We start from the raw sequence: 107,183 nt of genomic DNA, 5'->3' as shown, positions 1-107,183 counted from the left end.
AGGATCGCATGGCCGCCGACGGCAACATCACCAAGGACCTGATCTACGACGCCGTGGCGCCGGACGACTTCGAGTCCATGCTGGACCTCGATCGCTACAACAACCGCTCGACCGCCTTCGACAAGATCATCTCGGCGACCCACGACCACTTCTGGGATCCGCTCGATCCCAAATACATCGACTTCTCCGCCCCCTGGGACATGGACAACGACGCCCTGATGCCGGAGGAGCTCAGCGCGGCCCTGCAGACCGACTATGTGAAGGCGAAGCTGAACACGCCGTCGCTGCGCGCCCAGTTCCTCAACAAGTCGCTGCTCTATTCCTTCTCCTCGATCCTGCATGGCGAGCAGGGCGCGCTGAACCTGTCGGCCAGCCTGTGCCACGTGCTGCTGGACCAGGGCGCGCAGGAATACGCCGCCAATCAGACCCGCGAGGAGGCTCGTCACGTCACGGCCTTCGCCAAGTACATCAAGGCCCGCTGGGGCCGGCCGGTGGCGTGCAGCAAGGTGCTGCAGGACCTGCTGGTCGACATCATCGGCAGCCCCGAGGTCTATAAGAAGATCATCGGCATGCAGATGCTGGTCGAGGGCCTAGCCATGGGCGCCTTCGCCACCTTCTACCAGAAGCTCAACGACCCCCTTGGCCGCCAGCTCATGCAGCTGGTGATGACCGACGAAGCCTTCCACCATAAGTTCGGGAAGATCTGGGCCGACCGGACCATTCCGAAGCTGAGCGAAGCCGAACACGTCATCGTCGAGGACTGGGCGGCCCATTGCTTCCAGGCGGTGCTGTTCAACCTGGTCTCGCCCTCGGAACAGGTCGCGCTCTATGAGGAGTTCGGCCTCGATCCCGCGCGCGTCCTGGAGGAGATCCAGCTGATCGCTACCGATGAGGCGCGCCGCCAGGACATGAAGGAAGCCAGCAACATCTTCCGCGTGCTCATCAAGACCCTGCTGAACGCCGGCATCATCACCGACCGCACGCGGGCCTTCTACGGCATGTATGTCGACATGGAGGAGCTGAAGGCGGAAGGCGGCAGGATGGTCGGCGACGATATCGCCGAGGAGGGGATCAAGTACCTCCAGAAGATCAACTTCAAGGACCGCATCGCCGCGAACGTCTCGATCGCCGCGGAATAGCCCTTTTTCGTTCGGATTGGGTTCATGCGCCCGCGGGCAAGGTCCGCGGGCGTTTACTTTTCCGCCTCTGAAGCGTTAGCCATACCGCCCATGCGTTTTCCGAACCTCTCTCTCGCGTTCGTCGCCGCCTGCTTCGCGTTCGCCGCGCTCTGCATCGCCGCGGTTCCCGTCCTGGCTGCGCCCCCGCAGCCGACGGAGCGCATCGAGCTGACCAAGATCACGGGGCGGTGGTACGAGGTCGCGCGCCTGCCCAACAAGATCCAGACGGGCTGCCAGGGCGGCACCTCGGACTGGGTGCGGAACGGCGAGGGGTTCTCCGTGCTCCAGGCCTGCCACAAGGGCTCGCTGGCCGCGCCGGCCACCGAGTGGAAAGCCAAGGCCAAGGTCATCGATCCCAGGACCAACGCCAAGCTGCAGATGACCTTCTTCGGCGGAATGGTGAAGCAGGAGTACTGGGTTCTGGAGCACCGTCCCGACCAGGGGTGGCTGATCCTCGGCACGCCGGGTGGCCGGGCGATGTGGCTGATGTCCCAACGTCCGACCCTGCCGACGGCGATCAGGGCCCAGGCCGTCGCGCGGGTGAAGCAGTTGGGCTACGACGTCGCGCGCCTGGAATTTCCGCAGCCAGCCAAGAACTGAGGGCCTTGCGCCCGGAACGAAGCCGGAACATAAATTCCGGCATGGGCGTCACCATCGTCACCGTCACCCGTCCTGAGATCACCGCCGCGGTCACCCGCGGCGCGGCGCGGCTGCTGGTCGACCTAGGCTATGCGCCGCTGAGCGAGGTGACCCTGCCCAACGGCCGCCGCGCCGACCTGATGGCCCTGTCGCCCAAGGGCCATATCGTCATCGTCGAGGTGAAGTCGGGGCTCGAGGACTATCGGGTGGATCGCAAGTGGCATGAGTACATGCCCTATTGCGACAGTTTCGCCTTCGCCGTGGCGCCCGAATTCCCCCGCGAGATCCTGCCGGAGGAGCCGGGCCTGATCGTTTGCGACGCCTTCGGAGGCGCGGTGCTGCGCGAGGCGCCCACCGCTCCCCTGGCCGGCGCCCGGCGCAAGGCGCTGACCATCGCCTTCGGCCGCCTCGCCGCCATGCGCGCCGCCGGCGTGGTCGTGACCCAGCTGGAGGGGTAGCGCCTCCTAGATGCTCCCCTCCTGGGGGAGCTGTCAGCGAAGCTGACTGAGGGGGACTTTGACTCTCGTTTTTGGGCCTCAACCCCCTCCGTCACGTCGCCGAAGAGGGCGACGCGCCACCTCCCCCAGAAGGGGAGGATCTAAGAGAGTTCCCTACCTCGGCGCGCGCTTGGCCAGGATCCGCTGCAGGGTGCGGCGGTGCATGTTCAGCCGCCGGGCGGTCTCCGAGACATTGTGCCCGCACAGCTCATAGACCCGCTGGATGTGCTCCCAGCGCACGCGGTCGGCGCTCATGGGATTTTCCGGCGGGGGCGGCGACTCGTCCTTGCGGGCCAGCAGGGCGCGGGCCACGTCGTCGGCGTCGGCCGGCTTGGAGAGATAGTCGATGGCCCCGGATTTCACCGCGGCCACCGCCGTGGCGATGTTGCCGTAGCCGGTCAGCATGATGACCTTGGCGTCGGCGCGGGCGTCGCGCACCGCCTCCACCACCTTCAGGCCGGTCCCGTCCTCCAGCCGCATGTCCAGCACGGCGTAGGCCGGCGGATGGGCCTTCACCGCGGCCAAGGCCTCGCTGACGCTGCCCACCAGCACGGGTTCGAACCCGCGCTGTTCAAGGGCGCGCCCCAGCCGCGTACGCAGCGGAGCGTCGTCGTCGAGGACCAGCAGGCTTCGATCCGGCAGTGCGGCGATGTCGGCGGAGAGATCGGTCATGCGCAACCTCCGATAGGGGCGTTGGCGTTCACGCCTCCTGCGGCATCATGTCGCTGCTTGGCGGCGATCCGCAAGGGCCTTCAGCCGTTTCCGCCCAGCGCCTCGATTCGCGCCCTCGGCCAACGGGCCGCGACCACGGCGCCGCGCGGGCGACCGTTCTGGAAAGTGACTACAGCGCCGGTTCGTTCCAACAAAGTCTTGGCGATGAAGAACCCCAGGCCCATCCCGATGTGGCCGGTGCGTCCCCCGGCCACCCCCGGACGGCTTGTGACATAAGGCTCGCCGAGCTTGGCCAGCACCTCGGGCGGGAAGCCCGGACCGTCGTCGCGCACCTCCATCCCCACGCTCTGGGCGTCGAAGCGGACGGTCACCAGGATCTCCGAGGCGGCGAAGTCGACGGCGTTCTCCACGAAGGAGGTCATGGCGTGCAGCACCTCGGGCATCCGCCAGATGTTGGGCGCCGCCACACCGGGGGCGCCGGAGACGATCGCCTCCACCCGTACGCCCCGGGCGTCGGCATGCGGTTCGATCACCTCGTTCAGCAGTTGCAACAGGCTCATCCGCTCGTGAACCTCGTCGGAGGCCGCGGCGGGGGCGTCGGTTAGCCGGCGCAGGATCTCGCGGCAGCGCTCCGACTGGGCGATCAGCAGTTCGGCGTCCTCCTTCACCTGGGCGGTCGGGGCCTCTCGCGCCAGCTCCTTGGCGACGATGGAGATGGTGGCCAGCGGCGTGCCCAACTCATGGGCCGCGGCGGCGGCGAGCGCCCCCAGGGCCGAGAGCCGCTGCTCGCGCGCCAGCACCGCCTGGGTGACGTCCAGAGCCAGCGCCATGCGCGAGGACTCCTCGACCGCCTGGCGGACGTTGCCGGCGATGACGATGACGCCCGCGACATTGGCCGCGGCCGCCCCGATCATGAAGCTGAGCGGCAGCTCGACCGCCGCGCCGGGGGGGCTGGGCAGGGGAAGGTGGATGAAGGCCAGCGCGATCGAGGCCGCGATGGCCTCGGCCCCCAACGCCGTCACCGCCCGTGGCGCCAGAGTGGCGGCCGCCAGGGTCACCGGGGCGATCAGCATCAGGATGAACGGGTTGGCCGTGCCGCCGGTGAGGAACAGCAGGATCGAGATCTGGGCCACGTCGAAGCTGAGCTGACCCACCGCCTCCCAGTCGCCGATCAGCCTCTGGCCCGGCGAGGCCACGCCGGTCAGAAGGTTCACCCACGCCGCGGCCCCGACCACGGCGAAGCAGAACGGGTAGGGGGCCTCGAAACCGAACCCCAGGCCCGCCACCGCCAGCAGCAGCAGTTCGCCGGCCACAATCATCCAGCGCAGGGTGACCAGGGTCCGCAGGCGAAGGCGCCCGCCGCGCGCGCCGCCAAGGCCCCAGTCGTCGCCGGCTTGCGCGGGCGCGGCGCTTTGCCTATCGAGGCCGGGCGACGGCTTCTGCGGCGACGTGTTCTTTGTGGACGCCATGGGCCGCGACCATCGCGCGTTGCGCCCCGCCTGACGAGCCCCAAAGGCCTCCATGCCCACGAAACCCCGACACCTGATCCTGCTCGCCGCCTGCCTCCTGGGCCTGGCCGTGCTGGCCGGTATCGCCTGGCGCACCGGCGCCTTCGACAATCCCGCCCCCGCCGCGGTCGGGAGACCCTTCCAGCTGGTGAACCAGGACGGCAAGCCGGTCGACGAAACCGTGTTGAACGGAAAGTGGACGGTGGTGTTCTTCGGCTTCACCTACTGCCCGGACGTCTGCCCCACGACGCTGCAGGCCGTGGAACGGGCCCAGGCCCTGCTGGGGCCGAAGGCCGAGCGGACCCAGGTGGTGTTCATTTCCGTCGACCCCGAGCGCGACACCCCTGCCCAGCTCAAGACCTATCTCGCCGGCGCCGCCTTTCCGAAGGGGACCATCGGACTGACCGGAACGCCGCAACAGGTGGCCGTGGCGGCGAAGGCCTACCACGCCTACTACCGGAAGAACGGCGAGGGGCCGGACTATCTGGTCGACCATTCGACCCCGGCCTATCTGATGGACCCCAAGGGCCGCTTCGACCGCATCCTGCCCTATGGGATCACGCCCGAGGAGATCGCCCGCCAGATCGGCCAGGCCATGGGCTAGGCGCCGCAGGTGCGAAATTTAGACTGGAGCGGCGAAGCGACGCAGCGGGAACCGGTTACCGCTGGACATCCTTAAGTATGGTCATGCTACGCTGCGACGCAGCACAAGGACGTCTTTTACGATGCTCTATACGCTCTACGAGGCAGGCTATTACGCCTCCACCCCGCTGCGGTTCGCCACCCGGGCCATGCGGGAGTTCTGGTCGTCGCCGCTGAATCCGGCCAAGGACAGCGATATCGGCCGACGGCTGTTCGCCAACGCCGACCTGTTCGCCAATCTGACCCGCCGCTACGGCAAGCCCGCCTGGAACATCGACCGCGTCGAGATCGACGGCCAGCCGGTGCGCGTGCGCCCGGCCGAGGTCTGGTCCAGCCCCTGGGTCAAGCTCATCCATTTCAGTCGCGACATGGCCGACATGCGCCGCGCCGGCCACCGCGAGCTGGAGCCCGCCGTGCTGATCGTGGCGCCGCTCTCGGGCCACTACGCCACCCTGCTGCGCGGCACCGTCGAGGCCTTCCTCCAGGACCACGAGGTGTTCGTCACCGACTGGTCCAACGCCCGCGACGTCCCGGTCCTCGACGGCCGCTTCGACTTCCATGACTACGTCGACCATATTCGCGAGATGCTGCGCCAGCTGGGCCCGCGTCCGCACGTGGTCGCCGTCTGCCAGCCGGGTCCCGCCGTCCTGGCCGCCGCGGCCCTGATGGCCGAGGACGGCGAGGAAAGCCGCCCCGGCACCATGACCATCATGGGTTCGCCCATCGATGCGCGCCTCTCGCCCACGGTCACCAACAAGCTGGCCGAGGAGAAGCCCTTCGCCTGGTTCAAGTCCAACATGATCGACACCGTCCCGGCGCCCTATGCGGGCATGGGGCGGCGGGTCTATCCGGGCTTCGTCCAGCTCTACAGCTTCATGTCGATGAACATCGAGAAGCACCAGGACGCCCACCTGCGCTACCTGCAGGACCTGATGGAGGGCGACGGCGACGGCGCCGAGAAGCACCTGGAGTTCTACGACGAATACCTCTCGGTGCTGGACCTGCCCGAGGAGTTCTATCTCCAGACCGTCGACTATGTGTTCCAGCAGCATCTGCTGCCGAAGGGCGAACTGAAGCATCGCGGCCGCGCCGTGCAGCCGGGCTCGATCAGCGACATCGGCCTGCTGACGGTCGAGGGCGAGAACGACGACATCTCCGGCATCGGCCAGACCCAGGCGGCGCACGCGCTCTGCACGGGCCTCTCGGACGACTTCAAGGAAGACTATGTGCAGCCGCATGTGGGCCACTACGGGGTGTTCAACGGCCGGCGCTTCCGCGAGGAGATCTATCCCCGGGTGCGTGCGTTCATTCGCCGCCAGGCGGCGGGCATCGAAAAGAAGCGCGACGCAGCCTAGATAGGTCGCATGAGCTTGTTCGGCCGTACCCTGGCCGACGGCGATCGGCTGGAGGTGGCCGGGGCCGTCGTGCGCCTGAAAGTCCATTCCCGCGCCCGCCGTGTCTCCCTGCGGCTGGACCGCACCAAGCGCGAGATCGTCGCCACCGCCCCCAGCGCCCGGCGCCTGCCCGAGGCCGCCGCCTTCGCCCGCGACCGCGCCGGCTGGATCGCCGAGCGCCTGGCCGAGTTGCCGCAGTCGCAGTCCATCGCGCCGGGCATGACCATCGACCTGTTCGGCCAGCCTTGCCGTCTGGAGGCCAGCGCCAAGCCGGCCCGCTTCCATCCCGCCACCGAGGACGAGCCAGCCCGGATCTCGGCGCGCGGCGAGGGGGCGACCTACGCCAACGCCGTGATCCGCATGATCAAGCGCGAGGCCCTGCGGGTGTTCACCGAGCGCACGGCCTTCCACTGCGCGCGGCTGGGGGCGAAGTTGCCCAGCGTGACCGTGATGGACGCCCGGGCCCGCTGGGGCTCCTGCCGTCCGGGCCTGCCGGGCAAGCCCGCGGCGATCCGCTATTCCTGGCGCCTGGCCCTGGCCGAGTTCGAGGTCGCCGACTATGTGGTCGCCCACGAATGCGCCCACCTGCTGGAACTGAACCACGGGCCGCGCTTCTGGGCCCATGTGAAGGCCCTGGTCGGCGACGAGCGCCCCCACCGCGCCTGGCTGCGGGCCGAAGGCGCCAGGCTGCACGCCTTCGGGCGATGATAAGAGCGCCTAGTTCCTCCCCTTCTGGGGGAGGGGGCTGAAGCCCACAAGCAAGAGTCAAAGTCCCCCTCAGTCAGCTTCGCTGACAGCTCCCCCAGAGGGGGAACAACTGGGAGCTGACCGGTCTAGTAAGGCGGCGCCTCTTCCCGCACGGGCGGCCGTTCGGCCGGCGGCGGATCGTTTCCGATCCCGATGGCGTCGCCGATGCCGTCGATGACGTCGCCGATCGGGTCGGCGCCCTCCGGCTCCGGGGTGGCGACGCCGCCGGGGATCTCCTGGGTCTTCAGCCGGGGCAGGGCCGCGGCCATGAAGTCCCGCCAGATGCCGGCCGGCGCATTGCCGCCGGTGACCCGTTTCATCGGCTTGTTGTCGTCCTTGCCGACCCAGACGGCGGTGACGAAGCCGCCCGTGTAGCCGACGAACCAGGCGTCGCGGTAGTCGCTGGTGGTGCCGGTCTTGCCGGCTAGGTCGTAGCCTGGAACATTCGCCCGCGTCCCGGTGCCCGAGACGATCACCTGGCGCATCATCTGGTTCATATACTGAAGGGCCGGCGAGCCGATCACCGCCTGGCGCTGGGCCTTCTCCACCGTGTGGTCGTAGAGCACCTTGCCCGAGGCCGTGCGGATGCGGGTGATGCCGTAACCCTTGGCCAGGAAGCCGCCATTGGCGAAGGGCGCGTAGGCCTGGGCCATCTCCATCGGGCTGACCTCGACGGCGCCGAGGGCCATGGAGGGGTCGAGCTGGATGTGGGAGGTGATCCCCAGCCGCCGAGCGGTGGCGGCGACGTTGCCGGTGCCGACCTCATTGGCCAGGCGCGCGGCCACGGTGTTGATCGATTGGGCCAGCGCGGTCTGCAGGGTCATCGGGCCGCGGAAGTCGCCGGTATAGTTGCGCGGCTCCCAATTGCCGATCTTCAGCGGCTCGTCGACCACCTGGACGTCCGGCGTGCGGCCGTTCTCCATGGCGGTGAGATAGACGAAGGGCTTGAAGGCCGAGCCGGCCTGGCGGCGCGCCATGGTCGCCCGGTCGAACTGGCTTTCCTCATAGGAGACGCCGCCCACATAGGCGCGGATGCGGCCCTCGCCGTCGATGGCCACAAGGGCCGCCTGCTGCACGCCCTGGCCCTTGGCCGCGGCCACGCCGCGGCGCACGGCCTGCTCGGCCGCGGTCTGGATGGGCAGGTCCAGCGTGGTCTCCACCACCAGGTCCTCGGTGGGCTCGCCCAGCAGGGAGCGAACCTGGTCGTCGACCCAGTCGGTGAAGTACTGCGCGCGTTGGCTGGCCAGGGTGGGATTGACCTTGACCGGGGTCTTGAAGGCCTCGTCGCGCTCGGCCGCGGTGATGGCCCCGGAGCGGACCATCTCGTTCAGCACCACATTGGCCCGCTGCTCGGCGCGCTTGGTGGCCGAGACTGGGCTGTAGCGCGAGGGACCCTTCATCAGCCCCGCCAGGAGAGCGCTTTCACCGAGGGTGAGCTGGCTGGCCGGCTTGCCGAAATAGCGCTGGCTGGCGGCCTCGATGCCGTAGGCGCCGGCGCCGAAATAGACCCGGTTCAGATAGAGGGAAAGGATCTCCTTCTTGCTGAACTTGGCCTCCAGCCACATGGCCAGGATCAGCTCCTGGGCCTTGCGGCGGTAGTTCTGGTTGGGCGTCAGGAACAGGTTGCGGGCCAGCTGCTGGGTGATGGTAGAGCCGCCGCGCAGGGGGCCGCCCTTGTGGGTGGTGTTGTAGATCTGCGAGCGCAGGATGCCCCAGGGGTTGAACCCGACATGCCAATAGAACCAGCGGTCCTCGATGGCCACGAAGGCCTTGGGCACGTGCGGCGGCAGCTTATCCAGGTCGACGGGCGGCGCGTACTGGCTGCCGCGCACGGCCACCACGGCGCCGGACTGGTCCAGATACGAGATCGAGGGCTGGCGCTCGACATCGTAGAGCTTGGAGGTGTCGGGCAGGTCGGTGGCGAAGACCGCGAAGAAGGCCACCACGAAGATCAGACCCCAGACGCCCAGCACCATGGTCCAGTAGAAAAAGGCCTGGAGAGGGGTTCGCGCTGGGGGTCGCTGCGGGGTTCGCGGGGCCGGCCGGCGAGAATCCGGTCCTGATCTGGCCATGTATCGTCCTAAGTCGCCGTGGATCGCCCCCGCTCCGAGGCGACAGATAACCTAGGCGCACCAAACGCGCGACAAGATTGACGAGAGATGAACGGGGACCGTGGGCGACCGCCCGCGCCGCGCCGATGCGCGGCCTCGCGGCGCGATCACGTCATATGGGAACCGGCCGAGCGGATTGCACCCCTACATTTTCGCATAGCTGACCGCAGAAATTATCTATTGCCCTCAATCTAAGCAGTGTTATCTTAGCGATGCTTAGTTCTTTTCGCGCCACCGGTGGGGATACCGGTTGCGGATCCCCGGATTGCGCCGAGCCAGGCCCGAGGCCTGCCTTTTCTCCCCGAAACGCTGGAGGGCTTTCCATGAAGCTCCGTACCCTTGCGGCCGCCTGCGCCGCCATTGTCTCCGTCTCGTTCGCCGGCGCCGCCCTGGCCGACGATCCGATCACCGCCAAGCTGCAAGCCCCGATCGCCGTCAAGACCAAGGTCATCGCCGGCGGCGCCGTCTTCCTCTGCGAAGGCGACACCTGCGTGGCCTCGGCTCCGTCCTCGCGCACCTACGCCACCTCGACCTGCAAGGACCTGGCGAAGGAACTGGGCGCGGTCGCCTCCTTCGGCGGCGCGCGCAAGCAACTGGACGAGACCAAGCTCGGCGCCTGCAACGTGGCGGCGCTGCCGGCCACCCAGGTCGCGAACCGCTAGTCACCGACTCCACGACCAGGTTCGCGCACCGATAAGCGCGCCTCCCAGCCGCTGTTTCCAGTCGAGCCTGTAACTTGGGCGCCGGGGTATGCCCCCCCCGGCGCCCTTTTTCTTTGAGTTTCGCGCGCGCCCGCGTAAGGGACCGCCTCCATGACCCCCGACACCACCCTCGAGCGCCTGCGCCGCCAGGCGCGCCTGCCCGACGCTCCGGCCGCCGTGGCCAGCCTGATCGAGCCCCTTCTGCTTGAGGCCGCCGGTCCCGGCGCCGAACCGGTCTCGCTGACCCTGGACTACGGCCCCTCTGCAGCGCCGGGCGCCGCGGTGGTGGTCGAGGCCGCCGTCGAGCGGGCCACCCGCACCCTCGTCTTCGCCTACGGGCGCCTGCTGACGCCCGAAGGCGCGGTCCTGGCGACCGCTTCGGCGGTATTCCGCAGATCCGGGGAGACTTCCAAGGCCGTATAATCCAAGGTGTCGCGGCCGGTTTGGTTGCGGCGCCGAAAATCGCGTGCTATCAGGCGCGCGGCTTCGGGCCAGGGGGCTCTACCAGTCCCGACGGCCAATGTGCTTTTCCAAGCGCTTTCAAGCCTTTAGGCCGCTGTGGGGTTCCCCCGCCGCGGCTTTCGACACGCATCGGGCGGACATAATAAGTGGCGGACGATTCCAAGGCTTCGAATGTGGGCGGCAGATATGCCCAAGCCCTGTTCGATCTCGCGAACGACGAAAAGAAACTGGCGGCCGTCGAGGCCGACCTGAAAGCGCTGAAAAAGATGCGCGCCGACAGCCGGGACTTCCATATCCTGCTGGCCTCTCCGGCGTTCGGCGCGGCGGACAAGGGCCGGGCCCTGGCCGCCATCGCCGACAAGGCGAAGCTCAATTCCACCACCAAGAAGTTCCTGGGCCTGCTGGCCGCCAACGGCCGCGCCTCGGTGCTGCCCGCGGTGATCGAGGCCTTCGAGGCCCTCGCCGCCAAGGCGCGCGGGGCGGTCTCGGCCCAGGTGACCTCCGCCATCCCGCTGACGCCCGCCCAGACCAAGGGCGTGGCCGCCGCCTTGCGCACCGCGCTCGGCAAGGATCCTGAAATCGAGACCCGCGTCGATCCGTCCATCCTGGGCGGCATCAAGGTGCGGGTCGGTTCCCGACTGTTCGACGCTTCGCTCCGTTCGAAGCTCGACTCCCTCAAGTTCGCCCTGAAGAGAGCGTAAGCCCATGGACATCCGCGCCGCCGAGATTTCGGCCATCCTCAAGTCGCAGATCGCCAATTTCGGCGAAGAAGCCGACGTTTCCGACGTCGGCCAGGTGCTGTCCGTCGGTGACGGCATCGCCCGCGTGTTCGGGCTCGACAACGTCCAGGCGGGCGAAATGGTCGAGTTCCCGAAGGCCGGCGTGAAGGGCATGGCCCTGAACCTGGAACGCGACAACGTCGGTATCGTGATCTTCGGCGACGACCGCGCCATCTCGGAAGGCGACGAAGTCCGCCGCCTGGGCGAGATCGTGGACGTGCCGGTCGGCAAGGGCCTGCTGGGCCGCGTCGTCAACCCGCTGGGCGAGCCGATCGACGGCAAGGGCCCGATCGTCGGGGCCGCCGAGCGCCGCCGCGTGGACGTCAAGGCTCCCGGCATCATCCCCCGCAAGTCGGTGCACGAGCCCGTGCAGACCGGCCTGAAGGCCATCGACAGCCTGATCCCCGTCGGCCGCGGCCAGCGCGAGCTGATCATCGGTGACCGCCAGACCGGCAAGACCGCCGTGGCGATCGACACCATCCTGAACCAGAAGTCGATCAACGCCGGCACGGATGAGAGCGCCAAGCTCTATTGCATCTATGTCGCCATCGGCCAGAAGCGCTCGACCGTCGCCCAGATCGTCAAGACGCTCGAGGAGCGTGGCGCGCTCGACTACACGATCATCGTCTCGGCCACCGCGTCCGAGCCGGCCCCGCTGCAGTTCCTGGCCCCCTTCGCCGGCTGCGCCATGGGCGAGTGGTTCCGCGACAACGGCATGCACGCCGTCATCATCTATGACGACCTTTCCAAGCAGGCCGTGGCCTATCGCCAGATGTCCCTGCTGCTGCGCCGCCCGCCGGGCCGCGAAGCCTATCCGGGCGACGTGTTCTACCTGCATAGCCGCCTGCTGGAGCGCGCGGCCAAGCTGAACGAGGACAACGGGTCCGGCTCGCTGACCGCCCTGCCGATCATCGAGACCCAGGCCAACGACGTGTCGGCCTATATCCCGACGAACGTGATCTCGATCACCGACGGCCAGATCTTCCTGGAAACCGACCTGTTCTTCCAGGGCATCCGCCCGGCCGTGAACGTCGGCATCAGCGTCAGCCGCGTGGGCTCCTCGGCCCAGATCAAGGCGATGAAGCAGGCCTCCGGCCCCATCAAGGGCGACCTGGCCCAGTATCGCGAACTGGCCGCCTTCGCCAAGTTCGGCTCCGACCTCGACGTCACCACCCAGCGCCAGCTGGCGCGGGGCGAGCGCCTCACCGAGCTCCTGAAGCAGCCCCAATACTCGCCGCTCGCGGTCGAGGAGCAGGTTGCGGTGATCTATGCCGGCACCCGCGGCTATCTCGACACCATCCCGACCAACCAGGTCGGCCGCTTTGAGGCCGAGCTGCTGAGCCGCCTGCACTCCAAGCACCAGGGCATCCTCGACGCCATCCGCACCTCCAAGGAGCTGAAGGCGGATACCGAGGCCCAGCTCAAGGAAGCTCTGGAAGCCTTCGTGAAGACCTTCGCCTAAGACGACGCTGGAGCATTAGGAGATGGCCAGCGTCAAAGAGATGCGCGATCGGATCAAGAGCGTGGATTCCACGCGAAAGATCACGAAGGCGCTGCAGATGGTCGCCGCGGCGAAGCTGCGTCGTTCGACCGAAGCCGCCCAGAACGCCCGGCCCTACGCCCAGCGCATGGCCGCGGTGATCGCCAACCTGGCGGCGGGCGTCTCCGGCGACGGCGCGCCCAAGCTGCTGGTCGGCACCGGCGCGGACCAGAAGCACCTGGTGGTGGTGGCGACCTCGGATCGCGGACTGGCGGGCGGCTTCAACACCGCCATCCTGCGCGCCGCGCGCGAACGCATCCGCACCCTGATCGGCGAAGGCAAGGATGTCCGCATCCTGACCGTCGGCAAGAAGGCCCGCGACCTGCTGCGCCGCCAGTACGGCGACCGCTCCGTGGGCGCCTTCGAGGCCGGCGTGCCGTCCCTGGCCGTCGCCCAGCCGGTGGCCGAGAAGATCACCGAGCTGTTCGAGGCCGGCGAGGTCGACGTGGTCACCCTGGTGTTCAGCCAGTTCAAGTCGGTGGTCACCCAGACCCCGACCGTGCGCCAGCTCATCCCGGCCCAGATCGGCGGCGACGCGCCCACGGTCGACCTCAAGGGCGCGGCCTACGAATACGAACCCGACGAAGGCGCGATCCTCGAGACCCTGCTGCCGCGCAACCTCACCGTCCAGGTGATGTCGGCCATGCTCGAGAATCAGGCCGGGTTCTACGCCGCCCAGATGGCGGCCATGGACAACGCCACCCGCAACGCCGGCGACATGATCGCCGCGCTCAACCTGCTCAAGAACCGTACTCGCCAGGCGCAGATCACCAAGGAGCTGATCGAGATCATCTCCGGCGCCGAAGCGCTCTAACCGAAAGAGTCCGACCATGGCTACGACCCCTAAGGCCCCCGCCAAGAAAGCCGCCGCCCCGAAGGCGGCCGCCGCTCCCAAGGCCGCCAAGGCTGCGGCTCCCAAGGCCCCGGCCGCCAAGAAGGCGCCCGCGCCGAAGCCGGCGGCCGTCGCCGGCGTCGCCACCGGCCGCATCTCGCAGATCATCGGCGCGGTCGTCGACGTCGAGTTCGAGGGTGCGCTGCCCGCGATCCTCAACGCGCTGGAAACCACCAACACCGACCAGCGGACGGGCGCGCCCTTCCGCCTGGTGCTGGAAGTCGCCCAGCACCTGGGCGAGAACACCGTCCGCGCCATCGCCATGGACACCACCGAGGGCCTGACCCGCGGCGCTCCGGTGACCGACACGGGCCGCGCCATCACCGTCCCGGTGGGTCCGGCCACGCTCGGCCGCATCATGAACGTCATCGGCGACCCGATCGACGAAGCCGGCCCGATCGACACCAAGTTCTATTCGCCGATCCACCGCGACGCCCCGTCCTTCGCCGAGCAGTCGACCTCGGCCGAAGTGCTGGTTACGGGCATCAAGGTCGTCGACCTGCTCTGCCCCTACACCAAGGGCGGCAAGATCGGCCTGTTCGGCGGCGCCGGCGTGGGCAAGACCGTGACCATGCAGGAGCTGATCAACAACATCGCCAAGGCCTACGGCGGCTATTCGGTGCTGGCCGGCGTCGGTGAGCGCACCCGCGAAGGCAACGACCTCTATCACGAGATGATCGAGTCCAACGTGAACCAGGCCGGCGGCGGCGGCGACAGCCGTTGCACCCTGGTCTACGGCCAGATGAACGAGCCCCCCGGCGCCCGCGCCCGCGTGGCCCTGACCGGTCTCGCCCAGGCCGAGTACTTCCGCGACGAAGAGGGCAAGGACGTGCTGCTCTTCATCGACAACATCTTCCGCTTCACCCAGGCTGGCTCCGAAGTGTCCGCCCTGCTGGGCCGCATCCCCTCGGCCGTGGGCTATCAGCCCACCCTGGCCACCGAGATGGGCAACCTGCAGGAGCGCATCACCTCGACCGCCAAGGGCTCGATCACCTCGGTCCAAGCCATCTACGTGCCCGCCGACGACCTGACCGACCCGGCGCCCGCCGCCTCCTTCGCCCACCTGGACGCCACCACCGTGCTCTCGCGCGACATCGCCGCCCAGGCCATCTTCCCGGCCGTGGACCCGCTGGACTCCACCAGCCGGATCATGGACCCGCTGGTGATCGGCGAGGAGCACTACCAGGTCGCCCGCCGCGTCCAGGAAACCCTCCAGGCCTACAAGTCCCTGAAGGACATCATCGCCATCCTGGGCATGGATGAGCTGTCGGAAGACGACAAGCTGACCGTGGCCCGCGCCCGGAAGATCTCCAAGTTCCTCAGCCAGCCGTTCCACGTGGCCGAGCAGTTCACCAACATGCCGGGCGTGTTCGTCAGCCTGGAAGACACCATCCGGTCCTTCAAGGCGGTGGTGGACGGTGAGTACGACCACCTGCCGGAAGCCGCCTTCTACAACGTCGGCACCATCGAAGACGCGGTGGCCAAGGCCGAGCGTCTGGCCGCGGAAGCCTAAGAAACATGGCCGAGAAGCTTCACTTCTCCCTGGTCTCGCCGGAGCGCGAACTGTTCTCCGGCGAGGTCGACCAGGTCGACGCGCAGGGGACCGAGGGCGGCTTCGGCGTCCTGGCCGGCCACGCTCCGTTCATGACGGCGCTCAAGGCGGGCCAGGTTGTGGTCCATAACGACGGCCAGTTGACGGTCTTCGAGGTCGAGGGCGGCTTCGCCGACGTCACTCCGGATGGGCTGACTATTCTCGCCGAGCACGCCGTCGCGGCGCGCAGCTGACACTCTAAGGCCTCGAACTCGCCGGAAAGCGCCACTAGAGCACTTGCGAGGGACGGCCGCATTGAGTGTGATGCAACATCAAGTCAGGGGAAACGCAGCCATGCGCACCGCCATCGTCAGTCTGATCGCTCTCGCCGGCGTCGCCACCAGCGCCACCGCCCAGACCCCGCCGCCCGCCGCCGAACCGGCGCCGGCGACGGCTCCGTCCGCGACGGATCCCACAGCTCCCCCGGCGACCACCGCGCCGCCTGCGGCCGATCCCATGGCTCCTCCGGCCGCCGCCACGCCTCCGGCCGCCGAGGCCCCGCCGGCCCCCGTTCCGGAGAAGGTCTACACCATCCCGACCACCGGTCCGGAAGGTCAGATCATCGACGTGTTGAACCGGGTCTGTAAGCCCCTGGTGAAGGGCGGCAACCTCGACCAGATCGTCACCGGCATCGGCGGCTATAAGAAGAACCGCCGCGAGCTGACCTGGACCACCACCCTGGTGGCCAAGCCCTACACCCTGACCATCTATCCGCAGGGCTCCAACAAGGACGTCTGCCGGATCGGCATCAACTACGAGATCGGCAAGGAAACGCCGATCATCGTGGGCCTGAACATCTTCTCGTTCCTGCACAAGCCGGAGCTGCTCCAGCAGCGCAACGACTATACGCCCAGCGCCGACTACAAGCGCGTCACCAACACCTGGGAATATCTGACCGACCACGAGTCGATCGGCCTGGTGTTCATGCAGCTGAAGAAGCCGGACGGCGCCTCGGTGAACAAAAACTCGGACCTGGGCGAAGTGCTCTATTCCGAGCGCAAGTTCTAGGACTGCTTGCCGCCCGGCGGGGCGCGACCTATGTCGGAAAGGCGCCGGGGACGACCCCGGCGCCTTTTGCATTTCCCCGGGGACGGCCCCATCGGCTAGGAGGCTTCAGCCCATGGCGTGGGTCGTTTTGTTCGTCGCCGGCCTTTGCGAGATCGGCTGGGCGGTCGGCCTGAAATACACCGACGGCTTCACCCGGCTCTGGCCGACCGTGGCCACCGTGACCAGCATGGTGGTCTCCATGGTCCTGCTGGGGCTGGCGGTGAAGTCCCTGCACCTGGGCACCGCCTACGCCGTCTGGACCGGCATCGGCGCGGTGGGCACGGTCATACTGGGGATCATCCTGTTCAAGGAGCCGGCTACCGTCGCGCGCCTGATGTGCGTGGGCCTGATCGTTTCCGGCATCGTGGGCCTGAAGATCCTGAGTCCCCCGGGCCACTGACCGGCGGTTGACGGACGGCGATCAACGTCGTTGGGTCCGGCTTCCCAACACGCACTGGTCGCCAAGCTGCGCGGTCACGGGACGGAGGTCTGGTACGTCCTGGCCAAGGGCGAGAGCCACGGCGTCTTCAAGAATCAGAACGCCGAGGCGGTTCGCGCGACCGAGATCGTGTTCCTGAATAGGGTGCTGGGTTCCAGCGCGACGGGAAAACCTACTTCGAGATTCGCCGATCGTAGGCCCGCCCTGGGTGGTTCAGGGACGTTGCATTCCGGCGCGCTTCACGCTCCTCTGGCGGCCGCGGAGCAGACCCGACGAACGAACGGACCATGGCCCGCAGGGGTTGGAAAGCGAATGACCGTTCGAACAGGCAGCTGCCTCTGTGGTGCGAGGGCCTATGAGATCGATGGCGATCTAGATGGCGTCTGGGTCTGCCACTGCTCGCTATGCCGCAAGGCTTCCGGTTCGAACGGAAACGCGATCCTGATTGTGCCGACGGATCGCTTTCGCTGGGTGAGGGGGGAGGATCACGGCGTCACCTTCGCCCTGCGCGAGACCTACTCCATCACCCGCTGCAAGACCTGCGGCACCCCGCTCCCGGCCGAAACGGACGCGCGGAATGTCTATGTCACGGCGGGGACGCTCGATACGCCGCTCGGCAAGGGCGTTCGCACGCACCTGTTCTGCGCTTCGAGGGCGGACTGGGATCGTGAAGAGCCCGACGCCCGCTTTTTCGATGAACGTTCGAGTTGATACGGACGGCGCAGGAGGGGAGGTTCTGAAGGTCCGCGTCGGGTCGAAAGCCGCCATGGACCTCCGACCTCAGGGCGTGGGCCTGATCATTCCGACTCTCAGATCGGTCGCGATATAGACACAGACGTCGTCCGCGAATAGCTGGCCCTTCGCGACGCCCAGGGCCAGCTGGCCGCGCCGGGCCTGCCGCACGCTCACCTCGTAGCGCACCAGCCTGGTCTCGGGCGTGACGTCGCCTCGAAACCTGACCTCGCCCACACCGAGGGCGCGGCCCTTGCCCGGGGACCCCGACCAGCCCAGCCAATAGCCCAGGACCTGCCACATGGCGTCCAGCCCAAGGCAGCCCGGCATGACCGGGTCGCCGGGAAAGTGACAATCGAAGAACCAAAGCTCCGGGGTGATATCCAGCTCGGCGACGACATGGCCCTTGCCGAACTCGCCGCCGTCCAGGCTCAGCGCCGTGATCCGGTCCATCATCAGCATTGGCGGAGCCGGCAGTTGCGCATTGCCAGGGCCGAAATATCCGCCCCGGCTGGACAGGATCAGATCGTCCTTGGTGTAGCTGGACTTCGGCTCATGAAACGCGTGCGGATCGGCCACGGTGTACGGTTCCTTCCTGAGTTGGCGGCGGGAGTCCCAGGCGACGGGTTCGTCCGCGCTTGCGCTCCCGACCTACGGCGCGCGCAGGCGCAACGCGCCGGCGACAAAGACCCAGATCTTGTCGGTAAGCTCGGCGCGGTCAGGCCGATGGCTGCTGGTCAGCGCGCCGATCAGCGCCTGGCGGATGCCGCCGATGAGCAGGGCGATCGTGAGGCGGGGATCGAGGTCGGCGGGAATGACGCCGTCACGTTGCCCCGCCCGCAAGTTATAGGCGCCTGCTGTCAGCTGGCGTTTGGTGAAGGCTTGTTCCACCTCGAGGACTTCGGCCGCACGGCTCAACGGGCCAACGACCAGCGGCGCGAACGGATGATCGTAGTGGAATGAGATATAGGCGGCGATCCGCTCTTTCTCACGGCCCGCCCAGTCCGACGAGATCAGCTTCGAGGGGCTGAACGCGGCCTCTTCCAGCCGGTTGTAGAACCCTTCGACCACGGCGGCGATCAGCCCCGCCTTTGATCCGAAGTGGTGGTAGGCCAGCCCGACCGAAACCTTGGCCCGCTTGGCGACCGCCTGCATCTCCAACAGCCCATGACTATGGATGAGCTCCTCCTGGGCGGCGCGGATCAATCGCTCCGGTGTGCCGATCCTCGTCGTGCTCATGGCCAATCTCGAAATTGAATTGAATTCAATTTAGCCGGATGAAGCTCGCCACCACAAGCGCTGAAAACGGCCGAGCTTCGGAATACGCCTAGTGGTTCAGGCCGCGTCCGCCGCCCCCGACGCTGGGAACACTGCTGGCGGACTAGGAATAGCTGGGCCTATCTAGATGCTCCCCCTCTGGGGGAGCTCCTGGCCGAATGGCCGGGTGAGGGGGACTTTGACTCTTGCTTGTGGCCTTCAACCCCCTCCGTCACGTCGCCGAAGAGGGCGACGCGCCACCTCCCCCAAATCGCGCTGCACGCTGGGGGAGGAACTGGGTGGTGCGCTCATGACGATCGGCCGAGAGCTGGCATGCCGGCCTTCAGCGACGAGCGGCGCGCCCTGTCGGAAGTCGCCGTTCCACGGTCTCGGTAACGGTCTGCTTCGTTGACCGGTCACCCGTCTCCTTGATCTCAAGGCTGGTCACCTTCGTTCGGCGCAGCACATTCCCTGCGGAATCGGTTTCGAACGTGACTGAGATCGTCCCGGAAACGGCCTCCTTCGCCCGCTCGCGCAGGGCGTCGTCGAGGGTCACTGCCTTTCGCATAATCTTCCCGACAGCAACGTCAGACTCGGCGCGCGCGCGACGTACGGCGTCGGGATCGACCTCCATCTCGACCGCGAAGGTCGCGACGTCTGGCCTACCCGTCTTCCTTGCCAAGGTCCCAGGGCGGCTCGCCTCAGCGACCTGATAAGAACCCCCTTCACGAAGGTCGGCGGGCCTTAGATCGAAGGCTTCGATCGTCTCGATGGCTGCCTGGGGATCGCAGTTGATGTGAAACGCGTTCCAAGTGAAGATCCAACTCCCACAGACGCTACGGGACCATCCGGCTTTCTTGAGCCACCCATCGATGCGCGCTTCCAGTTCAGGGCGATTGAGCAATTGCAGCGATCCCCGGTACGGCTTGAAGACGCGAGCGGGAAATTGCCAATTGCTACCTCTCTCGTCCGCAGTTGCGGTCGTCGGGAGGTCATATTCCAATTCCAGGCCATCGGCGCGCACGCCGATCACGCGTTCCAGGATTGTATCTTTGTCGTGTGAGCTTCCCGATGAACCGTCGCTGCTCTGCTGGGAAGACTTTTGGATCCGGGTGATTTCGTAGGTGTCGCCGACTTGAGGCGCGAGCTGCGATGGCCCGGCGCGAGCGTCGATAGCCGGCGCGAGCAACGCCACGACGGCGGCTACGATCCCAATAGATTTCATGCGCACAGACTGCATGTCCGCAGGTTCAATCGCAACGGCCGTCGCGGTTGAAAGCCGCGACAGGCTTCCCGCCGAGTAGCGGCCGTCGCGGGCGCCCTCACGCCGCGTCGCGCGCCGGGACCTCGTCCAGCCAGGCCAGGACCTCGTCGGCCACGCCGTCCCAGCCGGGCTCGCCCAGCAGCCAGTGGCTCATACCGGGCTTGAGGCGGAATTCCGCGCCGATCCGCTCGGCGGTCTGGCGCACGGTGCCGGGCGGGTGGACCACGTCGCGGTCGCCGCACAGCACCAGGGTCGGGGCCGGCAGCGGTCCCGCGCCCACCCCGGTGGTCATGAACGGGTCCAGCCACCAGTTGAGCGTCTCCCACAGCGCCCGGCCGCTCTCTGAGCGCAGGCGTTGGACCACGGCCTCGCGCTGCGCCTTCGGCATGCGGTTCAGGCTGTACTGGCGCATCAGCGAGCGGTCGGGGGCTATGGCCTGGGCCCAGAACGGGCCCAGCATGTGCAGACCAAAGGCGGTGACCGCCTCTTCGATGGATGAGCCGGCCACGCCCCAGGGGGCGGACGGCGCCAGCAAGGCCACGGCGGCGACCTCGGCGCGGCGGGCGGCGAGCTGGGCCACCAGCCCGCCCAGGGAATGGCCCACCAGGATCGGCGGCCGCGGCTGGGCGGCGCAGAGGGCGGCGATGTCGCGGGCGTAGTCGGTCATCGAGACCCCGACCACGGCGTCCGATCGCTCGCCCTCACCATGGCCGCGCAGGTCAGGGGTCAGGACCAGATGACCGGCGGCCTCGAACGGCTTGCGGAAGGCCTCGAAGGCCCAGCCGCCGCAGAAGGCGCCATGCACCATGATGACCGGCGGCAGGTCTTGCATGGGACGGCTCAGGCCGCGCGTCCCCGGAAGCGGCCGAAGTCGCGGAAGGCGGTCACCACCGCTTCGTAGTTGGCGCGCTTGAACGGCACGACCAGGCCAGGGGCCTCTTCCAGCTTGCCCCAGCGCCAGGCCTCGAACTCGGGATGGCCGCCGCCGGAAAGGTCGATCTCGCTCTCGTCGCCGTCGAAGCGCAGAGCGAACCAGACCTGACGCTGGCCCTTCCAGCCCTTGGCGACCTTGGAGCCCATGTGTTCCGGCGGGAAATCGTAGGCGAGCCAGCCCTCGGTGCGTCCGAGCAGGGTGGTCGAGATGACCCCGGTCTCCTCCGCCAGCTCGCGGAACGCGGCCTCGGCGAGGTTCTCGCCCTCGTCGACCCCGCCCTGCGGGAACTGCCAATTGTAAGGTTCAGGCGCCGCGTACCGACGACCCAGCCACACCCGGCCGTCGGGATGGAAGAGCACCACCCCCACGTTCGGGCGATAGAGGGACAGGTCGTGGTTCATCTCAGCTCATTTAGCGACGGCTGGTCAGGGCGGAAGCCGGGGCCAGCTGATATCCACGAGATTCTACCGATTCAGCCCAGGAAGCGACCTGCGACAGCGTCACAGGATAGGCGAAGCCGGATCCGAGGGCCTGGCCGTTCTGCAGGGCGAAGGCCTCGACCTGGAGGAGCTGCTGGTCGATGGCCTCGCCGGAGAGCTGTTCATCGATGATCCGCACCGCCGAGGCCCTGGGAATGCCGCCGCCGCGCCGGGCGGCCTGGCCGTCGTCGATGAAGGCCAGGCCCCGGCCGCGCAGGGCGCCGGTGAAGGCGTTCATGCCGCTGTCGGAGGCCAGGAACCGCGAGCCGAGATAGTTGGTCACCCCGAAATAGCCGGTGGCGCGCGACAGCACCCATTCCAGCTTCTTCACCGTCTCGGTTCCCTGGGCCGTGGCCATCAGGGTGTAGGGGCCCGGATCGTTGTCGGGATAGTCGACGGGCTCCATGGGGGCTTCCAGGAGCACCTCGTGGCCGGCGGCCCGGGCCAGGTCGATCCAGCCCTGCAGGCCCTCGGCATAGGGAACGAAGGACAGCGTGATCTCCGGCGGCAGGCCGTCGATCGCCTGGCGGGTGGCCTGGGCGTTGAGCCCCAACCCGCCGACCACCATGCCGACCTTGGGCCGGCCGTTGGGGACGAAGGGCCGCGCATAGGCTTCGGCCGGGGTCTTGCCGTTGGCGGCGATGATCGGCAGCAGGCCGCCGGGGCCCTGGATGTGGAAGCCGGCGAGGGGCGCCTGGACCAGGGGATCGGCGGCGTGGAAGGCGCGACCGCCGGCCATGGTGATGGTGGCCTGGCCGCCGAAGGCGCCGTCAGGACCGAGCGGGGTCTCCGACAGGCGGAAGATGTCCTCGATCACCACCGGCTCGCGCGGCGGGGCGGTGAGCGCCTCACGCCAGCCCGGAGGGGCCGCCATGCCCTGGACCTTGGCCAGGGACAGCCGCACGACCGGCGTGCTGGCCCTGGGATCGCCCAGCAGGCCGATGACCGTCAGCAGGGTGATGAGCAGCAGCCCGCCCGCCAGGCCGGCGGTCAGGTGCGGGTTGGCGAAGGCGCGCGCCAACAGGTCCGGCGGACGGAATCCGTCGTTCGGCGCGGCCATGGCGGGGATCAGGTTCTTTGTCGAAAACATGCGCGCGATCACGGAACGTTCCAGGTCCGCACCGTCCCACGCTTATGGTTAACAACGACTTATACAGTGAACGTCGGAAGGGCCTCCCCGCGCTGAAAGGCGGGGAGGATTCCGGGGATTATTTCTTGGTGGCCGGCGGTTCGACGTTCGGCGAGCGCGGGGCGACGACGGCGGCCATCTTCGGGGCCGGCTTCGGCAGCTTGGGCGTGGCCGCGACCGAGCCGTAGCGCAGCACATCCTTGGCCCGGGCGAGCTGGAAGTCGCCGGTCTTGGTGTCGAAATCGGTGGGCGGCGCCTCGGCGGGTTCATGCGCGCCGATGCGCTTCTTGCCCTCTTCGGCGTTCAGCGCGTTGCGGAACGAGGCCTCCGAGAACTGGAAGGCGCGGTTGGCGATGCGCTGCGCTTCGTCGCGGGTCTCGGCGACCTCTAGGTCCGGCTCGATGCCGGTCTTCTGGATCGAGCGTCCCGAGGGGGTGTAGTAGCGCGCCGTGGTCAGCTTGAGCGCCCCGTCGATGCCGCCGTGCAGCGGGATCACGGTCTGGACCGAGCCCTTGCCGAAGCTGGTCAGACCCACCAGTTCCGCGCGCTTGCGGTCCTGCAGGGCGCCGGCCACGATCTCGGCCGCCGAGGCGGAGCCGGAATTGATCAGCACCACCATGGGCAGGCCGCCGGCGGCGTCCCCGGTGCGGGCGTTGTAGCGTTCGATGTCGCGCGGATCGCGGCCGCGCTGGGAGACCACCTCGCCGCCGTCCAGGAACAGGTCGGAGATGCCGACCGCCTGGTCGAGCAGCCCACCCGGATTGTTGCGCAGGTCGAGGATCAGACCCTTCATCTTCGGGTTCTTGGCGCGCAGGTCGGCCAGCGCCGCCTCGGCCTCGTCGGTGGTCTTCTCGTTAAAGGCCGAGACGCGGAGATAGCCGTAATCGCCTTCCATCTTGGCGGTGGCGGACTTGGGCTTGATCACCTCGCGGACGATCTTGACGTCGAAGGGATCGGTCTTCTCGCGGGCGATGGTCAGGGTGACCAGCTCGCCCGGCTTGCCGCGCATCTGCTTGACGGCCTCGTTGACCGACAGGCCCAGCACGCTCTCGCCATTGACCGCGGTGATGAAGTCGCCGGCCTTGACGCCCGCCTTGAAGGCCGGGGTGTCGTCCATGGGCGAGATCACCTTGACCACGCCGTCCTCGCTGGTGACCTCGATGCCGAGACCGCCGTATTCGCCGCGCGTCTGGTCGCGCATGTCGTCGAAGCTGTCGGGATTGAGGTAGCCGGAATGCGGATCGAGCGAGGTCAGCATGCCGTCGATGGCCGCCTCGATCAGCTTCTGATCGTCGACCTCGGTCACGTACTGCCGCTCGACGATGTCGACCACGTCGCCGAACAACTGCAGCGTCTTGTAGGTCTGGGTCTTGGGCTGGGCGGAGGCGATCGCGGCCTGGCTGACATAGGCCATGGAGCCGGCGCCGAGCACGAAGGCCGAAGCCCCAATCAAAAGATACTTTCGCATATCAGGCCCTTAAGCCTCCCTTGCGGCGAAAAGGCGCCGCTGACGCATCAATTTCCCGGAACTTGTTTCGCTCCGGTTCTCAACCAACGCTCCGGATCGACGGGTGCTCCGCCTTCCCGGACCTCCAGATAGAGCTCAGATGGGGATTGTCTCCCATCCGGCATCCTTCCGACAGGCGCGCCCGCCGCGACCGATTGTCCGATACCGACGGTCGCCCGGTCGAGGCCTGCCAACACCAGATGGTATCCACCCGGCAATCTCAAGATCAATATGACCCCCCAACCCTTAACGGGGCCCACATATTGGACCAATCCGGCGCCTGGCGCCGTCACGCGGGCGCCTTTCGCCGAGGCGATGGTCAGTCCGCTGGCCCGCCCGCCGCCGGGCATGGCCTCCCCGAACCGGCGGGCCACGGCTCCGGGGGTGGGCATCACCAGCCCCTGGGGCGCAGACAGCGGGGCGTCCAGGGCCGGGCGCAGGGCGAGCGCGGCTCCGGGCGGAACGGTCTCGGCGCGCGCCTCGGCGGCGCGGCTGTCGGCGGTGAACAGGGCTTCGCTCGCCACCGCGGCCAGGCGGCGCTGGCGGGCGATCTGCACGGCCTCGGCGGAATAGGCCCGGGCGCGGCGATGCAGCTCGGGCGTGATCGCCTTGACCAGGATCGCGGCGCGCACCGCGTCCACGGCGTCGTCGGGGCTGACCAGGAGGGCCGGCGGCGGATCGCGGCGGAACTGGGCCAGCACGGTCAGCAGCCGGGCCAGGCGGTTGAGGTTGCGGCCTTGCTCGGCGGCCAGCACGGTCTCGCGGACGTTCAGCTTCTCCAGCCGCTCGCGGTCGTCGGCGGCCAGGGCCACGGCCGTGAACGCGAGCGTCGCCGTGAGCGCGAGGGCGGGGGCGAGGCGGCGGGTCGTCATGTCCCAAGGGATAGTCCGCGTCGCCATGTCGCTCAATCGGGCCCTCAATCGCGGTGGTAGGGGCCGCCGGCCAGGATGGTCACGGCGCGGTAGACCTGCTCAGTCAGCATGACCCGGGCCAGGGCGTGCGGCCAGGTCTGCGGCCCGAAGGCCAGCTTGCCGTGGGCCTGGGCCAGCAGGGCGGGATCCAGGCCGTCGGCGCCGCCGATCATCAGCACCAGCCGCCGCGTCCCATCGTCGCGCAGCCGCGCGACCAGGGACGCGAAGTCCCGCGAGGTCCTCTGCGTCCCGTGCTCGTCGCAGGCGATGACATGGGCGCCCTCCAGGTGCGGGCGCAGGACGTCGGCCTCGGGGCCCTTGCCGGGCTTTCGGGACTCGACCTCCACCACCTCGACAGGCCCCAACGCCAGGGCGCGGCCCGCGGCGGTGGCGCGGTCGACATAGAGCTTCACGAGATCGGCTTCCGGCGAGCGCGGCAGGCGTCCGACGGCGAGGATCGTGATCTTCACGTTCCGGTTCCTCCGACCCGGACAAGCGTCCGCGGCCAGCGAGACATCGTCCTCTCCACCCGTCTTCCGGGGGGAGAGGGTAGGGTGCGGGGGGCGTCCCCGCCGTACTGACTGGGCTGATGGGCTGCAGGGCGGCGCTGCGCGCCGCTTCCCCTCACCCTACCCTCTCCCCTTGAAAGGGGAGAGGACGCCAAGCGCCCCATACGCTCGCCGTGCGGGAATGAGAGGAAAATCAGTCAGCTCGAGGCGGTGCGGTGGGGAGCGTCGACCGACCAGATCTTCTCGATGTTATAGAACTGGCGGACCTCGGGACGGAACAGGTGGACGATCACGTCGCCCGTATCGATCAGCACCCAGTCGCAGTGGGGCATGCCCTCGACCCGGGCCTTGCCGTAGCCCTCTTCCTTGAGAGCCCGCAGCAGGTGGTCGGCCATGGCGCCGACATGACGGTGCGAACGGCCGGAGGCGACGACAAGGCCGTCGGCCACCGCGCTCTTACCCTTCAGATCGATGAAGACGACATCCTGGGCCTTGTCGTCGTCGAGACGCGCCAGGATCAGGTTTTCCAGGGCGGTGATCCGCGCCTGGGTGTCAATGGAAGCCTGGGAAACTACGGCTTCGTGCGCGCTAGGCGCAGGGTCAGGGCTCAGCGGGGTCGCTCCTTTTTAGCCTCGCTATGAAACCCTTCGTAGCACGAAAAGAGGGATCGGTCAGCCCGACCTCACGCACTCGTCACCCACCGCCCTGGCGCATCCGCTCGCGAAGCGCCGTGGAGGACTGGAAATTCAACGGTCCGGTGAGGAAAACCCAGCGCGGTGGCGTGACGTCAGGTAGCAGCTTGGCCTGCTGGGGCGCGAGGCGGGCATGGGCGAAACGCCTGGCGGCGGGCGAAAACCGGCTCTTCAGCGAGATCCAGGGCCGCGAGACCACCGCCACCGGGACCTCGGCCATGATCTGGGTCCAGCCCCGCCAGCGATGGAAGTCAGCCAGGCTGTCGGCGCCCATGATCCAGACGAAATGCACCCTGGGGAAACGGGCCCTGAGCGCTCGCAGGGTGTCGATGGTGTATTGCGAGCCTGTGCGGGTCTCGGCGTCGGAGACCACCATGGCCCGGCCCCGCGCTACGCCCCTGGCCCCGGCCATGCGGTCCTTGAGCGGCAGGGTCTCGGCCGAGGCTTTCAGCGGGTTCTGCGGCGAGACCAGCCAGATCACCCGGTCCAGGCCCAGCCGGCGGCGCGCGGTCTCCGCCACATGGGCGTGGCCCTGGTGGGCCGGATTGAACGAGCCGCCATAGAGGCCGACCCGCATGCCGGGCTCCAGGTGGAAGCCCAGCTTGAGCGCCGCCGGCCGCCCGGCCTGTGGCCGGCGCCTAGCGGGACCCGCGAACCACATCGGCGTTCCTGAGGTTCAAGACAGGATGGCGGTTCAAAGCGGCCTGGCCGTGTCGGGATTGCGGTCGAGGTCGGGGTCGGTCTGGCGCGCCCGGGCCCGGACGGTGAACACCCCGTCGCCGGAGAGCACCCCGCCGCGGGCGAACAGGCGGCCGTGCTCCCAGTTGGAGAGCCCGAGCTCGGGCCGATCCAGGGCGAACTGGCCGTCCACCCAGCGGGTGAAGCCGTCGCCGACGAAGGGCGCGTTGATCGCCGCGTAGAACCGCTCGTGGGCCTCGGCGTCCTGCGCGATCAGGCTGGCGGCGAACTGTGGGCTGTAGCGGTTGAAGAGGGCGACCGCCTCCTCGACGCTGTCGACGATCACCAGGGAGAGCTCGGGCGTCTCCTCCCACTCCCACTCGCGGCCCAGATCCTCGCGGGCCAGGATCTCGACCTGGTCTTCCTCGCGGGCCCCCTCGGCGCGGCCGACCACGAGGCGGGCCGCGCGCCAGGCCTCGGGGAGCAGGGCCTCGCCGCCCTCGACCACGTGCAGCTTCACGCCCCGGCGGCGCTCCCCGACGGCCTGCAGGGCCTCCAGGAACACGGGAACCAGGTCCGCGGCGCGTTCGCGGACGATGGCGCAGACATTGAGCGTGTTGCAGACCTTGCGGTCGAGCGAGTGGTAGACGGCACGCTTGAAGCGCTGCGCATCCGCACTCGGATCGGCGACGATCCAGGCGCCGCCCGTGCCGTGCAGGCTGACCGGTGTCCCGGCCTGGCGGGCGATGGCGCCCAGCTGGGCCACGGCGGGTCCGGAGCCGCGGGCCACGGCCAGCGCCAGGCGCGGATCGGAGAACATGGCCCAGCCGGCGGCGTGGGCGGGGCTGTCCACCAGGGCCGCGGCGCCGTCCGGCAGGCCGGCGGCCCTCAGGGCCGGTTCCAGGGCGTGCTCGACGATGGCCCGCGCCGTGCCCAACGCGTCCGAGCCGATGCGAAAGACCACGGTGTTGCCGGTTCGCAGCACGCCGGTGGCGTCGGCGAAGACATTGGGGCGGCCCTCGAAGATGAAGCCGACCACGCCCAGGGGCGCGGCTGTCTGCTCGACGCTCCAGCCCGCGTGCTCGACCCGTTCCAGCACCCGGCCACGGCTGGCCGGGGCGTCGCGCCAGACCTCGAGGCCGGCGATCATGTCGCGGCGCATGGCCTCGCTGACCGCCAGCCGGGTGGTGGAGCGGCCGCGCGCCTGGGCGCTCGCCACATCGGCGGCGTTGGCCTCGCCGATGGTGCGCCAGATCGCGTCGTCGGCGAGGTTCGCCGCGAAGGCCTGGAAGAAGTGGGTGATCGCCTGGTCGCTGGTCGCGCCCAGCGCCTGGAACGCGCCGTGCGCCCGGCCGACGGCGTCGGCGGCCAGGCTCTGGATCACGGCGGGGACATGCAGCAGGTCGCCGGTCTCCTGGACCACCACGAGCCGGTCGCCGGGCTGGAAGGCCTTGGCCAGGGGCTCGGAGACATAGGCGACGCGGTCGCCGCCGAAGGGGATGGCCTGGCCCGGGGCGAGCGTTTCCAACCGCCCGGTCCGGGGCGCCGCCGCTTCAGCCGTTGATCTCGCCGCCGCGTCGTCCATCACGCGCCCATATGCTCAAGTTGAGGTTTACTAGGCCCCTTTCGCGGGAGCCGCAAATCAGGCCGGCGTCCGCGTGGGCGTCAGGGCCAGGTCGTCGGCGTGGATCAGTGGGCCGGAGGTGAAGCCCAGTACGGCCTCGATAGCGTCCGACTTCAGGCCGCAGATCTTCTCGGCGTCGGCGGCGTCGTAGCGCGCCAGCCCCCGGCCAATCTCCAGGCCCGCCTCGTCCACCACCCGGACGGCGTCGCCCTTGCCGAACCGGCCTTCCACGGCGCGGACCCCGGCGGCCAGCAGGCTCTTGCCGGTGGAGAGCGCCCGGGCGGCCCCGGCGTCGACCACCACGGCCCCCGAGGGCGCCAGGGATCCGGCGATCCAGGCCTTGTAGGCCGCGGCCACCGAGACCGAAGGCTCGATGACCGTGGCCGTCTCGCCGTCCTCGATGGCGGCCAGGGGCGAGGGGCGGCGGCCCAGGGTGATGACCGTGGCGCAGCCCGCGCCCTGAGCGATGCGGGCGGCGGCGATCTTGGTGGCCATGCCGCCGGTGCCTACCCCGGCCCGCGCATTGGCGCCCCCGGCCATGGCCTCGATCTCCGCGGTCAGGTGGCTGACCCGGGGCAGGTGGCGAGCGTCGGGATCGTGGCGCGGGTCGGCGGTGTAGAGGCCGTCGATGTCGGACAGCAGCACCAGGACGTCGGCGCCGATCATCTGGGCCACGCGGGCGGCGAGGCGATCGTTGTCGCCGTAGCGGATCTCCTCGGTGACCACGGTGTCGTTCTCGTTGATCACCGGCACGCAGCCGAGCGCCAGCAGGGTCGAGAGGGTGGCGTGGGCGTTCAGCCAGCGGCGGCGCACCTCGGTGTCGTCGCGGGTCAGCAGCACCTGGGCGGCGGCCAGGCCATGGGGCTCCAGGGCCTCTTCCCAGGCCCGCATCAGGGCCGACTGGCCGGCGGCGGCGCAGGCCTGTTTCTCCGGGAGGGTGAGCGCCTTGCGCGAGATGGAGAGCCGGCGGCGGCCGAGCGCCACGGCGCCGGAGGAGACCACCAGCACCTGCTGGCCGCGTGCATTGAGGCGGGCGAGATCGGCGGCGAAGGCGGCGAGCCAGGCGCGGTCGGGACCGTCGGGGCCGGCCACCAGGGCCGAGCCGACTTTCACCACGATCCGCTTGGCCTGGGTGAGTCCGCTCATCTCAGGGAACCCAGCCGGTGTTGGCCTCGTCGGTGGGATCGGCCTGGGCCGCGGCGGATTTGCGTTCGCGGACCATGGCGTAGGCCTCGCGCAGCAGCTCGGTCACTCCTTTGCCGGAGACGCCGGAGACCAGGCGGACCTCGGCGCCGGAAGCTTCCGCCAGGGCCTCGCGCTGCATCTCCACCGTGCTCTCGTCCAGGGCGTCGATCTTGTTGAGCGCCAGGATCTCGACCTTGTCGCCCAGCTCGTCGGCATAGGCTTCCAGCTCGGTGCGCACGGTCCTCCAGGCCTCGACCACGTCGGTCTGGGTGGCGTCCACCAGATGGATCAGGGTGGCGGTGCGCTCCACATGGCCCAGGAAGCGGGTGCCCAGCCCCGCCCCGTCCGAGGCGCCCTCGATCAGGCCGGGGATGTCGGCGATGATGAAGCGCTCGTTGGTCGACAGGTCCACCACGCCCAGGTTGGGCGCGATGGTGGTGAAGGGGTAGTCGGCGATCTTCGGCTTGGCGGCGCTGGCCGCGGCCAGGAAGGTCGACTTGCCGGCGTTGGGCAGGCCCACCAGCCCCACGTCCGCGATCAGCTTCAGCCGTAGCCAGATCCAGCGCTCCTCGCCCTCCTGGCCGGGATTGGCGTGCTTGGGCGCCTGGTTGATCGGGCCTTTGAAGCGGTCGTTGCCCCAGCCGCCGTTGCCGCCCTTGAGCAGCAGCAGGCGCTGGCCGGGCTTGTCCATGTCGGCGACCAGGGTCTCCTTGTCGTCGGCCAGCACCTGGGTGCCGACCGGGACCTTCAGCACCACGTCGTCGCCGGCCGCCCCGTGGCGGTTGCGGCCCATGCCGTGGATGCCGGTGCCGGCGCGGAAGTGCTGGGCGTAGCGGAAGTCGATCAGGGTGTTGAGGCCGTCGACCGCCTCGATCCAGACGTCGCCGCCCCGGCCGCCGTCGCCGCCGTCCGGCCCGCCGTACTCGATATACTTCTCACGCCGGAACGACACAGCGCCGCCGCCGCCGTTTCCGGAGCGGATGTAGATCTTGCACTCGTCGAGAAACTTCATCGGGGCCTTTTGTAGCACAGAGCGGCGGAGGTCGAGGGCATTCCCCCGGACGTCATCTAGGAAGGTGTCGCGCCGGCCCGGTCACCTCCTCTCCACCCGTCTTCGGGGGGAGAGGGTAGGGTGAGTGGGGCTTCTCCGCCGCGCTGAGCGAGTTGAAGGACCGGAGAGCGCCGCTGCGCGCCGCATCCCCTCACCCTACCCTCTCCCCTTGGAAGGGGAGAGGAAGAGGCGCCGGCGCTCGCCCATCAGGCCAGCCAGACCATCATGCGGGCCGGAACCTCGGCGCCGCGCGCGGTGGAGGTCAGCAGCTTGACCTCGCCCGTATAGAGGAAGCCCAGCTTGCACAGGACCTGGCCGGAGGCCGGGTTGTCCGAGAAGTGGCCGGCCACGACATAGCGGCGGCCCCAGCTCCGGTTGGCCCAGACCAGGGCGCGTTCGGCGGCCTCGGTGGCGTAGCCCTTGCCCCAGTGGGGACGGCCCAGCCAGTAGCCGATCTCCGGACGGCCCTCGTCATTGTCGAAGAAGCCCATGACACCCACCAGGCCGTCGTCGGGATGTTCGATGGCGAAGGTGATCTCGTGCTCCGGGTCCTTGTAGTCCAGCCGTTCGAGGAAGGCTTCGGCGTCGGCCAGTCCATAGGGGTAGGGGACCCTGGAGGTCATCTTGGCCACGTCGAAGTCGTTGCAGTATTCGGCGATCCGCGGGGCGTCGGCCTTGCGGGGCCGGCGCAGCGCAAGCCGCTGCGTGCGGATGACCGGCTCGATCTCGATGGCGCACATGATCTACCTCCCGGTCCTCTGCTGGGACCCCGAAAAAACAACGAGGGGGAGTCCGGCGTTCCGGACTCCCCCTCGGAAGTTCTTTGCCCGGTTCGCCTTGCGACGAACCCGGTATGAGGCTCGTCTTATTTCGTCTCGGCCGGAACCACGTTCACGTAGGTGCGGTCGTTGCGCTTGGTGATGAACTTCACGGCGCCGGCGGCCATGGCGAACAGGGTGTGATCCTTGCCCATGCCGACATTGTCGCCGGCGAAGAACTTGGTGCCGCGCTGACGGATGATGATGTTGCCGCCGACGACGGACTCGCCACCGAACTTCTTCACGCCGAGACGACGGCCGGCCGAGTCGCGACCGTTGCGCGAGGAGCCGCCAGATTTCTTGTGAGCCATTGTGCTCTCCTAAACTTGGTGGACGCCGGGCCTATTCGGCGGCGTCGTCGGATTTCTTGGCGGCGGCCTTCTTCGGCGCAGCCTTGGGGGCGGCTTCGGCCTTGGGCTCCGCGGCCTTCTTGGGCGCGGCGGCCTTCTTGGCCGGGGCGTCCTCGGTCGCGGCGGCCTTCGGCGCGGCCTTGGCCTTGGCCGGAGCAGCGACCGGGGCGGCGACGCCTTCCAGGGTCGTGATCACGTGCTTCAGGTTGCGGGCGCGAGCATCCAGCATGGCCTTGGTGGTCAGGTCGACCGTGCCGTCCCACTTGTCGGTCTTGCCGGCGCCGGCGATCGAGGTGACGCGCAGGACCGACTCGTGTTGGCGGTGGCCCTTGGTGCGGCGGTAGCCTTGGCGGCGGATCTTCTTGAAGATCTTCACCTTCTCGCCCTTGCGGGTTTCGATCAGGGTGGCCGAGACGGTGGCGCCGTCGACGATCGGGGCCCCGAGGGTCACCGTCTCGCCGTCGCCCAGCATCAGCACGTCGCCGAAGGCCACATTGGCGCCCGGTTCACCGTCGAGCTTCTCGACAACCAGCAGATCGCCAGGTTGGACCCGGTACTGCTTTCCGCCGGTTTTGATCACCGCGTACATCGTTAGCGCCTTGGACTTTAGCAAAAGGAATTGCGCCCGCGAGAGGCCCCGCGGGCGAGAGGGCCGGACTTATACAGCGGGTCCCGTGCAAGTCAACGCGAGTCCCGCGTTTCGACGGTCACATGGCTCAATCCGGGCAGGCCGGCCAGGCGCGCCCGATAGGCGGATGCCGCCAGGGGGGGCTTGGCCTCGATCACCGCGATGGCGGCGTGGTGGCCGGGCCCCAGCCGCCATAGGTGCAGGTCCAGCAGCCGCTCGTCGCCCGTGACCAGCCGCGCGCGGATCTCGGCGGTGAGTTCGGGCGAGGGATTCATGTCCAGCAGCACCGCGCCGGCCCTGTGCAGCAGCCGCCAGGCGAAGTGGGCGACCAGGGCCGCCCCGGCCAGGCCCGCCAGGCTGTCGGCCCAGGCCCAGCCGAAGAACCGCCCCAGCGCCAGGCCGAATATGGCCAGCGCCGAGACCGCCGCGTCGGCGGCCAGGTGGAGGTGGGCGGCCGAGAGGTTCAGGTCGCCATCGCGGTCGTGGGCGTGGGTGTGGGCCGGCCGCAGCAGCCACATACAGATCAGGTTTATCACCAGGGCTCCGGCGGCGAGCGCCAGGGCGCCGTCATAGGCGACCGGCGCGGGCGCCAGCAGGCGCGCGATGCTCTCGAAGGCGATGAACAGGGCCGTGACCGCCAGGACCGAGGCGTTCGCGAAACCCGCCAGATAGCCGAGCTTGCCGGTCCCGAAGGAGAATCGCGGATCGTCGGCGAACCGCCGGGCCAGGCCATAGGCCCCGGCCGCCACCAGCAGGGCGGCCACATGGGCCGCCAGGTGCAGGCCGTTGGCCACCAGGGCCATGGAGTTGAACGCGATCCCACCGGCGATCTGTGCGACCAGGGTCAGGAGGCAGATGCCGGCCACGATCCAGGTGCGCCGCTCGTTGCGGGCATGATCCGCGCCCAGATAGACGCGGTCGGCGCGGAAGGCGTCGATCTGCGCTTGGGTCTCGGGCGTGGAGGCGGTCACGGCTGCAGTCTTCCCATATCTTCGATCTTCGGCTCTGGTGTTATATGATAACACTTTAGACCGCAAGCGCGGCGCCTGTTCCCTTGGGCCCTCGCAATGACTAGATGTCGGCCATGACCGACAAGACCCCCGTTACGGTGCTCACCGGCTATCTCGGCGCCGGCAAGACCACCCTGCTCAATCGCATCCTCACCGAGGACCACGGCAAGCGCTACGCCGTCATCGTCAACGAGTTCGGCGAGGTCGGCATCGACAACGACCTGATCGTCGGCGCCGACGAAGAGGTCTTCGAGATGAACAATGGCTGCGTCTGCTGCACGGTGCGCGGCGACCTGATCCGGGTTCTCTCCGGGCTGATGAAGCGCAAGGGCAAGTTCGACGCGATCATCGTCGAGACCACGGGCCTGGCCGATCCCGGCCCGGTGGCCCAGACCTTCTTCGTCGACGACGATGTGAAGGCCAAGACCCAGCTCGACAGCGTCACCACCGTGGTGGACGCCAAGCACCTGATGCTGCGCCTGGCCGACAGCCGCGAGGCGGTCGAGCAGATCGCCTTCGCCGACCAGATCGTGCTGAACAAGACCGACCTGGTCACCGAGGCCGAGCTGAAGAGCGTCGAGGCGGCGATCCGCCGGATCAACCCGCTCGCCCCGATCCATCGCGCCCAGCGCTCCAACGTGTCCCTGGACAAGATCCTCGGCCGCGGCGGCTTCGACCTGGCCCGCATCACCGAAGTGCAGCCGGAATTCCTGAACCCGCCCCACGGCGAGGCGGGCCACGTCCATGACGAGGATTGCGACCATGATCACGACCATCATCATCACGGCGATCATGACCACGGTCACCACGGCGATGATCATGAAGACCATGCGGCCGCGGCGGGCATCCGCGGCGTCTCGCTGACCCTGGACAAGCCGATCCACGGTCAGCGGGTCACCAGCTGGCTGAACCAGCTCCTGGCCGACCAGGGTCCCGATATCCTGCGGGCCAAGGGAATCCTGGACGTGGCCGGCGAGGACCGCCGGCTGGTGTTCCAGGCGGTGCACATGATTCTCGAGGGCGACTTCCAGGGCGACTGGAAGGCCGGCGACAAGCGCTACAGCCGCATGGTGTTCATCGGCCGCAACCTCGACGAGGCCAAGCTGCGCGCCGGCTTCGAGGCCTGCGCGGCCTAGGATCCACGAAAAAGCCCGCCCGGGTTTCCCTGGACGGGCCTGATCTCGTCGGTGGTCCGAAGGGCCTAGAGCTCTTCGTTGATCAGGGCCACCTGGAAGAAGCCGTTGCTCTGCAGGGTGTTCATCACCGCCATGAAGTCGCCGTAGCGCACGGTGCGGTCGGCGCGGATATAGACGCGCTCCGCGGTGGGCTCGGGCTTGGCGATGATCCGCGACAGATCGGCCGGCAGGGTGTCCAGGGTGGTGGGCACGTCGCCGATATAGAGGCCGGCCATCTGGATGTTGATCAAGGTCGGCTCGACGATCTTGGTGCCCGGCGGCGGCGGAATGGCCGGCGGCAGGTCAAGCTTGACGGAAACCGTGGCGGCCGGAATGGCCACCATGAAGATGATAAGGAGCACCAGCATCACGTCCACGAAGGGCGTGACGTTGATGTCGCTGTTCTGGCCGAGGTCGAACTTACCGCCGCCGCCCCCGCCGCCCAGCTTCGCACCCATATGAATTTCCTTCCCTAGGGCCCCTGGAACCGGGGCCGCCACGTGGTCGCGGAAACCCTTCGCCAAACAAAAGCCGATTGTAAAGAGCCAACAGCCCCGACTTGGTCGCCAAGTTCGCCCGTTGAATGTTTCGACGGCGGCGTGGCCTGGATTTCCGGCCCTCGCCAAGACCGGCGTTAGGCGGCTAAGAGGCGCCATGACTTTCGATTTCGACGCCTATGTCACCGCCGCCCTGTTCGGAAAGGCCGGCAAGGCCGCCTTCGCGCTTGGGGACGGCAGCATCCGATTCGAGACCGGCGAGCAGGTCGAGGCCCATGACGGGGCGATCCTGGCCGCCTGCCTGCACCCGTCCGGCGAGGGCGTGCTGAGCGGCGGCGACGATGGCCGGCTGGTCTGGACCCGCACGACCGGGTCCGAGGAAATCGCCAAGGTCCAGGGCCGCTGGATCGAGGCGGTGGCGGCCAGCGCCGAATCCAAGCTGATCGCCTTCGCGGCGGGCAAGGAACTGCACGTCCGCGACGCCGCCGACCCGGCCTTTTCCCGCGTCTTCGCCCACGAAAAGTCGGTGGCCGACGTGGCCTTCGATCCCAAGGGCCGGCGGATCGCCACCGCCACCTATAACGGCGCCTGGCTCTGGTACGGGCGCATCGCCGAGCAGAAGCCCTATGTGCTGAAGTGGGCCGGCAGCCATGTGGGCCTGGCCTGGAGCCCCGACGGCAAGTTCCTGATGTCGGCCATGCAGGAGAACCAGCTCCACGGCTGGCGGGTGGCCGACGAGAAGAATCTCAAGATGGGCGGATATCCGGGCAAGGTGAAGAGCCTCGCCTTCCTGGCCAAGGGCGCGCTGCTGGCGACCTCGGGGGCCCCTGGCGCGGTGATCTGGCCCTTCGCCGGGTCCACCGGGCCGATGGGCAAGCAGGCCGCCGAGATCGGCTTCGACGAGAGCGCCATGGTGGCTCGGGTCGCCGGGACCCCGAACGGCCAGTTGGTGGCCGCGGGCCTGGACGATGGGCGGGTCTGGTGGTGCGACCTGGCCGGCCAGAGGATCAATACGGTCAAGGCCGAGAAGGGCCCGCCGATCACCGCCCTCGCCGTCACCCCCGACGGGAAGCGCCTGGCCTGGGGCGACGAGGACGGCGGCGCCGGCGTGGCGGATATCGGCTAGTCGAAGCCGCGCAGTTCGGCCCAGGTCTCGAAGGGGTCGCGGGCCGAGCGCAGGGCGTTGATCGGGGCGCTCTCGTCGCGCCAGCCCAGCGCCATGCCGGAGAACACCATGTGGTCCTCGGGCAGGTTCAGCAGCCGCGCCAGGGTCTGGGGATAGCGCGCCCAGTATTCCTGCGGGCAGGTGTCCAGCCCCCGCTCGACCGCCAGCAGCATGACCGTCTGCATGTACATGCCCACGTCCGACCACTGGGGCGGGCCGAGCTTACGGTCCAGGCAGAAGAACAGCCCCACCGGCGCCCCGAACAGCTCGCCGTTCTTGGCCAGCTGGCGCAGCCGGGCTGGCTTGTCCTCGCGGGGAATGCCGAGGGTGGCGTAGAGGTCCTCGCCGTTCTGGAACCGCCGGGTGCGGAACGGGTCCCAGAGATTGGGCGGATAGACGTCGTATTCCGGGGTCTCGCCGAACGGATTGGCGGCCACCTCGCGCTTCAGTTCGGTCAGCGGCGCGCCGGCCAGGCCATAGACCCGCCAGGGCTGCAGGTTGCCGCCGGACGGCGCGCGGGCCGCGGCCTGCAGGATCTCGCGGACGGTCTCTTCCGGCGGGGTCTCGGACTTGAAGGCCCGGATGGAGACGCGCCGTTCGACGGCGTCGGAAACGTTCACGGTGGTGCGTCCTTCGGGTGGCTTGACCATGTCGGCGGCTCACAGCATCGCTAGCATCTCGCCGCCACGTAAGGGCAAGCAAGCTTGGCCAAACCATCAAAGGGATTCTTCGGCCGGCTGGCCCGGGGCGTCTTCGTCCTGGTGGTGGTGTTCGGCCTGATCGGCCCGATCCTGACCACGGCCATGTACCGGTTCGTGCCGCCGCCCGTCACCTGGCTGATGATCCAGCGGGTGTTCGAGGGCAAGGGCTTCGACCGGCGCTGGCGGTCCCTGGACCATATATCGCCCCGGCTGGTGCGCGCCGTGATCGCCGCCGAGGACGCCAAGTTCTGCGAGCACCACGGCTTCGACTTCAACGCCCTGGAAAAGGCCATGGCCAACAACGCCAAGGGCCGCAAGCTGCGCGGCGGCTCCACCATCAGCCAACAGACCGCCAAGAACGTCTATCTGTGGCCGGGCCGTTCCTATGTCCGCAAGGGGCTGGAGGCCTATTTCACGGTCCTGATCGAGACCATGTGGGGCAAGCGGCGGATCATGGAAGTCTATCTGAACTCCATCGAGTGGGGCCCTGGCGTCTACGGGGCCGAGGCCGCGGCGCGGAAGAACTTCGGGGTCGGCGCCGACAAGCTCACGGCCCCCCAGGCGGCGCGGCTGGCGGCCATCCTGCCCAGCCCGCTCAAGTGGCGCGCGGCCAAGCCGGGACCCTATGTCAAGCGCCGCTCGGGCCGGATCGGCAAGGCCGCGGGCACGGTCAACCGCGACGGCATGGCCGCCTGCGTCCTGGGCTGACGACCGCCTAGGTCCGCGGCCGCATCACCAGCCAGGGCGTCGGCTTCGAACGCCACTCCCAGACCGCCAGCAGCTGGTCGAGATGACCCAGGTTGGTCAGCCAGTCGGGCAGCGGCATGGCCTTGCCCTGCTGGTCGACGCGGACGATCTCGTGGCTGGCGGAAAACCGTTCGACCAGCCGCTGCAGGACGCCCGGCCGGGCGCCGCCATGGGTCTCGACGATCAGGTTCATCCCCTCGAGCGCAGGGCTGGCGGCGGGGTCCAGCAGGTCGTCCTCGGCCCCCTCCACGTCAACGAAGACCAGGACCTTGCGGCCGGCGAACGCCGCGAAGGTCTCCGGCGCGAAGGCCGCGGCGATCTCCACCCGATCGGCGACGCCGTTGTCGGCCGCGAGTTGGGCGCAGGCGACCCGGGCCTTCGGATCGATGTCGTAGGCATAGACCGTCGCGCCGGCCATTAGCCGCGCCAGGCCCACGGCGTAGTAGCCCTCGGCGCAGCCGATATCGATGACGCAGTCGAGGCCTTCGGTCGCGAAGGCGGCGATGTGAGGGTGCAGCTCGGACTCATAGGTGCCGAGCAGGCGCGGTGCGAGCGCGCCTTCGGTCGCCGCGCTCACATAGTTCATGCCGGCGAACGGGCCCTGGAACACGGCGCGTCCGTGCTTGGCCACATAGGTGTTGGCGATCACCTGCGAGCGCCACTTGGCCATGTAGCGCAGCACGTTCTCCAGCTCGCGCATGTTGGCGAGCGGGCGCGGATACAGCACGCGGCCTTTCAGCCAATCGGCCACGACGGTCTGCAAACTCATGGGCGCTCCGGGGGTGAGACCCGGCATGGCTGAGCGATCCCGTCGCTCAAGTCAACGGGCGCGCGCCCGGCTCAGGCGGCCCAGCGAGCGAGGTCCTGACGGCCCTGGGTGATGTCCAGGACGTCTTCCATCGAGAAGCCCGGATCGACCGAATGCAGGGCGTCGTAGACGGCGCGGGCGAAGGCGAAATCGGCCGGGGTCTTCACCCGCCAGTCCAGCTTCGAGAAGTCGCGGGGGGCCAGGCAATGGGCCTGGGGATAGCGGTCGGCGCGTTCGCGGATCTGGGCCAGGGGCGATCTCGTGGCAGCAACCTGCGGGTCGGTTTCGGCGGCGGCGCTGGCCAGGGCCTGGGCGGTCACCACCTCGACCTCCAGCCCCTTGGGGAAGGAACGCTCGACGCGATTGGAGGCGTAGGCGGCGCGGGTGGTCAGGGCCAGGCGCACTGTCTCGTCGATCACGGCGGGGTCAACGAAGGGCGAGTCGCCCTTGATCCGCACTACGTGGGTCACCGGGCCGGCGGCCTCCACGCAGCGCATGAAACGTTCGGAGAGATTCTCCGAGGCGCCGCGGAACACGGTCTGGCCGCGGGAGACCAGGAAACTCGCCAGGGGATCGTCGGAGGGCTCGGCGCTGGTGGCGACCACCAGCTTGGAGATGCAGCGGGCCAGGCGGATGCGCTCCACCTGCCGCCAGATCATCGGCTCGCCCCGCAGCGGCGCCATCGCCTTGCCTGGAAGGCGATGGGAGGTCATCCGGACCTGCAGGATGGCGAGGATCATGACATTCTTAGCCTCTAGGCGGCCGCCCAGGCGCGGGGGTCGAGCGCGACGGGATCGTCCAGCGCCATCTCGTCCCAATCCAGGTCGGGAGGCGGGCTGGAGGCCGCGGCGACGACGGCCGAGAGTTCCGCGGGCGATGAGACGCCGACCAGGACGGTGGCGGCCTCGGGCCTCGACAGGGCGAAGCCCAGCGCGGCCTGCAGGGGATCGGACTTGCCCTCGGCGATCAGGCGCCGGGCGCGGCTGATGCGGCTGGCGGCGGCCTTCAGATGGTTGGGCGCGCGGTCGGGCGGCAGGAAGAGCAGGCCGTTGAGGAAGATCGAGCGCAGGTGCACCTCGATCCCGTAGCCGGTGAGCGCCGCCAGGGTGCCGTCGATCAGCAGGCGCTGGTCGAGCAGGGAGGCCGGGGCCTGGACGATGTCGGGGCGGAACCGGCGGGCCACGCCCAGCGGGTCGTCGGAGGCGAAGACCGAAACGCCGATCTTCCGGGTCAGGCCCTGGTCCTTCAACGCCTTCAGGCGGTCCCACAGGGCCGCGCCGTGCGGGCCGAACAGCTCGGAGGCGGCGGGCACCAGAATGGCGTCGGCCTGCTCCACGCCCATGCGGCGCAGGGCGGCGCGCGCCTCCTGCTCGACGAAGTCGGGTCCGCGGTCGGCGCGAACTGTGGAGATGGAGACGCGGAACGGGTTGGGACGCGGCATGACCTCGCCGAGCGCGGTCTCGGCCATGGCCGAATGGCCGGCGACGTCGAACACGGCCAGCTGCGAACGCGCGGCGATGTCCAGGATGTCGCGGGCGTCGGCCTGCGGCGAGCGTCCACGGACGCCGACGGACTGGTCGAGGCCGAACTGGGCGGAGCCGAGGCCGAGCTTGGAAAGAGGTGAGGTCATGAAGCCGGTGTGCTGGATACGAACCCGAGGAGCCCCCATCTAGGTCGAAAGGCCTAAAGAACCCGTGTCTAGGACGTTTATGGGGGGTTAAGCTCAAGCCATGCGTGACTCCCTGCCCGAGTGGCCCCTATTCGGCCTGACCGACGATGTGCGGCCCGCCCTAGCCCAAGCCCGGCAACGGAAAATCCCCGTCGCCCTGGCCACCCTGGTCGCCGTCGAGGGCGGCGGGCCGCGTCCGGTCGGGACCCAGATGGCCTTCGCCGACGGGATCGTCGCCGGATATTTTTCCGGCGGATGCGTGGAAAGCGACGTCGCCGACCACGCCTTCGCCTGCCTGGAGGACGGCGAGCCGCGGCGGCTGATCTATGGCGAGGGCAGCCCCTGGCCGGACATCACACTGCTGTGCGGCGCGCGCATCGAGATCTTCGTGGAAAAGGTCGGGGCCGACGACCCGGCGCTCGCCGAACTTCTGGCCGCCATGGTGGAACGCCGCCCCACGACCTGGGTCAGCGACGGTCGCCGGCGGGTCTGCGCGCAGGACGCCCAGGCCTGGGAGGGGGCGGTGAGCCGCCGCCACGATCCGGTCCCGCGCCTGGTGGTGTTCGGCTCCGACCCCACGGCGCTCGCCATCGCCCAGCTGGGGGTGCTGAGCGGGTTGGAGACCACCTTCGTCCGCTCGAAGGGGCCCGAGGCGTCGCCGCCCATTCCCGGCCTCGGCTACCGCCGCGACGACCCGCAGGCGGCGCTGGACGGCATCGGGTGCGACGCCTGGACCTCGATCGCGGTGGCCACCCACAATATCGACACCGACCGCGAGGCCCTGGCCGCCGCCCTGCCCTCGGCCGCCGGCTATGTGGGCCTGCTGGGCGCGCGCAAGCGGCTGGCCGAACGCCTGGCGCCCCTGCGCGCCGCGGGCCTGCCGGAACAGGTGCTGAGCCGCGTCCATGCGCCCATTGGCCTCGACATCGGCGGCAAGGCCCCCTGGGAGGTGGCCGTCTCGGTGATCGGCGAGATCGTCAGCCTGCGCCATCCCCGCACGCCCGAGCCGGCGCACGAAGCGCCCGCCAAGCGTGACAGGGCGACAGTCTCCTAGGCGCGGGGTGCAAAGGGGCAGGGGATGACCATGGGTCGGACGTTCAGCTCACTCTTGGCCGCGCTCGCGATCATGGCGACCGCTCTTCCGGCTGCGGCGGCCGATGTCGTGGCCGATGCCCAGGCCTTCATGCGGGAGTACCAGAAGGTCATCCAGCGCGGCGACCGCCCGGGGCTCGCGGCGCTCTACGACCGTAGCGGCGCCTATTTCGTCGGCCATGGCCACAAGCGCTTCCTCACCTATCCGCAGATCGTCGAGCTCTATGCCGGGCCGCAATGGTCGCATCCGGCCGCTTTCGCGTGGAGCGACCTCTCCTACGAGCCTGCCGGCCCCGACGCCGTGGTGGTCGCGGGCCTGTTCATCTGGGTCAACTCTCCCGGCGATACGCCAGGGCCGGTTTCCTACACGGGTCTCCTCGTGCGCCGCGACGGCGTACTGCGGATACGGCTCGAGGATGAATCGGCCAGTCCGCAGAGGCCGCCCCCGCCTCCCGCGCCCACGCCGCCCAAGTCCTAGGCGCGACACCGACCGATTCTCGCGCCGGACGTGCTATCCTTGATGTTCGCCCTCCGCGGAACCTCCGCGCGGCGCGGCCCGAAAGGCCCCAGTTCCATGAAGACCTACGCCACCACGCCCCCGACGCCTGTCCGGCGCGACCTCATCGATTCGCGTTCGTCGGCCGGCTCCTCGGTCCCGCAATCGCGCAAGCCCCTGCTCAACGACCGCCGCAGCACGCGCTAGTCCTAGCGCTCCGGGTCAAGGCGCAGTGCGCCTTGACCTTGGTCAAGGATTCCCATGAGGCGAGGCGCCACAGTCGAAAGCGCCGCCGACCTCTTGCAAACTTATCATTGATAACTCACGATCGGGCGGACTCGAACTTCCGAGCGGCGCCTGCTCCTGGCTGGTCGCCGCCAACAAACAGGGCAGGAAGACACCATGAGCGCCAGCGCCACCCTCACCCGGCCGACGACCAAGGCCGTCGAGCATTTCGACGTCATCATCGTGGGAGCCGGGATATCCGGAGTCGGCGGCGCCTATCATCTCAGCAAGCAGCGTCCCAAGGACAGCTATGTGGTGCTGGAGGCCCAGGAGAACTTCGGCGGCACCTGGTTGACGCACAAGTATCCGGGCATCCGCTCCGACAGCGACCTCTACACCTTCGGCTACCGCTTCAAGCCCTGGACCGGGACCCCGATCGCCACGGCCGCCGAGATCCTCACCTACATGAACGAGGTGATCGAGGAGAACCACCTCGGCTCCCACATCCGCTACGGGCATAGGATCACCTCGGCCAGCTGGTCCAGCCGCGAGAACCTGTGGACCCTCGAGGCGGTGCGGTCCGACACCGGCGAGACCGTGCGGTTCACCACCGGCTTCCTGTGGATGTGCCAGGGCTACTATCGGCACGGCCAGGGCTACACCCCCGAATGGGAGGGCATGGCCGACTACAAGGGCACGATCGTCCATCCCCAGACCTGGCCCGAGGACCTCGACTACAAGGGCAAGAAGGTCGTCATCATCGGCTCGGGCGCGACCGCCGCCACCCTGGCCCCGGCCATCGCCGGCGACTGCGCGCACGTCACGGTCCTGCAGCGCTCGCCGACCTATTTCATCCCCGGCCGCAACGCCAACGAGCTGGCCGACACCCTGCGCCAGCTCGAGATCGACGAGACCTGGATCCACGAGATCGTCCGCCGCAAGATCCTGTTCGACCAGGACGCCTTCACCCGCCGCGCGCTGGAGGAGCCTGAGACGGTCAAGGCGGAACTGCTGGCCGGAGTGCGGGCCTTCCTGCCCGAGGACCAGGTGGTGAAGCACTTCACCCCCACCTATCGGCCCTGGCGCCAGCGCATCGCCTTCATCCCGGACGGCGACCTGTTCCAGGGCATCCAGGCCGGCAAGGCCTCGGTGGTCACCGACGAGATCGACCGCTTCACCGAGACGGGCATCCTGCTGAAGTCCGGGGAGACGCTGGAGGCCGATATCGTGGTCACCGCCACCGGCTTCGATCTCAACGTCCTGGGCGACATCGACTTCGCCATCGACGGCCAGCCGCTGGATTTTTCCAAGACCGTCACCTATCGCGGCATGATGTTCACCGGGGTGCCGAACCTGATCTGGGTGTTCGGCTATTTCCGCGCCAGCTGGACCCTGCGGGCCGATCTGATCGGCGACTTCGTGGCCCGGCTGCTGGGGCACATGGAAAAGAAGGGCGCCAAGAAGGTCATGGTGGCCCTGAGGCCGGAGGACCAGGACATGGCGCTGCAGCCCTGGATCGATCCGGAGAACTTCAATCCGGGCTATCTGATGCGCGGCATGCACCTGCTGCCCAAGAGCGGCGACAAGTCCGAATGGCGCCACACCCAGGACTATTGGGCGGAGAAGGACGAGATCCCGGCCATCGATCTCGACGATCCGGCCTTCGTCTACGAAGGCGCTCCGGCGCGGGCCAGCGGCAGCACCTCCACCACGTCGCCGGCCGACAGGGCCGCCGCCCCGGCCTGACGGGGCGTCCGCTGAGGCCGAATGCTCAACGCCCCTTGGCCGGGGCGGCGAGCTGGAAGGCCGGCGCGCGCATGTCGGCGATGCAGCTTGCATCGAGCGCCTTGAGGGCGCCGGTCTCGAAGAACTTCACCACCAGCGGATCGAAGCAGGTGTCGAGCCCCGACAGGCCGTCGACAACGTGACCGCCCTCGCGGATCGTCAGCTGGCGGGTGTTGGGGCGTGAACGCGCCAGCTTCGCGGCCCACTCCGGCGGCGTGACCGGGTCGAGGCGTCCCGAGATCAGCAGCACCGGCGCGCGGCTCGGGCCAAGGCTCTCCACGCGGACGCGGGCCGTCGGCCAGGCGCGGCAGGCCTCGCGCTGGCGGCGCAGGCGATAGTCGCCGAAGGCGGTCGCTCGCGCCTTCGCCGCTGCGGCCGCGTAGGGCATGAGCGCCAGGCTCTCGGCGCAGGTTATGGAGAGATAGAGACCCTCGGCGAACGCCGGCCCGCTCGCCGCGGCCGCGTTCTGGCGCAGCCATGAGACATCGCCTCCCGCCGCGCGGTGGATCAGCTCGGGCAGCTGGCGCGCCGAGCCCGGCGCGTACATCAGGGTGCGGATCTTCTCCATGAAGACCTCGGGCGTCGGGTCGCCGCCAGCCTGGGCGAGGCGGGCGCGGGCCCGTTCCAGGTCGCCGGGAATGTCCGGAAAGCTGGCGGCGCAGGCGGCGTCGGCGCGGCAATCGGCGATCAGCAGCTTCAATGCCTTGTCGGCCGCGGTCGCGTGATGGCGCGGCGGCATGGCCTGGGGCGGAGCCAGTCCGGTCAGCACCGCGGCGTGGACGCGGGTCGGCTCGCGGGCCATGTAGCGCAAGGCCAGGGTCGTTCCGTACGACAGGGCGTTGATGTCGATGGTCTCATGGCCCAGGGCGGCGCGGACCGCTTCTATGTCGCGCGCCGCGTCGTCGGTCGTATAGCGCGTGAGGTCGACGCGCGCCGACAGGACCTCGCGGCAGGCCTCGACCGCCTTGGGCGGATACATCGGCCGCAGGGCCGCCTCCGCCGCCTGGAGCGCCGGGCATTGCAGACCCCCCGACCCGCCCGTGCCTCGCTGGTCGAACAGGATCACGTCGCGACCTTCCCAATAGAGCGCGCCCTCGGTCAGGTAGAAACCGGCGTTCTTGGTCGACGGGAGGCCCGGCCCGCCCTCTAGGTCGAATAGGGCTGGGGCGCCGGGGCGCGGCTTGCGAGCCGGCAGGATCACCACCTTCAGCGCGACCCGTCCGGCGCCGGTGTCCCATCGTTCGGGAACCGCGACGGTCCCGCATCGCGCGACGCCGACCAGTTCAGGGGCGGTGCAGGCGGCCTCCTCGAAGCGCGGCGACGAAGACGCCGCGGCGGCCGCGGCCGGCGTTGTGATCAGGCCCGCGAGGCCGAGGATGACAAGGATTCCGTGCCCGCCCATGGCCCAGCCTGCGACCGGTCGGCGGCCTTGTCCAGTCAGCCCCGGGCGAGCGGCAGGATGTCGACCACGTCGCCGGCCGCCAGGGCCGGGGCGCCGGGCTGGCGGCGCAGCAAGGCGTCGGCGGCGGCGAAGACGCCAACGAGGGAGGAATCCTGATCGAGATAGGGGGTCGCCAGGATCGATCCCTCGCCGTGGTCGAGCTTGGCGCGCATCCAGTGCTCGCGCGGGCCGTTGGCGGCCAGCGGCCCGGTCAGGCGGGCGGTGGCCAGGACCGGCTCGGCCGTGGTTCCGCAATAGGCGGCGATCAGCGGCTTGAGGAAAAGCTCGGCGCAGACGAAGGCCGAGGCCGGATTGCCGGGCAGGCCCAGCAGGCGTCGGCCGTCGGCCAGCACCCCGAAGAAGGTGGGCTTGCCGGGACGGACCGCCACGCTCTCCACACGAAGCGACAGGCCGAGCGCCTGGGCCGCGGCGCGCACGAGGTCGTGGTCGCCCACCGAGGCGCCGCCGACCGTGACGATCAGGTCGGCGTCGGCGCCGCGCATAGCCTCGATCACCGCCTCGAGCTGGTCTCGGACGCCGGAGAGCCTGGTGGCCTGGCCGCCCCAGGCCTCGACCATGACCTTCAGCGCCGGGGAGCCGGAATCGTAGATCTGGAACGGGCCGGGCGCGGCCGGCGCCTCGACGATCTCCTCGCCGGTGGACAGGATGGCCACGCGCGGACGGCGATGGACGGTGACCTCGGCGCGACCGGCCGAGGCGGCCAGCGACAGCCGCCAGGGGTCGATGCGGGTTCCCCGTCGCAGCAGCACGTCGCCCGCGCGGAAGTCCTTGCCGGCGTCGCGGATATTGTCGCCGGTTTTGCAGGCGGGCACGGCGACCAGGTCGCCCTCGCGCGCGGCGTTCTCCTGGATCACCACGCTGTCGGCGCCAGAAGGCAGGGCCGCGCCGGTGAAGATCCGCACCGCCTCGCCCGGCTGGACCTGGCCCTCATAGCCGTGGCCGGCGGCGCTCTCGCCGACGATCTTCAGGCTGCCAGGCGCATCGGCGGCGCGCACGGCCCAGCCGTCCATGGCCGAGTTGGTGAAGGGCGGCTGGTCGCGGACGGCGGCGACGTCCTCAGCCAGCACCCGGCCCACGGCCTGGCCCAGCGGGATCGTCTCGGCGGGCAGGGCGACGGCCTCCGCCAGCATGGCGGCGCGGGCGGCCTCCACGCTCATCAACTTCATGGCCGGGTCCAGTCGCCGGACTTGCCGCCGGACTTCTTCATCAGCCGCACGGCCTCGATGGTCATGGCCTTATCGGCGGCCTTCAGCATGTCGTAGACGGTGAGGCAGGCCACGGAGACGGCGGTCAGGGCCTCCATTTCCACGCCTGTCTGGCCGGCGGTGCGCACGCGGGCGGTGACGGAAAGTCCCCCATCGCCCGGCTCGACCCGCACCTCGACCTTGGAGAGCGCCAGGGGATGGCAGAGCGGGATCAGGTCGGAGGTCTTTTTCGCCGCCATGATCCCGGCGATCTCGGCGGTGGCGCGAACGTCGCCCTTCTTGGCGTCGCCAGAGAGGGCGAGCGCCAGGGTCTCGGCGGACATGCGCACGAAGCCCTCGGCGACCGCCTCGCGGGCCGTGACGGCCTTTGCCGAGACGTCGACCATGTTGGCGCGGCCGGTCTCGTCGATGTGGGTGAGCTTGCTCACTGCTCAAGCAAGCGGGGCATGAGCTCGACCATGTTGCAGGGGCCGTGGCGGCTGTCGAGCTGGGCGGAGATCACCTTGTCCCAGCCGTCCTTCACCGCGCCGTTCGAACCTGGCAGGCAGAAGACGAACACCCCGCCGACCAGGCCCGCCGTGGCGCGGCTCTGCAGGGTCGAGAGCCCCACCGACTGGTAGGAGACCAGGTGGAAGATCACCGAGAAGCCGTCGAGCTTCTTGTCGAACAGCGGCTCGACGGCCTCGGGCGTGACGTCTCGGCCGGTGATGCCGGTGCCGCCGGTGGTGATGATGACCTCGATGGTTCCGGACGCCACCCAGGCTTTGATCTGTTCGCGAATCTGGGCGACGTCGTCCTTGACGATGCCTTTGGCGGCCAATTCGTGACCGGCGCCGGTGACGCGTTCGGCCAGGACGTGGCCGGAGGTGTCGCTCTCCTCGTCGCGGGTGTCGGAGATGGTCAGGACCGCGATCCGCACCGGCTTGATGGCCAGGTTCTCGTTGATGTGGCCGCCGGGGGCGAAGGCAGGGGCGTTCATGGTCATGTCTCCCAACGGGCGATGTCGGCGTGGTCCTGGGGTTTCGGCTCGATCCAGCGCGCGCCGGCCGGGCCGGTCTCCTTCTTCCAGAAGGGGGCGCGGCTCTTCAAGTAGTCCATGAGGAAATCGCAGGCCTCGAAGGCCGCGCGGCGATGGGTGGCGGCGGTGGCCACGAAGACGATCGATTCGCCGGGCGCGATCTTGCCGACCCGGTGGACGACGGCGAAGTCATCGAGGCTGAAGCGGTCGACCGCCTCCTGGGCGATGCGGTTGATCTCGCCCTCGGTGAAGCCGGGATAGGCTTCCAGTTCCAGGATGACGGCCGTCCCGAGCTCGGCGCGGGCCAGGCCCACGAAGCTGGCGACCGCCCCGGTCTCGGTCCGGTCCCGGCAGAAGTCCGAAAGCAGGACGCCGGGATCGAAGGCCTGGTCGGTGAGCCGGATCATCCGCCGCTCATGGGGGGCAGGAAGGCCACCTCCGAGCGGAGGGAGAGCGCCGCGTCGCCACGGACGATGGCCTGGTCCAGCGCGATCTGCACGCCGGGGGCGGCGAGCGCCTCACCCAGCCGGGCGTCCTCGGCGCTCAGCAGATCGCGCAGGGCGTGGACGCTGGGGCTCTCGACCTCCCGCGAGCGCCAGCCGGCGACGTCGCTCAGGCGGCCGAACAGCAGGACGCGCGCCATGGCTCTAGCCCCCGGTGGTCGACATGTGGCGGGCCACGGCCGGGGCCGAGGCGCGCGAGATCTGGAAGTCGTGGCCCTTGGGCTTGGCGTCCACCGCCAGGCGGACCGCGTCGATCAGGGCCTCGTCGTCGGCCCCAGCGCGGATCACCGCGCGCAGGTCGCTGGCGTCCTCGCGGCCCAGGCAGGTGTGCAAGGTGCCCGTGCAGGTCAGCCGCACGCGGTTGCAGGCCTCGCAGAAATTGTGGCTGAGCGGGGTGATGAGCCCCAGCCGTCCGCCGGTCTCGGCGATGCGGACATAGCGCGCCGGCCCGCCCGTCTGGTGGTCGATGTCGGTGAGCGTCCAGAAGCTCTCCAGGTCGCGGCGCACGTCCTTCAGCGACAGGAACTGGTCGGTGCGGTCAACCTCGATCTCGCCCAGCGGCATGGCCTCGATCAGGGTGGCGTCGCAGCCCCGGGCATGGGCCCAGGCGATCAGGTCGGGCAGTTCGGCGGCGTTGTCGTCCTTCAGCGCCACGGCGTTGATCTTGACCGCGATGCCTGCGGCCAGGGCCGCGTCGATCCCGGCGATCACCTTGGCGAGGTCGCCGCCGCGGGTCAGCTTGCGGAACAGGTCGGGCTTCAGCGTGTCCATCGACACATTGATCCGCCGCATCCCGAACCGGGCGAGGTCGCTGGCGAACTCGCTCAGCCGCGTGCCGTTGGTGGTCAGGGTCAGCTCGTCCAGCGCGCCGGATCGCAGATGGCGCGACAGACTCTCGACCAAGCCCATGAAACCCTTACGGACCAAGGGCTCGCCGCCGGTCAGACGCAGCTTGCGCACCCCTTGGCCGATAAAGGCCGAGGCGATGCGGTCCAGCTCTTCCAGGCTCAGCACCTCGGCCTTCGGCAGGAAGGTCATGTGTTCGGCCATGCAATAGACGCAGCGCAGGTCACAACGGTCGGTGACCGAGACCCGCAGATAGGTCACGGCGCGGCCGAAACCGTCGATCAGGACCGGGGTCGAGCGCGCGGGCTCTTGCGGCGAGGGGGCGTCATAGGGCGTCATGCTGGCCCTAACATAGAGGGGAAGACGGGACGGTGACAGGGGCGGGCGCATTCGAGGCGGTGGTTTTGGCCGCCGGAGCCGGCTCCCGGTTCGGCGGGCGCAAGCTGCTCGCTACCTATGCAGGCGGGGTCCTGCTGGACGCCGCCCTGGCCGCCGCCTTCGCCGCGCCGGTGAGCAAGGTGATCGTGGTGACCGGGGCCGACGGCGAGGCGGTGGCCGCCGCCGTCCGCGCCAGCCCGGCCGTCGATGGTCGGCTGACGCTCGTCCATGCGGCCGACCACGCCGAGGGCATGGGCGCCTCCCTGCGCCGGGCCGCGGCCGAACTCAGCCCCGGCTGCGCGGGGGTGTTCGTGTTCCTGGGCGACATGCCGCGGATTCCGCACGCCGTGTTCGCCCTCCTGATCGAGGCCGTGCGAGCCGGCGCGCCGGCCGCGGCCCCGGTCTTCCAGGGTCAGCGCGGCCACCCGGCCCTGCTCGGCGCGGCCTTGCTGCCGCAGCTCCTCACCCTGACCGGCGACGCCGGGGCGCGGGCGATCCTCAAGGCGCTCGGCGATCGGCTCATCCTCGTCGAGGCCCCCGACGACGGGGTGCTGTTCGACGTGGACGAGCGCGGCGACCTGCCGGCCTAGGCCTTCGCGACATCGAACAACCCGTCGAGTTGCGCGCGGAAGCCGCGGCTCAGGCGCAGCTCGGTCCCGTCGCGAAGGCGGACGACGCCGTCGCCGCCGCTCAGCCGCCGGACCCCGCGGACCCGGTCCAGGGCGACGATTGTCCGCCGATGGATGCGCGCGAAGCGTTGCGGGTCGAGCTGCGTCTCCAGCCGTCGTGAGGTTTCCCGGATCAGGTGAACCTCCTGGCCGCAGTGCAGGGCCAGATAGTTGCCCTGGCTCTCGATCCAGTCGACCTGGTCGAGCTCCACCACCTGCATGCGGCCGCGGGTCTTGACGGACACGCGGGACAGGTAGGGCAGGGCCGGCGTCTGAGCGGCGGGCGCCTGGGTCCGGCGGAAGAAATGCGCGGCGTGGGCGATTCCGTCCAGGCCGGCCAGGCAGAAGACGAGCAGCGGCCCGTTGAGTACGAGATGGTCGGCGACAGCCTCGGCGAGGGGCTGCCGCTCGCGCTCAAGAAGCCACTCGGCCGCGACGCATGACGCGACGATCAGGATCGCCGCCAGGCCGACCCACGCGGCGAGGTGCAGCCCAGCGCGGCGCCAGCGGCCGGTACCCTCGATGGGATGGCGCTGGGCCAGGGCGAGGATCGCCGGAGTCACGCTGGCGCCCAGCAGGCTCGCGGCCGTGATCCGCAACACCTCCTGGTCCCAGTCCAGGCCGCCGTGGGGCAGCGACCGCAGGATGTTGCCGGGTTCCAGGACCAGCAGGAAGGCGAGCCAGTAACCGAAGCCCGCGGCGAACTCGCGCGCCCAGCGCGGGGCCAAATCCCGACGGTCGGCGGGAGGAAGGGGGACTGCGTAGGACATGGCTCCAGATTGACGCGGCCCTTCGGCGGCGTCCATGCGCGTCGCGTCCCGGGCTGGTTTTGTGACGAGTCGTCCCGCGCGGGGGACGACTTGCCGTCCGCCCGCCTTCCCGCGAAGAGCCCGGCGGGAAAGACTGACGTCTCCGATCTTGCGAGGCGCGCGTGCGATGAAACTGACCTGGGCGGCCACGATCCTGGCGGCTGCGTTCCTGATCTGCCCGCCTGCGCTCGCCGGCCCGATCGCGAGGACGGATGCCGGGGTCGTCGAGGGCGTCCGTGACGGGCCGCTGGCGGTCTATCGCGGGATTCCCTTCGCCGCCCCGCCGGTGGGCGACCTGCGATGGCGCGAGCCGGCGGCGCCTGTCGCCTGGCAAGGCGTGCGCCCGGCGGCGGCCTTCGCCCCGGCCTGCATGCAGACCGGCGTCTCCATGCCCGGCGAGACCCCGCCGCAGGTCAGCGAGGACTGCCTCTATCTCAATATCTGGGCGCCGGCGTCGCGGGGCCGGACAGACCGGCCGGTGATGGTGTGGATCCATGGGGGCGGGCTGGCCAATGGATCGGCCGCCATGCCGCTCTATTGGGGCGACCGGCTGGCGCGCCAGGGCGTGGTCGTCGTCAGCATCGCCTACCGCCTGGGTCCGTTCGGCTTTCTGGCCCATCCCGAACTCACCGCCGAGTCGGCGCACGCCTCGTCCGGCAATTACGGCCTGTTGGACCAGATCGCGGCGCTTCAGTGGGTCAGGCGCAACGCCGCCGCCTTCGGCGGTGATCCCGGCCGGGTGACGATCTTCGGCCAGTCGGCCGGGGCGACCTCGATCAGCATGCTGATGGCCTCGCCGCGCGCCAAAGGCCTGTTCCATCGCGCCATCGGCCAGAGCGGCGGGCTTTTCGAGCCGATCCAGCTCGCGCCGGACTACCTGCTCGCCAGGGCCGAGCGACAGGGCGTCGCCTACGGCGCCGCGCTCGGCGCGCCATCGATCGCCGCGCTCCGAAGCCGTCCGGCCGCCGACCTCCTGAAGGCGCCGACCGGCTCGGTCTCGCACCCGGTGATCGAGCCTTACGTGCTGCCGCGCCCGCCCTTCGACGCCTTCGCCGCCGGCGCCGAGAACGACGTGCCGCTGCTGGTCGGATCGAACGCCGAGGAGGCTCGCAGCCTGACGGACCTTTCCGGCGTCCGGACGGCGAGCTTCGAGGCCGACCTGACGCGGCGATGGGGCGCCTTGCCGCCGGCCATCGTCGCCGCCTATCCGCATAGGACCGACGAGGAGGCGCGCCGGGCCCGGACCGATCTGGAGCGCGATCTTCGCTTCGGCTGGGACGCCTGGGCCTGGGCGCGGCTGGGCGCCCGCCGGCGACCGGTCTACGCCTATTATTTCACCCAGACCCCGCCGTTTCCGGCCGACTCCGCGCACGCCGGCTGGGGCGCGGGCCACTTCGCCGAGCTCTGGTACATGTTCGACCACCTGGGCCAGACGCCCTGGCCCTGGACCCCGGCCGACCGGCGGCTGGCGTGGGCCATGTCGCGCTACTGGGTCAACTTCGCGGCCACCGGAAACCCGAACGGGCCCGGCCTGCCGCCGTGGCCCGCCTTCGTCCCGGACGACGGATGCATGCTGCGGCTGGGGGATCCGATCGCCCCGGACGGCGTCGCCAACCTGCGGACGCTGCAGGTCTTCGACGCCGTCTACGGCCAGCTCCGCGGTTCGCCGCCTAGGCCTTTACGAACGGCTGGCTGCTCGTCGCCTGGCCGTTGAGGGCGAAGAGGGCGTTGGCCACCGCCGGGCCGATCACCGGGGTGCCGGGTTCGCCGACCCCGCTGGGGACCGCGCCGGACGGCACGATGTGGGTCTCGACGATCGGGGCCTCGGTGTTGCGCAGCACCCGGTAGGTGTCGAAGTTGGTCTGTTCGACCACCCCGTCCTTGACGGTCACATTGCCGTAGAGCGCCGCCGATAGGCCATAGCAGGTGCCGCCCTCGATCTGGGCGGCGATCTGGTCGGGTGCGATGGCGGTGCCGCAGTCGATGGCGGTGACCACGCGGCCCACTTTCGGGACCCCGTCCACGAGCTTGACCTCGGCCACCTGGGCGACCACCGATCCGAAGCTCTCGTGCACCGCCACGCCCCGGGTCCAGCCGGCCGGCGCCGGCGTGCCCCATCCCGCCTTCTCGGCGGCGAGGTTCAGCACCGCCAGGTGCCGCTTGGCGTCGGCCTTGGCGTAGAGGGCGCGGCGGTAGTCCACCGGGTCCTTGCCCGCTCGCTTGGCCAGCTGGTCGATGGTGTGCTCCATCACGAAGGCGGTGTGGGTCGCCCCCACCGAGCGCCACCACAGGACCGGCACGCCGATGTCCGGCTGGATGAGCTGGGCGTCGACCACGGGGGTGGCCTTCAGATAGGGCGAACCCAGGGCGCCTTCGATGGCGGTCTCGTCCAGTTTCGGTTCGCCGGTGGGCGAGCCCTTCATGATCGACTGGGTGACCACCCGATGGCGCCAGGTGGCGGGGTAGCCGTCCTTGTCCACCGTGACCTTCACCGTGTGGTGGACGATGGGCCGGAAATAGCCCGCCGCCATGTCGTCCTCGCGGGTCCAGACCAGCTTCACCGGCCGCATCTTGCCGACCTTCTTGGCGATGTGGACGCACTCGGCCACGTAGTCGGACTGGAAATTCGCTCGCCGGCCGAACGAGCCGCCGGCGAACAGGGTCTCGATCTCCACCGCGCCCGGCAGCATGCCGACGATCTTGGCGGTGTTGAGCTGGTCGACGGTGGGGATCTGCGAACCGAAGGTGAGCTTGGCCTTGCCGCCGCCCACCTGGGCCACGCAGTTCATCGGCTCCATGGTCGCGTGGGCCAGGTAGGGGAAGTCGAAGCTGGTCTCGAAGGCCGGGCCGGCGGCTGTGGCGATGTCGCCCTTCGACCCGAACGGCTTCCATTTCATCTTGTCGGTGGCCGGGGTCTTGCCCGAGGCCAGGTCCTTGTAGCTGGCGAGGATGGCGTCGGAGGAGCGCTTCTCGGCCTCGTCCTCGTTCCAGGTGACCTTGAGCGCGTCGCGGCCCTTGCGGGCGGCCCAGGTGTTCTGCGCCACCACGGCGACGCCGGTGGGGATCTCATAGACCTCGACGACGCCGGCGACCTTCTTGGCCTCGGCGGCGTCGAAGGACGCGACCTTGGCCCCGTAGCGCGGGGCGTGGGCGACCATGGCCACCAGCATGTCCGGCATCTGGACGTCCTGGGTGAACTTCGCCGTGCCGTCCGACTTGGCCTGGGCGTCCTTGCGGCGCACCCGGTCGGTGCCGATCAGGGTGAAGGTCTTGGGGTCCTTCAGGGTCGGGGCCTGGGGCGGGGTCACCTTGGCCGCGTCCGGCAGCAGTTCGGCGAAGGTGGCCGACTTGCCCGAAGCCGCGTGGCTGACCACGCTGTCCTTGACCACGATCTCGCCGGCCGGGACGTTCCATTTGTTGGCGGCGGCCTCGACGAACATGGCCTTGGCCGAGGCGCCGGCCTTGCGCAGCTGGTCCCAGGAATTGGCGATGGCCGACGATCCGCCGGTGCCCTGCACCCCCATGACGGTATTGGCGTAGACCTTGGCGATGGCCGGGGCGTGCTCGACCTTGACCTTGGTCCAGTCGGCCTCGAGCTCCTCGGCGACGATGGCGGCCAGGCCCGCATGGTTGCCCTGGCCGAATTCGATGTGCTTGCAGACCACGGTGACCGCGCCGTCCGCGCCGATCTTCACGAAGGGCCCGAAGGCGCCGAAGTCGGTCTTGGCGCCGATGGAGAGGATGTCGCCCATGGAGCAGCCGCCGACCAGCAGCGAGCCGCCGACCAGGGTCGCGCCGATGACAACGTCGCGGCGGGTGGCTTTCAGGGGGGATTTCACGTGTGCGTTCATGGCGTGGGTCCCGATCAGAGCTTGGCGGCCGGCGCGGCGACGACCGCGGCCGGAGCGGCCGGGGCCAGGCCCGCGGCGTCCTTGATGGCCGCGCGGATTCGCTGATAGGTCCCGCAGCGGCAGATGTTGCCGTCCATGGCGCCGTCGATGTCGGCGTCGGTGGGCTTGGGCGTGGAATTGAGCAGGGCCACGGCCGACATGATCTGGCCCGACTGGCAGTAGCCGCACTGCGGCACGTCATGCTTGACCCAGGCGGCCTGGACCGGATGGGCGCCGCCCAGGCTTTCGATGGTGGTGATCTTGACGCCGGCCAGGCCCTCGATGGGCATGGCGCAGGACCGGATCGGCTGGCCGTCGGCGAGCACCGTGCAGGCGCCGCACTGGGCGATCCCGCAGCCATACTTCGTGCCGGTCAGGCCCAGTTCATCGCGCAGCACCCACAACAGGGGTGTGTCCGCCGCAGCCTTCACGGCCAAGGGTTTGCCGTTCACGTCAAGCGTCATGGCCATGGAGAGCTCCTCCCGAATGTCGGATAACGATGCAATCTTAACAGTGTTTAGCTGGCGCGGTAAAGTGGGTCCAAGTGGCGGTTCGACCGCCGACGGGTTAGGTATCTGGGGACGTTCGCGGGAGATGCAAATGACTCGGTCTGCAAGGATGTTCGCCGGGGCCCTGGCGGCCCTGTTCGTCGCCGGCCCGGCCCTGGCCGCCGACGGCGCCAAGACTTTCCAGCTGCAGTGCAAGAGTTGCCACGGCGCCAAGTCCACGCTCATGGGCCCCAGTCTGGCGGGCGTGGCGGGCCGCAAGATCGCCAGCCTCTCCGACTTCAAATATTCGGCGGCCCTGACCGCCAAGGGCGGGACCTGGACCGACGCCGCCCTGGACGCCTACGTCGCCGCCCCGTCGAAGTTCGCCCCTGGAACCAGGATGATGGTCGGGGTGGCCAATCCCGCGGACCGCGCCGCCGTCGTGTCCTATCTGAAGACCCTCAAGTGAGGACGGCTCTCGCCTTGATCGGCATGCTGGCGTTGGGCGGCTGCGCCAGCGTCATGCCGGAGGACGCCACCGACGCGCCGATGACCTATGCCTGCGCGGACGGCAAGCGATTCACGGCGGCCTACGCCCTGAAGGGCGACGAGGTGCGGGTGATCGCCGGCGGGATGTCCTACAGCCTGCCCCACATGCGCTCGGGCTCGGGCGCGCGCTACGCCAGGGCGGGCGTCGAGCTCGCCACCAAGGGCGACGCGGCCCTGCTGGATGGCGCGGCCGGCGGCCCCTATCGCGACTGCCAGACCGGCTGAGCCCGGTGGACGTCTTCCCAGCCTTCATTCCCCTGCACGGCGCCAAGGTGGTGATCGCCGGCTCCGGCGAGGCCGCCGAGGCCAAGGCCCGGCTGTTCCAGGGCTCGCCGGCGACCGTGACGCGTGTCGAAGGTCCGGCCGCCTTCCTCGCTGGAACCTATGCGGGGGCGGTTCTGGCCTTCATCGCCACGGACGACGATCTCTTCGCCCAGGCCGCCGCCCGGGCGGCGCGCGCCGCCGGGGTGCTGGTCAATGTGGTCGACCGACCGGCGCTCTGCGACTTCACCACGCCCTCGGTGATCGACCGGGGCGAGGTGGTGGCCGCCATCGGCACCGGCGGCGCCTCGCCCATGCTGGCCACCATGCTGCGCAACGACATCGAGCAGCGGGTGCCGGAGGGCGCCGGCCGGGTGGCGGCCCTGTTCCGCAAGCTGCAGGACGAGGTGCGCCAGGCCCTGCCCGAGCTGCCCGCCCGCCGCGCCTTCCTGCGCGAGGCCCTGTCGGGGCCCGCCGCCCACGCCGCCCAGGCGGGCGACATGGAGGTCGCCGCGCAGCTGTTGCGCGAGGCCCTGGCCAAGGGGCCCTCGGCCCAGGGCAAGGTGCAGTTCGTGGTTGGGCGCGGCCCCGCCGACCTGCTGACCCTGCGCGCCAGCCGCGCGCTCGCCGCCGCCGATGTCCTCATCGCCGACGCCGAGGCCGACCCCGACATCCTGGTCTTGGCCCGCCGCGACGCCGAGCGCCTGGCGTCGGACGCCGTCAGCCCGGCCAGGCTCGCCGCCCTGGCCGGCTCCGGCCTGCGGGTGGTGCGGGTGATCTGCGGGGCTCCGTCGCCCGCCGACCTGCAGGCCCTGACCGCGGCGGGAACGGCCATCGAGGTCCTGTCGGCGGCGCCCGACCGGTGAGCGCCTTGACGCCGGAGGATTTCGCCGCCGTCGCCCTGTCGCTGAAGGTGGCGCTCGCCGCCACCCTGTTCGGCCTGCCCCTGGCCCTGGCCGCGGCCTTCGCCCAGGCCCGCGGGCGCTTCGGCCTCCGCGTCGCCCTGGACGCCGCCGTCACCCTGCCTCTGGTCCTGCCGCCGGTGGCGACCGGCTATGTGCTGCTGCTGCTGTTCGGCCGTCGTGGCGCGGTCGGGGCCCTGTTGGAGAAGGTCGGGATCGTCTTCGCCTTCGATTGGACCGGGGCGGCGCTCGCCGCCGGGATCATGGCCTTCCCGCTGATGGTGCGGCCCATGCGCCTGGCCATAGAGGCCATCGACCGCGAGGTCGACGAGGTGGCCCTGACCCTGGGGGCGGGCGCCTTCACCCGCTTCTTCCGGGTGACCCTGCCGCTGGCCGCCCCCGGCGTGGCGGCCGGCGCCATCCTCGGCTTCGCCAAGGCCCTGGGTGAGTTCGGCGCCACCATCACCTTCGTGGCCGCCATCCCGGGCGAGACCCTGACCCTGCCGTCGGCGATCTACGGGGCCACCCAGTCGCCGGGCGGAGAGGCCCGCGCCGCGGCCCTGTGCCTGGTCGCCGCCGCCATCGCCGTGGCCGCCGTCCTAGTCTCCGACGCCGTGGGCCGCTGGGCCGGCCGCACCTCGCGGGGCTCGAGCTAATATTATCCGGGTATTATTGACTCAGAATTTTATCCGGGTAAAACAACGGCTCACCTGGAGCCGGCCATGCCCATTCCCGAAGCCAAACGCCCCGCCGTCGACCGCGCCCTGAGCGCCGCCTTCGGGACGACCAGTCTGGACGCGGTCAAGCCGCTGGCCGGCGGCCTGTCCGGCGCGTCGATCTACAGGATCCGGGTCGGCGGGATCGCCTATCTGTTGCGGATCGAGGGCGCCCGCGACGCCTTCCGCGATCCTGGCCGCTGGTACGTCTGCATGGGCGTGGCGGCCGCCGCGTTCCTGGCGCCGCGCGTGCGCTACGCCGACGCCGCCGACGGTGTGACGATCATGGATTTCATCGAGGAGCGGTCCCTGGTCCTCGACTATCAGGGGACCCGCGCCGACCTGATCGTCGAGGCCGCCCAGACCATCCGCGCCCTGCACGAGACGCCCGCCTTCCCGCCGCTGGTCGACTACATGGACGGCATGGACGGGCTGATCGGGACGTTCCAAGCGAGCGGTCTGATCGCGCCGGCCGCCACCCGGGAGCTGTTCGACCGCTACGCCGTCCTGCGGGCCGGCTATCGGACCGCCGAGGGCGACCGGGTCTCCAGCCACAACGACCTGAATCCGCGCAACATCCTCTATGACGGCGCGCGACTGTGGCTGGTGGACTGGGAGTCGTCGTTCCTGGCCGACCGCTATGTGGACCTGGCGACCCTGGCCAATGTCTTCGCCCACACGCCGGAGGAGGAGGCGCTGCTGGCGCGGACCTATTTCGGCGAGCTGCCGGACGCCCAGCGTCAGGCGCGGCTCTATCTGATGCGCCAGATCAACCATGTCTTCTACGGGGTGATCATGCTGAACGGCGTCGCCGCCGAGCAGCCCGACCTGCGCGAGACCAGTCTCGAGGCGCCGGGTCTGGCCGAGGTCCACCAGGCGCTGGGGACCGGCGACTTCGTGCTGGAAACCTGGCGCGGCCGCCTCGCCTACGGCAAGGCGCGCCTGAACGCGGCCCTGGACGGCCTGCGCTCGGCGCGGTTCCCGGGGGCTCTGGAATTGGTGGCGGCCTGAACTCCAAGCTGTCATCCCGGTTTGCGCAGCAAGACCGGGACCCATACGCGCGGTGATGGCAGGACGTGGCGGGGCCGCGTCGCATCTTGGACGATCAGGTGTCTATGGGTCCCGGCTCTCCGCTTCGCTTCGGCCGGGATGACACGGGTGGGGTTGGCGGCCTAGTTGTCCAGCGAACGCCCCTTGGTCTCCGGGAGCAGGAAGAAGCAGGTCAGGACGGAGATCGCGGTGAAGGCGAACGGGTACCAGAGGCCCGAATAGATGTTCCCCGTCGCCGCCACGATGGCGAAGGCGGTGAACGGCACGAAGCCGCCGATCCAGCCGGTGCCGATATGATAGGGCAGCGACATGGCCGTGTAGCGGATCCGGGTCGGGAACAGCTCCACCAGGCAGGCGGCGATCGGGCCATAGAGGGCCGTGGCGGCGATGACGAAGACCAGCAGCACCCCGAAGGCGCCCCACAGGTTCATGCGCTCGGGATCGGCCTTGGGCGGGTAGCCGGCCTCGACCAGCGCCGCCTTGATCCGCGTCTCCACCGCCGCCTTGGCCGCCTTGCCGGCGTCGGCCGGGAGGCCCGCGGCCGAGGTGGACGGGACGCTGGCCTCGCCCATGCGCACGACGGCGGGCGCGCCGGCCGGGCCGGCTTCGGTCCGGTAGCTGACCCCCGCATTGGCCAGCGAGCTCTTGGCGATGTCGCAGGAGGAGACGAAGGCCGCCTTGCCGACCGGGTCGAACTGCAGCGAGCAGTCAGCCGGATCGGCGACCACCACCACCGGCGTGCGAACCTCGGCCTCCGCCAGGGCGGGGTTGAGCGTCTGGGACAGCAGGTGGAAGCCCGGGAAATAGGCCACGAGCATCAGGGTCATGCCGAACAGCATCACCGGCTTGCGCCCGAACCGGTCCGACATCCAGCCGAAGGCGACATAGCCGATGGCGCTGGCCGCTGTCGCCGACAGCATCAGCAGGTTGATGGTTTCAGGCGGGACCTTCAGGAACCGCTCCATGAAGGTCTGGGTGTAGAAGAAGGCGGTGTACCAGACCGCGCCCTGGGCCGACATGATGGCGATCAGGGCCAGCAGCACGATCTTCAGGTTGGGCCACTGTCCGAAGGCTTCGGCGAAGGGCGCCTTCGACGAGGTCCCCTCGGCCTTCATCTTGGTGAAGGCCGGGCTTTCGCTGAGCTTCAGGCGCATCCAGATCGAGATCGCCAGCAGGCCCGCCGAGAACAGGAAGGGCACGCGCCAGCCCCAGGCGTCGAAGGCGTCGGGGCCGAAGAACTTGCCCAGGATCAGGCGGGTCGCGAGGATCACCATCAGGGCGCCGAACAGGCCCAGGGCCGCCGAGGTCTGGACCCAACTCGTCGCCCGCCCGCGCCCGCCCGGGGGCGCGTGCTCGGCCACATAGATCGCCGCGCCGCCGTACTCGCCGCCCAGGGCGAAGCCCTGGACGATGCGCATGAGCACCAGCAGCGCCGGCGCCAGCAGCCCGACCTGGGCGTAGGTCGGCAAGAGGCCGATCGCGAAGGTCGCGCCGCCCATCAGGGCGACGGTGACGAGGAAGGCGCCCTTTCGTCCGGCCTTGTCGCCGATACGGCCGAAGACCAGAGCGCCCAGGGGGCGGAACAGGAAGCCCGCGCCGAACAGGGCCAGGGCGGCGATGTAGCCCGCCGCCTCGGGCAGGCCGGAGAAGAAGGTCTTGGAGATGACCTGGGTCAGGCTGCCGAAAACGAAGAAGTCGTACCACTCGAAGGCCGTCCCCGCCGACGAGGCGGCCACCACCGTCTTCAGCGATGCGGGCTTCTTCTCCGCCGTGTCCGTCGTCTCCGCGGCGATTTCCGCCATGCTTCTCTCCCCCGTCACAGGGCGAAACGTCTAACGCGGCGAGCGGGCGTGGGAAAGGCCTAGGCCGCCGCCTCGTCTGCGAGGTCGCCGCCGAGCCGCGATATCTCGGCCAGCAGGGCGGCGGGGGCGATGGGCTTGCCGACCACCCCGTCCATGCCGGCCTCCAGATAGGACTGGCGCTGGTGGGAGAGGACGTTGGCGGTGAGCGCCACGATCGGCGTCGCCGCTGTCAGGCCGCCCAGGGCGCGAATGCGGCGGCAGGCCTCCAGGCCGTCGATGCCGGGCATCTGGACGTCCATCAGGATCAGGTCGAACCCGCCGCGGGCGGCGGCCTCGACGCCCAGCAGGCCATCGGCGGCGGTCTCCACCACCGCGCCCATGTTCTCCAGCAGCTTGGTGACGATCATCCGGTTGGTGGGGTTGTCCTCCACCACCAGGACCTTCAGCCCCTCAAGATAGGGCTGATTGGTTTCGATGGCCGCGGCGACCGGATCGGCGGCCGGAGCGGCCACCTCCAGCCAGAAGATCGAGCCGACGCCCTCGGTCGAGGCGAAGCCCACCCCGCCGCCCAGCATCTCGGCCAGACGCTGGGTGATGGCCAGGCCCAGGCCCGAGCCGCCAAACTTGCGGGTGGTCGAGGCGTCGCCCTGGTCGAAGCGCTGGAAGATGCGCGGCTGCACGGCTTCGGGGATGCCGACCCCGGTGTCGGCCACCTCCAGGCGCAGCAGGGGTTCGACTGGGCCGGGCTTCAGCCAGGCGCGGATCGTGACCTGGCCCGTGAGGGTGAACTTCACCGCGTTGCCGATCAGGTTGAACAGCGCCTGGCGGACGCGCACCGGATCGGTCCGCACCCAGCCCAGGTCGGCGGGGATCTCGACGTTCAACCTCAGGCCCTTGGCCTCGGCTTGTGGCCGCAGCAGGCGCGCGACCCCCTCGATCAGGGCGCGCGGGTCGGTCGGTTCGCAGGCCAGCTCCAGCCGGCCGGCCTCGATCTTGGAGAAGTCGATCACGTCGTTGAGCAGCTCGGCCAGCATCTGGCCGCAGGACAGCGCCTCCTCCAGCATCTTGCGACCGTCTGGCGACAGGCCTTCGGATTTCAGCAGGTGCAACACGCCCATGACGCCGTTCATCGGCGTGCGGATCTCGTGGCTCATATTGGCCAGGAACGCGGCCTTGGCCTCGCCGGCGGCCTGGGCGGCGTACTGGGCGTCGACGAGGGCCAACTCCTGACGCTTGCGGGCGTCGAAGTCCTGGATCATGCCGACGCCCTTGAGCGGACGCCCTTTCCTGTCGTGGTTCAGGCGATGGAAGATCCGCGTCCAGCGCACGGCGCCTTCCCGGCCGATCACGCGGGCCTCGATGATGTTGCCGCCGACCTGGGGTTCCGCACGGATCTTCTGGAAGGACTGGCGCACGTGCTCCACGTCGTCCGGATGGAAGCGCGGGAATTTCAGTTGTTGGGCGGTTTCGTAGTCGCCGGGGTCGCCGCCGAGCAGTCGGCGATATTCGGGCGAGACCCAGACGGTCTTGTTGCGATGGTCGATCTCATAGACCCCGGCGTCGGCGGCCTCGAGCGCCAGCTTCAGCCGGTGCGCGTTTTCCTGGGCCTCGGTCCGCGCCTCGGCCAGGGCGGAGATGTCGTCCACGTAGCAGATGATCCCCTGCACCGCGTCCTTGGCGTCGCGCCATGGCCGGGCCTCCCAGCGCACCCAGTGACGGGTCCCCTGGCTGTCGGTGAACCGGTCCTCCTTGGCCCGGACCACCTCGCCGGCCAGGGCGCGGACCTGGGCGTCCAGCAGCCGCTTCGGTGCGGTGGGAAAGACATCCTTCAGGGTGCGGCCGATGTGGTCGCGCTGGTCCAGCTTGAAGGCCCGCCGCCAGGTGTTGGAGACGACCATGTAGCGGAGCTGCCGGTCGAACATCGCCACCGCGAAGGGGGCGTTCTCGATCAACTGGTGGATCTGCTGCTGGCCGCGCAGGGCCCCGTCGCGGGCCTTGGCCAGTTCGGTGATGTTCTGGGAGACGCCGACCAGGGCGAAGGCGCCGCCGGGCCGCGGCTCGGCATGGAAGGTGGCGCGCCAGGAGGTCCAGCGGCCGTTGCGGCCGCGCAGCCGGTGCTCGAAGGTCCGTCCCTGGCCCTTGACCGTACCGGCGATGAAGATCGCCTTGACCCGCTCGGCCTCGTCGGGATGCAGCAGGGCTTCGAACTGGCCGCTGTCGGTGATCTCCTCCGGCGCGTAGCCGGTGACCGAGAGGATGTCCTCGGACCAGGTGATCGTGTCGGTCTCCGGTTCGAAGACCCAACTCCCGATCCCGGCGGTGACCGACAGCAGGACCTGGGTGCGATGAGCCATGGCCAGTTCGTCGGCGCGTCGCCGCGCCTCGGTCACGTCCAGCGCCACGCCGATGACGCGACCGTCCGATCTCAGCTCCGCGCGGCCGTCGAACCAGCGGAATCCGCCGTCCCTGGTGTGCAGCCGCAACAGGCTCGCGCTGGTCCCACCCTCGGCCAGCCGCGCGAGAAGGGCGTCGAAGTCGTCAAGGTCGTCATGGTGGACGATGTCGCGGACGCCGCGCCCGCAGATCTCCGCCTGGGTCCAGCCGGTGGCGCGCTCGAAGGCCGGGTTGACCTGCTCGACCTCGCCTTCCTGGCCGACGACGAACATCACCTCGCGGCTGTTGTCGAACAGCCACTGAGCCATGTCGCCCGTGCTTGCCGCGCCGACCTGCTGCGGTCTGGGCATCGCCCCATTCCCCCGAATTCAGGGGGAGCCTAGACCGGCGGCGGTAAACGCAACGTTTGAGGCGTCGCCGGTGAACGCAGAAGTTGCGACTAGAACGCGTTCTCGCCGGTGATGGCGCGTCCGAGGATCAGGGCGTGGACGTCGTGGGCGCCTTCATAGGTGTTGACCGTCTCCAGGTTCGCGGCGTGCCGCATCACGTGGTAGTCGCCCGAAATCCCGTTGCCGCCATGGATGTCGCGGGCCTCGCGGGCGATGGCGAGCGCCTTGCCGCAGTTGTTGCGCTTCATCAGGCTGATGGCTTCCGGCACCCAGGCGCCCTGGTCGAGCAGCCGGCCCAGCGCCAGCGCGCCTTCGAAGCCGAGCGCGATCTCGGTCTGCATGTCGGCGAGCTTCTTCTGCACCAACTGGCGGGCGGCCAGCGGCTTGCCGAACACCTTGCGGGTCAGGGTGTAGTCGCGGCTGGCGTGCAGGCAGAACTCCGCCGCGCCCATGGCGCCCCAGGAGATGCCGTAGCGCGCCTTGTTGAGGCAGGAGAACGGCCCGCGCAGGCCGCTGACCCCCGGCATCATCATGTCCTCCGGCACGAAGACGTCGCTCAGCGAGATCTCCCCGGTGACCGAAGCGCGCAGGGAGAGCTTGTTGAGGATCTTCGGCGTCTCCAGGCCCTTGGAGCCGCGATCCACCAGGAAGCCGCGGATCACGCCGTCCAGCTTGGCCCACACCAGGCAGACATCGGCGATGGGGGCGTTGGTGATCCACATCTTGGAGCCCGAGAGCGAGTAGCCGCCCTCGACCTTCTTCGCCACCGTGCGCATGGAGGCGGGGTCCGAACCGCCGTCGGCCTCGGTCAGGCCGAAGCAGCCGACGATCTCGCCGCGCGCCATGCCCGGCAGGTACTTCATCTTCTGCTCTTCCGAACCGAAGGCGTAGATCGGGTACATGACCAGCGAGGACTGCACGCTCATGGCCGAGCGGTAGCCGCTGTCGACCGCCTCGATCTCGCGGGCGATCAGGCCGTAGGCCACGTGGCTGACCCCGGCGCCGCCGTATTTCTCCGGGAGGGTCGCGCCCAGGAAGCCCATGGCGCCCATCTCGGTCATGATCTCGCGGTCGAACCGCTCCTCGGCGTAGGCCGAGACCACCCGGGGCAGCAGCTTCTCGCGGGCATAGGACCGGGCCGCGTCCCAGACCATGCGCTCCTCCTCGGTGAGGCGCGCGGCGAGGTCCAGCGGGTCTTCCCAATCGAAGGTCTTCTGGGTGTCTGCGGCGTCCAGGGCCATGGCGCGTCTCCTTGAAGGAAGTTCGCGCGCCTTATGACGCCATTTTACGTGCCCGTGTAGACGCCTTTGCGCTTCTCGCGGAACGAGGCGAGCGACTCCTTGGCGTCGTTGGGGGCTCGGCGCGAGAAGCCGAGGCCCACGGACTCGTATTTCAGCGCCTCTTCCAGGCCCGCTCCATGGCTGTGCTGCAGCACTCGCTTGGAAGATCGGATGGCCAAGGGCGGCCACAGGGCCATCTGTTCGCCATAGGCCACGGCGGCCTCGACCAGGTCCCCCTCGACCAGCCGGTTGAGCAGGCCCAGCGACAGCGCCTCCTGGGCCTCGACCATGCGGCTGGTGAAGATCAGGTCGGCGGCGGCGGCGTAGCCGACGATACGCGGCAGGAACCAGGAGAGACCGGAGTCGGGCGAGAGGTTTCGCTCGGCGAAGGTGGTCTTGAACCGCGCCCCGGGTCCGCCGATGCGGACGTCGCAGGCCAGGGCGGCGCTCATGCCGGCCCCGGCGCAGACCCCGTTGATCGCCCCGATCAACGGCTTGTCGAAATCGTGGAACAGTCTCGCCCAGCGGCCCACCCAGCCCATCTCGTCCAGTCTGTCGTTCTGCGAGGTCCCAGCCGCCGGCAAGGGTCCGGTGAGGTCGGCGCCGGAGCAGAAGCCCCGCCCGGCCCCGGTCATGACCAGTACGCGCACCCGGTCGTCCTCGCGGGCTTCGGCGAAGGCGGCATGCACGTCTCGCCTCAACTCGGCGGAGATGGCGTTGAGCTTTTCGGGGCGGTTGAGGGTGAGCAGGCCGACCTGGCCGCGCGTCTCGTAGGTGATGGTCTCGTAGGCCATGGTGTCCCCCTATTTTTTCAAGTCTCGCCCAATGCCCGGGGGAAGCAAGTCGCGAAGACGCCCCGACGGCTGGACCGTCGGGGCGTCACGAGAGCCGATCCGCGGGGGAGGGGGATCGGGTCGGGGGATCAGAACTTGGCGGTCAGCGAGGCGCGCACCGTGCGCGGCGCGCCGGGCATGATGTTGTTGTTGCCGTGCGAGGTCGGATAGTAGGTTTCGTCCAGCAGGTTCTCGATATTGACCTGGACCTTCAGGTTATCGGTGACGTCGTAATAGGCTGCGGCGTCGACGCGGGTGAAGGCCGGCAGGGTTACCGCATTGTCGATGGCGGCGAACATCTTGTCCTGATGGATCAGGCCCAGCCCCAGGCTCCAGTCCGGCGTCACCTGGAACTTGTTCCACAGCGAAAAGGTGTGCTTAGGCGTCAGGGGAACGGTCTGGCCGGCGGCGGCCGCGGTGGTGGCGCTGGTGATCTCCGCGTCCTGCCAGGCGAATCCGCCGACCACCTCCCAGACCTGATTGAGCCGGCCGTTGACGCCGAGCTCGAAACCCTTGGTCCGCTGGCTGCCGGTCTGGACGGTGAGCGCGGGGTTGTTCGGGTCGCGCGCGGTGGTGTTGTCGCGATCAAGCTGATAGGCGGCCGCGGTCAGGATCAGGTCCGGGCGCAGCTCCCACTTCAGGCCCGCCTCGTAGTTCTCGAACTCCTCCGGCTCCAGAGTCTTGGAGGTCGCTGTCAGCGACGAGAACTGGTCGCCCGAGCTCGGCAGGAAGGACTTCGAATAGCTGGCATAGATCGAGACCGCCTCGATGGGCTTGTAGACCACACCCACCCGCGGCGAGATCAGGTCGTCGGTGCGGCTCAACCGATCGCCGTTGCGGCGGTTCTCGAATTCCAAGTCGAAGCTGTCATAGCGCAGGCCTGCGATGATCTGGAACTGCGGCGTGAGCTCGATCTGGTCCTGAACATAGACGGCGGCCACCTTGGCGGTGACGTGGTTGTCGGCGTCGGTGGCGCTCTGCCGGAACGCGAGATTGGGGTTGAAGATCGTCGGGTTGGCGAACGGAACCAGGATCGAGGTCGCCGTCCCATTGAAGTAGCCGGTGTTGCGGAAGTTGTCGGTCTCCTGGACGCCGAACTCGGCGCCGACCAGCACGGTGTGCTTGATCGACCCGGTCTCAGCCTTCCAGATCAGGTCGGTCTGGTTGAACAGGTTCTCCCGCTCGGTGGGGCTGTTGTAGGCGGTGATCGAGACCTGGGTCCCGGCGGCGTTCAGCGCGCCGGGCAGGACGTTCTGATAGAACTTGTCGTAGCTGGCGTAGGCCGTGTTGTTGCGCAGCGTCAGGCCTTCGCCGATCTCGTACTCGACCGTGGCGCTGAGCGCGTCGACCCGCGCCGTGGCGTAGCTGAGCGCCGGTGCGCCGAAGAAGGTCTCGATGGGCGCGCGGGACGGGCGGCCCTGGAAGGACGGGATGCCCCGGTCGACAACCCGGTCGTCCTCGAAATGCTCATAGGCCACGCGCAGCGAGAGCTGGTCGTTGGGGAGGTAGGTGAAGGTCGGCGCAATCCCCCAGCGCTCCAGCGAAACATGGTCGCGGAAGCTCTCTGAGTCTTCGTAGAGCAGGTTCAGCCGGCCGGCGAACTGGGCGCTCAGCGGCTGGTTCAGGTCGGCGGTGACGCGCTTGTGGTCGTGAGAGCCCACTTCCAGCCTCACCTCGCGCAGCGGGTCCCAGCCCGCCTGCTTGGTCACGCGATTGATGACGCCGCCGCCGCCGCCGCGGCCGAAGATCATGGCGTTGGGGCCCTTCAAGACCTCCACGCGCTGGGCGTTGTAGAGGTCGCGGTAGTACTGGACGTCGTCGCGCACCCCATCGACGAAGAAATCGGCGGTGCTGGAATTGCCGCGGATGGTCGGAGCGTCCCTGTGGCCTTCGCCCTGGCCCATGGTGACGCCGGGCACGTAGCGCACGACATCGGCCATACTCTGCATGGCCTGGTCTTCGATCAGCTCCTCGGTGATCACCGACACTGATTGCGGCACGTCGCGCAGCGGCGTGTCGGTCTTGGTGGCCGTGGAGGTCTGCTTGGCGTCGTAGGCGTCGTTGCGGCCGGTCACGGTGACGCCGGAAATCTCCACGGCGGCCATGGACATGACGGCTTCGTCGGTCTCGGCGCGGGCGACCCGGGGCGCGACGGCCAGGGCCGCGGCGCTCGCCATCAGGACGGCAACCAGCGTCCCCTGGACGCGCCCGTTCGTCTTGCCTCGGAACTCCACGACCAACCCCTCAAGCCAAATTGCGAATGAAACTGAGAGGCGGTCTTAGTTAGGCGCCGCGGTCTTGGCAATGAGAATTGATTGCAACTAGCTGGCGCCGAGGTCGCCGCGCGGCGAGCGCAACCAAGGCCGTTTTCGCTGGTTCCACATCCAGGCGCTGTTCGCCGGAGAAGGACCATGCCCGCCGCCAGCCCATCCGACATCGCGCGGCCGTTCCTGTGGCTCGCCGCCATCGGCTTCGCCGTGGGGTTCCTGGGCTATCTGCTGCTGGGCGGCGGCGCCCAGGCCCTGACCCGCGCACGGCCAGAAGCCACGCCTGCCGTCACCGAGCCCCTGTCGATGGCTCGGGACATCCCCCGCGAAGTCTAGCCGCCCTTGGCGACGAACCAGCCGTTGCGGAAGCCCTCGAGGGCCTTGCCGTAGTGAAAGGTCTCCCCCTCCGGCGTGGTCATGATCCCGCCCGCGGCCTCCAGCACCGCATGGCCGGCGGCCACGTCCCATTCCATGGTCGGCCCGTGGCGCGGATAGATGTCGGCCGCGCCCTCGGCGATCCGGCAGAACTTGATCGAGGAATCCATCGGTTCGCGCAGGTCGAAGCCGTACTGGCGGGCGAGCTTGGCGGCGGTCTCCTCACCCATGGTGTGGCTGACCAGGGCGACGGCCGCGCCCGTGGGCCAGGGCCGCACGCTCACCGGCTGGGCGGGGCCGCCGGCCTGGCGCTTCATGGCCTTGCCGGCCGCCGTGAACCAGGTCTCGTTGGTGGCTGGGGCGCAGACGGCGCCTGCCACCGGACGGCCATGCTCGATCAGGCCGATATTGACCGTGAAGTTGGGATCGCCGCGCACGAAGGCCTTGGTGCCGTCCACCGGATCGACCAGGAAGAACCGCGGCCCGATGGCGTCGGGGGTTCCGAACTCGCTGGCGTCCTCCTCGGAGATCACCGGCGTGTCGGGATAGAGCGCGGTCAGCCGCGCCACGATCAGGGCCTCGCCCTGGCGGTCGGCCTCGGTGACGGGGCTCTCGTCGGCCTTCGAGAAGACGGTCAGGCCCGATTTCCACAGCGGCAGGATGAGGGCGGCGGCCTCTTCGCAGATGTCGGCCAGGGCCGCGCCGAGATCGTTGCTCATCGGGCCTCGCGCGGATCGTCGCCGACGAAGACCAGGGTGATGACGGTCGAGTCGATCACCTGTTTGCCCATGTTCTCGAAATTCACTGTCACCTTGGCTCCCGCCACCGACTGCACCTGGCCCAGACCCCAGTCGTCAAGGGTCGGGTGCCTCACCAGCACGCCGGGCTCCAGGAAGGGATCGGGACCGCTCATGGCCGCGTTCTGTAGAGCGCCCGCCCGGTTTGCCAAAGGGCCAAATCAGACCAAGTTCGGGTTCTCATGATGGACGTCGACACCCCCGCCCCCGCCGAACCCAAGGCCCCGCCGAAAACAGCCGAGGTGGCCGCCTACCTCGCCGCGCGCATGTGTCACGACTTCATAAGTCCGGCCAGCGCCATCGTCTCGGGGCTCGACCTACTGGACGATCCCAGCGCCCAGGACATGAAGGAAGAGGCCATGGGCCTCATCCAGGGCTCGGCGCGCAAGCTGGCCGACCTGCTGTCCTTCAGCCGCGTAGCCTTCGGCGCCTCGGCCTCGGCCGAAACCTTCGACGCGCGCGAGTTGGCCAAGCTGGCGGGCGGGCTGTTCCATCACATGCGCGCCGAGCTGGACTGGCAGGTGGAGCCGCCGGCGGTGAACAAGCCCGCCGCCCGCACGCTCTTGAATCTGGCCCAGATGGCGGGCGCCGCCCTGCCCACCGGCGGCGTGGCCCGCGTCCGGGCGGTGGCGGAGGGCGGCGGCATGGCGATCGCGGTCGAGGCCACGGGTCCCAAGGCGCGGCTGCGCCCCGAGGTTCTGCGCGGCTTGCAGGGCGAGGGTCCGGGCGAAGGCCTGCACGGCCATTGGGTCCAGGCCTATTACGTCCACCTGTTCGTCGGCGACGCTGGCGGACGGATCTTCGCCGACGTGACTGAGGAGAAGGTCACGTTCGCGGCCACGATTCCGGGCTGACCTTGCGGCGCCCTGTCGTGGCGCCCAGCTAAGGCGCCGGCTCCACCGCAAGAAGGGCGTCTCATATGTTCGATCATCTCTCCGTCGGGGTCCGCGACCTCGCCGCCGCGCGCGCCTTCTACGACGCCTTCTTCGCCCCCCTGGGCTGCGCCAACGCCTGGGCCGCCGACAACGAGCTGGCCTACGGGCCGGGCGGCGCGACCCGCGACTTCTGGCTGTACCCCGTCGAAGGCGAACGCGTGGCCGGTCTCGGGACCCACATTGCCTTCACTGCCGAGACTCGCGCGGCCGTGGACGCCGCCTACGCCGCAGCCCTGGCCGCCGGGGCGACCATGGTCCGCGCCGCGGGCCTGCACCCTGACATCGCCCCGGACTATTACGGCTGCGTGCTGTTCGATCCCGACGGCAACAAGCTGGAGATCGTCGCCGGGACCATGCACTGAGGGGCCTAGTTCGGCGGGAAGGCCTGGCGCTGGCCGCCGGCCAGGTGGACCACGCCGCGGCGCATGACGAAGGTCGGGCGTTCGAGCTCGGTGACATCGGCGAGCGGGCTCTTGGCGACGGCGACCATATCGGCGTCCTTGCCGGGCTCGAGGGTTCCGAGCGTGGCCGAACGATCCAGCAGTTCCGCGGCGGTCACGGTGGCGGACTTGATCGTCTCGGCCGGGCTCATGCCGACGCTGACCATCAGGGCGAACTCCTTGCCGTTGTCGCCATGGGAGGAGACGCCGGTGTCGGTGCCGAAGGCGATCTTCACCCCTGAGGCGATGGCGCGGCGATGGTTGTCCATGGCGGCGCGACCGGCGATTTCGGCCTTTTCCAGGGTGGCCTTCGAGCGCGAGCCCGCCCGGGCCTGCGAAAGCGCGGCCTGGGGCGCCAGCATGGTCGGGACGAAATAGGCGCCGGTCTTCTTGAACAGCGCGTCGGTCTCCTTGGTCCCGAAGGTGCCGTGCTCGATGGAGTCCACCCCGGCGTTGAGCGCCGCGACGATGCCGTCCGTCCCGTGGGCGTGGGCGGCGACCTTGCGGCCGAACATGTGGGCGGTGTCGACGATGGCCTTCATCTCGTCGTCGAACATCTGACGGCCCAGGCCGCCGGCGATGTTGGAATTGACCCCGCCGGTGGCGGTGAACTTGATGACCTCCGCCCCCTGGCCGATCTGCGAGCGCACGGCGCGGCGACAGTCCTCGGGCCCGTTGCAGACATTCTCGGCTTTAGCGCGGGCGATCTCGGCCAGGTCGCGATTCAGGTTGTTGGAGCCGTCCGCGTGGCCCGCGGTGATGGCGATGGCGCGCCCGGCCGGCACGATGGTCGGCCCCGCCAGCAGGCCGGAATTGATCCCGTCGCGCAGGGCGGTGACGCTGCGGATGTCGGAGCCAAGGTCGCGGATGGTGGTGAAGCCGGCCTCCAGGGTGCGCCGGGCGTTGTCGATCCCGATCACCATATTGTCCTCGATGTCGCGGTTCGCGCCTTCGATCCGCGCGCGCAGCTTGTCGTCGTCGCTGAAGATATGGACGTGCATGTCGATCAGGCCCGGCAGGACGAACTGGTCCTTCAGGTCGATCAGGGCGGCTCCGGCCTCGGGGGCGACGAAGCCGTCGCTGACGGACTCCACCTTGCCGGCGCGGATCACCAGGGTGGACGGTCCCCGCGGCGCCTGGCCCGGCCGGTCCAGCAGGGCGCCGGCATGGATCACCGTGGCTTTGGACGGCAGGGCTTGAGCGGCCGCGCCGCTGGCCGCGGCCAGGCCAAGGACGATCGCCGAGATACCGGCCGATAGACGATGCATGAGAGCTCCCCCGAAACGCCGGCGCACTCTAGCCTGAGCCTCCCCGCCGTCCAGCCGCTCGAGTCGCCGCCATGTCCCAGCAGATCAGCCTCACCGCCCTGGTGGTCGCCGACTATGACGAGGCCATCGCCTTCTATGTGGAGAAGCTGGGTTTCGCGCTGACCTCCGACGTCCCCCAGGGCGACGGCAAGCGCTGGGTGGTGGTCACCCCGCCGGGCTCGGCCTGCGGCCTGTTGCTGGCCAGGGCGGTCACCGACGCCCAGGCCGCGCGGATCGGCGACCAGACCGGCGGCCGGGTCGGCCTGTTCCTCAGCACCGACGACTTCGCTCGCGACCACGCCGCGATGACCGCGGCCGGGGTGGTGTTCTTGGAAGCGCCACGCCGCGAACCCTACGCCACGGTCGCGGTCTTCCAGGATCTCTACGGCAACCGATGGGATTTACTGCAGCCGGCCTGAGCGCTTCTCGCTGGCTTCGGGCGCCGTTGCGATGTTTCATTCGCCGGCAGCATTCGGAGGTCACCATGGCCGGTCTCAAGATCCGCAAACTCGCCGGCGCGCTCGGCGCCGAGCTCTCCGGGGTCGACCTGTCGCAGGACCTGTCGGACGCCACGATCGCCGAGATCCGGCAGGCCTTCGTCACCCACCAGGTGATCTTCTTCCGCGACCAGGCGCTGACGCCGGAGCGGCAGCTGGCGTTCGGGCGACGGTTCGGGCCGCTGAACATCCACCCCTATGTGGCCGGGATGGCGGACCATCCGGAGGTGATGGAGATCGTCAAGGAGCCGGAGGACCGGGTCAATTTCGGCGGCGGCTGGCACTCCGACATGAGCTTCCTGGAGCATCCCTCCATCGGCTCGATCCTCTATGCGGTGGAGCTGCCGTCCTTCGGCGGCGACACTCTGTTCGCCAGCCAGGCGGCGGCCTATGACGCCCTGTCGCCGGGGCTGAAGAAGACCCTGGAGACCCTCAACGCCGTCCATTCCGCCGGCCGGGAATATTCGTCGCAAGGCCACTCGGCCCAGTCGCGCAAGACCATGAAGGTTGTCGAGGCCGAGGGCGCGGTGGGCGAGTTCGTCCATCCAGTGGTCAAGGTCCACCCCGAGACGGGCCGCAAGGCGCTCTACGTCAATCCGGCCTTCACCATGCGGATCGAGGGCTGGAGCCGCCGCGAGAGCAAGGCCCTGCTGGACTTCCTGTTCGAGCATTCCCGCTACGAGGCCTTCACCTGCCGGTTCGCCTGGGCGCCCGGATCGGTGGCCTTCTGGGACAACCGCTCGGTCTGGCATTTCGCCCTCAACGACTATCCCGGCGAGCGGCGCCATATGCGCCGGGTGACGGTCGACGACTGGCCTTCGGAGGCGGCCAAGATCTCAAGCGTCCAGGTCTCCGAACCCGCCGAGTAGGGCGGGTTCGGTTTCATTTTTCAATTTAAAAACAATGACTTTCATCAGGGAGAATTTCAAATGAGCGATGCCCGCATCAATCCGAACGGCAGCCTGAAGGGCAAGGTGGCCCTGGTCACCGGCGCCAGCCGCGGCATCGGCGAATCCATCGCCGCGCGCCTGGCCATGGAGGGCGCCAGCGTGGTGGTCTCGGCCCGCACCGCCTCGGACGGCGAGAGCCGCCTGCCCGGGACCCTGGCCGACACCGTGGACCGTATCAACAAGGCCGGCGGCAAGGCTGCTTTCGTCAAGGCCGACCTGGCCCAGGCGATCGAGCGCGAGCGATTGGTCGAGGAGGCCGAGGCGACCTTCGGGCCCATCGACATCCTGATCAACAACGCGGCCATCACCTATTTCATCCCGGTCGAGGAGTTCCCGGAGAAGCGCTTCAAGCTGATGATGGAGGTGCAGGTCTATGCCCCCTTCCACCTGGCCCAGCTGGTGCTGCCGGGCATGAAGGCCCGCAAGCAGGGCTGGATCGTCAACATCTCCTCGCCCGCCGGCATCCATCCAAAGCAGCCCTATCGCGGCGGCCGCGGCGGCACGGTCTATGGCATGTGCAAGGCGGCGTTGGAGCGCTTCACCACCGGTCTGGCCTCGGAGGTCTATGACGACGGGATCGCGGTGAATGTGGTCTCACCGGGCCTGGTCGACACCCCTGGCGTGGCTGTGCACGGTCTGATCAACGAGGCCACCAAGGATCGGGTGCAGCCGATCGAGTTCATCTCCGAGGCCGTCTACCGCCTGGCCTCGGGCGATCCCAAGACCATGACCGGCCGGGTCGAATACGCCGAGCCCTTCCTCAAGGAGTTGGGCGTCAAGCCGTCGGAACTCGTCTGACCCCGGTTTCCTGACAGCGCGGCGCGTGGAGGATCGCTAGGAAGGCGGACGCTTTCCCGGAGGTTCTCCATGCGCCACCTGCTGACCGCGGCCCTGTTCGCGCCGCTGCTGATCGCCGCCGCGCCCGCGCCCGACATGGACGTCAGGTCCGCCGCCACGGCTTTCGACCAGGCCCAACTCACCGGCGACAAGGCAGCGTTGGAACGGTTCTTGGCCCAGGACTTCGTTATCGTGCGGGGATCGGGCAAGCAGGCGGACCGCGACGACTTCATCGCCGGCTGGCTGACCCCCGGCATTAAATTCGAGCCGCTGACCATCCTCGACCCGGTCTTCGTGCCGCTGGGTTCGCAAGCCGCCATCGTCGGCGGCCGGGTCGAGCTGCACGGAACCGAGAACGGCAAGCCGTTCGTCGAGCGCTTCCACTATTCCGACGTCTTCGCCTGGCGCGACGGCCGCTGGCAGGTGGTCTTCGTCCAGGTGACCCCGACGCCCTAGCCCACCGGCGCGGGCCGGGCGCGCTGGTTGTAGAGCATCTTGCGGATGGCCGCCTGTTCCTCGGGGGTCAGGGTGGCCGGATCGACCGAGGGGCCGGCGGTGACCGCCATGCCGCGCTGGACGGCGGGGCGGGCGGCCATCTCGTCGAACCAGCGCTTGAAGTACTTGAACTCGCCCATGTCGATGCCCTGCTGCTCCCAGCCGGCGGTCCACGGATAGCTGATCATGTCGGCGATCGAGTATTCGTCGCCGGCGATATAGGGCCGGTCATAGAGGCGGTTGTTCAGCACCCCGTAGAGCCGGTGGGTCTCGTCGTTGAACCGGCGCTGGGCGTAGGACTGGTCGCCGGCGCTCTGCGGCACGCGGCTGAAATGGCCGCGCTCGCCGAATTTCGGGCCTTGGTTGGCCATCTGCCAGATCACCCACTGGGTGATCTCGTAGCGGCTGCGCAGATCACGCCCCAGGAAGCGGCCGGCCTTCTCGGCCAGGTACAGCATGATCGCCCCGGACTCGAAGATGGCGATCGGCGCCCCGCCGTCGGCGGGTGCGCGGTCGACGATGGCGGGCATGCGGTTGTTGGGGCTGATCTTCAGGAAATCGTCGGTGAACTGGTCGCCCTGGCCGATGCGGACGGGGACGATCTCGTAGGGAAGCGCCAGTTCCTCCAGCAGGATGGTGACCTTCTTGCCGTTGGGGGTCGGCCAGTAGTGGACGTCGATCATCGCGGACCTCTCGAGACTTTGGCGGGCAGGTTCGAGACCCTAGCGGCGGGACGTCGGGCTTCAAGGCGACAAAAACTGAAAGGTGGGCTCGGAAAGTCTTGGGCCGCGGGGATCGCGCACGCATCGCAGTGCGAAATAATCTCGCGGCCATACCCCTCCTTAACCACCGGCGGAGCACAAGAAACGCAGGGGAAGGAGCATCCCGTTGAAGACCTGCCTAGTCGTCGACGACAGCCGGGTGATCCGCAAGGTCGCCCGCCGCATCCTGGAGGACATCGGCTTCGAGATCGCCGAGGCCGCCGACGGGATGGAGGCGCTCGCCTGGTGCCGAGCGGCCATGCCCGACGCCGTCCTGTTGGACTGGAACATGCCGCAGATGACCGGCATCGATTTCCTGCGCCACCTGCGGCTCGAGCCGGGCGGCAAGGCCCCCGTCGTGGTGTTTTGCACGGTCGAGAACGACCTGGCCCGCATCCGTGAGGCGCTCGACTGCGGTGCGGACGAATACATCATGAAGCCCTTCGACGGCGACATCATCGCCGCCAAGTTCGCCGAGGTGGGGCTGGTATGAGGCCGGAAGACCGCGAGCTTGTGGCCCAGCTCTGCGCGGCGCGCGCCGGGCTTCGGGTCGACCCCGACAAGACCTACCTGATCGAGAGCCGTCTGGCGCCCGTGGCGCGCCGGGAGGGCTTCGGCTCGATCCCCGACCTGCTGACCGCCCTTCGGACCAAGCGCGAGGACCGGCTGGCCTGGGCCATCGTCGAGGCCATGACCCAGTCGGAAACCGCCTTCTTCCGCGACCGTGCGCCGTTTTCGCTGTTCCGCGAAGAGGTGCTGCCGACCCTCGCCCGCGTGCGCGACGGCGAGCCCATCCGCATCTGGTCGGCCGCTTGCGGCTCGGGCCAGGAAGTCTATTCCCTGGCCATGATCGTCGAGGACGAGCGCGCCGAGATGCCGGGGATCAAGGTCGAGCTGTTCGGCTCCGACCTCTGCGAACGCCAGCTCGAAAAGGCCCAGAGCGGCCTCTACACCCAGTTCGAGGTGCAGCGCGGCCTGCCGATCCGCCAGCTCGTGCGCCACTTCGAGAAGGTCGACGACATGTGGGCCCTCTCGCCGCGGGTGCGCCAGATGGTGCGCTGGCGGCGGATCAACCTGGTGGCCGACCTGTCGACAGCCGGCCGCTTCGACGTGATCTTCTGCCGCTATGTGCTGTGCGATCTGGTCGAGCCGATGAAGGCCCGCCTGCTGGAGAACCTGGCCCGCGCGCTGAGCCCCGAGGGCTTCCTGTTCCTGGGTGAGGGCGAGATCGCCACGGGCTTCGAAGACGCCTTCCAGCCGGTCGCGGGCCGGCCGGGCCTGTTCGCCCGCAACCCCGCCTTCCGCGTCGCGGCCTAGAGCCCACAGCTCCTAGTCTCCAACGAAAAAGGCCCCGCCGCAGCGGGGCCTTTCCGTAGATGCTTGAGTCAGGCTCTCGCCTAGCGCTTGGCGTCCTCGGCCGTATCGCTGACGGCTTCGCCGGCGGCCTTCACGTCCTGGCCGGCGCCGGACACGGTGTTGCAGGCGCTGAGGGTCAGGCTCGCGGCCATAACGGCCAGGATGGCGAACATACGCATTGGGTGTCTCCAGGAATGATTGGAAATCTCGCGCACACCTAACGGTTAAGCCGCGGCCTGGTTCCCGTTGGCGGGGGCCGGTTTCGGCTGTGCGTCGGCCGAGGGCGTCGGGAAGATCAGCCGCGCGGTGATCCCGCCCTTGTCGTTGCGCACCAGCTCGGAGCGGCCGCGAAGCTGGCGGCCGAAGGCGGTCATCAGCGTGCGGCCGACGCCGGAGGAGACCAGGGCGTCGTCGGGGGCCGCGCCGTCGTCGCAGATCTCCAGCTCGGCTTCCTCGCCATGGACGCGGAAATTGACGCTGAGCGTGCCGCCGCGGCCGGCGAAGGCGTGTTTCTGGGCGTTGGTGATGGCCTCGACGGCGAACAGGGCCAGCGGCGCCAGGCGGTCGGGATCGATCACCAGGGCGTCCACGTGGATCTCGGTCTGGACATGGGCGCCGCGGATGGCGTCGGCCGAGACCAGCTGGGCGGTCAGCTCCTCCAGGAAGGCGCGCAGATCCACGCGCTTCAGATCCGGGCCCTGGTAGAGGGCGCGGTAGATCAAGGCGAGCGCGGTGATCCGCTGGCGCGTGTCGGACATGGCCGCCCGTGCGGCCGGGTCGGCCAGGGCCCGCTGCTGCATGTTCAACAGGGACGAGATGACCTGCAGGTTGTTCTTCACCCGGTGGTGGATCTCGCGCATCAGCGCGTCCTTCTGGGCGAGGCTGTCGCGCAGGGAGGCGTCGCGGCCGACGATGGCGTCGGCCATGTCCTCCAGGGTCTCGGCCAGGTCGCGGATCTCCGGCGGCATCTGTTCGGCCTGGACCGGCCGCACGCTGAGCCGGCCCCGCGCGTAGAGGGCGGCGATCCTTTGCAGATAGGCGATCCAGCGGGTGACCACGCGCTCGGTCACCACCGAGACGGCCGTCAGGGCCAGGATGAATGTCAGGATCGGGAAGGCCACGCCGGTCAGCGGGTTCAAGGTCGCCCAGGAGAAGATCCCGCCCGAGCGCGCCGAGAGGATCACATAGAGCTCGTCGCCCACCAGCGGGGCGGCGGAAAACACTCGCCGCTCGCCGCGCAGATCCTTGGCGTACCAGACCAGGGAGCCTTTCTTCTGCGCCTCGGCGCGCCAATCGGTCGGGAGGTCCGGGAAGGCCTCCTTGTCGGTGGCGTTGATAAAGCGCCCGCCGCCGTCGGCCAGGGCCACCTCGGCCTGCTCGGGCAGGGAGCGGTCGGCGGTGCGCGGCGCCAGGCTCTCCAGCGAGATCACCGCCACGAAGGCGCCGTCGAACCCCACGCGGGCGTCCCTCGCCGGCACCGCCGCCAGCAGGGCCGGAACGCGGGCGTATTCGGCGCCGGGATCGCGGGTGATGACCAGGTTGTCGCCGGCCGCCGTTCGCTTGAACCATTCCCGTCCGGCGCGGCCCGGATCGGCGGGCACATCGCTGGCGGCGCAGGCCACCCGGCCGCGCCGATCGAAGCGGATCAGATTGAAATAGCCCGGTATCCGGCTCGTCACCAAGTTGAGGCGGGTGGCGCAGTTCAGGCCCACCGAGCCCGGCGCCAGGGTCTGGAGCAGGATGTCGGCGGCTTCCATCCGCGCGCGGGCCGTGGCGGCGCTGCGTTCGGCGGAGGCCGCCAGCTCCTCGCGAAGTTGATCGGCGTCATGACGGAAGGCGATCGCCGACTGGATCACGCCCAGGATGAGAACCGGCAACAGGGCCGCCGCCAACGCCGCCGTCAGCCGGACCCTGATCGTTGACAGCGAACCCCAGGGCGAATGCATCGTCCTCTTTCTAGCGAACGGTGCTGAGACGCTCCGCGTCCGCCAGGATGGATCGCATGGCGTCGCCGGCCGCCCCGCCGTCGCGCTCATAAGAGCCGTCGTCGAGGATAACGTGCAAGGCCTTACGTGCGCGGCTGACGCGGCTCTTCACCGTGCCCACGGCGCAGCCGCAGATCTCGGCGGCCTCCTCGTAGGCGAAGCCGCCGGCGCCGACCAGGATCAGGGCCTCGCGCTGTTCGGCGGGGAGCTGGGCCAGGCTGAGCCGCAGTTCGTCCAGGGCCACCGGGGCCTCGGGATCGTCCACGGCCACCAGGGTCCGTTCGGCGGCCTCCTGGTCGAGTTGGGTCTGACGCCACGAGCGGCGCTTCTCCGAATAGAACTGGTTGCGCAGGATCATGAAGGTCCAGGCCTTCATGTTGGTGCCCATCTGGAAGCTGGCGCGAGCGTCCCACGCCTTCATCATGGCGTCCTGCGCCAGGTCGTCGGCCCCAGCCGGCTCTCCCGCCAGGGTGCGCGCGAAGGCCCGCAGGTGGGGAATGAGCTGGACCAGTTCGCGCTTGAACGCCTCATCGTCCGCAGGCGTGCGGGGGGGACGGTCGGCCCTATCTTCCGCCATCAGCCTTTCTCCGCAGACGTCTTGTCAGCCCTGCGGAGAATCTCAAGGAACTCGTCGGGGACAGGTTCGCTGACCACTTCGTCGAACATTTGACGCAGGCGCACGCCGATCGCCTGCTGACGCAGGCGGGCTTCGTCCAGAGCGGCTGACGCCCTGCGTCGTTCCTCTGTGGGTCGCTGTTCTATCATGTCGTCGGCGCTCGGCTTTCGCGGAGCCCGCCCCCTCGATACCTCTTCGTCGCGGCTCAACGTCCCATTCCGATCCGGGTTCCATGCGTGCGCCTTAAGATGCAGAAAACCACGTTCCGAGGGAACCGGTTCCCAAAGGCCACGTTTAGGCGCCTATGATGGGTGTCGGGGCTACGGCCCCGTGCGCTCGCATGGATTTCCTACGGGAGGGGTATTGCCTTGAGTCTTCTTGCCCGACTGGCGCCGCATCTGCCCTACGTGCGCCGCTATGCGCGCGCGCTTACCGGTGATCAGACCACCGGCGATCACTACGTCCGCGTCGCGCTGGAAGCACTGGCCGCGGGCGAACGCGTCCTGGAGTCGAATCTGACCCCCCGCGTCGCGCTCTACCACGTCTTCCACGCCATCTGGCTGTCCACCGGCGCCCAGCTCGAGGCCCCGACCGACGCCGCGGAGGGAGCCGACGACGCAAGCCGCCGCCTGATGCGCATCGCGCCGCGTTCGCGCCAGGCCTTCCTGCTCACCGCCCTCGAGGGCTTCACCCCGTCGGAGGCCGCCCAAATCCTGGGCGCCGACTTCGCCGAGGTCGAGCGGCTGATCGGCGAAGCCCAGGCCGAGATCGACGCCGAGCTGGCCACCGAGGTGTTGATCATCGAGGACGAACCGGTCATCGCCGCCGACATCGAGGCCCTGGTCACCGAACTGGGCCATACGGTGGTCGACATCGCCGCCACCCGCACCGAGGCGGTGGACGCCATCAACCGCCGCACGCCGGGCCTGGTGCTCGCCGACATCCAGCTCGCCGACGGTTCGTCGGGCATCGATGCGGTGAAGGACATCCTGGCCCGTTTCGACGTCCCGGTGATCTTCATCACCGCCTTCCCCGAGCGGCTGCTGACCGGGGAGCGTCCTGAACCGACCTTCCTGATCACCAAGCCGTTCCAGCCCGAAACCGTGAAGGCCGCCATCGGCCAGGCCCTGTTCTTCCACCCGAGGAACACCCGCAAGGCGGCGTAGGAACGCGACGCGTCCGTCGGCGTTCACCTGATCTCGCCGCGCCCCGCCGGGCGCGGCGTTTTCATTTCGGGAGTTCGCCATGCTGGGCTGGTCGCTGGTCTTCGCCGTTCTCGCCATCGTGGCGGGTTTCCTCGGATTCGTGGGGCTGGCCGGGCTCGCCGCCACCATCGCCAAGGTCCTGTTCGTGGTCTTCCTGGTCCTGCTGATCGCCAGCTTCGTGCTGCGGGCCGTGCGCGGCCAGTCGGTGCTCTGAGGCCGTCCCGCACCCAAACGAAAACGGCCGCCCGAGGGCGGCCGTTTCCATGTCCGGAATGTGGCGGTCAGCGACCGGGCGTGGGGGTGGTCTGCAGGGCCGCCGGCGCGGGCTCTCCCATGTCGAAGGCCTTGGCGTCGGCCGGCTGGCGCGCGTTGTTGGGCGCGGTCGAGGCCAGATCGTCCGCCCGCCAGCTCCAGGCGCCGAACAGGGCGAGCGCCGCGAGCGCCGTGGAGACGACGAGCACCCAGAACATGTGGACGCCCAGCCGTCCCTGCCGGGCGCGCGTCGCGCCGAGGCCGGTGCGGGAGAATCGGGAAATGGTGGCCATGCAATGGTCTCCTGAATGGGTCGGAGGCGGGAACTAGGGCAGGTAGCTGAACGGGCCGGGCGGCACCGGCCGCGCGGCGTCGTCACGGACGGCCGACATCTGGCCGAGGACGCCGCCAGCCACGGCGATGCTCAGGACCGCCGCGATCGCCATCCACCGCCGCCGCGCCATGCGCTGCCGACGGGAAGGTGTGGAGAAGAGAACCAGTCCGCCGTGCGGCGCCTCGTATCCGCGCATCATATTCGTCGCGCCCCTGCTCACGGGCGAAACGCCCGCACTTTGCTAACGTGCGGGGCGGGCCCGGTGTTCCCGGCTTGGCCGTGGCGCGGCGGCCTGCGTCGCCGGGCGGGTTCGCTTTTTGGGACGGAAGGGCCCATCTTAGGGCCATGAGCAAGTTCAAATCCCTGATCGCGGCCCTCCTGTTGCTGTCGCTGCCCCTGGCCGCCCAGGCCCTGGCGCCGGGCGACGCCGCGGCGTTCGAGGGCAAGCCGGTGATCGGCCAGGGCGGCGTCGTCCTGGGCCATGTGGAGCGCGTGATCCTGGGCGCGGACGGAGCGCCGGCCCAGGTGCTGGTGCGGCCCAAGGGCCTCCGGGCCGGCGGCCCCCGCAGCCTGTCCGTCAAGGCCTTGAAGGTCGAGGGCGGAAGCCTGAGCGCGCCCCTCACCAAGGCCGAATTCGACGCCATGCCGGCCATCGAACCGGCGCGCGAATAGGCGCAAATAAACTCGCCTATGCCGGGAACATAACATTCGGGTGTGGGTTTATTCGATGCGGAGGCGGCGACGCCCCCCCCGACTTGAGGCCGGCGACCATGCCGGTCTGCCGTCTCCGCACCCCTTTTTCTCGATGATGCAGACTTCGAGGCGGACCCCAGGTCCGCCTTCTTCTTTCGCCCGCCAGGGACCTAGCGGGGGGTGCTGAGCTCCACCGTCACATCGGCTCGGCGGCGCAGGGGCTGCAGATCCCCGGATCGGGTGATGGCGCCGCTCTGGCCGGCGGCCGTCAGGTCGAACTCCGCCGCCGGAAGGCCTGTGGCCGCCAGGGCTTCGCTCACCGAGGCGGCGCGCTTCTTCGAGAGCTCGAGGTTCGCGGCCGGGGCGCCGGCCGCGTCGGCCAGGCCCAGGACCGTGACTCGGTCCACCTTGCAGGTCTTGGCCTGGGTCGAGGCCTGGGCCAGCACCGCGCGGCCTTCCGAGGTGAGCTGGGCGCTGTCCGGTTCGAAATAGACCTGGACGGTGACGTCCTCGCAGCGCGAGGGCGCGGTGACGATGCGGTCGCGTCCCGTGCGCATGGCGCAGCCGGAGGTTGCAAGTCCCGCAACCAGGGTGATCGTCAAGATCGCCTGAGCCTTCATCCTACGCCCCTGTTTGCGCTGTCACGTGGAAAGGGCGGCCAGCATAGCCGACCGCCCTTCCGATACCAGTTCTGGCGCCGCCGTCTCAGCGGGGGCTGCCGTTTTCCCAGTAATACCGGCCGGAGGCGGAGTCGTAATAGTAGTACCGCCCGGCCCGCTCGTCGTAATACTGGCGCTTGTTGGGTGAGTTGGCGCCGCAGCCGCCGTCTTCGCGGCAGCCCTTGATCGCGCCGGCCGTGCCGCCGATGGCCGCGCCGATGGCGGCGCCCGTGCCGGCGTCGCCGGAACCCACATTATTGCCGATCACGGCGCCGGCCAGGGCGCCCAGGGCCGCTCCGCCCGCCGCGTTGCGTTCGACATTGCCGGTGGTGGTGCAGGCCGCGGCCAGCAGGCCGGCGCCGGCGATGGCGATCAGCGGCTTGAAAGATCCGTGCTTCAGCATCTCTGGGCTCTCCTTAAGCTTATCCCTCGTGCCGCAACGCGTCGGCGGTCGCGAGGGTTCCGGGCGCCCCGCGCCGGAACCGGCCGCGGACGGCGCCGTTTCGGAAACGCCGCCGTCTGCGTCATAAGGGCGCCGGATCGAGTGGGGCTAAGGACGACACAGTGGCGGGCAAGCCGAAGATTTCCAGAGTCGAGGTGGTGGTGAACATCGCTTCCGGCGGTGTTGAGCCGGGCGCCCCCGACGAGATACAGGCCCTGCTGGCCGAATGGGGCGTAAGGGCCACGGTCTGCGCGCCGGCGACCGGTGAGCTGGGCCGCTGCCTGCGCGATGCGATCGACGCGGCCCCCGACGTCGTGCTGGTGCTGGCCGGCGACGGCACCGCCCGGGCGGCGGCGGAGCTCGCTGGTCCCGACGGTCCCCTGATCGCCCCGCTGCCGGGCGGGACCATGAACATGCTGCCCCACGCGGTCTATGGCGTCGTTCCCTGGCAGGAGGCTTTGAAGACCATTCTCGAGAACGGCCGCGAACAGGCCATCGGCGGCGGCGAGATCGACGGCCGCACCTTCCTGGTGGCGGCGATCCTGGGGTCGCCCGCCCTCTGGGCGCCCGCCCGAGAGGCGGTTCGTGACGGGCAGTTGAGGCTGGCCGTGGCCCGCGCCCAGCGCGCCTGGCGCCGCGCCTTTTCCGGCCGCCTGCGCTACGCCCTCGACGGTGGGCCGCGGGGCAAGGCCGAGGCGCTCACCTTCCTCTGCCCGATGGCGTCGAAGGCCATGTCCAACGATGAACAGGCCCTGGAGGTCGCGGCCATCAATCCCAAGGGGCTGGCGGAGGCCGCCCGCATGGGAATCAAGGCCATCGTCGACGACTGGCGCAACGATCCGGCGGTGGAGGTGCGGTCCTGCCATTCGGCCGGGGTCTGGGCGGCGGGCCGCATCCCCGCCGTGCTGGACGGCGAGCCCGTGCGCCTGAGCGCCACCACCCGGGTGACCTGGCGGCCGAAGGTGGCGCGAATCCTCGCCCCGCCAGCGGAGCATGGTGTTTGATCCGCCTGGCGCACCTGTCGGACATCCATTTCGGCGGCGAGAACGTCGCCGCGGTGACCGGCGCGGCCGAGGTCCTGCGCGGCGGCGGCTTCGACCTGACCATCATCTCCGGCGACCTGACCCAATTCGGCGAGATCGGCGAGTTCGAGGCCGCCGCGGCCTGGATCAAGACCCTGCCGGGCCCCGTCCTGGTGACGCCCGGCAATCACGACGCCCCCTATATCGCCTGGTTCGAGCGGTTCTTCTCGCCGTTTGGACGGTTCCAGCGGCTGATCGGCCAGGTCGAGGGCCAGACCCACGTGTCGCCCGGCCTGGCCGTGTTCGGTGTCAACACGGCCCGCGGCGTCCAGCCGCGCGCCAACTGGTCGAAGGGTCAGATCTCACGGCGCCAGACCGCGCGCGCGCGCGACTGGCTCTGCGCGGCGCCCGAAGGCCAGCTCAAGGTGCTGGTCTGCCATCACCCGCTGGCCGAGATGATCGGCGGCCCGATGACCGCCAGGGTCTGGGGGGGCGAGGCGGCGGCCAAGGCGTTTTCGGAATGCCGGGTCGACCTGGTGCTGTCGGGCCATATCCACGCGCCCTTCGCCTGGCCCTACCCGTTCGGCGACCGACGGACCTATGCGGCGGGGGCCGGGACCCTTTCACTGCGCGAACGCGGCGTGCCGGCCGGATTCAACATCGTCGAAGCCGACGAGCGTGAAATCCACGTCAGGGCCCAGGCCTGGAAGGGCTCTCATTACGAGACCTCGCGCACATGGTCGATGGACCGCAGGCAATAGAACGCCCGCCTTCCGAGGAAGGCGGGCGGCATTAGTTGTCGATTCCTGGAGCGGCTAAAGTGCGCCGCGCCCTCGCACCATGTGCATGACGAGGGAAACCACGAACAGCACCAGGAAGACGAAGAACAGAATTTTGGCGACACCGATCGCCGCGCCGGCGATAGAGGTGAAGCCTAGAAGACCGGCGATCAGAGCGACCACCAGGAAAGTCAAAGCCCAACCGAGCATAGTCGTTCCTCCGATTTAGCGTCCCAGATTCGAACGCCTTTCACCCGCTCCCGTTCCCGAAGACGTGGTGGGATGTGGATGACGCCAGATTTCGCCGTGTCCGCACGCCACCGCATACTGGTCGCCCGCGAAGGACCAATTGGGCAGGGCGTCGAACCAGGCCCCCAGGAAGGCCGCGCGGTCGTTCTTGTGGTCGAGATAGTAGGCGTGCTCCCACAGGTCGCAGACCAGGAGCGGGGTCAGGCCCTGGTGGGTGAGCAGGTTGTCGCCGTCATGGGTGTCGACCAGCTTGAGCGTCTCGCCCTCGGCCGCCAGCCAGACCCAGCCCGAGCCGAAATGGGCGGCGCCGAGTTCGACGAACTTCGCCCTGAATTCGCCCAGGCCGCCGAGGTCGCGGTCGATCGCCTGGGCGAGATCCCCGCCCGGCGTCTGGGCCTTGGGGGTCATGCAGGTCCACAAGAAGGTGTGGTTCCAGAGTTGGGCGGCGTTGTCGAAGAGCTTCTTCGCGTCCGCCTTGCCGGCCGCCGCGCGGATCACCTCCTCGAGACTGGCGGGCGTCTCGCCCTGCTTGGCCAGCAGCTCGTTGGTCGTGTCGACGTACTTCCGGTGATGCTTCTCGTGATGCAGGTGCATGGTCGCCCGGCCGATCACCGGCTCCAGGGCGGCGTGGTCGCAGGGCAGCGGCGGAAGCTCGAACATGGGATCATCCTGGGGAGGCGCGGTAAGCCCGCTGTCCCTGGAAACCCCCCTCCGGGCGATTGGTTCGCTATTTCTTGGAGGCGCGGCCGGCCATGACCGCCGAGACGACGGCGGCGGTGATCTTCGGGTTCTTCAAGGCGACGGCCGCGGCGGCGACCACCACGCCGGCGGCCACCCAAGGCTTGTCGCGGGCCAATTCGAAGATGCGCGAGGTCAGGTCTTTCTCTTGGCTGGCGACGTTCGGTTGTTTCGGCGGACTGGCGCGGATCAGCAGGATCGTGGCCAGGATGGCCATCAGCACCGTCGCCGCGCCGGCGACGATCACCGACGCCCAGGCGGGGCCTACCCAGGGCAGGGCCGCGGCGTGCAGGGCCATGGCCAGGGCGACAACGCAAACAACCGCCGCCGCGGCGAGGGCGGCGACGGCGATGGCGAAATAGACCGCTTTCTTCAGGATCAACGCTTGCGGCCGCTGGCCAGCAGCAGCCCGATCAGCAGTCCGGCGCCCAGGGCGGCGCCCGCGGCGATCAGGGGACGTTCCTTCACGCGCTCGACGACGTAGCGCTGGGCCTCGTCGATGTGCTGGCCGGCGTTGTCGGCATAGGTGCGGGACTGGGCGCGGACCTGTTCCAGCCCCTCGGTGACCACTCTCTCAAAGCGCTTGGCGGCGTCGTTGAAGCTGCGCTGGGCCTCGGCGGTCAGCTTGGCGGCGGACTCGGTGACCGCGTTGGTCGCGGCGCGCGCCTCGTCGGTGGCATGGTCGATGGCGTTCGTGCCCATGTGGGTGCTCTCCAAATGTTCAGCAGGCCTCAAGCAAGGGCGCCCGGGCGTTACAGCCCAAACGCCACACATATTAGGCGGTTCCGCCAGGCGGCGGAAGTCGGTTGACTGACGTTCCACCAAAAGCCTGGGTGCAACTCTCGGTTCCTGTCGCTTCGCGGCGAACCCGGCTTTAAGGTGCGGCTATGGCGAAGACCGCCTCCGAACCTAACCTCGACAGGGAACGCCTCGAGCTGGCGCTCCAATCGGCGCGCCTGGGCGAGTACGAGTGGGACATGATCCGCGACATCTTCCGCGTCAGCGCGCGGATGTCGGCGATCACCGGCCTGCCGCAAGGCGACCTGAACGCCGAGAAAGGCGAGGCGCTCTATCGCGGCCTCCACCCCGACGATCGCGACGCCACCCGCAAGACCATGGAAGCCTCCATGCGCGCCTCGGGGCGGTTCGAGACCGAATACCGGCGGATCCGCGAGGATGACGGCCGCACGGTCTGGATGCGGTCGTCCGGCCTGCTGGTGCGCGACGAGGACGGCCGCCCCATCCGGGTCTGCGGCGTCGTTCAGGACGTCAGCAACCTCCACCTGGAGGAGGACCGCCGCCGCACCCTGATGGCCGAGCTGGACCACCGGGTGAAGAACGTCCTGGCCACGGTCCAGGCCCTGGCCTTCCAGACCGCTAAGCGCACCACCTCGCTCGACAGTTTCCTGGCCACCTTCGCCGGGCGGCTGAAGGCGATGGGCTCGGCCAACGAATTGCTGACCGCCGCCCGCTGGCGCGGCGCTGCGATCGCCCACCTCGCCGCCGCGGAGCTAGGCGGCCTGGCGCCTGGCCAGACCCGGTGGGAGGGGCCCGAGCTGTTCCTCACGCCCCGCGCGGCCAACGCCCTGTCGCTGGCCCTGCACGAACTGGCCACCAATGCGGTGAAGTTCGGGGCGCTCTCCACGGAGTCCGGCCGCGTGGATCTGCGCTGGGCGCGGATCGCCGACGGCGGGTTCGAGCTGTTCTGGACCGAGAGCGGCGGGCCGCCCGTCAATCCGCCGACCCGCCAGGGCTTCGGCTCCACCCTGCTGGCCCAGGTGACCGGGCGCGAGCTGAACGGTGAGACCGAGGTCGAGTACCGCCGGGCCGGGGTGCGGGTGCGGTTGCGCGCCAGTCCCGCGGCGGTGGTCGCACGACCCGAGACCGTGCCCGAGGCGCCGGCGCGCCAGCCGATCGAAATGGTCTCGACGCCCACCGGCCCGACCGATCTCACCGGCTCGCGGGTGCTGATCGTCGAGGACGCCGTGCTGCTGGCCCTCGAGCTGGAGACCGGCCTGTCCGAGGCCGGCGCCGAGGTCATCGGCCCCGCCTACGAGCTTTCCGAGGCCATGGCCCTGCTGAACCAGCGGATCGACGCGGCCGTGCTCGACGCCAATCTCAACGGCCTGTCGGTGACCCCGGTGGCCGAGGCCCTGGCGGCGCGCGGCATTCCCTTCGTGTTCGCCACCGGCTACGGCGATTCCGGCGGCGCCCCCCTGGGTTTCGACGCCCCGATCATCCGCAAGCCCTATGACGTCACCCAGGTGGCGGCGGCGGTGGCGGCGGTCCTGCGCGCGGTCTAACCGCTCAGGAATTCGACCATGGCCGGGACCGCGGCGCGGTCCTGCAGCATGAACAGGTGCCCGCCTTCGAAGAAGCGCAGGGTCGCGCCCGGGATCCGGACGGCCATCTTCTCCTGGGTCTCCGGCAGGGCCACGCCGTCGTAGCGGCCGGCCGCGATCAGGGTCGGGGCCGCGATGTCCCCGAGCCGATCCCAGGTGTCGTGATCCTTCCGGGCTTCGAGCTGACGATGGGCGCCCTGCCTGCGGCCGGGCTCTTCGGCGAAGGGATCGGCCGATCCCAGGGCCACCAGTTGGGCGTAGGTCTCGGGATTGGCGGTCGCCCAGGCGGCGTCGCGGCGGGTGTCGGAGATCGGGATCAGGTGTTTGGCCCTGGCCTCGCCGGTCAGGTGTTCGATCTCATGGAACGGATAGGAAGCGCCGCCGGCTCCGCCGGGCGAGGTGCAGGCCAGGACCAGGCGATCGATCCGCGCCGGATGCCGCAGGGCCAGCTCCTGGGCCACCATGCCGCCGAACGAGACGCCCACCACATGGGCCTGGTCCCAGCCGAGATGGGCCATCAGCCCCGCGGCGTCGTCGGCATAGTCGGCCATGCTGTAGGGCCGGTCGGGCTTGCCGGACCGGCCAAGTCCCCTCTGGTCGTGGGAGACCAGATCGAACGCCCTGGCCAGCGGCCCGTCGAACTGGTTGGGCTTGTTGCGCAGGTCGCCGCCAGTGCCGGAGATGAACAGCAGGGGCGACCCCTCGCCGGCCCGTTCGAAATAGATATCAAGTCCGTTCACATGCACGGTCGGCATTCAGTCTTTTCCCTGAGCCACGGCGGCCATCAGGCGCACCAGGTGAGCGCGATCCTCCAGCGTCAGCCGCGCCAGCATGCTGCGGGAATTCTCCATCTGACCGGCCCGCAGGCGTTCGGTCAGGGCCTGGCCGTCGGGAGTCAGCTCCACCCGCATCACCCGCCGGTCGCTGGTGCGCCGCCGGCGCGCCACCAGGCCGCGCTTCTCCAGACGGTCCAGGGCCGAGGATACGGTGGAATCCGGCGCGTCCAAGGTCTGGGCCAGGCCTCGCACCGTCCAGTCGCCGGCCTCGGCCAGCATGTTGAGCAGGCCGACATCGTTGATGTGCAGGTCGGCATAGGCGCTGCCGGCCAGTAGGCCGGGCTCCAGCTTGAACTGCCGCATCAAGGCGCCGATGGCGGCCGTGAGGGCCCGGGCCTGGCTGTCGTCGACCGTGCGAGTCATCGAGCGGGAGCCTAACCGCCGCGAACGCGGCTGTCGCCTTGACAGGAATTCCGAAAGGCGGATATTCCGATCATCGGAATATATCTCTGGAGGATCGCGCCGTGAAGACCTCGAAGCTCGGTTCCGTGGGAGATGTCAGCCGCCTGACCCTGGGCGGAGGCGGCATCGGTCAGATCTGGGGCCCAACCGGCCGCGACGAGACCGTGGCCACCCTGCGGGCGGCGGTCGAGGCCGGGATCGACCTGATCGACACCGCGCCCACGTACTTCAACTGCGAGGCCGTCGTCGGCGAGACCTTCGAGGGCGCGCCGCCGGCCCATCTGAAATTCACGACCAAGTGCGTCCTAGGTTCGCCGCCGCCGGGCGAGGCCGCGGCGCGGCTGGAGGCCTCCCTGGACGCGACCCTGGCGGCCATGCGGCTGAAGCGGGTCGATGTCTTCTTCCTGCATTCCAGCATCGCGCCGGACGACTACGCCTATGCCCATGGAGACGCGCGCCGCGATGAGTTCTCCACCCGCTGGTCGATCTACGCGGACGAGGTGGTCCCGGCCTTCGAGCGGCTGGTCGCCCAGGGCCGGATCGGCGCCTGGGGGATCACGGGCATCGGCGTGCCGCGATCGATCCTGGCGGCCCTGGCGCGCGACCCCGCCCCGGCGGTCGTCCAGGTGATCACCAACCTGCTGGATTCGGCAGGCGGCATCCGCCGCTTCGCCGAGCCGGCCAATCCGCGCGCCATCCTGGCCGCCGCCCTGGCGCGCGGCGTCGGCGTGATGGGCATCCGCGCCGTCCAGGCTGGGGCGCTGACCCGGGCCTTCGACCGGCCCGTCTCGCCCAACCATCCCGACGCCAAGGACTTCGAGCGCGCCGCGCCCTACCGGGCGCTGTGCGCGGCCTGGGGCGAGGACCCGGCCATCATCGCCCACCGCTATGCGCTGGGCCTGCCGGGCGTCGACACCCTGGTCCTGGGGGTCAAGAACCGGGACGAATTGAACCAGGCCCTTGCGGCGGAGGCGGCCGGACCGCTCGACGCCGGCCAACTCGCCCAGATCGAACAGCTAGGATTGCGGACATGAAAAGCGTCGTCGTCACGGGCGTCTCCACCGGCATCGGCTGGGGGGTGACCAAGGTCCTGATCGCCCAGGGGTTTCGGGTGTTCGGCAGCGTGCGCAAGCAGGCCGACGCCGACCGCCTGCGCCAGGAGTTCGGCGAGCGCTATGTTCCGCTGATCTTCGACGTCACCGACGAGGCCGCGGTGCGGGCCGCGGCGGCCACGGTCGCCGAGGCGCTCGGCGGAGAGACCCTGGCCGGGGTGGTCAACAACGCCGGCATGGCGGTGGCTGGGCCCCTGATGAACCTCCCCATCGCCGAGTTCCGGCACCAGATCGAGGTCAACCTGACCGGGGTCGTCATCGTGACCCAGGCCTTCGGGCCGCTGCTTGCGCCCGGCGACGGCCGGACGGGCAAGCCGGGCCGGATCGTCAATATCAGCTCGGTGGGCGGGCGTAACGCGACGCCGTTCGTGGGGCCTTACAACGCCTCGAAGTTCGCCGTGGAGGGCTTGTCGCTGGCCCTGCGGCGGGAATTGCTACTGCTCGGAGTCGACGTCATCGTCATCGCGCCCGGCGCCGTGGCCACCCCGATCTGGGGCAAGGCCAAGGAGGAAGACATCCTCCCCTATCGCGACACGCCGTTCTATCCGGCCCTGCAGAAGGTCCACGCCTATATGAACGGTCTCGGCGCGACCGGCCTTCCGCCGGAGGTCATCGGCGAGGCCGTGGCCAAGGCGCTCACCCTGGCCAAGCCCAAGCCGCGCTACACCGTCACCCCCGATCCGTTCCGCAACTTTCTGGGCGAGGTCATGCCCACGCGGATGTTCGACAGGATGATCGGCGGCCGGCTGGGATTACTGCCGAAGGCGTGACGTAGGGTTCCGGTGGCCGACCTCCCCCCACACCTGCTCGTCATCCTCGACCGCGCGCAGCGCGTGTCGGGGATCCATACGCGCCGGACTCACAGATAAGGTCCGCTGACTCGGAGGTCATGGATGGCCGGGACTACGCCCGGCCATGACGATCATGGGGAGGAATCGTTCGGGCGGTCGTTACCCGTAGCGGAGCTTGGCCAGGGCGGCGGCCAGGTCCTTCAGCAGGTCGCCGGTCTTCAGTCCGGCCTTCCAGGTTTCGAAGGCCATGACGTTCTCGATGCGGGCGTCGACGAAGCTCATGGCCTCGTCCTTGCCGCCCGACAGCCGGATGGCGAGCGCCGAGGCCAGGATGCCGGCCAGGATCGCACGCTTGGAATAGTGGTTCTCGTCGGTGGCGGTGTCGCCGGCCCAGCGCCACAGCTTGTCGGCGCTATCCCACAGCAGCCGCGCGGCCAGCGGCAGGTGGAGCGGCAGGGCCAGATAGCCCGCCCAGCGGCGCACGGCCGCCTCGTCCTTCGCCGCGGCGTCCAGGCGCGCCTCGACGGCGGCGCGGATCCTGGCGCGGATCTTCAGGCCGGCGGGGTCGGGCAGGGCGGCCAGGGCCGCTGAATCATGCCGCCGCGCCAGCAGGGCGGCGAGGTCCGCCGGTCCATGCGGCAGCAGAAGTTCGGTCTCGGCCGCCGACAGCCCGCAGGCCTGGCCGGCCGCGCGCACCGTCGGCCAGGTGAAGCCCTGGGTGGTGACGCGCGTGAGCGCGGCGTCCAGCACCAGTTGCTCGGTGGTTTCGGCCCAGTCGTCTTGGTTCGCCATGGCCTCTTTTAACCGGCCTTTTTGCGCCTGTCCGCCGTGGACATCGGCTGATCGTTCTGCTATCTGCCCGCCCTCAACTCGAAGGCCGCAAGCCATCGAGTAAAAAAGCTTTTGTCCGTTCGCCGCCGCCTGACCCCAGGATTGGCCGAGCGGGAACGGGTAATAGGAGAGAGACCTCTGGTTCAGATTTTCGTTCGCGACAACAACGTCGATCAGGCCCTCAAGGCGCTGAAGAAGAAGATGCAGCGCGAGGGCTCGTTCCGCGAGATGAAGCGGCACGTGCATTATGAGAAGCCGAGCGAGAAGCGCGCCCGCCAGAAGGCCGAGGCCGTTCGCCGCGCCCGCAAGCTGGCTCGCAAGCGCGCCCAGCGCGAAGGCCTGATCGCCGCGCCGAAGAAGCCCGCGCGGTAGGACTTCCTTCAAAGCCAAGCTTTATAAGGCCGTGCGGGTTCCGTGCGGCCTTTTTGCTGCCCAGAGCGCTGCATTGGCGCGTATTGCGTTCACCGAACCGCGATGTTCGGTCGCGCGGCACGGGCCTTGCTGGAGTTTTGGGGTCCGCCCACCTATCTTGGGCAAGTGAGACACTTATCGAAGGCGCGACATGAATCTACGTAACCTCGCCATCTGGGGCGTCATCGTCGTCGTCCTGATCGGCCTGTACAGCATGATGACCGGCGGCAGCCAGGCGGCCGGCGCGGCGGGGCAGATCTCCTATTCCCAGCTGCTGTCCAAGGTGAATTCCGGCGAGGTGAAGGCGGCGACGTTCCGCGGGACCGCCGTCGAGATCAAGGACGGGGGCGGCAAGTCGTTCACGGCGCTCACCCCGACCAACCAGGACGAACTGGTCAAGCGCCTGGAATCCCAGGGCGCGGACATCAATGTGAAGTCCGCCGGCGGCGGCCTCATGGGCCTGCTGCTCAACAGCCTGCCGATCCTGCTGCTGATCGGGGTCTGGATCTTCTTCATGCGTCAGATGCAGGGCGGCGCCCGCGGCGCCATGGGCTTCGGCAAGTCCAAGGCCAAGATGATGACCGAGAACAAGAACCGCGTGACCTTCGACGACGTGGCCGGCGTCGACGAGGCCAAGGAAGAACTGACCGAGATCGTCGACTTCCTGAAGGATCCGCAGAAGTTCCAGCGCCTGGGCGGCAAGATTCCCAAGGGCGCCTTGATGGTCGGTCCCCCCGGCACCGGTAAGACCCTGCTGGGCCGCGCCGTCGCGGGCGAGGCCGGCGTGCCGTTCTTCTACATCTCGGGCTCCGACTTCGTGGAGATGTTCGTCGGCGTCGGCGCCAGCCGCGTGCGCGACATGTTCGAACAGGCCAAGAAGAACAGCCCTTGCATCATCTTCATCGACGAAATCGACGCCGTGGGCCGCCATCGTGGCGCGGGCCTGGGCGGCGGCAACGATGAGCGCGAGCAGACCCTCAACCAGCTACTGGTGGAGATGGACGGCTTCGACCCGTCGGAAGCCATCATCGTCATCGCCTCGACCAACCGTCCCGACGTGCTGGACCCGGCCCTGCTGCGTCCGGGCCGCTTCGACCGCCAGGTGGTGGTGTCGAACCCCGACATCGGCGGGCGCGAGCGCATCCTGCGCGTCCACATGAAGAACGTGCCCTTGGCCGCCGACGTGGAGGTGAAGACCATCGCCCGCGGCACCCCGGGCTTCTCCGGCGCCGACCTGGCCAACCTGGTCAATGAGGCGGCCCTGATGGCCGCGCGCAAGAATCGCCGCATGGTCACCCAGGCCGACTTCGAGGACGCCAAGGACCGGGTCATGATGGGCGCCGAGCGCAAGTCCATGGCCATGACCGACGAGGAAAAGCGCCTGACGGCCTATCACGAAGGCGGCCACGCCCTGCTGGCCCTCAACGTCCCGGCCACCGACCCGGTGCACAAGGCCACGATCATCCCGCGCGGTCGCGCCCTGGGCATGGTCATGCAGCTGCCCGAGCGGGACCAGCTCTCCATGTCCTATGAGCAGATGACCTCGCGCCTGACCATCCTGATGGGCGGCCGGATGGCCGAGGAGCTGATCTTCGGCAAGGACAAGATCACCTCCGGCGCCTCGTCCGACATCGACCAGGCCTCGCGCCTGGCCCGGGCCATGGTCACCAAGTGGGGCTTCTCCGACAAGCTGGGCGTGGTCTCCTACGGCGAGAACCAGGACGAGGTGTTCCTGGGCCACTCGGTGTCGCGCACCCAGAACGTCTCGGAAGAGACGGCCCGGCTGATCGATGAAGAGGTCAAGCGCCTGGTCCAGGGCGGCTTTGACGAGGCTCGCCGGATCCTGACGGAAAAGCTCGATGAGCTGCACACCCTGGCCAAGGCGCTGCTGGAATACGAGACCCTCAGCGGCGACGAGATCATCAATGTGCTGAAGGGCGTGGCCCCGAACCGGGAGGAGAGCGACCTGAAGCGTCCGTCCGGCCCCTCGGTCTCGGTGCCGATCTCGCCGCGTCCCGAGCCGGCCTGAGGCCTGAGGTTTCCACCATTCTCCACGCCCTCCCGATCCTGTATCGGGAGGGCGTTTTCATTTGAGGCGAGGACGCGATGGTGAGGGTCATGGGGGTGGTCAACCTCACCCCCGACAGCTTCTCCGACGGTGGCCGCTTCCTGGCGCCGGACGCGGCGCTCGCCCATGCCCGGGCCCTGGTCGCCGCGGGCGCCGACATCCTGGATCTTGGCGCGGAGTCCACCCGACCGGGCGCAACGCCAGTCTCCGCCGACGATGAAATCGCCCGGCTGGTCCCGCTTATCGAGGCGATCCGGGCAGAAAGCGCCGTCACCATCTCGGTCGACACCATGAAGTCGCAGGTGGCTCGGGCCGCCATGGGCGCCGGCGCCGACATCTGGAACGATGTCACCGCCCTGGGCTTCTCGGATGAGAGCCCCGCCACAGCCGCCGAGCTCGGCTGCGGCGTGGTGTTGATGCATATGCAGGGCGAGCCCCGCACCATGCAGGCCCATCCCAGCTACGACGACGTGGTCGCCGAGGTGGCCGCATTCCTGAATGTCCGGGCCGAGGTCGCCATGGCGGCCGGCGTGGCGCGCGACAAGATCTGGCTCGATCCCGGGATCGGCTTCGGCAAGCGCCTGGAGCACAACCTGGCCCTGCTGGCCCACATGGACCTCCTGGTCGCCCTGGGCTTCCCGGTGCTGCTGGGGGTGAGCCGCAAGCGCTTCATCGCCGCCCTAGATCCCGCCGCCGAGCCCGCGGAGGCGCGGGGACCGGGTTCGCTGGCCGCCGCCCTGGCGGGGGTCCAGGCCGGTGTCGCCGCCCTGCGCGTCCACGACGTGGCCGAGACGGTCCAGGCGCTGAAGGTCTGGGCGGCGATCAGCCGCGCCCGATAATCCTTCCGCTCCCCATTGGGCCAATGGTCGGAGGCGCCGCGATCAGATGCTCCCCTCCTGGGGGAGCTCCCGGCCGAATGGCCGGGTGAGGGGGACTAGAATGCGCTTTCACGGAGGCTCGACGGGTCTGGGCAGGAGTCAAAGTCCCCCTCAGGCCCTTCGGGCCAGCTCCCCCACAGGGGGAGCATCTTGTGGCCGCAAATCGGCGGGAGGCCCCGCGATCAGCCGCGCCCGATGAAGGGCATCTTGGTGGCCATCACGGTCATGAACTGAACATTGGCGTCCAGCGGCAGGCCGGCCATGAACACCACCGCGTCGGCCACGGCCTTGACGTCCATCAGCGGCTCGGGGGCGAAGGTCCCGTCGGCCTGGGGCACGCCCTTGGCCATGGCGCCGGTCATCTCGGTGGCGGCGTTGCCGATGTCGATCTGGCCGCAGGCGATGTCGTAGGCGCGTCCGTCCAGCGAGGTCGACCGCGTGAGCCCGGTGATCGCGTGCTTGGTCGCCGTATAGGCCACCGAATAGGGCCTCGGGACGTGGGCCGAGATCGAGCCGTTGTTGATGATCCGGCCGCCGCGCGGATCCTGGTCCTTCATGATCCGGAACGCGCCGCGGGTGCAAAGGAAGGCGCCGGTGAGGTTGACGTCGACCACCCGCTTCCAGGCCTCCAGGGAGAGATCCTCAAGCCGTCCGCCCGCCGAGGCGCCGGCGTTGTTGAACAACAGGTCCAGGCGCTTGTGGCCAACGCCGATCGCCGCGAACAGGTCGTGGACCTGACCCTCGTCCGCGACATCGGTCGGGACGACCAGAGCGCGATCGGGGGCGTGGGCCGCGGTCGCCAGCAACGGTTCGGCCCGGCGTCCGGCGAGCACCACCTTCCAGCCGGCGTCCAGCAGGCCCAGCGCCGCGGCGCGTCCGATGCCCGAGCCCGCGCCGGTGACGAGTGCGATCCTGTCTGTCATGCGGGCAGGTTAACAGGGCGGGCTGAGAGTGGAAGCCAGGCGGTCGTCGCGCGCGGTCATATGCTGACCCCCACGGCCGCCAGGCGGTCCTTGTAGAGCTGCAGGACCGCCTTCTCCTGCTCCATGCTCCAGACGAAGCGCACGCCGTCGATCGCGCCGGGGATCGCGTCCAGGAACACGTGCCAGCCGGCGATGCTCTCCACATACTTGGCCGGCAGCCCGCTCTGGGTGAACCGCAGCCGGCATCCGTCGCCGTCCGGCTCCAGCTCGTAGCGGATGATGGCGTCCGCATGGTCGGGATCGGGCCAGGTGTGGGCCAGCCGGCGCAGGGGCTCGTACTCGACGATCACGCCTTCCGTCGGGGTCTCCTCCGGCGAGAACCGCAGCCGGTAATGCCCGCCCAGCCGGGGGTCGATCTCGACGATGGCGAACCAATCGGCGATCCTTTCGGGCACGGTGATCGCCGCCCAGACCTTCTCGACCGGCTTGGCGATCCGTCGCTCGAACACGAGCTCAAAGGTGTCACCGGTGCGCGACACGGTCCCCAGACGATCTTCGTTCATTGGTCACGCTCCAGATGCGCCTCAAGGGCGTCGAGATGGTCGGCCCAGAAATGGCGGTAGGGTTTCAGCCAAACGTCGAGGTCGGCGAGCTTCCTCGCCTCCAGCCGGTAGATGCGTTGCTGGCCGTCGGCTCGCACACTGACCAGGCCTGCTTCGCGCAGGGCCTTCAGGTGCTTGGAAACCCCCGGCTGGCTGAGATCCATGGCCGCCACCAGCTCCCCCGCCGGACGCTCGCCGGCCCGCAGCAGGTCGAGCAGGCGACGGCGGTTGGGTTCGGCCAGGGCTTCGAACGGGCTCATGTCATGATATTCTATATGGGAAATATAACTGTCAACGCATATATATTCGAATGTGGATGAGGGCGCATATGCCGATGCAATTCGTCCCCGGCCACGCTAGGTCCAGGGCATGTCCGAGAACAAAGGTCGCGTGCTGATCATCGCGGGCTCCGACTCCGGGGGCGGGGCGGGGATCCAGGCCGACATCAAGACGGTCACGGCCCTGGGCGGCTATGCGGCCACCGCGATCACCGCCGTCACCGTGCAGAACACCCTGGGCGTCACCGGCGTCCACCCCATCCCGGCCGCGGTGGTCGAGGCCCAGGCGCGGGCGGTGCTGGACGATATAGGCGCCGACGCGATCAAGACCGGAATGTTGGGCGATGTCGCCATGGTCGAGACGGTGGCCCGTCTCCTCGACAGCGCGCGGAGCCTGCCGGCGGTGATCGACCCGGTGATGGTCGCCAAGGGCGGGGCGAACCTGCTGGCCGCCGAGGCGGTGGCCGCGGTCCGGACCCTTTTGATCCCCCGAGCCGCCCTGCTGACCCCCAATGCGCCGGAAGCCGAGGCGCTGAGCGGCCTGGCGGTCGCCACCACCGACGACCTGCGCCGGGCGGGCGAGGCTCTGCTGAGGCTGGGCGCCCGGGCGGTGCTGATGAAGGGCGGCCATGTGGACGGCGTCACCGTGGTCGACGTGCTGATGACCCCCGATGGCGAGACGACTTTCGAGGGCGAGCGCCTGCAAACCCGCCACACCCACGGCACCGGCTGCACGCTGGCCTCGGCCTGCGCTACGGGCCTGGCCCAGGGCATGAGCCTCACCGAGGCGGTGGCGCGCGCCTGGGCCTATGTGCACGAGGCCATGCGTCGCGCGCCGGGCTTCGGGGCGGGCCACGGACCTCTGGACCATGGCTGGCCGCTGCGGGAGAAACGATGAGCCAGGATCTGACCGAGCGGCTGGAGGCCATCCTGCGCGCCGCGCCGAGCCTGATGCAGGTGATGGAGACCGCCCGGGAGCTGGACCTGCCGGACTGGCTGTTGTTTTCCGGCGCCATCTACCAGAGGGCCCTCAACCACCTGACCGGCCGTGACTCCGACTACGGGATCAAGGACTACGACCTGGGCTATTTCGATCCAGATGTGAGCTACGAGGCTGAAGACGTGGTGATCAAGCGGGTGGCGCGAGCGTTTGAACCGCCGTTGCGTGAGATGGTCGAGGTGCGCAACCAGGCTCGTGTCCACCTGTGGTTCGAGGGCAAGTTCGGCGAGGCCTATGCGCCGCTCGGCTCCAGCACCGAGGCCCTGGGGCGGTTCACCAGCGCGACCTTCGCGGTGGGCGCTCGGCTGGAGCCGGACGGACGGATGACCATCGTCGCGCCCTTCGGCCTGGAGGACATCTTCGCCCTGCGCCTGCGGCCCAATCCGACCCGGAAGACCAATGGTTTCCTGCGCACCGCGCAGGCGGCCCAGGCGCGATGGCCGGAGCTGACGATCGAGGCCTAGCTCGAAGTGTCATCCCGGTTTGCGAAGCAAGACCGGGACCCATACGCGCCGACTTGGCGGAATGTGGCGAGGCGTAGCCATCTCTTGAGGGATAAGGTGTTCATGGGTCCCGGATAGCCGCTTCGCGACTTCCGGGATGACAGCTGGGGTTAGAGGTAGCCGCTCCCTCGGATCTCCATCCAGCTATCTGGGCGGGAGAGCGGGACGAAGCCGAACTGGGCGTAGAGCCCGTGGGCGTCGCGGGTGGCCAGGTGCAGGCGGCGAAAGCCCTGCATATCCGGATGGTCCTTCAGATAGGCCATCATGGCCTTGCCCAGGCTCGCGCCGCGATAGGCCTCGTCCACGAAGACGTCGCAGATCCAGCCGAAGGTCGCCCGGTCGGTGACCACCCGGGCCATGCCGGCCATGGCGCCGTCGGGGGCGTAGGCGCCGGCCACCAGGCTGTGGTCCAGGGCCTTGTCGAACAGGGCCCGCGGGATGCCGGGCGCCCAGTAGCTCTCGCCCGAAATCCAGCCGTGGGCGCGGTCGCGGTCGAAGCGCGCGGCCTCGTCGCTCACGACAAAGCCGTCGGCGATGCGGGTCTCATGCGGCATGGAGGTCCTCTAGGCGGTGAGAGCGACGGGCGCGGGCGCGTCGGTCAGGACTTGCTCGATCGCCGCGAACAGCTCCTTAGCCTCCACCGGCTTCATGACAAAGCCGCTCATGCCGGCCGCCTTGCAGGCCGCCATCTCCTTGGGCGCGACCGACGCCGTGAGCGCGATGACCGGCGTGGCCTGGTTGGGGCCCGGCTCCGCGCGCAGGCGGCGCACGGCCTCCATGCCGCCCATGCGGGGCATGTTGAGGTCCATCAACACCAGGTCGAAACGCTGGGCCGCCAGCCGTTCGAGGGCCTCGAGCCCGTCATGGGCCACGGAGAGCTCGTCGCAGGCGGCCTGCAGGATCAGGGTGAAGGCCCGGCGGTTGACCTCGTGATCGTCGACGATCAGCAGGCGCAGACTCTCGCGGTTCTGCGTCGGTTCGACCGCGGACGGCGGCGGCGTGGCCGGCAGGCTCACCGTAAGATGGAAGGCCGCGCCCTTGCCCGACGCGCTCTCCACCGCCAGGTCGCCGCCCATCAGGCGGGCCAGTTCGCGGCTGATATTGAGGCCGAGGCCGGTTCCGCCATGCGTGCGCGCGATGCTGTCGCTGGCCTGGCCGTAGGGGGTGAACAGGCGGCCGACCTGCTCGGCGTCCATGCCCGGGCCCGTGTCGATCACCGAGAGGGTCGCCTGGCCGTCGGGGCCGGTGGCGAATTTCAGGGTGACGGAACCCGCGTCGGTGAACTTCAGCGCGTTGGAGAACAGGTTGTTGAGCACCTGGCGCACGCGGGTCGGGTCGCCCTCGACCCAGGCCGGAACCTGCCGCGCGCCCTCGACGCGGAAGCGCAGACTTCGGCGGCGGGCCTCGGGCGCCCAGAAGCGGACGGTCTCCAGCATCAGGCGGCGCAGGTCGAAGGGCGTGACTTCCACCCCCATCTTGCCGGCCTCGATCTTGGAGAGGTCGAGCAGGTCGTCCAGCAGGGTCCGCATCATCCGTGCCGAGGAGCCGATCAGCTCCAGATTGGCGGCCCGGGCGCTGGCGGCGTCGGCCCGGCCCGCCTCGACGGCGCCGGCCAGGATGGCGCTGATGGGGGTGCGCAGTTCGTGGCTGACCATGGCGACGAAGGCGGACTTGGCGGCGTCGGCGGCCTCGGCCCGGCCGCGCGCCTCGCCCTCGGCGATCAGGGCGCGGGCGGCCGAACGCCAGATCATCGCCGTGCAGCCGACAATCAGGGCCGCGGAGATGGCGAGCGCCACGGCGTGGCGCCCCTCGGCTCCCACGGCGAGGGCCGCGAAGGGCATGACGGCCAGGTAGAAGGCGAAGGGCCAGGCGCTGGCCACGAAGGCCTGCCGTGATTTTTGGCTAGTCAGGGCCGTGTTGAGCAGGCCGCCGGACATCAGCACGGCGCCGCAGGCCAAGCCCCAGGCGCCGTCCATGACAGGCCCCATGGCGCCATAGGCTCCAAAGACGATGGCGTTGGTCGACAGCAGGGCCAGGCTCGCGAATGTCGAGAGGTCGCGGCGGCGGAGCAGCAGATGTTCGGTGAACTGCAGCCCCATATAGATGGCGAACCAACCGAACGCGAACGCCCAGCCGACCGTACTGCCGAAACCCGCCAGCATCGCCACGGCCACGCCGATGCGGAAGCGCGCCTGGGACCGCCTTGCGGCCAGGACCTCCATCAGGTCGGACGAGATGGGATCGGCGCTCATGCCTGGCTTTCGTCGGTCGAGTCAGGCCGTATAGCGCGTCACCTGCTAACCCTGCGTAAACCCGCGTTCTGCGAACAGATGCGAAAAGGGGACGGCTGCAAAGCCGTCCCCCTTCCGGTCTCCGTCACCAATAGGTGTCGGCTAGCGACGTTCGCCGTAGCCGTAGCCGTAGCGGTCGCCATCGCGCCGCTCCCAGCGGATCCGCGCCGCCAGGGTGTCGAAGCGGCGATCCAGGTCGGCCCGTTCCCAGGTCGACAGGCCGTTGACGCGATAGCGGGTCTCGAGCCGTGCGATGGCTTGGAACTCGCTGTGCAGGCGATAGGCCTCGCGGCGCGTGATCTTGCCGCTGCGCACCCCTTGGTCGATCCGTCGGTCGAGCTGGGCCTGGCGCTGGTCTATGCTCATCCAGCCGCCCTCGGGATTACGCCAGTCGTTCCAGCGGTCGCCGCGGTCGTTGCGCGCCTGGTCGTCGTTGCGGTCGTAGCGGATGCGGTCCGACAGGGCGTCGAAGCGTCGATCCAGGTCGGTGCGTTCCCACGCCGACAGGCCGTCGACACGATAGCGGGCCTCCAGGCGGGCGACGTCGTTGAACGCCCCGCGCAGTTCGACGGCCTCGCTGCGGGTCAGGTCGCCCGAGCGGACACCTGCGTCGATGCGGGCGTCGAGGGTGGCCTGGCGTTCGTTGATCGAGGTCCAGGCCTGAGCCGAGGCCGTGCCGGCCGACAGGACGAGGACCGAGGCGGCGGCGGCGAACAGGGTGAGGGTCTTCTTCATGGCGATCTCCTAGTGCGTCCCTCTGGCGTCGCCTCCGCCCGCATGGGGGTGGGAACGACCCAGAGGTGGATTGGTTCAGCTTCGGCCGCGGCGCTTAGCGACGTTCGCCGTAGCCGTAGCCGTAGCCATAATCGCGGCTCTCATGACGCAGGCGGCGTTCGACCGAGGCGTAGCGCTGCTCGATCGCGTGGCGTTCGGCGGCGGTGTAGCCGTCGCGGCGATAGCGGTAGGCCAGGTTCTCGACGGCGCCGACATAGCCCTTCAGACGGGCGGCCTCCTGGCGGCCGAGGTCACCACGTTGGAAGGCCCTCTCGATGCGCCATTTCAGGCGATCGGCACGGTCGCTGCGATCATGGTGATCCCTGCGGTCGTAGCGATCGCCACGATCGTATCGGTCGCCACCGTCGTAGCGGTCGCCACCGCCGTAGCTGCGCTCGTAGGTGCGATAGCCGTCATAGTTCTGGGCGGCGGCGGGGACGGCGGCGGCGGTCAAGGCGGCGGCGGCCGTCAGCGAGAGCAGGATCTTCTTCATTGGGTCCTCCTTGGACGTCGACGCCGCCGGGTGAGGCGACGTTGAGCCCTAGAAGACCCCATCGAAGGTGAAACGGACCTGAGGCGGTCGTTGTCTGAGGTTCAGCTAGGCGGCGGCGGTGGCCGAAGCCTGCGGCGCGCCCACGGTGGCCGCTTCGCTGAGCGCGCGGCTGATGGCGTCGTACAGCTTGGAGATCTCGATCGGCTTGGCCACATGGCCGTCCATGCCGGCGGCGAGATATTCCTCGACCTGGTGGGACAGCGCGTTGGCCGTCAGCGCCACGATGGGCGTGCGCGGGCGGCCGTGCTCGGCCTCGGCGGCGCGGATGGCGCGGGCCGAGTCGATGCCGTCCATCACCGGCATCTGGATATCCATCAGGATCAGGTCATAGGCGCCGTCGCGCCAGGCCTCGAAGGCCAGCTTGCCGTCGGCGACGATGTCGATCTCGATCCCGAGCGAGCCCATGACCGCGGCCAGCACCTGTTGGTTGGTCGGATTGTCTTCGGCGGCCAGCAGGCGCAGGGCGCCTTCGTCGGCGTCCTCGGCGGCGGCCTGGACCACGGCGGTCGATGGGGCCGCCATCTCGCCGCGCTCGAGCGGCAGCTCGACGGTGAAGACCGAACCCTGGCCTTCGCGGCTCTCCACCGAGATCACACCGCCCATCATCTGGGTGAGCTCGCGGCAGATGGCCAGGCCCAGGCCCGTGCCGCCGAACCGGCGGGTGGCCGAGTTGTCGGCCTGGGTAAATTTCTCGAACAGAGCCGCCTGCTTCTCGGCGGCGATGCCGACGCCGGTGTCGCGGACGGTCAGACGCAGGTCGCCGCTGTCGGGGGCGACGTCGAAGGTCGCGCTGACCTCGCCCTGTAGGGTGAACTTCACGGCGTTGGAGAGCAGGTTGCCCACCACCTGGCGAATGCGGTCGGAGTCGCCGCGCCAAGCGCCGCGGGCCTCCTCGGCGACCTCGACCTTGAACGACAGCCCCTTGCGCCCCGCGATCACGGCGAAGCTCTCGCGCGTGGGAGCGACCGCCGCCTCCAGGTCGAAGTCGTCGACCAGCAGGGTGAGTTTGCCAGCCTCGATCTTGGACAGGTCCAGCACGTCGTTCAGCACGGCCAGCAGCAGGCCGCCCGACTGGCGGATCACGTCCAGGCGCTCGCGCTGCACCTGGGTCAGGTCGCCCATGGACATGACCTCGGCCATGGCCAGGACGCCGTTCAGCGGCGTGCGGATCTCGTGGCTCATATTGGCCAGGAACTGGGATTTCAGCACATTGGCGGCGTTGGCGGCGTCGCGGGCCTCCACCAGCTCGCGCAGGGTGCGCTGCAGCGCTTGCTCACGCTCGTCGAGTTTCGCCAAAAGGTGGTTGAAACTGTCGGTTAGACTGCGGAACAGGGCGTCGTCCGCCGCAACTTCGACGGGCGCGAAGCTGCCGCTTCCGGCGACCTCGTGCATCGCTTCCGACAGTTTCTGGACCGGCGCGATCACGCGTGAGGCGAGTCCGCGCGCCAGGAACAGCGCCACGCCGACGCCGCCGAAGAACAGCGCGCCGGTCAGGGCGACGAATTGCGGGAGCAGGGCGGTAAGGCGCGGCGTCTCCGCCGTCATCACCAGTTCGCCGACCTGGGCGCCGCCGGCGCGGACCGGCGTGCGGAGAATTTCGGTCTCCAGGGCGTCGGTGCCGCCGGCGCGGGCATAGGCCGCCACCTTCCGCCCCTGGCCGTCGAGCAGCTGGGCGCCGATCACCCGATCGGCCTTGGCGAGGGCGGAGATGGAGGCCGTGGCGGCGGCCGTATCCCGTTCCAGGAGCGCCTGTCCGGCCGCGCTGGCGGTGATCTCGGACAAGGCCACATGGCTCTGATGGGTCTGCTCTCGGGCCACGGCCCACTGTTGCAGCATGAAGGTCAGGCAGGCGGCGACCAGCACCACCACTGTGGTGATCAGGGCCACGCCGGCCACGCGCGCATGGAAGGTCGCGTGGTGGGCCGTGCCGGTCTTGCGAGGCTGGTCGGTCATGGCGCTCGGCGTTCTATCAAGCGCTTTACCTAGTCGATTTCCCCTAACGGTTTGCTTCCACGGCCCCGCTCGGACCTCGCCTATGAGGCGAATCCGGCGGAATCTGTTGCCTTTCCGACACAGTCACAACCGGTGCGCGCAGTTGTCGCGGGCAATCATAGTTAACCGAACGTGAATCTATTAGACGGTCCTTAACCTCTGGTTTACCTTGGCTTCCGGTAAGTTAATTCCACTGAGGGGTTTCCCATGGAAAAGGCGTTTGTCGCACAACGTGTCGCGACCAAACTGTTCTCGACGGAAGCGGCGGTCGACCAGGCCATGGTTGAAGCCGCCGAGCTGATGGCGGACCTCCTGAAGGCCCGTCAGGACGTGAAGGTGTCGATGGTGTTCGCCGACGACGTGCAGGTGAAGCTGATGGCGGCCGTCAAGGCGCTCAGCGAAGCCCGCACCGCGATGGTGGGCGTGCACAACGAACTGGCCGAAGCCCAGCTTCGCCTGGGCGTGCGGACCAAGATGAACGGCTACGAAAAGCCGCCCATGGCCCTCCGCGTTCAAAAGACCCTCATGCGCGAAGTCGGCTAACCCCCGACTTGGTTGCAATAGTTTAACTGGTGTTGCGCCCCTAATCCCGGTTAGGGGCGCAATGCATGTCGGACGTAACCATCCATCTGCTCTTCTGGGCCCTCTTCCTGGTCCTGATGTTGAGCGCCTGCGGCTTCGCCCTCTGGAAGGGTGGCCCCGCCGAGCGCCTTGGCGCCATGCTGATCCTGGGCTTCGCGCTGCTCTGGGAATTGGGCCGCCTTCTGCCTTCGAGCTTCAGCACCTTCATGCCCATCGCCCAGTTGGTAGGCGATGGCCTGACCGCGGTCGGGCTGCTGGCCATCGCCGTGCGCTACGCCAGCCTCTGGCTGGGCGGGGCGCTGATGTTCCAGGCGGCCCAGTTCAGCCTGCACTCGTTTTACCTGGTGACCGGCCGCGACGTGGATGCGCTCCACCGCCTGATCAACAACGTCAATCTCTACGCCATCCTGATCTGTCTGACGGCTGGGGCGATCGTCTCGTGGCGCGCGCGGGTCAAGGACGCGTCGAAGGCGGCGGCGGCGTAAGTCCGCGCCGCTCCAGGGTGGCCAGCGCCACCCCGGCCAGGATCAAACCCAGGGCCACGAACGCCATCCAGCTCGGCCGCTCGCCCAGGAAGGTCATCCCGACCGCCGTCGCCCACAGCGGCGCCAGATAGATCGACAGCGACACGAACAGCGGCCCGCGCCGCTGGATCAGGAACACCCAGCCGATGGTGGCCAGGCCCGCGGGGAAGACCCCCTGGGCGACGACCGCGATCAGGGCGGGCAGCGGCGGCCAGGCGGGCAGGGGCGCCGTGAACACGGCCGCCGCCGTGGCGTAGGCCGCCCCCCAGAGGGACATCATCAGGGCGCCGGCCGTCGCAGCCACGGCGGGCGCGTGCTTGGTCACCACATTGGCCACCGCATAGAGCGCCGCGGCGCCCAGGGCGGCCATCATCGCCACGGCCTCCACGGTCAGCCCGCCCATCAGCTTGGGCGCCAGCAGCACCGCCAGGCCTACGAACCCGAGCCCGACCCCGGCGCTGCGCTGCAGGGTCAGCCGGTCGCCCGCCACGAAGACGTGCGCCAGGGCGGCGGTGAAGATCGGAGAGGCGCCGTTGCACATGGCGTTCACCGCCGAGGGCAGGCTCTGGGCCGCATAGGCGAACAAGACGAAGGGCGCGGCCATGCCGACCAGCCCGACCACCGCATAGAATCGCCATGCCGGATCGCGCGGCGGCGGCAACCTCTGGCGCTGGATGGCCAGGACGATCGCTAGGGTCGCCACTGCGATCCATAGCCGCAGGGCCGCGTTCCAGACCGGTGAAATGTACTCCACGGCGATCTTCAGGGCGGCGAAGGCCGAGCCCCAGGCGATGACGAGGAAAGCCATCACCAGCCAGTCGATCGGTTGCGGACGGCTCGTCATCCAGCCTTGAGATCATGGGTCGCCCCGCGCACCAAGCGGTCGCGTCATCAGTTCCGCTCACATCGGGTTTCGAAAACTTTCGCTTGATCCGGGGCGGAAACCAGGGTTTCTCCGCGGCGGGCCACGCCCCCCCAACGGGGCGCTGCTCATCTGTAAGGATGGGAGACATCGCTATGACGACCCTCGCCACGCCGGCAATGCGCCCGGCTCGCCCCGAGTTTTCATCCGGGCCCTGCGCCAAGCGCCCCGGCTGGAATCCCCAAAATCTCCAGAACGCCGTCCTCGGCCGATCGCATCGGTCGAAGCTGGGCAAGGCGCGCCTGCAAGAGGCGATCGACCGCACCCGCCAGGTGCTGGAGGTTCCGGAGGACTACCTGATCGGCATCGTGGCCGGTTCCGACACCGGCGCCGTCGAGATGGCGATGTGGTCGATGCTGGGCCCGAGACCCGTCCAGCTGCTGGCCTTCGAAAGCTTCGGCAAGGACTGGGTCACCGACGTGACCAAGCAGCTCAAGCTGCCCGCCGAAGTGCTGGATGCGCCCTATGGCGAGCTGCCGGACCTCTCCAAGGTCCGCAAGGACGCCGACCTGGTCTTCACCTGGAACGGCACGACTTCGGGGGTCCGGGTCCCCAACGCCGACTTCATCGCCGCCGATCGTGACGGCATCACCATCTGCGACGCCACCAGCGCCGCCTTCGCCCAGGACCTCGACTGGGCCAAGCTCGATGTGGTGACCTTCTCCTGGCAGAAGGCGCTGGGCGGGGAGGGCGCGCATGGCGTGCTGATCCTCTCGCCCCGCGCCGTCGAGCGCCTGGAGAGCCACACCCCGGCCTGGCCGATGCCGAAGCTCTTCCGGATGACCAAGGCCGGCAAACTGTCGCGCGACATCTTCGAGGGCGCCACGATCAACACGCCCTCCATGCTCTGCGTGGAAGACGCCATCGACGCGCTCAAGTGGGGCGCCTCCATCGGTGGACTGGCCGAGATGCAGCGCCGAGCCGACGCCAACCTGGCCGCCCTGGCCGAGTGGGTGGAGCGCACGGGCTGGGTGGAGTTCCTCGCCGCCGATCCCGCGACGCGGTCGAACACCTCGGTCTGCCTCAAGGTGGTCGACGCCCGCATCACCGCGCTCTCCGACGAGGCCCAGGCCGACTTCGCCAAGAAGCTGGCCTCCGCCCTTGAGAAGGAAGGCGCGGCCCTGGACATCGGCGGCTATCGCGACGCCCCGGCCGGTCTTCGGATCTGGTGCGGCGC

General features: G+C 69.1%; 123 protein-coding genes (1 of these 123 running past the window's edge). 55 read left to right on the top strand and 68 right to left on the bottom strand.

Features of this window, described 5'->3' with window-relative positions:
* Positions 1-8: 8 nt before the first annotated feature.
* From V6M51_RS07140 to mmcB, 3 genes are all read left to right on the top strand, one after another.
* Positions 9-1,139: a ferritin-like domain-containing protein gene (locus V6M51_RS07140; protein WP_332765873.1), complete on the top strand. Its 1,131-nt coding sequence runs from the start codon at positions 9-11 to the stop codon at positions 1,137-1,139.
* 90 nt (positions 1,140-1,229) lie between these two features.
* Positions 1,230-1,778, top strand: coding sequence for a lipocalin family protein (locus tag V6M51_RS07135; protein WP_332765871.1), 549 nt, complete (start codon positions 1,230-1,232; stop codon positions 1,776-1,778).
* 41 nt (positions 1,779-1,819) lie between these two features.
* Positions 1,820-2,275: a DNA repair putative endonuclease MmcB gene (gene mmcB, locus V6M51_RS07130; protein WP_332765869.1), complete on the top strand. Its 456-nt coding sequence runs from the start codon at positions 1,820-1,822 to the stop codon at positions 2,273-2,275.
* 153 nt (positions 2,276-2,428) lie between these two features.
* Here mmcB and V6M51_RS07125 read toward each other — a convergent pair whose 3' ends face one another.
* Both V6M51_RS07125 and V6M51_RS07120 read right to left on the bottom strand, forming a co-directional pair.
* Positions 2,429-2,986 (bottom strand): ActR/PrrA/RegA family redox response regulator transcription factor, encoded by a 558-nt coding sequence (locus V6M51_RS07125; RefSeq protein WP_305674052.1) that lies wholly within the window; start codon positions 2,984-2,986, stop codon positions 2,429-2,431.
* An 80-nt stretch (positions 2,987-3,066) separates the two neighbouring features.
* Positions 3,067-4,455 (bottom strand): ActS/PrrB/RegB family redox-sensitive histidine kinase, encoded by a 1,389-nt coding sequence (locus V6M51_RS07120; protein WP_332765866.1) that lies wholly within the window; start codon positions 4,453-4,455, stop codon positions 3,067-3,069.
* A gap of 52 nt (positions 4,456-4,507) precedes the next feature.
* Here V6M51_RS07120 and V6M51_RS07115 point away from each other — a divergent pair, with 52 nt between their 5' ends.
* From V6M51_RS07115 to V6M51_RS07105, 3 genes are all read left to right on the top strand, one after another.
* Positions 4,508-5,098: an SCO family protein gene (locus V6M51_RS07115; RefSeq protein ID WP_332765864.1), complete on the top strand. Its 591-nt coding sequence runs from the start codon at positions 4,508-4,510 to the stop codon at positions 5,096-5,098.
* Positions 5,099-5,219: 121 nt separating this feature from the next.
* Positions 5,220-6,491, top strand: coding sequence for a polyhydroxyalkanoate depolymerase (locus tag V6M51_RS07110; RefSeq protein ID WP_332765862.1), 1,272 nt, complete (start codon positions 5,220-5,222; stop codon positions 6,489-6,491).
* Positions 6,492-6,500: 9 nt separating this feature from the next.
* Positions 6,501-7,238, top strand: a complete 738-nt coding sequence (locus V6M51_RS07105; protein ID WP_332765860.1) for a M48 family metallopeptidase — start codon at positions 6,501-6,503, stop codon at positions 7,236-7,238.
* A gap of 125 nt (positions 7,239-7,363) precedes the next feature.
* Here V6M51_RS07105 and V6M51_RS07100 read toward each other — a convergent pair whose 3' ends face one another.
* The gene (locus V6M51_RS07100; RefSeq protein ID WP_332765858.1) at positions 7,364-9,349 is read right to left on the bottom strand and encodes a transglycosylase domain-containing protein; all 1,986 of its coding nucleotides are present in this window, start codon (positions 9,347-9,349) and stop codon (positions 7,364-7,366) included.
* Between the two features lie 362 nt (positions 9,350-9,711).
* Between V6M51_RS07100 and V6M51_RS07095 the strand changes: the two genes are divergently transcribed.
* From V6M51_RS07095 to V6M51_RS07050, 10 genes are all read left to right on the top strand, one after another.
* Entirely contained in the window at positions 9,712-10,050 is a 339-nt protein-coding gene (locus V6M51_RS07095) for a CC_3452 family protein (protein ID WP_332765857.1), read from the top strand.
* 150 nt (positions 10,051-10,200) lie between these two features.
* Positions 10,201-10,512, top strand: coding sequence for a hypothetical protein (locus V6M51_RS07090; protein ID WP_332765855.1), 312 nt, complete (start codon positions 10,201-10,203; stop codon positions 10,510-10,512).
* A gap of 185 nt (positions 10,513-10,697) precedes the next feature.
* Entirely contained in the window at positions 10,698-11,252 is a 555-nt protein-coding gene (locus V6M51_RS07085) for a F0F1 ATP synthase subunit delta (RefSeq protein WP_332765854.1), read from the top strand.
* A 4-nt stretch (positions 11,253-11,256) separates the two neighbouring features.
* The gene (gene atpA, locus V6M51_RS07080) at positions 11,257-12,792 is read left to right on the top strand and encodes a F0F1 ATP synthase subunit alpha (protein WP_332765852.1); all 1,536 of its coding nucleotides are present in this window, start codon (positions 11,257-11,259) and stop codon (positions 12,790-12,792) included.
* 22 nt (positions 12,793-12,814) lie between these two features.
* Positions 12,815-13,684 (top strand): F0F1 ATP synthase subunit gamma, encoded by an 870-nt coding sequence (locus V6M51_RS07075; protein WP_332765850.1) that lies wholly within the window; start codon positions 12,815-12,817, stop codon positions 13,682-13,684.
* A 16-nt stretch (positions 13,685-13,700) separates the two neighbouring features.
* Positions 13,701-15,275: a F0F1 ATP synthase subunit beta gene (gene atpD, locus V6M51_RS07070; protein WP_332765848.1), complete on the top strand. Its 1,575-nt coding sequence runs from the start codon at positions 13,701-13,703 to the stop codon at positions 15,273-15,275.
* 5 nt (positions 15,276-15,280) lie between these two features.
* Complete coding sequence (locus tag V6M51_RS07065) at positions 15,281-15,547, top strand: ATP synthase F1 subunit epsilon (RefSeq protein WP_332765846.1); 267 nt, start codon at positions 15,281-15,283, stop codon at positions 15,545-15,547.
* Positions 15,548-15,647: 100 nt separating this feature from the next.
* Entirely contained in the window at positions 15,648-16,361 is a 714-nt protein-coding gene (locus tag V6M51_RS07060) for a hypothetical protein (protein WP_332765844.1), read from the top strand.
* Between the two features lie 112 nt (positions 16,362-16,473).
* Positions 16,474-16,800, top strand: a complete 327-nt coding sequence (gene sugE / locus V6M51_RS07055; protein ID WP_332765842.1) for a quaternary ammonium compound efflux SMR transporter SugE — start codon at positions 16,474-16,476, stop codon at positions 16,798-16,800.
* A gap of 351 nt (positions 16,801-17,151) precedes the next feature.
* On the top strand, positions 17,152-17,550 hold the full coding sequence (locus V6M51_RS07050; protein WP_332765839.1) for a GFA family protein: 399 nt from the start codon (positions 17,152-17,154) through the stop codon (positions 17,548-17,550).
* A 69-nt stretch (positions 17,551-17,619) separates the two neighbouring features.
* Here V6M51_RS07050 and fabA read toward each other — a convergent pair whose 3' ends face one another.
* From fabA to dmeF, 18 genes are all read right to left on the bottom strand, one after another.
* Positions 17,620-18,150 (bottom strand): bifunctional 3-hydroxydecanoyl-ACP dehydratase/trans-2-decenoyl-ACP isomerase, encoded by a 531-nt coding sequence (fabA, locus tag V6M51_RS07045; RefSeq protein ID WP_332765837.1) that lies wholly within the window; start codon positions 18,148-18,150, stop codon positions 17,620-17,622.
* A 72-nt stretch (positions 18,151-18,222) separates the two neighbouring features.
* On the bottom strand, positions 18,223-18,777 hold the full coding sequence (locus V6M51_RS07040; RefSeq protein WP_332765835.1) for a TetR/AcrR family transcriptional regulator: 555 nt from the start codon (positions 18,775-18,777) through the stop codon (positions 18,223-18,225).
* A gap of 394 nt (positions 18,778-19,171) precedes the next feature.
* Positions 19,172-20,068 (bottom strand): hypothetical protein, encoded by an 897-nt coding sequence (locus tag V6M51_RS07035; RefSeq protein ID WP_332765833.1) that lies wholly within the window; start codon positions 20,066-20,068, stop codon positions 19,172-19,174.
* An 82-nt stretch (positions 20,069-20,150) separates the two neighbouring features.
* Positions 20,151-20,924 (bottom strand): alpha/beta fold hydrolase, encoded by a 774-nt coding sequence (locus V6M51_RS07030; RefSeq protein WP_332765831.1) that lies wholly within the window; start codon positions 20,922-20,924, stop codon positions 20,151-20,153.
* A gap of 8 nt (positions 20,925-20,932) precedes the next feature.
* Positions 20,933-21,427, bottom strand: a complete 495-nt coding sequence (locus V6M51_RS07025) for an RNA pyrophosphohydrolase (protein ID WP_332765829.1) — start codon at positions 21,425-21,427, stop codon at positions 20,933-20,935.
* A 10-nt stretch (positions 21,428-21,437) separates the two neighbouring features.
* On the bottom strand, positions 21,438-22,595 hold the full coding sequence (locus V6M51_RS07020) for a divergent polysaccharide deacetylase family protein (protein ID WP_332765827.1): 1,158 nt from the start codon (positions 22,593-22,595) through the stop codon (positions 21,438-21,440).
* A 118-nt stretch (positions 22,596-22,713) separates the two neighbouring features.
* On the bottom strand, positions 22,714-24,102 hold the full coding sequence (locus V6M51_RS07015) for a S41 family peptidase (RefSeq protein ID WP_332765825.1): 1,389 nt from the start codon (positions 24,100-24,102) through the stop codon (positions 22,714-22,716).
* A gap of 47 nt (positions 24,103-24,149) precedes the next feature.
* Complete coding sequence (locus V6M51_RS07010; RefSeq protein WP_332765823.1) at positions 24,150-25,013, bottom strand: murein hydrolase activator EnvC family protein; 864 nt, start codon at positions 25,011-25,013, stop codon at positions 24,150-24,152.
* Positions 25,014-25,057: 44 nt separating this feature from the next.
* A complete protein-coding gene (rlmH, locus tag V6M51_RS07005) occupies positions 25,058-25,522 on the bottom strand; it encodes a 23S rRNA (pseudouridine(1915)-N(3))-methyltransferase RlmH (protein ID WP_332765821.1) in 465 nt (154 codons plus the stop codon).
* Positions 25,523-25,758: 236 nt separating this feature from the next.
* Positions 25,759-26,172, bottom strand: a complete 414-nt coding sequence (gene rsfS, locus V6M51_RS07000; protein WP_442957842.1) for a ribosome silencing factor — start codon at positions 26,170-26,172, stop codon at positions 25,759-25,761.
* Between the two features lie 82 nt (positions 26,173-26,254).
* Positions 26,255-26,914 carry a nicotinate-nucleotide adenylyltransferase gene (locus V6M51_RS06995; protein ID WP_332765819.1) on the bottom strand — a complete coding sequence of 220 codons (660 nt, stop codon included), beginning with the start codon at positions 26,912-26,914 and terminating at the stop codon, positions 26,255-26,257.
* 33 nt (positions 26,915-26,947) lie between these two features.
* Entirely contained in the window at positions 26,948-28,459 is a 1,512-nt protein-coding gene (locus V6M51_RS06990; protein WP_332765817.1) for an aldehyde dehydrogenase family protein, read from the bottom strand.
* A gap of 114 nt (positions 28,460-28,573) precedes the next feature.
* On the bottom strand, positions 28,574-29,701 hold the full coding sequence (proB, locus tag V6M51_RS06985; protein WP_332765815.1) for a glutamate 5-kinase: 1,128 nt from the start codon (positions 29,699-29,701) through the stop codon (positions 28,574-28,576).
* A 1-nt stretch (position 29,702) separates the two neighbouring features.
* Complete coding sequence (obgE, locus tag V6M51_RS06980) at positions 29,703-30,752, bottom strand: GTPase ObgE (RefSeq protein WP_332765814.1); 1,050 nt, start codon at positions 30,750-30,752, stop codon at positions 29,703-29,705.
* A gap of 245 nt (positions 30,753-30,997) precedes the next feature.
* Positions 30,998-31,531: a GNAT family N-acetyltransferase gene (locus tag V6M51_RS06975; RefSeq protein WP_332765812.1), complete on the bottom strand. Its 534-nt coding sequence runs from the start codon at positions 31,529-31,531 to the stop codon at positions 30,998-31,000.
* Positions 31,532-31,656: 125 nt separating this feature from the next.
* Positions 31,657-31,920 (bottom strand): 50S ribosomal protein L27, encoded by a 264-nt coding sequence (rpmA, locus tag V6M51_RS06970; RefSeq protein WP_305674035.1) that lies wholly within the window; start codon positions 31,918-31,920, stop codon positions 31,657-31,659.
* Positions 31,921-31,951: 31 nt separating this feature from the next.
* A complete protein-coding gene (gene rplU, locus V6M51_RS06965; protein WP_332765808.1) occupies positions 31,952-32,548 on the bottom strand; it encodes a 50S ribosomal protein L21 in 597 nt (198 codons plus the stop codon).
* A gap of 92 nt (positions 32,549-32,640) precedes the next feature.
* Positions 32,641-33,558 (bottom strand): CDF family Co(II)/Ni(II) efflux transporter DmeF, encoded by a 918-nt coding sequence (gene dmeF, locus V6M51_RS06960; RefSeq protein ID WP_332765806.1) that lies wholly within the window; start codon positions 33,556-33,558, stop codon positions 32,641-32,643.
* Between the two features lie 104 nt (positions 33,559-33,662).
* Here dmeF and V6M51_RS06955 point away from each other — a divergent pair, with 104 nt between their 5' ends.
* On the top strand, positions 33,663-34,733 hold the full coding sequence (locus tag V6M51_RS06955; protein ID WP_332773196.1) for a CobW family GTP-binding protein: 1,071 nt from the start codon (positions 33,663-33,665) through the stop codon (positions 34,731-34,733).
* 65 nt (positions 34,734-34,798) lie between these two features.
* On the opposite strand, the gene V6M51_RS06950 is transcribed toward V6M51_RS06955, so the two are convergent.
* Positions 34,799-35,230: a biopolymer transporter ExbD gene (locus tag V6M51_RS06950; protein WP_305677760.1), complete on the bottom strand. Its 432-nt coding sequence runs from the start codon at positions 35,228-35,230 to the stop codon at positions 34,799-34,801.
* A 196-nt stretch (positions 35,231-35,426) separates the two neighbouring features.
* Between V6M51_RS06950 and V6M51_RS06945 the strand changes: the two genes are divergently transcribed.
* Positions 35,427-36,395 (top strand): WD40 repeat domain-containing protein, encoded by a 969-nt coding sequence (locus V6M51_RS06945; RefSeq protein WP_332765801.1) that lies wholly within the window; start codon positions 35,427-35,429, stop codon positions 36,393-36,395.
* On the opposite strand, the gene V6M51_RS06940 is transcribed toward V6M51_RS06945, so the two are convergent.
* Positions 36,392-37,084 carry a nitroreductase gene (locus tag V6M51_RS06940; protein ID WP_332765800.1) on the bottom strand — a complete coding sequence of 231 codons (693 nt, stop codon included), beginning with the start codon at positions 37,082-37,084 and terminating at the stop codon, positions 36,392-36,394. The two genes, V6M51_RS06945 and V6M51_RS06940, sit on opposite strands and share 4 nt — an antisense overlap.
* Positions 37,085-37,138: 54 nt before the next feature.
* On the opposite strand from V6M51_RS06940, the gene mtgA reads away from it, so the two are divergent.
* Entirely contained in the window at positions 37,139-37,843 is a 705-nt protein-coding gene (gene mtgA, locus V6M51_RS06935) for a monofunctional biosynthetic peptidoglycan transglycosylase (RefSeq protein WP_332765799.1), read from the top strand.
* 7 nt (positions 37,844-37,850) lie between these two features.
* On the opposite strand, the gene V6M51_RS06930 is transcribed toward mtgA, so the two are convergent.
* The 3 genes from V6M51_RS06930 to V6M51_RS06920 form a co-directional block, all read right to left on the bottom strand.
* The gene (locus V6M51_RS06930; protein ID WP_332765797.1) at positions 37,851-38,651 is read right to left on the bottom strand and encodes a class I SAM-dependent methyltransferase; all 801 of its coding nucleotides are present in this window, start codon (positions 38,649-38,651) and stop codon (positions 37,851-37,853) included.
* A 71-nt stretch (positions 38,652-38,722) separates the two neighbouring features.
* Complete coding sequence (locus tag V6M51_RS06925) at positions 38,723-39,430, bottom strand: cytidylyltransferase domain-containing protein (RefSeq protein ID WP_332765796.1); 708 nt, start codon at positions 39,428-39,430, stop codon at positions 38,723-38,725.
* Positions 39,431-39,444: 14 nt separating this feature from the next.
* Positions 39,445-40,320 (bottom strand): bifunctional regulator KidO, encoded by an 876-nt coding sequence (locus V6M51_RS06920; protein WP_332765795.1) that lies wholly within the window; start codon positions 40,318-40,320, stop codon positions 39,445-39,447.
* Between the two features lie 100 nt (positions 40,321-40,420).
* Between V6M51_RS06920 and V6M51_RS06915 the strand changes: the two genes are divergently transcribed.
* The 4 genes from V6M51_RS06915 (at position 40,421) to V6M51_RS06900 (ending at position 43,918) form a co-directional block, all read left to right on the top strand.
* Positions 40,421-41,413: an XdhC family protein gene (locus V6M51_RS06915; RefSeq protein ID WP_332765793.1), complete on the top strand. Its 993-nt coding sequence runs from the start codon at positions 40,421-40,423 to the stop codon at positions 41,411-41,413.
* 30 nt (positions 41,414-41,443) lie between these two features.
* Positions 41,444-41,929 carry a nuclear transport factor 2 family protein gene (locus V6M51_RS06910; RefSeq protein ID WP_332765791.1) on the top strand — a complete coding sequence of 162 codons (486 nt, stop codon included), beginning with the start codon at positions 41,444-41,446 and terminating at the stop codon, positions 41,927-41,929.
* Positions 41,930-42,025: 96 nt separating this feature from the next.
* Positions 42,026-42,154 carry a hypothetical protein gene (locus tag V6M51_RS06905; RefSeq protein WP_332765789.1) on the top strand — a complete coding sequence of 43 codons (129 nt, stop codon included), beginning with the start codon at positions 42,026-42,028 and terminating at the stop codon, positions 42,152-42,154.
* A gap of 195 nt (positions 42,155-42,349) precedes the next feature.
* Positions 42,350-43,918, top strand: a complete 1,569-nt coding sequence (locus tag V6M51_RS06900; RefSeq protein ID WP_332765787.1) for a flavin-containing monooxygenase — start codon at positions 42,350-42,352, stop codon at positions 43,916-43,918.
* Positions 43,919-43,943: 25 nt separating this feature from the next.
* On the opposite strand, the gene V6M51_RS06895 is transcribed toward V6M51_RS06900, so the two are convergent.
* Genes V6M51_RS06895 through moaA form a run of 7 tightly spaced genes read right to left on the bottom strand, consistent with a single transcriptional unit; the run spans position 43,944 to position 49,330 of the window.
* Complete coding sequence (locus tag V6M51_RS06895; RefSeq protein WP_332765785.1) at positions 43,944-45,359, bottom strand: alpha/beta hydrolase; 1,416 nt, start codon at positions 45,357-45,359, stop codon at positions 43,944-43,946.
* A 35-nt stretch (positions 45,360-45,394) separates the two neighbouring features.
* Positions 45,395-46,585, bottom strand: a complete 1,191-nt coding sequence (locus V6M51_RS06890; RefSeq protein ID WP_332765784.1) for a molybdopterin molybdotransferase MoeA — start codon at positions 46,583-46,585, stop codon at positions 45,395-45,397.
* Positions 46,582-47,052 carry a cyclic pyranopterin monophosphate synthase MoaC gene (moaC, locus tag V6M51_RS06885; protein ID WP_332765782.1) on the bottom strand — a complete coding sequence of 157 codons (471 nt, stop codon included), beginning with the start codon at positions 47,050-47,052 and terminating at the stop codon, positions 46,582-46,584. The genes V6M51_RS06890 and moaC overlap by 4 nt, the downstream gene beginning before the upstream one ends.
* Positions 47,049-47,603: a molybdenum cofactor biosynthesis protein B gene (gene moaB / locus V6M51_RS06880; protein WP_332765781.1), complete on the bottom strand. Its 555-nt coding sequence runs from the start codon at positions 47,601-47,603 to the stop codon at positions 47,049-47,051. The genes moaC and moaB overlap by 4 nt, the downstream gene beginning before the upstream one ends.
* 2 nt (positions 47,604-47,605) lie before the next feature.
* Complete coding sequence (locus V6M51_RS06875) at positions 47,606-48,049, bottom strand: molybdenum cofactor biosynthesis protein MoaE (RefSeq protein WP_332765780.1); 444 nt, start codon at positions 48,047-48,049, stop codon at positions 47,606-47,608.
* Positions 48,046-48,285, bottom strand: a complete 240-nt coding sequence (locus V6M51_RS06870; protein WP_305673622.1) for a MoaD/ThiS family protein — start codon at positions 48,283-48,285, stop codon at positions 48,046-48,048. Before V6M51_RS06870 ends, V6M51_RS06875 begins: the two co-directional genes overlap by 4 nt.
* Positions 48,286-48,289: 4 nt before the next feature.
* Positions 48,290-49,330 carry a GTP 3',8-cyclase MoaA gene (gene moaA / locus V6M51_RS06865; RefSeq protein WP_332765779.1) on the bottom strand — a complete coding sequence of 347 codons (1,041 nt, stop codon included), beginning with the start codon at positions 49,328-49,330 and terminating at the stop codon, positions 48,290-48,292.
* 59 nt (positions 49,331-49,389) lie between these two features.
* Between moaA and V6M51_RS06860 the strand changes: the two genes are divergently transcribed.
* Entirely contained in the window at positions 49,390-49,959 is a 570-nt protein-coding gene (locus V6M51_RS06860) for a nucleotidyltransferase family protein (protein WP_332765884.1), read from the top strand.
* Here the strand turns inward: V6M51_RS06860 and V6M51_RS06855 are convergent.
* Positions 49,956-50,807, bottom strand: coding sequence for a LytR/AlgR family response regulator transcription factor (locus tag V6M51_RS06855; RefSeq protein ID WP_332765777.1), 852 nt, complete (start codon positions 50,805-50,807; stop codon positions 49,956-49,958). The two genes, V6M51_RS06860 and V6M51_RS06855, sit on opposite strands and share 4 nt — an antisense overlap.
* A 166-nt stretch (positions 50,808-50,973) precedes the next feature.
* Here V6M51_RS06855 and V6M51_RS06850 point away from each other — a divergent pair, with 166 nt between their 5' ends.
* Positions 50,974-52,560, top strand: coding sequence for a carboxylesterase/lipase family protein (locus V6M51_RS06850; protein WP_332765775.1), 1,587 nt, complete (start codon positions 50,974-50,976; stop codon positions 52,558-52,560).
* Here V6M51_RS06850 and V6M51_RS06845 read toward each other — a convergent pair.
* Together V6M51_RS06845 and V6M51_RS06840 are read right to left on the bottom strand one after the other, a co-directional pair.
* Entirely contained in the window at positions 52,517-54,697 is a 2,181-nt protein-coding gene (locus V6M51_RS06845; protein WP_332765773.1) for a xanthine dehydrogenase family protein molybdopterin-binding subunit, read from the bottom strand. The genes V6M51_RS06850 and V6M51_RS06845 overlap by 44 nt on opposite strands.
* A gap of 14 nt (positions 54,698-54,711) precedes the next feature.
* The gene (locus V6M51_RS06840; RefSeq protein ID WP_332765771.1) at positions 54,712-55,206 is read right to left on the bottom strand and encodes a (2Fe-2S)-binding protein; all 495 of its coding nucleotides are present in this window, start codon (positions 55,204-55,206) and stop codon (positions 54,712-54,714) included.
* Between the two features lie 130 nt (positions 55,207-55,336).
* Between V6M51_RS06840 and V6M51_RS06835 the strand changes: the two genes are divergently transcribed.
* The 5 genes from V6M51_RS06835 (at position 55,337) to V6M51_RS06815 (ending at position 58,663) form a co-directional block, all read left to right on the top strand.
* Positions 55,337-55,693: a c-type cytochrome gene (locus V6M51_RS06835; RefSeq protein ID WP_332765769.1), complete on the top strand. Its 357-nt coding sequence runs from the start codon at positions 55,337-55,339 to the stop codon at positions 55,691-55,693.
* Complete coding sequence (locus tag V6M51_RS06830) at positions 55,690-55,998, top strand: MliC family protein (protein WP_332765767.1); 309 nt, start codon at positions 55,690-55,692, stop codon at positions 55,996-55,998. Before V6M51_RS06835 ends, V6M51_RS06830 begins: the two co-directional genes overlap by 4 nt.
* A 5-nt stretch (positions 55,999-56,003) precedes the next feature.
* Positions 56,004-56,900, top strand: coding sequence for an NAD(P)-dependent oxidoreductase (locus V6M51_RS06825; RefSeq protein ID WP_332765765.1), 897 nt, complete (start codon positions 56,004-56,006; stop codon positions 56,898-56,900).
* Positions 56,897-57,592, top strand: coding sequence for a molybdate ABC transporter permease subunit (gene modB / locus V6M51_RS06820; RefSeq protein WP_332765763.1), 696 nt, complete (start codon positions 56,897-56,899; stop codon positions 57,590-57,592). Before V6M51_RS06825 ends, modB begins: the two co-directional genes overlap by 4 nt.
* 66 nt (positions 57,593-57,658) lie before the next feature.
* Positions 57,659-58,663: a phosphotransferase gene (locus tag V6M51_RS06815; RefSeq protein WP_332765761.1), complete on the top strand. Its 1,005-nt coding sequence runs from the start codon at positions 57,659-57,661 to the stop codon at positions 58,661-58,663.
* A gap of 161 nt (positions 58,664-58,824) precedes the next feature.
* Here V6M51_RS06815 and V6M51_RS06810 read toward each other — a convergent pair whose 3' ends face one another.
* From V6M51_RS06810 to V6M51_RS06790, 5 genes are all read right to left on the bottom strand, one after another.
* Positions 58,825-60,504: an MFS transporter gene (locus V6M51_RS06810; RefSeq protein WP_332765759.1), complete on the bottom strand. Its 1,680-nt coding sequence runs from the start codon at positions 60,502-60,504 to the stop codon at positions 58,825-58,827.
* Positions 60,505-60,563: 59 nt separating this feature from the next.
* A complete protein-coding gene (locus tag V6M51_RS06805) occupies positions 60,564-63,248 on the bottom strand; it encodes a PAS domain-containing hybrid sensor histidine kinase/response regulator (RefSeq protein ID WP_332765757.1) in 2,685 nt (894 codons plus the stop codon).
* Between the two features lie 89 nt (positions 63,249-63,337).
* The gene (locus V6M51_RS06800; RefSeq protein ID WP_332765756.1) at positions 63,338-64,528 is read right to left on the bottom strand and encodes an acyl-CoA dehydrogenase; all 1,191 of its coding nucleotides are present in this window, start codon (positions 64,526-64,528) and stop codon (positions 63,338-63,340) included.
* 44 nt (positions 64,529-64,572) lie between these two features.
* Complete coding sequence (locus V6M51_RS06795) at positions 64,573-65,361, bottom strand: enoyl-CoA hydratase/isomerase family protein (protein ID WP_332765754.1); 789 nt, start codon at positions 65,359-65,361, stop codon at positions 64,573-64,575.
* Between the two features lie 128 nt (positions 65,362-65,489).
* Positions 65,490-67,577: a TonB-dependent receptor gene (locus V6M51_RS06790; protein WP_332765752.1), complete on the bottom strand. Its 2,088-nt coding sequence runs from the start codon at positions 67,575-67,577 to the stop codon at positions 65,490-65,492.
* A gap of 234 nt (positions 67,578-67,811) precedes the next feature.
* Between V6M51_RS06790 and V6M51_RS06785 the strand changes: the two genes are divergently transcribed.
* The gene (locus tag V6M51_RS06785; RefSeq protein ID WP_332765750.1) at positions 67,812-68,003 is read left to right on the top strand and encodes a hypothetical protein; all 192 of its coding nucleotides are present in this window, start codon (positions 67,812-67,814) and stop codon (positions 68,001-68,003) included.
* Here V6M51_RS06785 and cysQ read toward each other — a convergent pair.
* Complete coding sequence (gene cysQ, locus V6M51_RS06780) at positions 68,000-68,761, bottom strand: 3'(2'),5'-bisphosphate nucleotidase CysQ (RefSeq protein ID WP_332765748.1); 762 nt, start codon at positions 68,759-68,761, stop codon at positions 68,000-68,002. The two genes, V6M51_RS06785 and cysQ, sit on opposite strands and share 4 nt — an antisense overlap.
* Positions 68,758-68,955 (bottom strand): DUF3553 domain-containing protein, encoded by a 198-nt coding sequence (locus V6M51_RS06775; RefSeq protein ID WP_254835523.1) that lies wholly within the window; start codon positions 68,953-68,955, stop codon positions 68,758-68,760. The genes cysQ and V6M51_RS06775 overlap by 4 nt, the downstream gene beginning before the upstream one ends.
* A gap of 69 nt (positions 68,956-69,024) precedes the next feature.
* Between V6M51_RS06775 and chpT the strand changes: the two genes are divergently transcribed.
* Together chpT and V6M51_RS06765 are read left to right on the top strand one after the other, a co-directional pair.
* Positions 69,025-69,693, top strand: a complete 669-nt coding sequence (chpT, locus tag V6M51_RS06770; protein ID WP_332765746.1) for a histidine phosphotransferase ChpT — start codon at positions 69,025-69,027, stop codon at positions 69,691-69,693.
* Positions 69,694-69,758: 65 nt separating this feature from the next.
* Positions 69,759-70,136 carry a VOC family protein gene (locus V6M51_RS06765; RefSeq protein ID WP_332765744.1) on the top strand — a complete coding sequence of 126 codons (378 nt, stop codon included), beginning with the start codon at positions 69,759-69,761 and terminating at the stop codon, positions 70,134-70,136.
* A gap of 5 nt (positions 70,137-70,141) precedes the next feature.
* Here the strand turns inward: V6M51_RS06765 and V6M51_RS06760 are convergent, their stop codons facing one another.
* Positions 70,142-71,482 carry a metal-dependent hydrolase family protein gene (locus V6M51_RS06760; RefSeq protein WP_332765742.1) on the bottom strand — a complete coding sequence of 447 codons (1,341 nt, stop codon included), beginning with the start codon at positions 71,480-71,482 and terminating at the stop codon, positions 70,142-70,144.
* A gap of 71 nt (positions 71,483-71,553) precedes the next feature.
* Between V6M51_RS06760 and V6M51_RS06755 the strand changes: the two genes are divergently transcribed.
* The 4 genes from V6M51_RS06755 (at position 71,554) to V6M51_RS06740 (ending at position 74,261) form a co-directional block, all read left to right on the top strand.
* On the top strand, positions 71,554-71,940 hold the full coding sequence (locus V6M51_RS06755) for a VOC family protein (protein WP_332765741.1): 387 nt from the start codon (positions 71,554-71,556) through the stop codon (positions 71,938-71,940).
* A gap of 65 nt (positions 71,941-72,005) precedes the next feature.
* Positions 72,006-72,887 carry a TauD/TfdA dioxygenase family protein gene (locus tag V6M51_RS06750; protein WP_332765740.1) on the top strand — a complete coding sequence of 294 codons (882 nt, stop codon included), beginning with the start codon at positions 72,006-72,008 and terminating at the stop codon, positions 72,885-72,887.
* A gap of 60 nt (positions 72,888-72,947) precedes the next feature.
* Complete coding sequence (locus tag V6M51_RS06745) at positions 72,948-73,766, top strand: SDR family NAD(P)-dependent oxidoreductase (RefSeq protein ID WP_254835531.1); 819 nt, start codon at positions 72,948-72,950, stop codon at positions 73,764-73,766.
* Positions 73,767-73,835: 69 nt separating this feature from the next.
* Positions 73,836-74,261, top strand: a complete 426-nt coding sequence (locus tag V6M51_RS06740; RefSeq protein ID WP_332765739.1) for a nuclear transport factor 2 family protein — start codon at positions 73,836-73,838, stop codon at positions 74,259-74,261.
* On the opposite strand, the gene V6M51_RS06735 is transcribed toward V6M51_RS06740, so the two are convergent.
* A complete protein-coding gene (locus V6M51_RS06735; RefSeq protein WP_332765738.1) occupies positions 74,258-74,983 on the bottom strand; it encodes a glutathione S-transferase N-terminal domain-containing protein in 726 nt (241 codons plus the stop codon). The two genes, V6M51_RS06740 and V6M51_RS06735, sit on opposite strands and share 4 nt — an antisense overlap.
* 205 nt (positions 74,984-75,188) lie before the next feature.
* On the opposite strand from V6M51_RS06735, the gene V6M51_RS06730 reads away from it, so the two are divergent.
* Positions 75,189-75,554: a response regulator gene (locus V6M51_RS06730; RefSeq protein ID WP_254835534.1), complete on the top strand. Its 366-nt coding sequence runs from the start codon at positions 75,189-75,191 to the stop codon at positions 75,552-75,554.
* Positions 75,551-76,378, top strand: coding sequence for a CheR family methyltransferase (locus tag V6M51_RS06725; protein ID WP_332765735.1), 828 nt, complete (start codon positions 75,551-75,553; stop codon positions 76,376-76,378). The genes V6M51_RS06730 and V6M51_RS06725 overlap by 4 nt, the downstream gene beginning before the upstream one ends.
* 80 nt (positions 76,379-76,458) lie before the next feature.
* On the opposite strand, the gene V6M51_RS06720 is transcribed toward V6M51_RS06725, so the two are convergent.
* The 4 genes from V6M51_RS06720 to nepR are packed head-to-tail and all read right to left on the bottom strand — an operon-like array spanning position 76,459 to position 79,167.
* The gene (locus V6M51_RS06720; protein WP_332765733.1) at positions 76,459-76,596 is read right to left on the bottom strand and encodes an entericidin A/B family lipoprotein; all 138 of its coding nucleotides are present in this window, start codon (positions 76,594-76,596) and stop codon (positions 76,459-76,461) included.
* Positions 76,597-76,641: 45 nt separating this feature from the next.
* A complete protein-coding gene (gene phyK / locus V6M51_RS06715; RefSeq protein ID WP_332765731.1) occupies positions 76,642-78,363 on the bottom strand; it encodes a sensor histidine kinase PhyK in 1,722 nt (573 codons plus the stop codon).
* Between the two features lie 10 nt (positions 78,364-78,373).
* A complete protein-coding gene (locus V6M51_RS06710; protein WP_305673654.1) occupies positions 78,374-78,979 on the bottom strand; it encodes a sigma-70 family RNA polymerase sigma factor in 606 nt (201 codons plus the stop codon).
* Complete coding sequence (gene nepR, locus V6M51_RS06705; protein WP_305673673.1) at positions 78,979-79,167, bottom strand: anti-sigma T factor NepR; 189 nt, start codon at positions 79,165-79,167, stop codon at positions 78,979-78,981. Before nepR ends, V6M51_RS06710 begins: the two co-directional genes overlap by 1 nt.
* A 219-nt stretch (positions 79,168-79,386) precedes the next feature.
* Between nepR and phyR the strand changes: the two genes are divergently transcribed.
* Positions 79,387-80,184: an anti-anti sigma factor/receiver protein PhyR gene (gene phyR / locus V6M51_RS06700; RefSeq protein ID WP_332765729.1), complete on the top strand. Its 798-nt coding sequence runs from the start codon at positions 79,387-79,389 to the stop codon at positions 80,182-80,184.
* A gap of 79 nt (positions 80,185-80,263) precedes the next feature.
* Positions 80,264-80,437 carry a DUF1328 domain-containing protein gene (locus tag V6M51_RS06695; RefSeq protein WP_332765727.1) on the top strand — a complete coding sequence of 58 codons (174 nt, stop codon included), beginning with the start codon at positions 80,264-80,266 and terminating at the stop codon, positions 80,435-80,437.
* Between the two features lie 67 nt (positions 80,438-80,504).
* On the opposite strand, the gene V6M51_RS06690 is transcribed toward V6M51_RS06695, so the two are convergent.
* Positions 80,505-80,768, bottom strand: coding sequence for a hypothetical protein (locus V6M51_RS06690; RefSeq protein ID WP_332765725.1), 264 nt, complete (start codon positions 80,766-80,768; stop codon positions 80,505-80,507).
* Positions 80,769-81,154: 386 nt separating this feature from the next.
* On the opposite strand from V6M51_RS06690, the gene V6M51_RS06685 reads away from it, so the two are divergent.
* Positions 81,155-81,481 (top strand): hypothetical protein, encoded by a 327-nt coding sequence (locus V6M51_RS06685; RefSeq protein ID WP_332765723.1) that lies wholly within the window; start codon positions 81,155-81,157, stop codon positions 81,479-81,481.
* A 191-nt stretch (positions 81,482-81,672) separates the two neighbouring features.
* Here the strand turns inward: V6M51_RS06685 and V6M51_RS06680 are convergent, their stop codons facing one another.
* A complete protein-coding gene (locus V6M51_RS06680; protein ID WP_332765721.1) occupies positions 81,673-82,122 on the bottom strand; it encodes an OmpA family protein in 450 nt (149 codons plus the stop codon).
* Positions 82,123-82,207: 85 nt separating this feature from the next.
* Positions 82,208-82,564, bottom strand: a complete 357-nt coding sequence (locus tag V6M51_RS06675) for a YMGG-like glycine zipper-containing protein (protein ID WP_332765720.1) — start codon at positions 82,562-82,564, stop codon at positions 82,208-82,210.
* Between the two features lie 161 nt (positions 82,565-82,725).
* On the opposite strand from V6M51_RS06675, the gene V6M51_RS06670 reads away from it, so the two are divergent.
* Positions 82,726-83,607: a diacylglycerol/lipid kinase family protein gene (locus V6M51_RS06670; RefSeq protein ID WP_332765718.1), complete on the top strand. Its 882-nt coding sequence runs from the start codon at positions 82,726-82,728 to the stop codon at positions 83,605-83,607.
* Entirely contained in the window at positions 83,604-84,386 is a 783-nt protein-coding gene (locus tag V6M51_RS06665) for a metallophosphoesterase family protein (protein ID WP_332765716.1), read from the top strand. The genes V6M51_RS06670 and V6M51_RS06665 overlap by 4 nt, the downstream gene beginning before the upstream one ends.
* 54 nt (positions 84,387-84,440) lie before the next feature.
* Here V6M51_RS06665 and V6M51_RS06660 read toward each other — a convergent pair whose 3' ends face one another.
* The 4 genes from V6M51_RS06660 to V6M51_RS06645 form a co-directional block, all read right to left on the bottom strand.
* Positions 84,441-84,614, bottom strand: a complete 174-nt coding sequence (locus V6M51_RS06660; RefSeq protein WP_332765714.1) for a DUF1328 domain-containing protein — start codon at positions 84,612-84,614, stop codon at positions 84,441-84,443.
* Between the two features lie 15 nt (positions 84,615-84,629).
* Positions 84,630-85,313: a superoxide dismutase gene (locus V6M51_RS06655; RefSeq protein ID WP_332765712.1), complete on the bottom strand. Its 684-nt coding sequence runs from the start codon at positions 85,311-85,313 to the stop codon at positions 84,630-84,632.
* 67 nt (positions 85,314-85,380) lie between these two features.
* Entirely contained in the window at positions 85,381-85,773 is a 393-nt protein-coding gene (locus V6M51_RS06650) for a hypothetical protein (RefSeq protein ID WP_332765711.1), read from the bottom strand.
* Positions 85,770-86,093 (bottom strand): glycine zipper domain-containing protein, encoded by a 324-nt coding sequence (locus tag V6M51_RS06645; RefSeq protein ID WP_332765709.1) that lies wholly within the window; start codon positions 86,091-86,093, stop codon positions 85,770-85,772. Before V6M51_RS06645 ends, V6M51_RS06650 begins: the two co-directional genes overlap by 4 nt.
* A 185-nt stretch (positions 86,094-86,278) precedes the next feature.
* On the opposite strand from V6M51_RS06645, the gene V6M51_RS06640 reads away from it, so the two are divergent.
* Positions 86,279-87,694 carry an HWE histidine kinase domain-containing protein gene (locus V6M51_RS06640; protein ID WP_332765707.1) on the top strand — a complete coding sequence of 472 codons (1,416 nt, stop codon included), beginning with the start codon at positions 86,279-86,281 and terminating at the stop codon, positions 87,692-87,694.
* Here V6M51_RS06640 and V6M51_RS06635 read toward each other — a convergent pair.
* Positions 87,691-88,488, bottom strand: coding sequence for an alpha/beta fold hydrolase (locus tag V6M51_RS06635; protein ID WP_332765705.1), 798 nt, complete (start codon positions 88,486-88,488; stop codon positions 87,691-87,693). The two genes, V6M51_RS06640 and V6M51_RS06635, sit on opposite strands and share 4 nt — an antisense overlap.
* On the bottom strand, positions 88,489-88,932 hold the full coding sequence (locus V6M51_RS06630; protein WP_332765703.1) for a MarR family winged helix-turn-helix transcriptional regulator: 444 nt from the start codon (positions 88,930-88,932) through the stop codon (positions 88,489-88,491). It abuts the gene before it with no gap.
* Positions 88,933-89,033: 101 nt separating this feature from the next.
* Here V6M51_RS06630 and V6M51_RS06625 point away from each other — a divergent pair, with 101 nt between their 5' ends.
* Positions 89,034-90,005: an aldo/keto reductase gene (locus V6M51_RS06625; RefSeq protein ID WP_332765701.1), complete on the top strand. Its 972-nt coding sequence runs from the start codon at positions 89,034-89,036 to the stop codon at positions 90,003-90,005.
* Entirely contained in the window at positions 90,002-90,853 is an 852-nt protein-coding gene (locus V6M51_RS06620) for an SDR family NAD(P)-dependent oxidoreductase (RefSeq protein WP_332765699.1), read from the top strand. The genes V6M51_RS06625 and V6M51_RS06620 overlap by 4 nt, the downstream gene beginning before the upstream one ends.
* Before the next feature lie 180 nt (positions 90,854-91,033).
* Here V6M51_RS06620 and V6M51_RS06615 read toward each other — a convergent pair whose 3' ends face one another.
* Positions 91,034-91,666: a COQ9 family protein gene (locus tag V6M51_RS06615; RefSeq protein ID WP_332765697.1), complete on the bottom strand. Its 633-nt coding sequence runs from the start codon at positions 91,664-91,666 to the stop codon at positions 91,034-91,036.
* A 177-nt stretch (positions 91,667-91,843) separates the two neighbouring features.
* Between V6M51_RS06615 and rpsU the strand changes: the two genes are divergently transcribed.
* The 3 genes from rpsU (at position 91,844) to folP (ending at position 95,023) form a co-directional block, all read left to right on the top strand.
* Positions 91,844-92,077 carry a 30S ribosomal protein S21 gene (gene rpsU / locus V6M51_RS06610; protein ID WP_091735317.1) on the top strand — a complete coding sequence of 78 codons (234 nt, stop codon included), beginning with the start codon at positions 91,844-91,846 and terminating at the stop codon, positions 92,075-92,077.
* A gap of 190 nt (positions 92,078-92,267) precedes the next feature.
* Positions 92,268-94,145 carry an ATP-dependent zinc metalloprotease FtsH gene (gene ftsH, locus V6M51_RS06605; RefSeq protein ID WP_332765695.1) on the top strand — a complete coding sequence of 626 codons (1,878 nt, stop codon included), beginning with the start codon at positions 92,268-92,270 and terminating at the stop codon, positions 94,143-94,145.
* 77 nt (positions 94,146-94,222) lie between these two features.
* Complete coding sequence (gene folP, locus V6M51_RS06600; protein WP_332765693.1) at positions 94,223-95,023, top strand: dihydropteroate synthase; 801 nt, start codon at positions 94,223-94,225, stop codon at positions 95,021-95,023.
* Between the two features lie 221 nt (positions 95,024-95,244).
* Here the strand turns inward: folP and V6M51_RS06595 are convergent, their stop codons facing one another.
* The 3 genes from V6M51_RS06595 to V6M51_RS06585 are packed head-to-tail and all read right to left on the bottom strand — an operon-like array spanning position 95,245 to position 96,847.
* Positions 95,245-95,985, bottom strand: a complete 741-nt coding sequence (locus tag V6M51_RS06595) for an SDR family oxidoreductase (protein ID WP_332765691.1) — start codon at positions 95,983-95,985, stop codon at positions 95,245-95,247.
* 56 nt (positions 95,986-96,041) lie between these two features.
* The gene (locus tag V6M51_RS06590; RefSeq protein ID WP_332765689.1) at positions 96,042-96,548 is read right to left on the bottom strand and encodes an SRPBCC family protein; all 507 of its coding nucleotides are present in this window, start codon (positions 96,546-96,548) and stop codon (positions 96,042-96,044) included.
* Positions 96,545-96,847, bottom strand: coding sequence for an ArsR/SmtB family transcription factor (locus tag V6M51_RS06585; protein ID WP_332765687.1), 303 nt, complete (start codon positions 96,845-96,847; stop codon positions 96,545-96,547). The genes V6M51_RS06590 and V6M51_RS06585 overlap by 4 nt, the downstream gene beginning before the upstream one ends.
* Before the next feature lie 109 nt (positions 96,848-96,956).
* Between V6M51_RS06585 and thiD the strand changes: the two genes are divergently transcribed.
* The gene (gene thiD / locus V6M51_RS06580; protein WP_332765685.1) at positions 96,957-97,763 is read left to right on the top strand and encodes a bifunctional hydroxymethylpyrimidine kinase/phosphomethylpyrimidine kinase; all 807 of its coding nucleotides are present in this window, start codon (positions 96,957-96,959) and stop codon (positions 97,761-97,763) included.
* Positions 97,760-98,329: a nucleotidyltransferase family protein gene (locus V6M51_RS06575; RefSeq protein ID WP_332765683.1), complete on the top strand. Its 570-nt coding sequence runs from the start codon at positions 97,760-97,762 to the stop codon at positions 98,327-98,329. Before thiD ends, V6M51_RS06575 begins: the two co-directional genes overlap by 4 nt.
* Before the next feature lie 149 nt (positions 98,330-98,478).
* Here V6M51_RS06575 and V6M51_RS06570 read toward each other — a convergent pair whose 3' ends face one another.
* The 5 genes from V6M51_RS06570 to V6M51_RS06550 form a co-directional block, all read right to left on the bottom strand.
* Positions 98,479-98,922, bottom strand: a complete 444-nt coding sequence (locus V6M51_RS06570) for a GNAT family N-acetyltransferase (protein ID WP_332765681.1) — start codon at positions 98,920-98,922, stop codon at positions 98,479-98,481.
* 9 nt (positions 98,923-98,931) lie between these two features.
* A complete protein-coding gene (locus V6M51_RS06565; RefSeq protein ID WP_332765679.1) occupies positions 98,932-100,620 on the bottom strand; it encodes an ATP-binding protein in 1,689 nt (562 codons plus the stop codon).
* Between the two features lie 141 nt (positions 100,621-100,761).
* Entirely contained in the window at positions 100,762-101,394 is a 633-nt protein-coding gene (locus V6M51_RS06560) for a hypothetical protein (RefSeq protein ID WP_332765677.1), read from the bottom strand.
* A gap of 94 nt (positions 101,395-101,488) precedes the next feature.
* Positions 101,489-101,926: a hypothetical protein gene (locus V6M51_RS06555; protein WP_332765676.1), complete on the bottom strand. Its 438-nt coding sequence runs from the start codon at positions 101,924-101,926 to the stop codon at positions 101,489-101,491.
* Positions 101,927-102,031: 105 nt separating this feature from the next.
* The gene (locus V6M51_RS06550) at positions 102,032-103,939 is read right to left on the bottom strand and encodes an ATP-binding protein (RefSeq protein ID WP_332765675.1); all 1,908 of its coding nucleotides are present in this window, start codon (positions 103,937-103,939) and stop codon (positions 102,032-102,034) included.
* Between the two features lie 246 nt (positions 103,940-104,185).
* On the opposite strand from V6M51_RS06550, the gene V6M51_RS06545 reads away from it, so the two are divergent.
* Entirely contained in the window at positions 104,186-104,521 is a 336-nt protein-coding gene (locus tag V6M51_RS06545) for a hypothetical protein (RefSeq protein ID WP_305675126.1), read from the top strand.
* A 65-nt stretch (positions 104,522-104,586) separates the two neighbouring features.
* Positions 104,587-105,045, top strand: coding sequence for a hypothetical protein (locus V6M51_RS06540; protein WP_332765671.1), 459 nt, complete (start codon positions 104,587-104,589; stop codon positions 105,043-105,045).
* Here the strand turns inward: V6M51_RS06540 and V6M51_RS06535 are convergent.
* Positions 105,014-105,928, bottom strand: a complete 915-nt coding sequence (locus tag V6M51_RS06535; RefSeq protein WP_332765670.1) for a DMT family transporter — start codon at positions 105,926-105,928, stop codon at positions 105,014-105,016. The two genes, V6M51_RS06540 and V6M51_RS06535, sit on opposite strands and share 32 nt — an antisense overlap.
* Positions 105,929-106,101: 173 nt before the next feature.
* Here V6M51_RS06535 and V6M51_RS06530 point away from each other — a divergent pair, with 173 nt between their 5' ends.
* Positions 106,102-107,183, top strand: partial view of a phosphoserine transaminase gene (locus V6M51_RS06530; protein ID WP_332765668.1) — the 5' portion only. The gene runs 88 nt beyond the window's last position; the window shows 1,082 of its 1,170 coding nt (coding positions 1-1,082); its start codon is at positions 106,102-106,104; its stop codon lies off the right edge, out of view.

It is taken from the genome of Phenylobacterium sp. (assembly GCF_036677185.1).
GTDB lineage: Bacteria > Pseudomonadota > Alphaproteobacteria > Caulobacterales > Caulobacteraceae > Phenylobacterium.
The sequence above is the reverse complement of the archived record's forward strand: the minus strand, read 5'-3'. Positions and strand labels throughout refer to the sequence as shown.

Coding starts and splice junctions, on each gene's coding strand:
- V6M51_RS07140 (WP_332765873.1), top strand. CDS start 9: ATGGCCGCCGACGGCAACATCACCAAGGACCTGATCTACGACGCCGTG.
- V6M51_RS07135 (WP_332765871.1), top strand. CDS start 1,230: ATGCGTTTTCCGAACCTCTCTCTCGCGTTCGTCGCCGCCTGCTTCGCG.
- mmcB (WP_332765869.1), top strand. CDS start 1,820: ATGGGCGTCACCATCGTCACCGTCACCCGTCCTGAGATCACCGCCGCG.
- V6M51_RS07125 (WP_305674052.1), bottom strand. CDS start 2,986: ATGACCGATCTCTCCGCCGACATCGCCGCACTGCCGGATCGAAGCCTG.
- V6M51_RS07120 (WP_332765866.1), bottom strand. CDS start 4,455: ATGGCGTCCACAAAGAACACGTCGCCGCAGAAGCCGTCGCCCGGCCTC.
- V6M51_RS07115 (WP_332765864.1), top strand. CDS start 4,508: ATGCCCACGAAACCCCGACACCTGATCCTGCTCGCCGCCTGCCTCCTG.
- V6M51_RS07110 (WP_332765862.1), top strand. CDS start 5,220: ATGCTCTATACGCTCTACGAGGCAGGCTATTACGCCTCCACCCCGCTG.
- V6M51_RS07105 (WP_332765860.1), top strand. CDS start 6,501: ATGAGCTTGTTCGGCCGTACCCTGGCCGACGGCGATCGGCTGGAGGTG.
- V6M51_RS07100 (WP_332765858.1), bottom strand. CDS start 9,349: ATGGCCAGATCAGGACCGGATTCTCGCCGGCCGGCCCCGCGAACCCCG.
- V6M51_RS07095 (WP_332765857.1), top strand. CDS start 9,712: ATGAAGCTCCGTACCCTTGCGGCCGCCTGCGCCGCCATTGTCTCCGTC.
- V6M51_RS07090 (WP_332765855.1), top strand. CDS start 10,201: ATGACCCCCGACACCACCCTCGAGCGCCTGCGCCGCCAGGCGCGCCTG.
- atpA (WP_332765852.1), top strand. CDS start 11,257: ATGGACATCCGCGCCGCCGAGATTTCGGCCATCCTCAAGTCGCAGATC.
- V6M51_RS07075 (WP_332765850.1), top strand. CDS start 12,815: ATGGCCAGCGTCAAAGAGATGCGCGATCGGATCAAGAGCGTGGATTCC.
- atpD (WP_332765848.1), top strand. CDS start 13,701: ATGGCTACGACCCCTAAGGCCCCCGCCAAGAAAGCCGCCGCCCCGAAG.
- V6M51_RS07065 (WP_332765846.1), top strand. CDS start 15,281: ATGGCCGAGAAGCTTCACTTCTCCCTGGTCTCGCCGGAGCGCGAACTG.
- V6M51_RS07060 (WP_332765844.1), top strand. CDS start 15,648: ATGCGCACCGCCATCGTCAGTCTGATCGCTCTCGCCGGCGTCGCCACC.
- sugE (WP_332765842.1), top strand. CDS start 16,474: ATGGCGTGGGTCGTTTTGTTCGTCGCCGGCCTTTGCGAGATCGGCTGG.
- V6M51_RS07050 (WP_332765839.1), top strand. CDS start 17,152: ATGACCGTTCGAACAGGCAGCTGCCTCTGTGGTGCGAGGGCCTATGAG.
- V6M51_RS07035 (WP_332765833.1), bottom strand. CDS start 20,068: ATGCAGTCTGTGCGCATGAAATCTATTGGGATCGTAGCCGCCGTCGTG.
- V6M51_RS07030 (WP_332765831.1), bottom strand. CDS start 20,924: ATGCAAGACCTGCCGCCGGTCATCATGGTGCATGGCGCCTTCTGCGGC.
- V6M51_RS07025 (WP_332765829.1), bottom strand. CDS start 21,427: ATGAACCACGACCTGTCCCTCTATCGCCCGAACGTGGGGGTGGTGCTC.
- V6M51_RS07020 (WP_332765827.1), bottom strand. CDS start 22,595: ATGTTTTCGACAAAGAACCTGATCCCCGCCATGGCCGCGCCGAACGAC.
- V6M51_RS07015 (WP_332765825.1), bottom strand. CDS start 24,102: ATGCGAAAGTATCTTTTGATTGGGGCTTCGGCCTTCGTGCTCGGCGCC.
- V6M51_RS07010 (WP_332765823.1), bottom strand. CDS start 25,013: ATGACGACCCGCCGCCTCGCCCCCGCCCTCGCGCTCACGGCGACGCTC.
- V6M51_RS06995 (WP_332765819.1), bottom strand. CDS start 26,914: ATGTGGTTCGCGGGTCCCGCTAGGCGCCGGCCACAGGCCGGGCGGCCG.
- proB (WP_332765815.1), bottom strand. CDS start 29,701: ATGAGCGGACTCACCCAGGCCAAGCGGATCGTGGTGAAAGTCGGCTCG.
- obgE (WP_332765814.1), bottom strand. CDS start 30,752: ATGAAGTTTCTCGACGAGTGCAAGATCTACATCCGCTCCGGAAACGGC.
- V6M51_RS06975 (WP_332765812.1), bottom strand. CDS start 31,531: ATGTGCGCCATCGAGATCGAGCCGGTCATCCGCACGCAGCGGCTTGCG.
- rpmA (WP_305674035.1), bottom strand. CDS start 31,920: ATGGCTCACAAGAAATCTGGCGGCTCCTCGCGCAACGGTCGCGACTCG.
- rplU (WP_332765808.1), bottom strand. CDS start 32,548: ATGTACGCGGTGATCAAAACCGGCGGAAAGCAGTACCGGGTCCAACCT.
- V6M51_RS06955 (WP_332773196.1), top strand. CDS start 33,663: ATGTCGGCCATGACCGACAAGACCCCCGTTACGGTGCTCACCGGCTAT.
- V6M51_RS06950 (WP_305677760.1), bottom strand. CDS start 35,230: ATGGGTGCGAAGCTGGGCGGCGGGGGCGGCGGCGGTAAGTTCGACCTC.
- V6M51_RS06945 (WP_332765801.1), top strand. CDS start 35,427: ATGACTTTCGATTTCGACGCCTATGTCACCGCCGCCCTGTTCGGAAAG.
- V6M51_RS06940 (WP_332765800.1), bottom strand. CDS start 37,084: ATGGTCAAGCCACCCGAAGGACGCACCACCGTGAACGTTTCCGACGCC.
- V6M51_RS06930 (WP_332765797.1), bottom strand. CDS start 38,651: ATGAGTTTGCAGACCGTCGTGGCCGATTGGCTGAAAGGCCGCGTGCTG.
- V6M51_RS06925 (WP_332765796.1), bottom strand. CDS start 39,430: ATGATCCTCGCCATCCTGCAGGTCCGGATGACCTCCCATCGCCTTCCA.
- V6M51_RS06920 (WP_332765795.1), bottom strand. CDS start 40,320: ATGACCTCACCTCTTTCCAAGCTCGGCCTCGGCTCCGCCCAGTTCGGC.
- V6M51_RS06915 (WP_332765793.1), top strand. CDS start 40,421: ATGCGTGACTCCCTGCCCGAGTGGCCCCTATTCGGCCTGACCGACGAT.
- V6M51_RS06910 (WP_332765791.1), top strand. CDS start 41,444: ATGGGTCGGACGTTCAGCTCACTCTTGGCCGCGCTCGCGATCATGGCG.
- V6M51_RS06905 (WP_332765789.1), top strand. CDS start 42,026: ATGAAGACCTACGCCACCACGCCCCCGACGCCTGTCCGGCGCGACCTC.
- V6M51_RS06900 (WP_332765787.1), top strand. CDS start 42,350: ATGAGCGCCAGCGCCACCCTCACCCGGCCGACGACCAAGGCCGTCGAG.
- V6M51_RS06895 (WP_332765785.1), bottom strand. CDS start 45,359: ATGGGCGGGCACGGAATCCTTGTCATCCTCGGCCTCGCGGGCCTGATC.
- V6M51_RS06890 (WP_332765784.1), bottom strand. CDS start 46,585: ATGAAGTTGATGAGCGTGGAGGCCGCCCGCGCCGCCATGCTGGCGGAG.
- moaB (WP_332765781.1), bottom strand. CDS start 47,603: ATGAACGCCCCTGCCTTCGCCCCCGGCGGCCACATCAACGAGAACCTG.
- V6M51_RS06875 (WP_332765780.1), bottom strand. CDS start 48,049: ATGATCCGGCTCACCGACCAGGCCTTCGATCCCGGCGTCCTGCTTTCG.
- V6M51_RS06870 (WP_305673622.1), bottom strand. CDS start 48,285: ATGGCGCGCGTCCTGCTGTTCGGCCGCCTGAGCGACGTCGCCGGCTGG.
- moaA (WP_332765779.1), bottom strand. CDS start 49,330: ATGACGCCCTATGACGCCCCCTCGCCGCAAGAGCCCGCGCGCTCGACC.
- V6M51_RS06855 (WP_332765777.1), bottom strand. CDS start 50,807: ATGTCCTACGCAGTCCCCCTTCCTCCCGCCGACCGTCGGGATTTGGCC.
- V6M51_RS06850 (WP_332765775.1), top strand. CDS start 50,974: ATGAAACTGACCTGGGCGGCCACGATCCTGGCGGCTGCGTTCCTGATC.
- V6M51_RS06845 (WP_332765773.1), bottom strand. CDS start 54,697: ATGAACGCACACGTGAAATCCCCCCTGAAAGCCACCCGCCGCGACGTT.
- V6M51_RS06840 (WP_332765771.1), bottom strand. CDS start 55,206: ATGGCCATGACGCTTGACGTGAACGGCAAACCCTTGGCCGTGAAGGCT.
- V6M51_RS06835 (WP_332765769.1), top strand. CDS start 55,337: ATGACTCGGTCTGCAAGGATGTTCGCCGGGGCCCTGGCGGCCCTGTTC.
- V6M51_RS06815 (WP_332765761.1), top strand. CDS start 57,659: ATGCCCATTCCCGAAGCCAAACGCCCCGCCGTCGACCGCGCCCTGAGC.
- V6M51_RS06810 (WP_332765759.1), bottom strand. CDS start 60,504: ATGGCGGAAATCGCCGCGGAGACGACGGACACGGCGGAGAAGAAGCCC.
- V6M51_RS06805 (WP_332765757.1), bottom strand. CDS start 63,248: ATGCCCAGACCGCAGCAGGTCGGCGCGGCAAGCACGGGCGACATGGCT.
- V6M51_RS06800 (WP_332765756.1), bottom strand. CDS start 64,528: ATGGCCCTGGACGCCGCAGACACCCAGAAGACCTTCGATTGGGAAGAC.
- V6M51_RS06795 (WP_332765754.1), bottom strand. CDS start 65,361: ATGGCCTACGAGACCATCACCTACGAGACGCGCGGCCAGGTCGGCCTG.
- V6M51_RS06790 (WP_332765752.1), bottom strand. CDS start 67,577: ATGGCGAGCGCCGCGGCCCTGGCCGTCGCGCCCCGGGTCGCCCGCGCC.
- V6M51_RS06785 (WP_332765750.1), top strand. CDS start 67,812: ATGCCCGCCGCCAGCCCATCCGACATCGCGCGGCCGTTCCTGTGGCTC.
- cysQ (WP_332765748.1), bottom strand. CDS start 68,761: ATGAGCAACGATCTCGGCGCGGCCCTGGCCGACATCTGCGAAGAGGCC.
- V6M51_RS06775 (WP_254835523.1), bottom strand. CDS start 68,955: ATGAGCGGTCCCGATCCCTTCCTGGAGCCCGGCGTGCTGGTGAGGCAC.
- chpT (WP_332765746.1), top strand. CDS start 69,025: ATGGACGTCGACACCCCCGCCCCCGCCGAACCCAAGGCCCCGCCGAAA.
- V6M51_RS06765 (WP_332765744.1), top strand. CDS start 69,759: ATGTTCGATCATCTCTCCGTCGGGGTCCGCGACCTCGCCGCCGCGCGC.
- V6M51_RS06760 (WP_332765742.1), bottom strand. CDS start 71,482: ATGCATCGTCTATCGGCCGGTATCTCGGCGATCGTCCTTGGCCTGGCC.
- V6M51_RS06755 (WP_332765741.1), top strand. CDS start 71,554: ATGTCCCAGCAGATCAGCCTCACCGCCCTGGTGGTCGCCGACTATGAC.
- V6M51_RS06750 (WP_332765740.1), top strand. CDS start 72,006: ATGGCCGGTCTCAAGATCCGCAAACTCGCCGGCGCGCTCGGCGCCGAG.
- V6M51_RS06745 (WP_254835531.1), top strand. CDS start 72,948: ATGAGCGATGCCCGCATCAATCCGAACGGCAGCCTGAAGGGCAAGGTG.
- V6M51_RS06740 (WP_332765739.1), top strand. CDS start 73,836: ATGCGCCACCTGCTGACCGCGGCCCTGTTCGCGCCGCTGCTGATCGCC.
- V6M51_RS06735 (WP_332765738.1), bottom strand. CDS start 74,983: ATGATCGACGTCCACTACTGGCCGACCCCCAACGGCAAGAAGGTCACC.
- V6M51_RS06725 (WP_332765735.1), top strand. CDS start 75,551: ATGAGGCCGGAAGACCGCGAGCTTGTGGCCCAGCTCTGCGCGGCGCGC.
- V6M51_RS06720 (WP_332765733.1), bottom strand. CDS start 76,596: ATGCGTATGTTCGCCATCCTGGCCGTTATGGCCGCGAGCCTGACCCTC.
- phyK (WP_332765731.1), bottom strand. CDS start 78,363: ATGCATTCGCCCTGGGGTTCGCTGTCAACGATCAGGGTCCGGCTGACG.
- V6M51_RS06710 (WP_305673654.1), bottom strand. CDS start 78,979: ATGGCGGAAGATAGGGCCGACCGTCCCCCCCGCACGCCTGCGGACGAT.
- nepR (WP_305673673.1), bottom strand. CDS start 79,167: ATGATAGAACAGCGACCCACAGAGGAACGACGCAGGGCGTCAGCCGCT.
- V6M51_RS06695 (WP_332765727.1), top strand. CDS start 80,264: ATGCTGGGCTGGTCGCTGGTCTTCGCCGTTCTCGCCATCGTGGCGGGT.
- V6M51_RS06690 (WP_332765725.1), bottom strand. CDS start 80,768: ATGGCCACCATTTCCCGATTCTCCCGCACCGGCCTCGGCGCGACGCGC.
- V6M51_RS06685 (WP_332765723.1), top strand. CDS start 81,155: ATGAGCAAGTTCAAATCCCTGATCGCGGCCCTCCTGTTGCTGTCGCTG.
- V6M51_RS06680 (WP_332765721.1), bottom strand. CDS start 82,122: ATGAAGGCTCAGGCGATCTTGACGATCACCCTGGTTGCGGGACTTGCA.
- V6M51_RS06675 (WP_332765720.1), bottom strand. CDS start 82,564: ATGCTGAAGCACGGATCTTTCAAGCCGCTGATCGCCATCGCCGGCGCC.
- V6M51_RS06660 (WP_332765714.1), bottom strand. CDS start 84,614: ATGCTCGGTTGGGCTTTGACTTTCCTGGTGGTCGCTCTGATCGCCGGT.
- V6M51_RS06655 (WP_332765712.1), bottom strand. CDS start 85,313: ATGTTCGAGCTTCCGCCGCTGCCCTGCGACCACGCCGCCCTGGAGCCG.
- V6M51_RS06645 (WP_332765709.1), bottom strand. CDS start 86,093: ATGGGCACGAACGCCATCGACCATGCCACCGACGAGGCGCGCGCCGCG.
- V6M51_RS06640 (WP_332765707.1), top strand. CDS start 86,279: ATGGCGAAGACCGCCTCCGAACCTAACCTCGACAGGGAACGCCTCGAG.
- V6M51_RS06635 (WP_332765705.1), bottom strand. CDS start 88,488: ATGCCGACCGTGCATGTGAACGGACTTGATATCTATTTCGAACGGGCC.
- V6M51_RS06630 (WP_332765703.1), bottom strand. CDS start 88,932: ATGACTCGCACGGTCGACGACAGCCAGGCCCGGGCCCTCACGGCCGCC.
- V6M51_RS06620 (WP_332765699.1), top strand. CDS start 90,002: ATGAAAAGCGTCGTCGTCACGGGCGTCTCCACCGGCATCGGCTGGGGG.
- V6M51_RS06615 (WP_332765697.1), bottom strand. CDS start 91,666: ATGGCGAACCAAGACGACTGGGCCGAAACCACCGAGCAACTGGTGCTG.
- ftsH (WP_332765695.1), top strand. CDS start 92,268: ATGAATCTACGTAACCTCGCCATCTGGGGCGTCATCGTCGTCGTCCTG.
- folP (WP_332765693.1), top strand. CDS start 94,223: ATGGTGAGGGTCATGGGGGTGGTCAACCTCACCCCCGACAGCTTCTCC.
- V6M51_RS06595 (WP_332765691.1), bottom strand. CDS start 95,985: ATGACAGACAGGATCGCACTCGTCACCGGCGCGGGCTCGGGCATCGGA.
- V6M51_RS06590 (WP_332765689.1), bottom strand. CDS start 96,548: ATGAACGAAGATCGTCTGGGGACCGTGTCGCGCACCGGTGACACCTTT.
- V6M51_RS06585 (WP_332765687.1), bottom strand. CDS start 96,847: ATGAGCCCGTTCGAAGCCCTGGCCGAACCCAACCGCCGTCGCCTGCTC.
- thiD (WP_332765685.1), top strand. CDS start 96,957: ATGTCCGAGAACAAAGGTCGCGTGCTGATCATCGCGGGCTCCGACTCC.
- V6M51_RS06575 (WP_332765683.1), top strand. CDS start 97,760: ATGAGCCAGGATCTGACCGAGCGGCTGGAGGCCATCCTGCGCGCCGCG.
- V6M51_RS06570 (WP_332765681.1), bottom strand. CDS start 98,922: ATGCCGCATGAGACCCGCATCGCCGACGGCTTTGTCGTGAGCGACGAG.
- V6M51_RS06565 (WP_332765679.1), bottom strand. CDS start 100,620: ATGAGCGCCGATCCCATCTCGTCCGACCTGATGGAGGTCCTGGCCGCA.
- V6M51_RS06560 (WP_332765677.1), bottom strand. CDS start 101,394: ATGAAGAAGACCCTCACCCTGTTCGCCGCCGCCGCCTCGGTCCTCGTC.
- V6M51_RS06555 (WP_332765676.1), bottom strand. CDS start 101,926: ATGAAGAAGATCCTGCTCTCGCTGACGGCCGCCGCCGCCTTGACCGCC.
- V6M51_RS06550 (WP_332765675.1), bottom strand. CDS start 103,939: ATGACCGACCAGCCTCGCAAGACCGGCACGGCCCACCACGCGACCTTC.
- V6M51_RS06545 (WP_305675126.1), top strand. CDS start 104,186: ATGGAAAAGGCGTTTGTCGCACAACGTGTCGCGACCAAACTGTTCTCG.
- V6M51_RS06540 (WP_332765671.1), top strand. CDS start 104,587: ATGTCGGACGTAACCATCCATCTGCTCTTCTGGGCCCTCTTCCTGGTC.
- V6M51_RS06535 (WP_332765670.1), bottom strand. CDS start 105,928: ATGACGAGCCGTCCGCAACCGATCGACTGGCTGGTGATGGCTTTCCTC.